Raw genomic sequence first — 115,343 nt, forward strand, 5'->3', positions numbered from 1 at the left:
AGACTGAGGGAGAGCCGGTTGATCCCCATGGAGGCAGCTCGTTCCGCCGCGCGGCCTGCCAGGTGCAGCGTGGGGCGCTGGCCGGGCAGACGGCGGACCTCCAGCTCCTTCCAGCTGACGCCGCGGCTGATTCCCGTACCCAGGGCCTTGGCACCGGCCTCCTTGGCGGCGAAGCGGGCGGCGAAGCTTTCGCCAGAGTGCTTCTTCTTCTGCTGGCAGTAGGCGATCTCGCCGGGGGTAAAAATCCGGTCGAGGAATCGCTGGCCGAACTGGACGATGCTCTCCTCGATGCGGCTGATCTCGATGAGATCCGTTCCGATACCCAGAACCATGCGATGCTCCTCATCCCGATCAAACTAGGGTCACATGACCACCGTACCGCGTATGACAATCACGCTTCAACCAGGAGTCTCCGATAGATGTCCATGACAGGCGATGGAACGTCGATAAACGAGGCGAGATCAATTTTATGCAGCCGCTCGAAATTCAGAGCTTCAGCTATGACGACCGCGATGGTGTGCTGCCGACGCTGCTGACGGCACTGGCCGACGGCGGAGCGTGGGTCTTCGAGCGCAGGAGCCTCTCCGCCAGCACGATGGAATTAAAGGTTGAGACACAGCTGCGGTCGATCATGGATCTTTATGCCGCCATCGTGGAGGCGGGGCTTGAGCTCACGCGATCTTCACATCTGGCGCTGGCAGATCTATGCAGCTGCAGGACGAATGCTTCCGATGCGGTGGACCTGAGCCAGATCGTGATGCTGCGCATGGAGATCAGCTTTCTCGGAAGCGTCACGCTTTACTCGCTGGCGCGCGCGGGAACTCCGGTTTAGAAGCCGCGAAGGCAGGATCGTGGACACTTTGACTCGGCTTCCAAAGACCATCGATGATCGCGCTTACGGCTGTCGATAGCGGGGCGAAATCCGTTGGTTGTCTTTGCTTATCTGTGGAGTAAGGCGATTGTCGGACGATGCAGCAGGCTCTCCGAATCGCCGATGGTGAGAATGCCTGAATAGAACCTGCCATGGCCGAAGATCAGGCCCTGGGGTTGAACATCTGCAGGCAGTTTGAAGACAGGCTCACTGATCACGGTCGCTCCGGGCTGGACGCGCGCGTCGAGACGATTGCCGGTCAGTCCAGGAACCTCCGTCCAACGCTGTCCCTGCTGGTCAACCAGGTAGGCCTGGATGCCGGACTCGTTCTTCGGTGTCGTCCCGCGGTTCTGAATGATGATCTTCACCCGCAGCAGCCGGCCCTGGTGCATCAGGTAGCCTGGCAGCTCTTCCGTCCCGGCGACGCTAAAACACATGTTGCCAAAGCACTGCGGGGTGCCAGGCGCAAGACGACGCTGCGGTTGGTGGAGTGACGTCCCCAGAAGTGCACCAAGGTAGACGACCCAGATACCGATCATCCAGCCAAGGTTTTTCAGGGCCTTCGTTCGTTCCTGGTTCACGAACGATACCGTGATACCGACCACGCCGATGGCCGTCCAGCCGACCAGCAACACCAGCAAAAACCTCATCATATGCATGCCTGTCCCTTACTCACGATAAACTCAAAGAAGCTCATGGCGACTAACGCATCCTCCACTTCGACCCCTTCCGCCGCCGATAGCTCATCTCGGCCCATCATCATCGCGGAAAACCTCGGTAAGACGTACCGCTCCGGCAAGCTGGAAGTGCCTGCACTGCGGAGTGTCAGCTTCTCTGTGCATCCCGGCGAATTTGTTGCCATCGTTGGCCCGTCAGGGTCCGGCAAGTCGACGCTGTTTTATGTCCTGGGTGGACTGACCTCGCCCAGCAGCGGCTCCCTGTCGATTGATGGCGCTGATTTCTCCCGGCTCTCCGACCTGGAGCGTACCCGCCTGCGCCGCGCCAAGATCGGCTTCATCTTCCAGAAGTTCAATCTGCTGCCGACGCTTTCGGCGATTGGCAATATCGAGATAGCGCACGATATTGCCAACTTGGGTAGCAGCGAAAAGAAGCCTCTCGATAAGCAGCTGCTCACGCACCTCTCCGATCTGCTGGGCATCAGCGGGCGGTTGGATCATCGCCCGAACGAGCTCTCCGGAGGCGAGCAGCAGCGCGTCGCCATCGCGCGGGCGCTGATCTCGCGTCCCTCGATTGTGCTGGCCGATGAGCCGACCGGAAATCTTGATACGAAGAACTCCGATGCTGTCCTCGGCATGCTGCACCAGTCCAGCCGCGAGCTGAATCAGACGGTGCTGATGATTACGCACAACCCTGAGGCCGCCCAGATCGCCGACCGCATCATCCATATGCGCGACGGCCAGGTGCGGAACATCGAAAAGGGCATGGGCAAGGTCGTCCACGAGGGCTAGCTGGTTGGTGCGCTGGTATCATCCAGCCCATGAGTTTCTCCGGCTTTGCGGATCGTTACAGGCAGTTGTCTGATTCGGAACTGCTTGCCGTTGCAGAGGACCAGGAGTCGCTTCTCGATGAGGCGAAGACCTCTCTGGCAGATGAACTTGCGCGAAGAGGGCTCGATCTCACGTCGTCTATGACGGCGATCGACGCTGACAGCGTGGACTATCGCGATCTGGTGACCATTCGCAGATACCGCGATCTTTCAGAAGCCATTGTCGCTCGCGGTGTTGTTGAGTCAGCGGGAATCTTCTGCTTTCTGAAAGACGAGAATCTGGTTCGTCTTGACTGGCAGATGTCCAACTTGATCGGAGGCATACGGCTTCAGGTTGGCGCTGCGGACGTCGATGCGGCAGAGGCGGTGCTTTCGCAGCCAATTCCGGAGACGATTCAGGCGGCCGGTCTTCAGATCTTCAGACAGCCTCATTGTCCGCGTTGTGATTCAGTCGAGATCGCGTGGGAGCGGCAGGGAAGGAAGGCCGCTCTTATTTCGTTGTACCTGTTCCATCTTCCGATGCCGCGGGGCTCCGAGTCATGGCATTGCAGCAACTGTGGCCTGCGCTGGGTCGAAGAGGACGATCCAGAACAGGCCACGATTGAAGACGATCAATAGTTATTCGGCTGATTTCGTATTGTTGCTGCGATCATCATCCGGCAGAGTGTGATCGGGGTCGATGGTGACCGACGCGATCGGCTTCTTGGTATCCGACGACCAGACGTACTCCCCCTTGCTCAGCCACGTCTCCCACGGCAGGCGGAAGCGCTCCGAGGTTCCGTCCTTGAACTTCACCTCGACGGTTGCGGGAAGCACGAGTTGCTGTTTGTTGACGATGGTCATTGTGGCGCCGTCGATCTTTTCCACGGCGAGGTCGAGCTTCCAGTTGTTCTGGTACCAGCCGCGCCAGAACCAGCCAAGCTCCTCGCCGCCCTCGCTCTGCATGGCGCGGAAGAAGTCGGACGGAGAGGGATGCTTGAAGGCCCAGTCGCGGATGTATTTGCGGAAGGCCCAGTCGAAGCGTTCCGGTCCGAGGATCTGCTCGCGCAGAAGCACGTTGCCGTATGCGCCCTTGAAGTAGCTCACTGGATGGCCGAGGCGGCCTGGATAGCCATCGGCCTGGAACAACACCGGCGGTGCCGCGGGATCATCGATCACCTTGAGGATCATGTCCGACGGATTGCCGCCCGCCGAGTACTCGCTGTCACGCTTGGGGCCGTACTTGCCGCCGGCGTATTCGTCCGATTCGAAGATGTCGATGAAGGTGTTGAAGCCTTCATCCATAAAGGCATTGCGGCGCTCGTTGGAGCCGACGATCATCGGGAACCAGTCGTGGCCGATCTCGTGCGCGGTCACCCAGAAGAGGAACGCGCCCTTGTCCGGAATGCCGTCGAAGACGATGCCCGGATATTCCATGCCCGTAGAGAAGCCTGCGACGTTGATCGCTGCGGGATAAGGATACGGGTACCAGCGCTTCGAGAAGTTCTCGACGGAGTTCTTCACGTATTCGGTCGACTTCGTCCACGCGTCGTCGCCTACGCTCTCCGGCGGATAGACGCTCATCGCCAGCGACTTCTTGCCCTCGGGTAGGTTGATCTTCGCCGCGTCCCACACGAAGACGGGCGAAGCGCTGAAGGCGACGTCGCGGGTCTTGTCCATGTGGAAGTGCCAGGTAAGCGTGCCATCGTGCTTCGGGCGGCTTTCGGGCTTGCCGACCTCTTCGGGCTTGACGATGTAGACGGTGGCATCGCTGTTCTTCGCCTGCTCCAGGCGGGAGATCTCCTGCGCGGTCAGAACCTCTTTCGGATTTACCAGCTCACCGGAGCCGGCGACGATGAAGCTCGACGGCACGGTGACGTAGTAGTCGAAGTGTCCGTATTCCAGGTAGAACTCGCTGCCGAGGTAGGGAAGCGTGTCCCAGCCGCGCAGGTCGTCATAGACGCACATGCGCGGATACCACTGCGCCGTGTCGTAGATCTCGCCCTGCTTCGACATGCCCCATGAGTTGCGGCCACCCCATTCGCCGGGGATCTGGTAGTGGTACTTGATGTGGATCTTCACCACCCCGCCCTTCGGTTTCAGCGGTTCTGCGAGCCGGATCTGCATGCGCGTGTCGGAGATGAGGAAGTCGGCCTTGGTGCGCTGCTTGCCGGACTCGATCTCGACAGATTCGAAGACGGTTCCGTCGGAGGAGGGGCGCGGGCCGTTCTCCTGGACCGCACGGCGGCCACGCGGAGCAGACCCTGCGGCCAGTCGCGAACGCGCATCTTTGCGGTAGGTATTCTGCTCGACGTGAAGCCACAGGCTGGTCAGTACATCCGGGCTGTTATTGGTGTAGGTGATGGTCTCGGTCGCGCTCAGCTGCTTGGCCGCGGTGTCGATGGTCGGGTGCAGGTCGTAGTCGGCCTCGTTCTGCCAGTAGCCGGGCCCGGGCGCACCGTTGCTCGAGCGGTAGATGTTGACTGGATCGGGCATGGTGAATGGCGCGAAGGTCTTTACCGGATCGTACGTCGTGGCGGAGGGAGCCTGTGCCGGCAACGTCACGGTGAAGCAGAGCTGCAGGGCAGCGGCAGACAAAAGGGACACAGATGCACGATAGCGGCTCAGCATCAGGCGGGGTCCTCACTTCCTGGTAATGAATTGGTTATATGGCGATAGACGTTTCAGCATCTAGGATGGACGCAAGGCAGATGGAAGGACAACGCTTATGCCCTGGTATCAGCTTAGCAACGCGCACGACTCGCGACTCGATGAACTGGCCCGCCAGTACAGCCTTCACCCGCTGCACATTGAAGATGCGCGGAGTGACGATGAGGGCGTCAAGGTCGACTCCGGCACAAACTACACCTTTGCCGTTCTGAAGCCGGTCTACCTGACGCCTGACCCCGATGCGCCGGGCGAGCAGATGCCTGCATTCAGCACCATCGACATCTTTGCGGGCAAGGACTTCCTCATCACCATCACCGAACCGGAGTGCCCCGCGACGTCGGAGGCGCTTGAGCGCGCGCGGCGCGACGGCGATGACGAGCATCCATCTCGACTGCTGTACCTGATCCTCGACACCATCGTCGATCTCTACTTTCCCGCCATCGACCACTTCGACGAGAGGATCGACGGCCTGGAAGATTCAGTCTTCGACCATCCTTCTCCTGAGATCCTCAGCAAGGTCTTCGGCATCAAGCGCGAGCTGATTGATCTGCGCCGCGTGCTGGTGAACACGCGCGATGCCTGCCTCCATCTGCAACGCGATCCGAATACGATCATCGATGCGGAACATCAGATGTACGTGCGCGACATCTACGATCACGTGGCGCGGTTGTTGGACTCGGTGGAGACGCAGCGCGACCTGCTGAACAACACGCTCGACATCTACCTCTCCTCGGTGTCGAACCGGACCAACGATGTGATGAAGGTGCTGACGGTGCTGGGAACAATCGCGCTGCCCGCGCTGGCGATCTCCGGCATCTACGGCATGAACCTCAAGGGGCTGCCATTCGAGGAGTCGCCGCATGGTGCGCTGTATGTGGGAATGATGGTGATCGCATGCACCGCGCTGCTGCTCTTCCTGCTGCGGCGCATGCGATGGCTTTAGTTACCAGAGAATGTCGTCGACCGGCTGCGTCGGTTGCGGAACATCCTTTTCACCCAGCATCTGGCGCAAGTTGATCTCGATGATGCGCGTGATCGACGTCAACGGGATGTCGTGGATGGTGTTGTCGAAGGGGTCTTCGAGATCGCGGCCGATCTTGTCGAGCGTGAGGAAGATGAAGCCCACCAGCGTGGAGCCTAGCGGCGTAAACCATCCCAGGCTGGAGACCATGGTCAAGGGCAGCAGGAAGCAGAACATCTGCGCGCAGAGCTGCGGCAGATAGTCGTACTGGCGAGGCATCGGTGTGTTCTTGATGCGCTCTGCGCCGCCCTGCGCATCGACCAGATCGTCGAGGCTCTGGTTCATGGCATGCCACTGCGCCATGTCGATCCAGCCGTTGTCCAGGCTCTCCCGCAGCAGCAGCGATTGCTTCTGCTGGATCGCGGCGGGGACATTGTTCTGCCCCTTGAGAGCGGCGATCTCGTTCTCTGGAAGAACATTGGTGATGTCGGCAAGAGGGTCGAGCTTGCGCAGATGCTGACGCAGCGCATGGACCCAGGCGATCTGCAGATACACCAGCTTGTTTTGCTGCTCTGCAAACCCGGCGTTGTTCTGTGGCCCTGTGCGCATGGTGGTGGTCACCAGGCGGCCCCAGCTGCGCGAGTTGTTGACGATGGAGCCCCACAACGTACGCGCCTCCCACCAGCGCGCGTACGAAGAGGTATTGCGGAAGGCAAGAATGACACCAATCACCGAGCCGAACAGCGAGAGCGGAATCTGTTCGAACGCTGCCCACTGCAGGTAACCCATGCGATAGGCGACGACCACGAGGATGTCGTAGGCCAGGAGGCCCAGCAGGGGCAGGCCAACGTAGGAGATCGTATGCAGGACGAGAGACCGCGTCCGGGGTACGATCATGCGATGGCTTCCTTAGCTACGGGGACGAAGGAGCGCTGGCCGTTCTCCGAGATGCGCACCTGTCCGGTGCCGATGTCGTAGACCCAGCCGGAGAGGGTCAGCTCCTCGCGGGCGATGGCGCCTGCGACCGAGGGGTGCGTGCGTAGATGCTGCAGCTGCAGCAGGACGTTTTCTTCGGTCAGCCGCCTGAGCTTGGCATAGCCATCTTCACCGTCTTCGTTGAGGGAGTTGGCGACGCTGAGAGCCGCTTCGGCGTTGCGCATCCAGCTCTTGACTGTTGCCATCGACTCAAGGCTGGCCGGGTTCAACAACGCCTTCATCGCGCCGCAGTCGCTGTGGCCGCAGATGGCCACGTGCTTCACTTTCAGAGCGCTGACCGCATATTCGATGACGGCACTGACGCCTCCCAGCATTTCGCCGTAGGCGGGAACGAGGTTTCCTATGTTGCGGGTGACGAAGATCTCTCCCGGGCCTGACTGTGTGACCAACTCCGGGTCGATGCGCGAATCGGCACAGGTAACTACGAGAGCCTGGGGCTGCTGCGGTTCACTGGCCGCCTTCTGATACATCTCGGCTTGCGCGGGATAAACGCCGGTCTGGAAACGGAGGATGCCGTCCTTCAGCTTCTTGAGGACCATGTCCATAATTGTTTTCCTATTCCTTCCATTTGATGTTGCACCCGACGGCGAACTTCTGGTTCGGATCGGGGCGTTTTCCCGTTAGCACTGCATTGATGGCGGCCCGCAGGTCTTTGCCTGTTATCGGGATATCGTTGCCAAAATCCTTGCGGCGCGGACGGCTGTCATCAAGCTGTCCGCGATAGACCAGTTTCATCTCCTGGTCGAAGAGAAAGAGATCGGGCGTGCAGGCGGCGTCGTACTCGCGTGCCACCTCCTGCGTCTCATCGTAAAGATAGGGGAAGGTGAAGCCCAGACGCTCAGCCTGCTTCTTCATCTCCACAGGCGAGTCTTCGGGATGAGCCACGATGTCGTTCGAGGAGATCGCTACGACGCCGATGCGGTCACCGTACTCGCGGCCGATCTTCGCAAGCTCCTCTTCAACGTGCTTCACATAAGGGCAGTGGACGCAGAGGAACATCACCAGCATTCCCATGCTGTCGGCAGCGACATCGTCACGACCGACGGCCTTTCCCGTTATGGTATCAGGCAGCTCGAAGGGAGGAGCGACGGTTCCTAGCTCCACCATGGTCGACCGGGTTCTGGACATGTCACCTCTCCTGGTCTTGCGTCAGCCACCATTCTAAAGCGATGTCGTTACACTAACTGGCATGTTCATTCACATGTTTGCGTTTCGCTGGAAGCCCGATGTTACGACTGAGCAAAAGAAGCAGGCTCTTGCAGCCATTCGAGCGCTACAGGGGCAGATTCCCGGCCTGCTTGAGACCTATGCCGGCGAGAATACCTCACCACGGTCACAGGGATACGAACTGGGCGGCGTGATGAAGTTTCCCGACAAGGAGGCCTTTGAGGCCTACAATGCCCACCCGGTTCATCAGGAATTGCTGGTTTGGCTTGTGCCGCTGATCGAGCCGGTCGAAGTGGACTTCACGCCATAGCGGCTGGGAGATGCTCTGCCGCGAGGCAGAAGATGTGCTCTACCGCGAGGTGGCACTTCTGGATGTTCATGGTGATGTTTGACGGCGGTCGCATAGGGTGGCCGATTTCATACAATCGTCAAAATTTTATACAGTGGTGGCACCTGAGATGAGGTGGTTTTGACAATGCTGTGCTTCACGAAGATCCTCTGCGTACTGGCCCTTCTGGCGCTTCCGCTTGCTGCCCAGCAACCCGCATTATCGACGTCTGCTCCGCCGGAACCGATCATGTTGTGGCCCACCGGCGCCCCCGGCGCGCTGGGGACGGAGGATACCGATAAGCCTGCTCTGTTTGTCTTTCTTCCCACTGTTCCCAACCCGACGAAGACCGGGGTGGTCGTTGCTCCTGGTGGTGGCTATCAGCACCTCGCGATGGAGAAAGAGGGCTTTGCCGTTGCGCGTTGGTTGAACCAGCACGGCGTCGCCGCCTTCGTGCTGCGCTATCGCCTGGGACCGCAGTATCACCACCCCATTGAGATCGGCGACGCGCAGCGCGCCATCCGTATGGTTCGGGCTCATGCGGACGAATACGGCATCGACAAGGATCGCGTCGGGATGTGGGGTTTTTCCGCCGGCGGGCATCTGACCGCGACGGCAGGAACGCAGTTTGACGCGGGGCATCCTGACTCGACCGACCCCATCGACCATGAGAGCAGCCGTCCGGAGTTTCTTGTCCTCGCCTATCCGGTCATCACGTTGATGGCCCCGAGCGCTCATACCGGTTCACGAAAGTACCTGCTGGGGGACGATCCTGATCCGGCCCTCGTACGATCCATGTCGGCGGAGACGAGGGTGACGCCCGAGACGCCTCCTACGTTCCTTTTTGCAACCACCGATGACAAGACGGTGCCGGTCATGAATAGCGTGTTGTTCTACGAGGCGCTGATTAAGGCCGGTGTCCCGGCGGAGATGCACCTCTTTCAGCACGGCTCGCACGGCGCCGGGCTGGCGCAGGCCAATCCCGATCTGAGCATCTGGCCCGATCTGCTCATCAAGTGGATGCGCGAGCGCGGCTATGCTGCTCCGGCAGGGCAGTAAGGGGAGGCTTCGATGACCATTGCGGAGTTTCAGGCGCTGCCAGAGAGTCAGCTGACAGGCGTGCTGCTCGCCCTGTGGTGGGACGGCCAGGGCGACTGGGAGCGCGCCCATACGATCGCACAGGATGTTCCCGGCCAGGATGGAGCATGGGTTCATGCCTATTTGCACCGGAAAGAGGGAGATCTGGGAAACGCCTCCTACTGGTACTCGCGGGCGGGGCAGCCTGTGGGACAGGGAGACCTGTTCGACGAGTGGAAAGACATCGTCGGGGAGATGCTTTCGCGCCGCGTTTAAGGCAAATGCCGCTTGGTGATGTGTCGCCTGTTGTGTAGATTAAAGGCTATTCAGCAAGTACAACCAAGAGCTTCGCTTCCATGTCGCAGCGGAGCAAATCGGGTGCCACTCGATAGCCGTCACTCCTCCGGGAGGTTCGACTGGCCGGGCGTTTTCCCGGTGTTATCTGTATTGAAGAATCTTGAGACAGGTGATGGAATCCATGCGTGTTGCCGTAGTGAAGGTATTTCTAGGTCTCCTGCTGATGCTGGGCGTCGGCGGGCCGTTGCTGGCAGGACAGAGTGCCATGGCGCAGACGCCCGCGGTCGCGGGACAGGCTGAACGCCTGAGCGCTCTTGAAAAGCAGGTTGCTGCCAACACCGCAGCCGCTGCCTCCGCACAGACCGCAGGCGATAACGGATGGATGCTGGTCTCCGCTGCATTGGTGCTGATGATGAGCGGCCCCGGCCTCGCACTCTTCTACGGCGGCCTGGTGCGCAAGAAGAACGTGCTCGGCACCATGATGCAGACCTTTGCCATGATGGCGGTCATTACCATCCTGTGGGCGCTGGTGATCTATTCGCTGGCCTTTGGCGACGGCAACTCCTTCATCGGCGGCTTCGGCAATATCTTCCTGCACGGGGTAGGCTCGGCCCCCGGTGTCTATGCTTCGACTGTCCCGTCGCAGACCTTCATGGTCTACCAGCTGATGTTCGCGATCATCACCCCGGCGCTGATCTCCGGGGCCTTCGCCGAGCGCATGAAATTCTCGGCGATGCTGACCTTCACCGTTCTGTGGACGTTTGTGGTTTACTGCCCGATGGCCCACATGGTCTGGGGTAAGGGTGGCTTGCTGAACGCCGGGATGGGCGGCCGCATTCCGTGCCTCGACTTCGCAGGCGGAACCGTGGTGCACATCACCTCGGGTACCTCGGCTCTGGTGACGGCGATCTTCATGGGCCGTCGTCTCGGCTTCCCCAAGGAGCCGATGCCGCCGCACTCGGTCGTGCTGAGCTTTATCGGCGCCTGTCTTCTGTGGGTGGGCTGGTTCGGCTTCAACGCCGGTTCCGCTCTTTCTGCCGGAACGCTGGCCACCGCGGCCTTCGTCGCGACGCACTTCGGCGCTGCCGCTGCGGCTGTGGGCTGGAGCGCTGCGGAGTGGCTTCGCCAGGGCAAGGCCTCCGCTCTGGGAGCGATTTCGGGCGCGGTCGCCGGTCTGGTTGCCATCACCCCGGCAGCTGGTTTCGTGACTCCGATGTCGGCTATCTGGATCGGTCTGCTCGCAGGCGTCTTCTGCTACTTCATGGTGGTCAAGGTGAAGTCCTTCTTCGGCTACGACGACTCGCTGGACGCCTTTGGCGTGCACGGCGCTGGTGGAACGCTGGGCGCGATCCTGACCGGCGTCTTCGCCAACAGCGCCGTCAACCCCATCCTGGGCGCGGGCAAGCCGATTGGCCTGCTCGAAGGCAACGGTGGCCAGGTTCTCAACCAGCTCATCGGTATTGCGATCGCCATGTCGATCTCTGTGGTTGGTACGCTCATCATTCTCTTCCTCGTCGACAAGACGATTGGCCTGCGAGTGAGCGAAGATGAAGAGCGCGATGGTCTGGACCTTTCGCAGCATGGCGAAGAAGGCTACGACTGGGCACACTAAACTTTCAGGCGTAAGCCGAGAGGGACGAGAGAGCTATGCAGAAGATTGAAGCAGTGATTCAGCCATCCAAGCTGGATGCAGTCAAGGATGCCCTGGTGGAGATCGGCGTCAACGGAATGACGATCCTCGAGGCGCGGGGCCATGGACGGCAGAAGGGCCACACCGAGGTCTATCGCGGCCGCGAATATTCGGTCGACCTGTTGCCTAAGGTCAAACTTGAGCTGGTCGTCGCCGACGAGCAGGTGGACGAGGTCGTACAGGCCATCCTGACGGCGGCCCGAACCGGGACCATCGGCGATGGCAAGATCTTCATCTCGAAGATCGACGAGGCCATTCGCATTCGGAACGACGAACGCGGGGAGATCGCACTCTAACGATTCTGCCCGCGCATCCGGCGGGCAGGATTCGCTCTCCGGCTTGTTTCACACGCTATTCTGAAGACTCGGGGAGAGACGAATGCAGGCGGAGGAGTCCACCGGCGGCGCTTTGCGTAGCCAGTACCAGAGGACCATGCTGGAGGTGCGCGGCGCCTTTGAGACCGGGGCCGCCGGCTCTGTGACGCTTGCCGCGCGCACCGATGCGGTTGATCTTCTGGTGATAGCGCTCTGGCGGCGCTTTGCAGAGACCCATCCAAAGCTGACATCGGGAATAGCACTGCTTGCGGTCGGCGGTTACGGGCGCAGGGAGCTCTTTCCCTACTCCGACATCGACCTGCTCTTCGTGCTGGATGCGAAGACCCAGGAGAAGGACGTCAAGGACTGTATCCGCGGCATCGGCCAGGAGATGTGGGACGCCGGTATTCGTGTCTCGCCGGCGACGCGCAAGCTCGCCGAGTGCGAACGCTTCTCCGAGGACAATGCCGAGTTCACGCTCTCGCTGCTCGACCATCGCCTGCTTGCGGGGGATGCCAACCTGTATGCCCGGCTGGCAGGCGAGACGGTTCCGAAGCTCATCGACCGCGATCGCAAGGGCATTCAGGCCAGCCTTCTGGAGCTGACCCGCACGCGCCACGAAAAGTACGGCGATACCCTCTTCCATCTGGAGCCGAATATCAAGGACTGCCCCGGTGGTCTGCGTGATATTCATGTCTGTCGCTGGCTGCGTATCCTCGACAGCTCGATTGCGGTCGATCCCGATGAGGCGGAGTTTCGTCAGGCAACCGAGTTTATGCAGCTGGTGCGCTGCTTCCTGCATTACCGCCACGATCGCGATGACAACATTCTCGACTGGCAGGCGCAGGATGCCGCTGCGGAGACCGGAATTGGCCTGAATGGCCGCGATACGCAGAGGCTGGACGCCGCCTACTGGATGCGCTTCTACTTCCGGCATGCCCGCAGCATTGAGCGCAACCTGAAGCGGATCGTCGAAGACCTGCCTGCTCCCAAGAGCGCTAAGCGTCTCTTACTGCGACGGGAAAAAGGCCTTGAACCGCAGGCAGGATTTCGCCTGGATCGGGGACGCATCCTGCTCGATCCTCCGGTGGTAAGCGGATACACGGTCAGCGGTGGCCGCGACGCGGCACATGATCCGGAGATTGTGCTGGAGGTCTTTGCCAGCATCGCGCGGACCGGCTGCCGTCTCGGTCGCGAGGCGGAAGAGCGCATCTCGCAGGCACTGCCGCTGTTGTCAGCCAATCTCGAAGAGGGCCCTGCGTTGTGGCGGCGTCTGCAGGCGGTGCTTCTGGGGCGCTACGCCGGTCAGGCGCTGCGGGCGATGCATGCTCTCGGCATCCTTGAGCTGCTGATCCCGGAGTTTCACGGCATCGACGCGCTCGTCATCCGCGATGCCTATCATCGCTACACCGTCGACGAGCATACCTTTGTGCTGATCGATACGCTGCATGGCCTTGAAGGTGCGCAGACCGGCCCGAAGGCGGAGTGGGCGACCCGTCTGGGCAGTCTTCTGCGCGAGCTGCCGCACGCGTCAGTGCTCTACCTGATGGCTCTGCTGCACGACACCGGCAAGGGACGCAGCACCGGCGATCATGCGCAGGAGAGCGCGCGCATGGCGCAGGGACTGCTGGCGCGGCTGGAGCTCGATCCGTACGAGAGCGAGATGGTGACAGCACTGATCGCCAACCACCTGGAGATGTCGTCCGCTCTGCGGCGTGACATCTTCGATGCAGAGACGGTGCGCGCTTTCGCAGGCAAGGTGCAGACACCGGAGCTGCTGCGCATGCTGACACTCTTTACCTATGCGGATATCAATGCGGTGCATCCCGATGCCCTGACGCCGTGGAAGGCCGAGAACCTGTGGCGACTGTACATTGCCACGGCCAACTATCTCGATCGCAGCGTCGACGAGGAGCGTGTCGGGGCTAACGAGGCGCGCGACCTGGTGGCGCGTGTCTCGGCGCTGGTCCCGGACCAGAAAGAGAACATCGCCGAGTTTCTTGAAGGCTTTCCGGAACGGTATGTGCTCACGCGTTCGCCGGAGCAGATCAGAACGCACTTTCACATGGCAGAGCGACTCGATAGCGATCGCGTGCAGCTTGATTTCCGCTATGCTCCGAACGTCAACGAACTGACGGTCGTTACACCGGACCGCGCGCTTCTGTTTGCGAACATGACGGGCGCTCTGGCCGCCTGGGGCATGAACATCGTCACGGCTGACGCCTTCTCGAATCGCAACGGCATCGTCGTGGACAGCTTCCGCTTCACCGATTCGTTCCGCACGCTGGAGATGAATGCCTCGGAGCATGAACGGTTCGTGAAGAGCATCTACGACGTCATGTCCGGCGCTACTTCGGTGGAGAAGCTGTTGAGCGGTCGCCGGAGGGGACGCCGCAAGGCGCCGAAGATCGAGGTGACGGCGCGGGTGAACTTCGATGAGCAGGCTTCGTCACACAGCACGCTTCTCGAGGTTGTGGCACAGGATGTGCCGGGGTTACTACGCGCCCTCAGCCTGACCATCGCCGCGCAGGGCCACAATATCGAGGTGGCGCTGATCGACACGGAGGGCGAGACGGCCATCGACGTCTTTTACCTGACTCACGAGGACGGCAAGCTGGAAAAGAAGCAGCAGCGAGCACTGAAGGCCGCTTTGCTGGAGGCGATGGCGGAGAATGCGGGGTAGAGCCGTTGCTGCCTGCTTCTGCCTCCTCCTTCTGGCGGCTGACCGCCTGCACGCCGTACAGCAGTGCAGGACAGGCATGCTTGAGGGCGAGGTGCGTGCCGGACAGCCGTTTCAGCGCGAGATCGGTTCCGGACTGGAGGTTCTGCTGGAGCCGTTACCTTCGGGATGGATTCTGCGGGTGCTTCCGACCTCAGGTGCACGTCCACCGCACGATTACGCGGAGCTTGCCACGCCCCCATATCATTCCGTCAGCCCTCTGCTGATCAGCACCGACTTCAGCTTTCGCGCGCAGGATGCCGTGGGATGGACGCCCAGGAGGTTCCGCTTTGCCGCCTTCAGGCCGTCCTTCGACCGTCTGAAGGCGGCTTATGACCGCTACGAGGCGAAGCCCGGCCCGGCCCCGGGGGCCGAACAGGCGCTTGCGGCACTGGTCGCAGGCCTGCCGGAGGGAACGTTCCAGATCGTGGACGCACGACTTGTGCCGGGAACCGCCGATCAGGCTGGCACAGCGGCGACGCTGGCCACTCACTTTACGACGACGGCGCATACGATCGAATCGTCGACCGCTGGCCCCACCCCTCTGGGAAGGATCAACTGGCTGCGGTTTCGCATTTTTTTGCAGTTGCCGGCCGGTTTTATGCCGGCGACCCAGCTGAAGACCAGACTTCAACTATGTGGACAACAGTAGGAGGATTAAGGTCATTCCTGCGTTTGCGGTCGTGTTTTCCATGGGGTAGCGGCGAATATTTCACGCGAAACCGTTCAGGCCGCTCTATCATGACGGTATGAGCACAGTTTCAAGGGAGAACACCAGCAGCGGCCGTCCGACGGAGACCCCGCAGGAGGGCGATCGCTATCTCTTCGGGAATCTTGAGAGCTTTGGCAAGAACCGTGAGAAGCTGCAGGAAGTTAACTGGGGCTACGACCAGCCCGACGGCATCGTTCTGGCTTCGCTGGACGCTGCAATCAACTGGGTCCGTAAGAATTCGGTCTGGCCGATGACCTTTGGCCTGGCCTGCTGCGCGATCGAGATGATGTCGATGGGCGGTTCGCGCTACGACATCGCCCGTTTTGGCGCCGAGGTCTTTCGTCCCTCGCCTCGCCAGAGCGATCTGATGATCATCGCAGGCCGCGTCTCGCAGAAGATGGCGCCTGTGATTCGTCGCCTCTATGAGCAGATGCCCGAGCCAAAATGGGTGATCTCCATGGGGGCATGTGCCACATCCGGTGGTGTCTTCAACAACTATGCCCTTCTGCAGGGTGTTAACCAGGTGATACCGGTGGACATCTATGTTCCTGGATGTCCGCCAAGGCCGGAACAGCTGCTATATGCGATTACCCTGCTACAGGAGAAGATTCAGAGCGAGCGGGGTACCATCCGCAAGACGCTGAACTTATCCTGAGCTGCGAAGCACTGATTGCTAACTACGAAGATTCTCCCCAATAGGTGCCGGATATCAAAGGTAAGCTATTGAAAATAAGATTTTGAGAGAGTATTTTTTACCGGTAGGTTTAGCAACTGCGGTAAGCTTTACAGAATCGAAGCAAGTTATCGGAACTAATTTGAGCCTATTGAGGCTCATTATCAAGGATGTATTTTGAGCGGAGGAAGTGGAATGGTTCATAGCCCTTTACGTAGTCTTGGCCGGTTCGCACTGGCTGCATGTGCAGTCAGCCTAGGAGTCGCGAGTCTGGGTGCGCAGACTCCCAGCACGCCCGCCCCAACGGGGCCTAACCCATCTCGCTTTGACGTGTTCACCGGTTATTCGTACTTCGGTGCACACGGTCAGCTGAAGCCCCTCGGCGTGAACTACAGCTCGATCGATCTAGGTGCGATCGGCAGCGGCGCGTATTACTTCAACAAGTATTTCGGTGGTGAGGTCAACTTCGTTGCTCACCCGGACGGAAAGAACGACGGTCTGTACTCTGCTTCGGCCGGTCCTATCTTCCGCGCCCCCATGCAGAACTTCACCCTCTTCGCCCACGGCCTGGCCGGTGGTTCGAAGCTGGTTGGACCGAACTCGTATCACTCGTACCAGTACCACAACCCCTGGACCTGGGGCACGACCCTCACGGCTGGCGGCGGTATGGATTACGACCTTCCGTTCTTCAACAACCGTTTCTCGTTCCGCCTGTTCGAGGCTGACTATCGCTACGTTCACACCAACTTCGGTCCCTATACTGCTCCTCCGAGCGGTCCGACCGGCGGTCGTGCGAATATAAGCGGCGTGGACCTCAGCACGGGTATCGTGACGCACTTCGGTCACATCATTCCTCCTCCTCCTGTCACCTATAGCTGCTCGGCCTCGCCCGCAACGGTTTACCCCGGCGACCCGATCACTGTGACCGGTACGGCTGCCAACCTGAACCCCAAGAAGACGGCCACCTACACCTGGACCTCTGATGGCGGTACGGTTTCCGGTACCAGCAATGTTGCTAATGTTGCCACGACGAACCTGAACCCCGGCAGCTACACCGCCAAGGGTCACGTTACCGAGGGCAACAAGCCTGGTGAGATGGCGGACTGCTCGGCTCCGTTCACGGTTCAGCAGTTTGCGCCTCCGACGGTTACCTGCTCGGCTAACCCCTCGACGGTTGCTCCTGGAGATTCCTCCACGATCACCGCGACCGGCGTCAGCCCGCAGAATCGTCCTCTGACCTACAGCTACAGCTCGACGGCTGGTTCGGTCACGGGCAACAGCTCGACGGCAACCCTCAACACGACGGGCGCAGCACCTGGAACCATCACGGTGACGGCGAATGTTGTGGACGACAAGGGCCAGTCGGCTTCCTGCACGGCTTCGGTAACGGTCAACGCGCCGCCGCCGCCGCCGGCTCCGACGACCTCGGCTCTTTGCTCGATCAACTTCGAGCGTGACAAGCGCCGTCCGACCCGCGTCGACAACGAGGCAAAGGCTTGCCTTGATGACATCGCTCTGAACCTGCAGCGCTCTTCGGATGCCAAGCTGGCTGTTGTCGGCAACGCAGCCGGTACGGAGAAGGCCGGAAGCAAGCTGGCCACAGGACGTGCGATCAACACCAAGGAGTACCTGGTCAAGGAGAAGGGTATCGACTCCAGCCGCATCTCGCTCTACACGGGATCGACGGATGGCAAGTCGGCTAGCTCGACTCTGATCCCGACCGGCGCAACGCTCGACCAGACCGGCCTCACGCCGGTTGACGAGAGCGCTGTCGTCAAGCCCGCTCCTCACAAGCACAAGGCAAAGAAGTAGCACCAAAACGATAAACCAACAAAAACGGCTGACTGGGTATCTACCCAGTCAGCCGTTTTATTTGTCGCGACTAATGACCTATCTATTACCTATTCGGTAAACTTTCAGAAGATTTATGAGAAATACACGCAGTACCCTGTCCGCCCTCTTTGCCGCCCTGGTTCTTCTGGTCCCATACTCAAAGGCCGCCGTCTCCGGCTGGCTCCCGTTTGGTCCCGATGGCGGAGATGCTCGCACCATAGCAGCCGATCCTCACGACAAAAATCATCTCTATATGGGAACCGCCAATGGGTGGATCTACGAGTCGCACAACAAGGGCGCGGAGTGGAAGCGCCTTGCGCGAGTCGGTAAGCGGGATGATCTGGTGCTCGACTCGATCATTGTTGATCCCGTGAAGCCGAACCACATTGTCGTCGGGGCATGGGTCCTGGGAGGCCAGGTCGGCAATCTCTATACCAGCGATGACGCAGGCAATACCTGGAAGGCCGCTCCTGAGATGAAGGGGCTGTCGGTTCTTGCGTTGGCGAACTCTCCCTCAAATCCCAAGGTCTACGTGGCGGGAACGCTGAAGGGCGTCTATCGCTCCGATGACAGTGGTGACCATTGGAAGCTGATCAGCCCGGAGGGCAGCACGGAGATTCACGAGGTCGAGTCCATCGCGATAGACCCCAAGAATCCTGACATCGTCTACGCCGGAACCTGGCACCTTCCCTGGAAGACCAGCGATGGCGGTGCACACTGGTCCAATATTAAGCAAGGCGTGATCGACGACTCCGATGTCTTCTCGATCATCGTCGATCCGAAAGACCCCGGTGTTGTTTACGCCAGTGCGTGTTCAGGTATCTACAAGAGCGAGAACGCGGGTGCCCTCTTCCACAAGATTCAGGGTATTCCTTCGACGGCGCGCCGTACGCGCGTTCTGATGCAGGACCCGCAGCATCAGAACATCGTCTTCGCCGGAACGACTGAAGGGCTTTACCGCACCACCGACTCTGGCAACAGCTGGGTTCGGATGTCGGGCCCCGAACTGATCGTCAACGACGTCTACATCGACCCTGCCGATACCAATCGCGTCCTTCTGGCCACCGACCGTGGCGGTGTGCTTGCGTCCAACGATGGCGGCGCCAGCTTCCGTCCTGCGAATGCGGGTTTCTCGGCGCGCCAGATCACCTCATATGTCAGCGATCAGCGCAATCCGAAGACGATCTATGTCGGCATGGTGAATGACAAGGCATGGGGAGGCGTCTTCGTCTCCGAAAATGGCGGACTTTCCTGGACGCAGATGAACTCGGGCCTGGAAGCGCATGATGTCTTCAGCCTCGGTCAGGCTCCCGATGGGAGCATTGTGGCTGGAACGCGGCACGGCATCTATCGTCTGAATGGCTCGGTATGGAGCAAGGTGACCAAGGTCTCCCTCCTGCTGCCCGAGCCCGAGCCCGCTCCTGTGACCAAGACCGTCAAGACGAAAAAAGGAACCCGTACCATCGTTGTGAAGGCGCCGCCGAAGAAGAAGCCGGTGGAGAAGGTCTTCGACAGCACGGTCTTTTCCTTCACGCGTGACGGTGACCAGCTGTATGCCGCGACGGCAGACGGTATCCTCATGAGTTCGGACTCCGGCCAGAGCTGGAACATCGCGACCAACCCCGAAGGCCGTATCTGGTACACCATCGCTTCGGCGAAGTCTCAGATTCTGGCCTCGTCGCTTTCGACGGCTCTGCTGTCGGCCGATGCCGGCAAGACCTGGAGCCCGGTTACGCCTCCGAAGGAGCTGACCCAGATTACAGCGGTAGCCGTCGACGGATCTGGCGGTCTGTGGATGGGAGGCCGTGAGGGGATCTACCTTTCTCACGACCGAGGCGTGACGTGGAATGTCGTTCATAATCTGTATGTGCGCGACGTGAACAGCATCTACTACGATGAGGCGGGTCAGCGCATCCTGGTTACGGCCAACGGCCCCACGACGTTTGCCTTCTCAGCGCATCTTCCGGATATGCAGGTGCACTATTGGGATACCGGCTGGAATCTGCGTCTGATTCGTCCGGAGAGCGATCACCTTGTCGCGGCGACACTGTTTGATGGCATTGTCATTCAGCCTTCGATGGTCAATTCGGCAGAGATTCACAAGTAGAAATTGCGGTGGGCGCGCAGCGGCCGGGAGGAATAGAATTATTTTATGAGCCTCGAATCGACATCTGCGCGCCCTCGGCATTCCTTCCAAACCGATGATTCGGCCCTGCAGCCGATTGCAGCAAAGGTTCTTGCGGGCGAACGCCTGAATTTTGACGATGGCGTCGCGTTGTACCGCAGTGGCGATATCCTCGCCGTCGGCTGGCTGGCGAACTACGTCCGCGAGAAGCTTCATGGAGATATTGCCTACTTCAACGTCAACCGGCATATTAATCCCACGAATGTGTGTGTCGCCTCCTGCCGCCTGTGCGCCTTTGGCCGTAAGAAGGGCGAGGCCGGGACGTATACCATGGCCCTGGAAGAGGCCTGGGAGTCAGCAGGAGCGGGATACACCGAGGCCGTGACGGAGTTCCATATCGTCGGCGGCCTGCACCCTGATCTTCCGTTCGAATACTTCATGGACCTGGTGCGCGGCCTCAAGGAGCGCTTCCCCAAGGTTCACATCAAGGCCTTCACCATGGTCGAGGTAGCCTTCCTCGCCAAGCGCGGCAAGATGACTATCCCGGAGACGCTCGAGCGCATGAAGGCGGCCGGTGTGGATTCCATGCCTGGCGGCGGCGCGGAGATCTTTGCCGACCACATCCGTCACATCATCTGCGATCACAAGATCGACGGCTCGGAGTGGCTGGAGACGGCGCGCATGGCTCACAAGATCGGTCTGCGTTCCAACGCTACGATGCTGTACGGCCATGTGGAGAACGATGAGGATCGTGTCGATCACATGCTCCGTCTGCGTGAAGTGCAGGACGACACCGGTGGGTTCCAGACGTTTATTCCCCTGTCGTTCCACCCGGACAATACCGCTCTGGCGCACATTCCGAAGACCACGGGCATGCTCGATGTCCGGCAGATTGCCGTCGGTCGCCTGCTGCTGGATAACTTCGCCCACATCAAGAGCTACTGGCAGATGGTCTCTCCGAAGATGGCGCAGATTTCGCTGCGCTTCGGGGCGGACGACATCGACGGAACTGTGGTGGAGGAGAAGATCTACCATGACGCTGGTGCGACCACGCCTCAGGGACTGCGCCGCAAGGATCTCGTCCGTCTGATTACCGAGGCAGGACGCATTCCCTTCGAGCGCGACACGATGTATCGTGCCGTGACCCGCAGCGAAGACTCCTTCACGATCGCTGTCTAGCCGCTTCTTTCCAGAAACACATCAGGCCGCCCGTTGAGGCGGCCTTTTCTATTGGGTTGATCTCTCGTTCTGAGGGAGATCCCGAATGTTAGGGCAATGTGAAAAATTTTGCCCACGATTGTGGGAAACGATTTTTCACTTATATCGCGTGGGATGCAGTATCGGCACTCCGGGCGGCCTGTCCGATGGCCTTTTGCGCGATTTTATGCATTTTCCCCACAGGTTTTTCAAATGGTATCCCGTTTGCAAATGACAAGGTGCAGCCGACAGCATTCGGGCTATGCCGCAGCACAAAGACATAGCTAATCGCTAGCGTCGCCGCCTGGCGGCACAAACGTACCTGAAAGCCTTTTGCCTGAGGAGGCGTTATGTATCTTCTTTTTCTGCCGTCCGTTCTCGCTTTTGCTGTCATCGCATCCATCACGCTCCGCGACCAGTTCCGCTTCTCCAAGACAGCTCAGTAAAGCAGTCATTGCGGTCGCTAAACATAGCGGCTAAGCAAAGCACTCGCCGACTTCGGCCTGTCCCGCGAAGTCATCGTGAGTACAACGTCTTTTCACTTTTTCTACTTTGGGAGGCCTATGTACCTTCTTTTTCTGCCGTCCGTTCTCGCATTCGCTGTCATCGCATCCATCACGCTTCGCGATCAGTTCCGTTTCGCTAATCCCACCCGCTAGCTGGCTGTTGCAGCTAAGGCTCGCACCGCCGCAGGTTATTCGAACTGCGGCGAAAGTGTAGCCTCTGCCGCGAAGCAAAGTCGCGCGCGCCACAGAAGACACGCGCCTCTGGTTGTGATGAGATAGCGTGGTGACGCCGATTGAAACCGTAACGCTCAGGACGTATCGGCCAGAGGACCTGGATGCCATGGTCGCGCTCGATGCTCGCTGTTTCTCTGTCCCGTTCCGGTTCGGTCATTCGGCGATGCGCAGCTTTGCCGAGGCGGCTAACGCCTGGAGTTACCTGGCAGTTTCGGATGGCGACGTGTGCGGCTTCTGCATCACGCATCTCGAACAGGCGGCTTACGGCTCACTTGGCTATCTTGTTACGATCGATGTCAGCCCGGAGTATCGCCGAAGGGGAGTTGGTGAGCTCATGCTTGCCGCTGCTGAAGCATGGTTGAGCGGCACTGGAGCCGGAATGATGCTCCTGCATGTCTTCACTGAAAACACCGGCGCGATCCGTTTCTATCGAAATGCAGGCTATCGCCGCGTCCGCGAAGAGTCTGACTTCTACGGTCCCGGCATGCACGCCGCTGTTTACCTCAAGGAGCTGGACTAGAGCAGCCCGTAATTACTTCTTGCCGAAGACATCCCCCATGCGGCGGATCTGCGCTCCGACACCGCGCAGCTTATCCTCGAAGTTTTCATAGCCCCGGTCGAGGTGATAGACACGGTCGAGGATGGTTTCACCGTCCGCCACCAATGCCGCGAGCACCAGCGATGCCGAAGCGCGCAGGTCGGAGCACATGACGGCGGCCGACTGCAGCTGTGCCTTGCCGCGTACGGTAGCCACGCGGCCCTGAACCGTGATGTCGGCTCCCATGCGATTGAGCTCACCCACGTGCATGAAGCGGTTTTCGAAGATGTTCTCCGTGACCACGGTCGTGCCCTCGGTCTGCGTGGCCAGGGCCATGTACTGCGCCTGCATGTCGGTCGGGAAGCCCGGGTACTCTTCCGTCGAGATATCGGCTGCCTTGAGGCTGCCGGAGCCGGAGCGAACGCGGATGGAATCTTCTCCGACGTCGAGCTTTACGCCGCACTGCTCCAGCTTGGTGATGACAGCGCCGAGGTGCGCTGGTTCGCAGGAGTCTACGTTCAGGTCGCCGCCGGTGATCGCTCCTGCGATCAGGAATGTGCCGGCCTCGATGCGGTCCGGGTTGATGCGGTGGCGCGCGCCGTGCAGGCTGGTGACGCCCTGAACCTTAATCGTCGAGGTTCCTGCGCCTTCGATCTTCGCTCCCATGGCGGTCAGCAGGGCAGCGAGGTCGGTGACCTCGGGCTCGCGGGCGCAGTTCTCGAAGAGTGTCTCTCCATCGGCCAGCACGGCAGCCATCAGCAGGTCTTCCGTGCCGGTAACGGTGATCTTGTCGAAGACGATATGTGCGCCCTTGAGGCGGTCGACCCGGGCTTCCAGATAACCATGGTCGTAGGTGATGGTGGCTCCCATCGCCTCGAGGCCCTTGATGTGCAGATCGATGGGACGTCCGCCGATGGCGCAACCACCGGGCATGGCGACGCGAGCGATGCCGGTGCGGGCGATCAGTGGGCCGAGGACCAGAGAGCTGGCGCGCATCGTCTTGACGATCTCGTACTTGGCGACCGGGTCTGAGAGGATGCCGCACTTGATGCGTGTCCGGTGCTGGGCGCGGCCATAGCCTAGTTCAACCTCCGCGCCCATTGAGGCGAGGAGCTTGCGCTCGGTCTCGATGTCACGGACCTGAGGAATGTTTTCGAGGATGACCTCGTCTTCAGTCAGGATGGCGGCGGCCATACAGGGAAGAGCGGAGTTTTTGGCTCCGGAGACTTTGATGGTTCCGAGAAGGGGGTTTCCGCCGCGTACAACAAACTTATCCATTCGCACAGTTTACGAAAGAGTAACGAGGAAATGGGTGATGAGATTGGTGCAGAAAAGGCCGGAGCCGCACCCTAAGTGGTGCAAGGGGCACGGCTCCGGGGCGAAAGGAGTGGATTTTAGCTGGCCGACGGAGAATTTGACGCATCCGGAGCCTGCTGTTGCTGTCCCTGGTGACGTCCGCGCTGGCCCTGGTGCATCGATTTGAGCTGCTGCATCTGGTCGGGCGTCAGGACGGTTGCCAGCTGCGTCTGGGTGTCCTGGTGGATCGCCTTCATCTGAGCGCGGCGCTGATCCTGCGTCAGGCTGGTATCGGCGTGCAGGGCCTGCATCTTCTGCTGGCTGTCGCTGAGGATAGGCTCGAGCTTTGCCGTCTGGTCTGCATTAAGGCCGAGCTTTTTGCTCATACGCTCGGCAGCCTTATGAGCGTCGAATTTGTGGTGACGGCCGTGCGGGCCCGCGGGCTGCTGCTGCGGGGCGGCGTTGTTCTGAGGATCCGCCGGAGCCGGCGTGGACTGTTGTGCAAATGCGGCAGTTGCAGCCAGAGTAAGGGCGAGTGTCGAATGAATCAGGATACGTTTCATCATGAGTCTTGCTCCTTGCGGCGACGCTTTTCGTCACCGAATGCTTCTTCTGCTGGAGTAAACACAGGCCGCATGGAATGTTGTGGTGATTTTGCTGCGTCTTTTCGCGAAGCTCGACGTTAACGAAAGCGCAGATAGCCCCACTTCTCGGGAACGTGCATATTCACAATGCCTTGGGGAGACCATACCCAGTTGTCCTCCCGTTTCTGACCGATTTTCCACTCGACGCGGCTGAAGTTCAGGCGCCATTCCGTCCCAGGCTTAGGCTTTTCGACCGGGAGCCGTGAGGCGAACGCCGTCCAGGGGATTGCGATCTCGACGCTCCATCCCTTGTCTTTATCGCTGGGATCGTTCATGGTGCCTTTCAGAGAGACCGCGGTCTTCAGTCCGGGGATGTCCCAGGAGTTATCGGCTTTGCCCCCTTCGAGATAAGGCTTATTCAGAAACAGGTCCCATGAGGTGTTCAGCGCATTGATCTCGAACTCGTAGTAACCCGGCGTGCCTGTGGGGGGCTTGATGAAGAGCTCAAAGTCGTTGTCGTGGAAGATGACCGAATCATGCTCGGTCAGCTTTGCCTTGATCTCCGGCTCCTCCAGCTCCGCGCCGATGTAGAGATATTCGTCGTCCCAGAGAACCTTGGCGCGAGTGCGGAAGCGTGGCTTCGGTTTGGCATCGCCTTCGATATCGACGAAGTCATCGGTCCACGCCGCCTTCTTCCACGCTCCTTCGTCCAGCTTGCCGTCGATGGATAGAGGCTTGCTGGCACGGTAGCAGTCGTAACTCTTCGGGGAGGCGCTTTGCGCAGAGAGCAGGGACGCCAACAAAAGCGTCGTTGCCGTCAGGGATTGAAGGGCAATCGTCGAAATTTTCATGAGGGTTTAGTTATCATACTGCTCCTTACTCTGCTTCTTACTGCAAGACATCGATCGAGAGACGAAAGAACATTTTCGCTGATGGGCGCGGGGCAGCATGTAGAGTTTGAATCATGGAAGCAACAGTCTCTCCAGCCCATGCGTTGCAGTCGTACCGCGAGGCCCTGGATGATGGTCGTCTAAGCAGCAGGAAGTTGATCGACCAGTGTCTTAAGGCGGCGTCCGATCCCCGGGGCGAAGGCGCGCGTGTCTTTACAAAGATCTATACGTCGATGGCGCGAGACGCAGCCGAGGCCGCCGACTACCTGCCTGTCACCGATAAGCTCCCTCTGCGCGGCCTGCCGATCTCGATCAAGGATCTCTTTGATGTTCGCGGTGAGACGACACGCGCAGGGTCCGTTGTGCTCGATGATGCTGCACCCGCAATGCAGGACGCGGAGGTTGTCACGCGCTTGAAGGATGCCGGAGCAGTTCTGGTTGGGCGAACGAACATGACGGAGTTTGCCTTCTCAGGCCTTGGGCTTAATCCTCACTACGGCACGCCGCGCTCTCCCTATGCACGAAGCGAGGGGCGCATCCCCGGAGGCTCTTCATCGGGTGCTGCTGTTTCGGTCAGTGACGGTATGGCGGTGGCGGCGATTGGTTCCGATACTGGTGGATCCATTCGCATTCCGGCGGCGCTGTGTGGCTTGACCGGCTTCAAGCCGACGGCACGCCGCGTGTCTACTGCAGGAGTGCTTCCGCTCTCTACAACGCTCGACTCCATTGGCCCGATCGCACCGACGGTCAGCTGCTGTGCCATGGTCGACCAGGTTCTCTCCGGCGATCGCTATGTGCTAACGGAGCTTCCTCTTGCTGGTTTGCGCTTCGGAATTCTGCAAGGTTATGTACTGGACGGAATGGAGCCTTACGTCGCATCGTGTTTCCAGGCGGCGCTTACCATGTTGTCGGAGGCGGGGGCTACTCTTACGGAGGTGCGGCTCGCCTCGCTGGCGGATATTCCGGTGTTGAACCGCAACGGAGGATTCTCCGGCTATGAGGCCTACCGGTGGCATCGCATACTCCTTGAGCGGGCTGCCGACCGTTACGATCCTCGTGTGTCGACCCGGATTCTGCGTGGGAAAGAGATCTCTGATGCTGACTACGCGACGCTTGCCAGGGAGCGCGTAAGAATTATCACTGAAGCGGAAGAGGCGTTCGCCGATGTCGACGCGTGGCTGATGCCGACGGTGCCACGCGTGGCTCCGCGCATCGCCGATCTGGAGACGAGTGATGAGGCTTACTTCGATGCGAACGCCGCGATGCTGCGCAATCCTTCGCTGATTAACTTCCTCGATGGTTGTTCCATATCGGTGCCGTGCCACATGCCGGGTGATGCACCTGTTGGCCTGATGCTCTCCGCTCGAGGCGGAGGTGACGCGCATCTTCTCTCGGTTGCACTGAGCGTGGAGAAGGAACTGCGCGATCGTGGCTGTGCGATCGCTGGTCAGCGGGCGCTTTGACGATGGTGTTGTAGTGTTAGCTGGAAATGCGTCCCGACTGGCGGAGCGCCTGAATCTCTTCGTCGGTAAAGACGCGTGATCGTGTAAGAAAGCGAATACCCTCCGGTCCTTCGAGGGAGAACAATGCCTCCTCGACCGGGGACTACATCGAGAATAATCTGCGTGTGCTTCCAGTACTCAAACTGCGCGCGTCCGATGTAGAAAGGCGCGTCTCCTACCGTTCCCAACAGCACATCCTGGTCGCCGGTCATGAACTCGCCCAGCGGATAGCACATCGGGGAGCTGCCGTCGCAGCAGCCCCCTGACTGGTGGAACATGACGTCACCATGTTTTGCTCTGAGCTTGTCGATCAAGCTCAGAGCATCTTCGGTTGCGGTCACCTGCAGCGGTACTGACTGCACTTCGTTGCTTATCACGGGCGAAACCCTTCCGGTGATCTAGAAAAATCCCAGTGGCTTGGTGCTGTAGCTGATCAGCTGGTTCTTCGTCTGCTGATAGTGGTCCAGCATCATCTTGTGATTTTCGCGTCCGATGCCTGACTGCTTATAGCCGCCGAAGGCTGCGTGCGCGGGGTACATGTGGTAGCAGTTCGTCCATACGCGGCCGGCCTGGATCTCGCGCCCAAAGCGGTAGGCGCGGTTCAGGTCGCGCGTCCATACGCCGGCGCCGAGACCGTAGAGCGTATCGTTGGCGATGGCGAGCGCCTCGTCGTCATCCTTGAAGGTGGTCACCGAGAGCACTGGTCCGAAGATCTCCTCCTGGAAGATGCGCATCTTGTTGTTGCCCTTGAAGACGGTGGGCTCGATGTAGAAGCCGCCTGCGAGATCGCCGTCAAGCTTTGATGCCTGTCCGCCGATCAGAACCTCCGCACCCTCCTGCCTGCCAATGTCGAGGTACGAGAGAATCTTGTGCTGCTGCTCTTCGGAGGCCTGAGCGCCGATCATCGTCTCCTTGTCCAGCGGATTGCCGCGCTTGATCGCCTTGATGCGAGCCAGCGCCCTCTCCATAAACTGATCGTAGATGGACTCATGAATGAGAGCGCGCGAGGGACAGGTGCAGACCTCGCCTTGGTTGAAGGCGAAGAGCACCATGCCCTCAATAGCCTTGTCGACATAAGAATCGTCTTCACGCAGAACGTCGGAGAAGAAGATGTTTGGCGATTTGCCACCAAGCTCCAGCGTTACTGGAATCAGTGTCTGCGAGGCGTACTGCATGATCAGGCGTCCCGTGGTGGTCTCGCCCGTGAATGCAATCTTGTTGATGCGCGGATTGGATGCCAGTGGTTTACCGGCTTCAACACCAAAGCCGTTGACGACGTTCAGTACGCCCGGAGGCAGAAGATCACCGATGATCTCGAGCAGAACAAGGATGGACGCAGGCGTTTGTTCGGCAGGCTTGAGCACGACGCAGTTTCCCGCAGCCAGCGCAGGAGCGAGCTTCCATGTCGCCATTAATAGAGGGAAGTTCCATGGAATGATCTGCCCGACGACACCGAGCGGCTCGTGATAGTGATAGGCGATGGTGTCGCCGTCGATCTCGGAGATGCCGCCTTCCTGCGCGCGGATGGCTCCTGCGAAGTAGCGGAAGTGATCCGCGCAGAGAGGAATATCCGCGGCCATCGTCTCGCGGATCGGCTTACCGTTGTCCCAGGTTTCCGCTGTTGCAAGCAGCTCAAGATTATCGTCGATACGCTGTGCGATCTTTTCGAGGACGCGGGCGCGTTCTGTTGTGGAGGTCTTGCCCCATGCCGTCTTGGCCTTGTGTGCGGCGTCGAGCGCACGTTCGATGTCGGCTGCGTTGGATCGCGGTATTTCGCAGAATGCCTTGCCTGTGATCGGCGTGACATTGTCGAAGTATTGTCCGGAAAGAGGATCGACCCATTCGCCGCCGATGAAATTTCCGTAACGCTTGCGGAACGGGACCGCGTAGCCGTACTGTCCGGGTTCAATATGCGGAGTCGTTGCAGTTGCCATAATCCTGATTCACCTTTCCAGCGCTCTCAGCGCTGCCGCGCGGCCAGACGACGAATGAATTGCCGTTCAGGCGGCAGCGAAAAACGGTACATGATTGGTTGGGGATTCGGCAAGACGGACATGTGCGTGCGAAAGAAGTGGAGCGTTTGCAATAGATAGTTTCGAGCGCTCAAGGCGAGCAGCGGGGCTTCCAGGAAGCTTCCGGCGTCCTCGAGATGAAGCTGGGTGGCTGGATAGGCGCCGGGTCGGGCTCTTCGCGCAAAGTCTGTCCGTCACGGGAGAGTACGGCTACGTCGATTGGTTCCGGATGAAGTAAGCAGACCAGAACAATTGCGACAGAACGGATCTTGCGGGAGCAGAGGTCAATTGATTTTGCCAGTTTTACCGTGCCAGTTGACTTTGGAATGTATACCTATTTACTCTATGCCTGTCGCAAACGAGGCTAGGACGTTCTCATGCAGAAATCACGCGATCTCTTTCCCGGGGCACTGGAGATGATGGTGCTTCGTTCGCTGCAACTCAGGCCGATGCATGGCTATGCCCTGGTCCAGCACATCCAGTACACCTCCGACGAGCTTTTGAATGTGGAAGAGGGTTCTCTCTACCCTGCGCTGCAGAGGATGCTGAAGGCAGGGTGGCTTCATGCCGAGTGGCAGACCTCTTCGACCAATCGACGAGTGCGGACGTACAGCATCACGGCGGATGGCCGAAAGCATCTGGTGGAAGAGACCTCGAAGTTCGAAGCGATGTTGAAGGGCATTCAGCTGGTTCTCGCCAAGTGAGGGCATTGCGGATGACGTGGTGGAGCAAACAGCGGTCGACAGCGGAGGAGCTTGCCGAGGAGATGGAGTGCCATCTTCTGGAGAAGGCAGAGGCGCTCGAAGCTGAGGGAATGTCTCCCGAGGAGGCATTGCGGGCAGCGCGTCGTTCCTTTGGCAATAGAGCCTTGCTGCAGGACCGGGCCGAAGAAGTTTGGACGAACCGTTTCAGCCAGCTGGCGACGAATTTTCGTTTTGCCATGCTGCAACTGAAGAGACAGCCGATCTTTCTAGTCGCGGCGATTCTGATTCTTAGTCTTGGGATCGGCGCCAATACGGCGATCTTTGCCGGTCTGAACCAGGCGGTCTTTCGGAAACTTCCGGTGCGTGATCCGGACGGTCTTGTCTTTGTCTCGTTGAGTAGTCCTCAGTTTCAAGAGCACCCGATACCGCTGCCGTATCCGTTTCTCTCTGACCTTCAGTCGTGGCCGTCGGATCTCGAAGATCTTTCAGCATGGCACCATGACCTTGTCATGGTGCCGGATGAAAACAATCAGCAACGCAGTCTCAACGCCATGCTGGTGACAGGAAATGCGCTCGGAATGCTGGGGGTTGAAGCTGCGGCGGGTCGCTTGCTGAAGCCGGAAGATACGAAACCGCATCTTGAAGTATGGCCTGTTGTGCTGAGCTACAGCTTCTGGACGGAGAAGTACCATCGTTCTGCGGAGGCCATTGGACAACGCCTTGTCGTCTCCGGCCAGCCGGTACAGATTGTTGGAGTGACGCCGCAGGGTTTTGAGGGCATCACTCCGAATGTTGCGACGCAAATGTATCTGCCGATTACGTTTCTGTCAGCGCAGGGAGCCCTTGGCGGAGACAAGCCGCTGGATGACCGTGACCTTTTTGTGACGACGACAGTCGCCCGACTTCGCTACGGCGTCACGATGCAGGAGGCCAACGCTCATTTGCAGGCGGTATCGGCGATTCCTTTGCAGCGAATGCTTCAGCCGTTTCTTACGCGAAGACCCTTCCTGAATGGCATGGGTTTGCAGCTATCCAGCGCGAGTCATGGAGTAGCGGTGCTTGGCGATTACGGCCGCACGCTCACGCTGCTCCAGATACTGATGGCTGGTGTCCTGGCTTTTTGTTGCATCAATGTCGCCGGACTGCAGTTGGCAAGAAGGCTGGAGCGTGCCCACGAGTTCGCGGTTCGCGTCGCTCTAGGGGCGAATCGCGGTCACCTTATTCAGCAATGCCTGATGGAGGCAGTCATCATCGCTATTGGAGGAACTCTGCTGGCGATTCCGATGACATTTGCGGTGACCCATCTGTTCTCCGATTTTCTGACAAAGCCTGGCGCAGGTGAGATCGTCACGGTTCATCCGGATTGGAGATTACTGGCCAGCGCGGGAATCTTTGCGCTGGTCGGTGCGGCGATCGTCGGTGCCGTGCCTGCTATCTTCGCAAAGAATGCGGACCCCGGCGCTGTTTTGAATGCCAAGTCGAGCATGAGGCGATCACCCGCGATCGCGAGCAGGATGCTGCTGGCAGCACAGATTGCCGTAACGTTTTTTCTTCTGGCTACGGCGAGTTTTTACTGGAGAGATCTGCACAGGATCTCGGAGCAGAATCTGGGCTACAACCCGAAGCATATTACGGAGATCTGCGCGCAGTTTCAGGAGATTCAGCGATCTCCGGAAGAGATCATGGGGCTGTATCGGCAGATGCTGCATAGGCTCAACGCACAGGGCGAGATCGAATCGGCAACGGTTACCTGGATCACGCAGTTGACGACGGTCGATCCGAAGATCAACGTGTCGCTGCCTGATAGCCGAACAATCAAAGACGTATCGTTCAATCAGATCGGGCCACGCTACTTTGCGACGCTGCAGACGAAGCTCCTTGCCGGGCGTGAGTTTACGGAGCAAGACCAGGATGAAGACCGGTGCATCGTCAATGAGCTTGCCGCGAAAAAGATCTTCAATACGAATCCCGAACAAACGATCGCGCGTCGAGTGCGGGTTAGTTTTTTCAGCGAGATCAACACAACCTGTGAAGTGGTTGGCGTGGTTCAGTCGGCGAAGTATGCCGATATCCATGAAACGCCATCGCCGATTCTCTTTCTTCCAATAACGACCAGGTCGATACGCCATGGTGGGTGGACCAACAACATGGTGTTTTTGGTGCGGGGAGAGCATGAGGAGGACATTGAAAAGGCTTACCTGGATGCCTTGTCCCAGGTTGCTCCTGAGACTGGATACCAGCGTTTTCTGCCGATGGAACGGCAGTTGAATGACGCGCTCGGAAAGGAGCGGCTCCTTTCGTATTCGACCGTATTCTTCGGAGGCGTGTCCCTGCTGCTGTGCAGTGCGGCGACCCTGAGTCTGCTGCTGATGCGAGTCCGGCAGAGCATCCCGGAGATTGCGATCCGTGTGGCATTGGGAGCGACGCCACTGCATGCAGCGGGCATTGTCTTTCGCGAGATGGCCCAGTTGGTCACTGCAGGTCTGGTGATGGGGGGAGTCTCTCTGGGAGTGGTCGCCTACCTGTCGACTCACTATCTGCAGTTTCAGCGGCCCGTTGCGATGAGCGACATTGTTGGTGCGATCTGCCTGTTGGTGGTGATGACGTTCAGTGCGGGAGGAATACCTGCGTTGCATGCAGCAACACTGCAGCCGATGCAGATTCTGTGTAGAGATTCATAGATTCGTCTTACCGATGGAATGAAGTGCTCTTCGAGTGCTGTAGGGATCCGCTGTCTTAAAAGAGGGATTTTAACGATGAAGCGTAAGTGGATACTAGCTGTCTGTTTCTTGTGGGCTCATATAGGAGTGTCGCAAACCCTGGGCCGTTTAGAGGGATCTGTGACGGACGGCACCGGGGCTGTCGTTCCGGATGCCCATCTTACCTTGCTGCATAACCACGAAAAGCTGAGCGAGGGCAGCAGCGATGCAGCGGGCGCGTATATGTTTCCGGAGCTGCGGGGTGGTTCTTACGATCTGGAGGTCGATGCGTCGGGTTTCGCGAAGTACAGTGTGACCGACATTGCGATAGACGAGGGTACTGCCAGGCGCATCGATGTTCATCTCCGAGTTGCATCCGAAGAGCAGGTCACGGTGACGACGGAGACGAGCGGCGTCAGTTTGAACTCGGAAGAAAATACGAATACCACAGTGATCAAGGGCAGTCAGCTGGATGCTCTGGCAGACGATCCGGATGCTTTGCAAACGGAGCTGCAGTCACTTGCCGGTCCCGCTGCCGGTCCCGATGGCGGGCAGCTTTATATCGATGGATACACGGGGGGCCAGCTGCCGCCGAAGAGCTCGATTCTGGAGGTGCGAGTCAATCAGAATCCATTCTCTGCGGAGAACGACCGGATCGGTTATGGACGCATCGACATCATCACCAAGCCTGGAGCTGTGAAGTTCGGCGGCCATCTACGCGGGTCATATTTGAACTCCGCATTGAACACGTCCAATCCTCTCGCGACAGTGCAACCCAGTTATCAGTACTACTCGGTGGCGGGTGACGTTGCGGGCGCGATTACGAAGAATTCCTCTTATTTTTTCGCCATGCAGTACTGGCAACGACAGAATCAGAACTTTCTACGTGCGGTTGATCCCAACGATACGTCCGCCATTCCGCAAACACTAAGTCAGGCGATACCGGCACCTTATTCGACGACGCAAAGCTATGGGCGTTTCGATGATCAGCTTGGCAAGCACATCCTGCAGGCGCAATGGGTGTTATTCCGGACGCGCCGCACAGGTGCTGGCACAGGCGGGCTTAATCTTCCCGAGCAGGCCTACAGCAGTACGGACCTGGAGAATATGTTGCAGGCGAAGGATACGGTTGCTCTCAGTGCAAGAATGCTGAACGAGCTGAGCGCGCGCTGGTGGAGGATTCGTACGGATCAAACTCCGGAGAGCACGCGGCCCGCAGTGACCGTACAAGGTTCCTTTGTTTCGGGCGGAAGTGCTTCGGGACATACCAGCAACCACCAGGACAACGTCGAGCTGCATGATTATGTAACGCTGACGGCCGGAAAACATGTGATGCGGGCGGGCGTATTGCTGCGTAGTTATCGTGTCGCGGATTATTCGAATGCGGGTTCTAATGGGAACTACCAGTTTCAGTCGCTAGCGGATTACCACGCAGCTACGCCTTCGCCCTATCTCTACACTGCGACCGTAATTACAAACCCGCTTGCTAGATTGCTGCAGTTGGATGGAGCGCTTTTCTTTCAGGATGAGTGGCGGTGGAAGCCATCGTTGAATGTGAGCTACGGGTTGCGCATGGAAGGGCAAAACCGCGTGCACGATCACATCAACTGGGCACCGCGCCTGGCGATCGCCTGGTCTCCAGGCGCTACAGGTAAGACTGCACCGAAAACGGTCCTTCGTGCGGCGGGCGGTGTCTTCTATACCCGTGTCACGCAGGCGATGCAGATCCAGACGATTCACAACGACGGAATTCTTCAGCAGAACTATGTCGTTCGAAATCCGAGTTTTTACGACCCGAATCAGCCTGTGCCTGCGGAGTTGCTCGAGAGTGCGCCTGCCTCGCAGCGTTCGATCTATACGCTAGATCCGAGCTTCAGAATCTCACGCAATGTGCAGGCTGCGGTTGGAGTGGATCGGAGCCTCGGCAAGCTGGGTTCGGTCAACGTGAACTATCTTTACACTCGTGGCGTCCACCAGTACTACACGAATAACGTGAATGCGCCCTTCTTCGATCCGGCGACGTACACGATCAGCGGAACGGCTCCCTCGACGTATAACTATCAGTTTCAGTCGGGTGGCGACTTCCGGCAGCATCAGCTGATCGTTACGTCGGATACAACTTACCGGAGACTTTTTCTGCATGCTGTGTATACCTATAATCACGCGACGGCGGACACGCAGGGGGTGAATTATTTCCCATCGGTGGCGCGTATTCCGTCACTGGACTACGGCCGTGCGAGCTTCGCTCCAGCTCATCAGCTACAGGCGATGATGACCTATAAAGGTCCTTTCCGCATCAACCTGACTGCGATCACGAGTGTGGAGACAGGTCGGCCCTACAACATTACGATCGGCAATGATCTGACTGGAAATAACCAGTCGAACGCACGGCCGACGTACGGTCTGTGCGGCGCAGCAGATGTTATCCGGACATCCTACGGCTGCCTCGACATTAATCCGACCGGTAAGGGTGAGCGCATCGTGCCTTATGGCCTGGGAACCTCTCCGACAAGTGCTACGGTGCATGTCACGCTCAACCGGGTGTTTAACTTTGGCGAACGCCCTTCTGGGGGGCCGGTAAAGCCTGGCGCAGCACCAAAGCCAGTTCCGCGGTATACGCTGACCGTTATCGCTGGCGCGACGAACATCCTCAACATGGTGAACCTTGCGCCTCCGAATGGCGTGTTGAGTTCGCCGCTGTTCGGGCAGCAACTGGCGCCTCCGACAGGAGCCTTTGCGTTGTCTTCCCCGGGAAACAGGACGGTGTATTTCACCTCATATTTCTCGTTTTGAGCGGCGCAGCGTCCAGCCAAAAGCATTTCCGGCTTGATTTCCGTTAAATTTATTCCTCGTAAACAGTTGATTCTTATCGCTAAATATAAATTTATCGCGGCGTAACATGGCGGATTGAAAATCAGATGAGTGTGCGCTTTCGGGCGCACCAGTCCGATGGAGGATTTCACCCCAAATGATGAAAGTATTTGCCGCCGGTTTTCTTGCCGTGGCCACCTTGGCGAGTTGTGGTGCACAGAGTCTGAATGGAGCTGGAGCGACGTTCCCTAATCCGATCTATTCCAAGTGGTTTTACGAGTTCAGCCAGCAAAAGGGCGGAGTCAAGATTAACTATCAGCCCATCGGTTCGGGTGGTGGTATTCGCCAGGTTTCGGATGGCACGGTAGATTTTGGTGCGACAGACGGTCCGATGTCGGACGAGCAGATTAATTCGGCCAAGGTCAAGACGATGCATATTCCGACTGTGCTTGGCGCGGTGGTTCCTGTGTATAACCTTCCCGGTGTGAACAAGGAACTGAACTTTTCGGGTGATGTACTTGCGGGAATTTATCTTGGCCAGATCACCAAGTGGAACGACCCTCGCATCGCGAAGGACAATCCTGGAGTGAACCTTCCTGCGGACTCCATCGTACCGGTCTATCGCGCTGATGGCAGCGGCACGACCTATATCTACACCGATTTTCTGAGCAAGGTCAGCAATAACTGGCAGAGCAGCGTGGGTAAGGGCACCTCGGTCAAGTGGCCGACGGGCATTGGCCAGAAGGGCAACGAAGGCGTTGCCGGCATGGTTCGCCAGACGCCGCACTCGATCGGCTATGTTGAGTTGATCTATGCGCTGCAGAACAAGATGGCCTTCGGTACCGTGAAGAACGCGGCGGGCCACTTTGTAAAGGCGAGCACGCAGGGTGTGACTGATGCTGCGGCCAGCGTGAAGAATATTCCGGCGGACTATCGCGTATCCATTACCAATGCTCCGGGTGCGACTGCCTATCCCATCTCCTCGTTCACCTGGCTTCTGGTTCCGGTTCATGCGACTGATCCCAATAAGAGCAAGGCGATCAAGGGCTTCCTGGAGTGGATGCTGGAGCATGGCGAGGGAGAAGCTTCTTCGCTTAGCTATGCCCCGCTCCCCGCTGCGCTGCAGACGCGCATCAAGGCGACGATCAATACTATCCAGTAGGTCATGAAACGGGTGCGCGCGATCAGCATTCTCGTCGTGCGCACCCATAGCTGTCCCCCATGGGCACTGTGAATTTGATACAAAGGTCTTACTGAGCTGTTCCGGTCAGGTCCTCGCTCCGGTGAAGGACATCCCAGATTTTATGATTTCCGATAAAGACATCAAATTCGGTCCGCCTGCGGTTGTCGTGCCAGAACCTCAGCGAGAGGGAGTTGCTCCTGCTGGCGCCGGGGAACCGCGCACTCCTTCTCCGATGCGGATCTATCTGGAGAAGCGCGGCAACGGAAAGATTGCGGATGGAGCCTTCTTTGGTTTGGTCGTCGCCTGCGCGCTGAGCATCTTCGCAATCGTCGTCGCTATCGTGATCGTTCTCTTTCAGCGTTCGGCTCTCAGTCGGCATACCTTCGGTATGTCCTTCTTTAGAAGTGAGGACTGGGACCCTGTCAGCGGCCTGTTTGGCGCGTATCCATTTATCTATGGCACGCTGGTCTCGTCGTTTCTGGCGTTGCTGATTGCCGTACCCCTGGCAATCGGTGTGGCGATCTTCGTCACCGAGCTTTGCCCGAAGTTTTTGCGGGCACCCATCTCCTTCCTCACCGAGTTGCTGGCTGCGATTCCAAGCGTGATCTACGGTCTTTGGGGCATCTTTGTTCTTGTTCCGCTGGTGCGAGATCACGTTGGTCCAGTGCTGGAGAAGTATCTCGGGTGGACGGGATTCTTTACCGGCCTCAATATCGGTGTGGGCATGCTGACGGCGAGCCTGATTCTTGCCATCATGATTCTTCCCATCATCTCGTCACTCACGCGCGATGTGATGCGTGCGGTCCCGGTCAGCCAGCGCGAGGGTGTGCTGGCGCTCGGAGCAACGCGCTGGGAGATGATCCGCACTGGTGTGTTGCGTAACGCTCGCATTGGCATCGTGGGCGCTGTGATCCTCGGATTAGGCCGTGCCCTGGGCGAGACCATGGCCGTGACCATGCTGATTGGCAACCACGCTGAGATTCACAAGTCGTTCTTTGCACCGGCGAGCACACTGGCCAGCGTCATTGCCAATGAGTTTTCCGAAGCGACCGGTGATCTCTACCTGAGTTCGCTGATTGAGATTGGCCTGGCTCTCTTCGTGGTCACCATCCTCGTGAATGCAGTGGCGCGGTTGCTTATCTGGGCTGTGACGCGTGGCGCACCGGCGAGGTCGACATAATGGCGAACCCTTCTTTGCCTCTGATTGATCCTCCGCAGTCTCCGCGACGACCGGGCAAGATGTCATTGCAGATTCGTCATGTCATTGACCTCGCAGTTACAGGGTTGTCTGTGTTGGCGACGCTGCTGGTGTTGGCTCCCCTGGTCGCGATCCTCGTTTACCTCCTTTACAAAGGCTTCAGCTCACTGAATCTGGCTTTCTTCACTCAGCCTCCACATCCTGTCGGAGAAGAAGGTGGAGGCATGGCAAATGCCATCGTCGGATCGGGAATTGTTCTGGCGGTAGCGAGCGTGATCGGTATCCCGATTGGTATCGGTGCAGGTGTCTATCTGTCGGAGTATGGTCGCGGCACCGTGTTTGCCAACATCGTTCGCTTTACGGCAGATGTTCTCAACGGTGTTCCGTCGATCGTGATGGGCATTGCCGCATACTCATTGATCGTAGTGCGTCAGCATCATTTCTCCGCTCTGGCGGGTGGTCTTGCCCTGGCTTTCATGATGGTGCCGACGGTGACACGAACGACGGAGGAGATGCTGGCAACAGTACCTGGTGCTGTACGCGAAGCTGCTCTGGGCCTGGGAATCCCGCGATGGCGAACCACTCTCTCGGTTGTGTTGCGGACTGCGTCGCCGGGCATCATCACCGGATGCATGCTTGCTTTTGCCCGTGTGGCCGGCGAGACCGCACCGCTGCTGTTTACAGCCTTCGGTAATCAGTTCTGGAGCATGAAGCTGAGCGAGCCGATCGCCGCACTGCCGCTGCAGATCTACATCTACGCTGTTTCGCCCTACGATGAGTGGCATCGTCTCGCATGGGCTGGAGCGCTGGTGCTGATTGCGCTCATCATGTTTTCGGCCACACTCGTTCGCGTCTTTACCTCAAGAGGCGACATGAAGGGTCATAGCTAGAACCAACGGATATCGCATGGAGCTTGGGACGTGGGCATGAGATATGCCAAACGCCAAGCTCCCTCGCTTTTCGTGACGCAATCTGGCACCCTCTGCTTCCTTGTTTTGCTTCTATTAATAATCGATAAATTTGATGACTGGATCGCAACTTTCGAGTGAGCTTAAATCGGATTTGGCCAGTAATGAAGCCTGTTTTTATCGATAATTCATCCTGAATGTTCGTTGGCAGAACTAACGTAGGAGCATCTCCTAACGATTTGCTCACGGCGGCATTCATATGGCAACGACGACACCTGTATCGACCTCGATCCTCGACGAAAAGCTCAAGAAGTCTAAAGGCGCAAAGATCGGTACGCTGGTCTTCGGTGTCATGCTGGTGTTGGGACTGATCTACATTGGTTTCAAGCTGACCAATGATCTATCGCTCGTTCACCCCACGAGTATCTATCCGTTTGTTCTGCTCGGCATCGCGTTGATGATCGCGCTAGGCTTTGAGTTCGTGAACGGATTCCATGACACGGCAAACGCCGTTGCGACCGTTATCTACACCCACTCGTTGGAGCCGCACGTGGCGGTTGTCTGGTCGGGCATCTGGAATTTTGTCGGTGTGATGACGAGCTCTGGTGCGGTGGCTTACGCGATCGTCTCTCTGCTGCCGGTAGAACTGATTCTCAAGGTCAGCAAGGGTTCGGGCTTCTCCATGGTGTTTGCCCTACTGACTGCGGCGATTTTATGGAACCTCGCGACGTGGTATCGCGGTCTTCCTGCTTCCAGTTCACATACCATGATCGGCTCCATTCTCGGAGTCGGTGTCATGAATCAAGTGATGCAGGGACATGACGGCACGGCGGGTGTGGACTGGGATCAGGTCATCAAGGTCTTCAAGGCGTTGCTGCTTTCTCCGGTGATCGGCTTCGTCATGGCCGCGGCACTTTTCTTCCTCTTCAAGCTGGTGTTGCGCGATCCGCGTCTCTATGAAGCGCCGAAAGGCACCGAGCCACCGCCGTTTTATATCCGCGCATTGCTGATTCTTACTTGCACGGGAGTCAGCTTCTTTCACGGCTCGAACGACGGTCAGAAGGGCATGGGCTTAATTATGCTCATCCTCGTAGGAACGGTACCTACGGCCTACGCTTTGAACCATGCTGTCGACAAGCGGTCGGTAACGACATTCGCTGCGGTTTCGCAGCAGGTTGTCAGGACCGTCGGTCATTACGTGGAACCTGCTGCGACTGTTGCCGATGCTGGTCCAGAGCTGGAGCGCTTTGTCTCGACCCATAAATTTGAGCCGGCCACGATGCTCGCGCTTGAAGAGATGGTGAACGACATCCGCAACGAGGCTGTGGGATATGGATCACTCGGAAATGTCCCGCAAGAAATGCAGGCGAACGTCCGCAATCAGATGTACCTGGTCAGCGAGACTTTCCGGATGCTTCCGAAGTACGGTCCCAAGTTTAGTGACGACGATCAAAAAGTAGTAACCAACTACAAGAGCTTTCTCGATCGGTCGACAAAATTCATTCCTACCTGGGTCAAGGTTGCAGTCGCCCTGGCTCTCGGTCTTGGAACGATGGTGGGTTGGAAGCGCATTGTGATTACTGTCGGCGAGAAGATCGGTAAGACACACCTGACGTATGCGCAGGGAGCGTCGGCCGAGATCACGGCAATGATCACCATTGGTATGGCAGACGGTTTGGGTCTGCCAGTATCGACGACGCATGTCCTGTCGTCGGGAGTTGCCGGGACGATGGCTGCAAACCGCAGTGGTTTGCAGTTGTCAACGATACGGGACATCGCGATGGCCTGGGTGTTTACGCTGCCTGCAGCGGCACTCCTGAGCGGATCGCTGTTCTGGATCTTCAACAAAGTCGCACATTGATGTTTTTCGCCGTGTGGGCAATGTATCCGCACGGCACTTCATGCTTACCCCGTTTGCTTCGCCATGAGGCATTCGGGTACGGGAAAGGCCCTATGAATACGCTAAAGAGTGTTGTCACAGCATCTTTGCTGGTGGCAATGTCGGTGCCAGCGCTGGCTCAATCGACTGGCAAGTCAAGCACTACCTCACAAACCACGACGAAACATCGTGCCGCCGCGCGGAAGACCGCTCCCAAGCAAGATGCCACTGCAGCTCAGATCCAGGCACTTCGCCAGGAGATGCAGGCGCAGATCGATGAGCTGAAGCAGCAATTGGCTGATCGCGACGCGAAGCTACAGGCGACACAGACCAGCGTGCAGACGGCCCAGGAACAGACAGCAGAGACCAATGCGAAGCTGCAGAGCATCGTCGCCGAGTCTCAGAGCAACAAGGAGTCGCTGGATACTCTGCAGAGCAAGGTCACGGACATGGTCGCTACGACCAGCGGTTTGTCGAATACTCTGATCACGACGCAGGCAAATCTGCGTGAGTCGGTTGAGTCGCCGACGACGCTCCACTATAAAGGCATCACCATTACCCCGGTTGCCTTCTTCGCGTTTGAAACGGTTTGGCGCTCGCGTTCGCTGGCATCCGACGTCAACACGCCGTTCAACTCGACGCCTTACATGGGAGCTGGTATGGCTCATGTCAGCGAGCTGAACTTCTCCGGACGTCAGAGTCGCGTCGGCGCTCTCTTCGAGGGAAATACGGGTCCGTTCAAGCTATCCGGCTACGTTGAGGCTGACTTCCTCTCGGCGGGCGCGACCTCCAACGAAAACCAGAGCAACAGCTATACGCTCCGTCAGCGCCAGATCTGGGGACAGGCTGCCACGCAGGGTGGTTTTGCCGTGACCGGTGGTCAGATGTGGTCGCTCGTAACAGAGACCAAGAAGTCCACCGACAACCGGACCGAAAACCTGCCGATGACGATCGACGCGCAGTACCACGTCGGTTTCAGCTGGGCTCGTCAGCCCGCCATCCGCTTCCAGCAGAAGATTGGCAAATGGACGGCAGCAGCCTCGCTCGAGCAGGCGGAGTACATCTACTCGGCCAGCAACTCGCCCAATAACTTCTTCATCGGCAGCGCCGGAACCGGCGGCGGCCTCTACAACCTCACTGCGAACTACTCCAATAACGTTGCACCGGACGTTGTCGTCAAGGGTACCTACGATGGCAAGCTGGGTCACTTCGAAGCCGGTGGTATCGCACGCTGGTTCCGCGATCGCTACTACCCCAACGGTGTTGGCGGCACGGGCTCTTCGGCTGGAGCTGTCAACGATACGAAGACGGGTGGCGGCTTCTTTGCCAACATCCGTATGCCCGCAACCAAGTACCTCGACGTAGGCGTTCACATGATGACGGGTACGGGAGTGGGTCGGTACGGCACCTCGACGTTGCCTGATATCACGGTGCATCCTGATGGCACGCTTGCTCCGATCAAGTCGGATCAGGGCCTCATTTCGCTGGAAGCCCATCCCATGCCGAAGCTTGATATCTTTGGCTACGCTGGTGGCGAGTATGCACAGCGCACCACGTACAGGAATGCCAGCGGCGTTCTCGTCGGCTACGCTCCTGTCTCCGGCAACAATGCAGGTTGCAACGTTGAGACGCTGCCCACAGCTGCCGGCAACGGTCTGGCGGGTTCTGCTCCCTACGGTCCGGGAACGCCGGCAAACTGCCTTGGCGCAACCCGCGCTGTCATTGAAGGTACGGCAGGCATCACCTACCGTCTCTACAGCAATCCGCGGTTTGGCCGCCTTCAGTACCAGGTGCAGTACAGCTACCTCACACGTGAGGCCTGGACTGGACAGGGCGGAGCACCGAAGGGCACCAACAACATGGTGTTCACCGGCATGCGCTACTACATTCCGTAGAGAACCGTTGCGACTAACAAAGAAGCCTCCGAATCCATCAGGGTTCGGAGGCTTCTGCTTTTTGCGTTCAATGACGACCGCTCGTGAAGAACGAATCGGGGCCTCCCAATGAAATGCGGGCAATGGGAATGCCTTGATCTGCTATGCCAACGAGCGATTGGTTATTTGGCTGGGCAGATATCCTCGCCTTTCGTCGACTTGGCAAATGGAGCCATAATCGCGCCGACTGATTCGAGGTTGCCATTCTTCGCTACGCACTGAACCTTGGCAGCATCTTCGATGTTCTTAAGGGGATCGCCGGAGACGATGATGAGGTCGGCGAGTTTGCCTGGCTCCAGCGTACCGAGATCCCTGGAAAGCCCGTAAGCCTTCGCCGGGATGCTGGTGACTGTCTCCAGTGCCTGCCATGGTTCGAGATGACCATACTTCACCTGCGCCCGAAGGTTGATGTGCAGGCTGGTCGCCGGAATGTCGAGCGGGGAATCGGTTCCCGCCACGATCATTCCGCCCTGGTGGTAAACATCGGCGACGACGGACTCTTCATCCGACAGATGATCGATCATGGTCTCCGTGCCGGACTTGCTTGCCATCTGCACCGCAGTCTTGAGCCGCTTATTCTCCCAGGGAGGAGCGACTGCCTGACGTGGATCGGTTGCCATGCCGGGATCGTCAGCATAAGGAGCCTGAGAGAATGTGGTCGAGATCGTCCACATGCCCGAATCGACGAGAAGCTTACGGACGTCACCGTAAGAATGACCGGTGAGTGATCGCGAGTAAGCCCAGCCCCAGCGTGAGGTGGCGGAGAGGTGACTCATGCCGTCTTCGCCGAGTGATACCGCGGGCAGAAGATAATGCGATGCGGTCTCGACGCCCATCTGAGAATGGGCGAAGTCGATGCCTTCCTTCGCCCATGCAAATGGCAGACGGACATAAAGCTTCACGAAATCGAAGTCGAGTGCCTTGAGGCGGCCAAACTCACGATGCAATTGCTCCTCCGATGTCGTTGCGATCATCATGGGATAGTAGACTCGCTCGCCATCGACGGCCTCACCGGTGTTGAAGACACGAGGGCCAGTGGCGACATCAGCCGTGTAGCTCTCGCGGTGCTCCAGGGCGCGGTAGGCGTTGTCTGCAATGCCGCGCAACTCCGTCACGCCATAGATCAGCCAGAGCCTTCCCATGCGATCGCCGTAGTAGATGCCGTTATCGGAGTCTGCGTGGACATGGTTCTCGAACAAACCTGGCATCACGGTTGAGTTGGGTGCCTCAATGGTCTTCGTCACGCCCGCATAGGGAGTCGCAGAGTGCGGCTTGATGCTTACGATCCGGTTGTCGACGATGAGGATATCGACATCCTTCATGACCTCTGGTCCGCTTCCTTTCCAGAACTGTCCCGCATGGATCAAAAGCTTTTGCGTCGGCTTTGCCTGCGTAAAGGTGAGGTCGACAGGGACAGGTGTGATCTTGCCCGTGGCTCGATCGATGAGGCGAAGTTTTCCGTTCGAGAGATAGAGCAGCTTCGACGAATCCCCGGACCACGTCGGTGCGTCGGTAGTCTCGTCGTTCAGCTTTACAGCCTTGCCGATGGGATCGCCATCAGCGTCGACTGGCATGGTGTAGAGAAGATCGCGCAGGACAAAAGCGATCTCTTTGCCATTGGGGGCATAGATCGGACCGTCTTCGGTTCGCGTTGTCACGGATTCGTATGGTGCCGGTGAGTAAAATTTCGTCTTCTTTGTTGCAAGGTCGACCATCAGGATGTCGCTGGTGCCTTCACGAAAGCGCTTGGTGTACGGATTGATGGTTGCGATGGCAACCTTCTTTCCATTCGGTGAGAAGGCTGCGCGTCCAGGAAAAAAAGTAATGGGAGCAAGCGGAGAGATGGTTCCGGTTGCGACGTCGGCCAGCAGGGTAGCGCCGGTCTGATCCTGAAATGCGATCATCTTTCCATCGGGAGACCATGCAGGCATAATCTGCGCGCTTTCGCTGGGGGCGATACGCTTGTCGTTTGCAGCATCAACATGGCTCATGTCGTGAACGTAGATGTTTTCGATGCCATCGCGATCGGAGATATAGGCAAGGTATTTGCCGTCGGTGGAGAAGGTGGGGCCCTGCTTGTAGAACGTGTCGGAGGTGAGGGCCACTGGAGCCTGTCCGATGGTCATCAGGTAAAGCTGATTGAGAGCAACGAAGGCAATCTTTTTGCCATCGGGTGAGAGAGTCGGAGCGTAGATGCCCTTGACAAGGTGCTTCGACGTTTCATCGAAGTCATACTTCTTGTGCGCGAACTGGGGGCGTGTACTGGGAACTGCCGCGGTGAACGGGACGGAGCTCTCCGTGTCCGATGCGATGTCTGCTTTGATAATCTTGCCGCTGCCGGTGTAAAGAAGCTCCTTGTTCGTGAGCCATACGGCAGGAAACGGAAATGCGTCATCTGCTTTTCCGGTGTAGAGCGGCGTCGAGGCCGCGCTGGGAGAGGCCACTACAACGTGGCTTTTATCCAGAAACATGCCGCCGCCATCGAAGAGGATATAGGCGATCTTTGAATCATCGGGCGAGTAACTTGGTGCGTCAACGCGCGCCTTTGTCGGATCGACCGACGCGATGGTTGCAGCATGGCCACCTGCGAGATCGACGGTCTCGATTGCCTTAGCCTGAATGCCAACTCCTGATACGAAGACGAGATGCTTACCGTCATGCGCCCAGTTGGGTTCGTATTCATCGGCCGGCGAGTCGGTAATCTGCTTCAGATCGCTCCCGTCGGTCTTGACCGTCCAGATGTCATACGAACCTTTGAAGGCACGGTCGGAAGAGAAGGCGATGGTGGTTCCGTCAGGGGAGAGGCGCGGTTCTCGATCGTCGCCATGACCGGTCGTCACCTGCTTCAGTCCTGTTCCATCGGGCTTCATCGTCCAGATGTGAAACGTGCCCCCCGCATAACTTTGCAGAGCGACAAGGTCACCATGCGAAGACCAGTCAGGATGCGATGCCTCCTGGAGGGGCTGTGTCAACTGCTTGCCTGCGCCGCCAGTGGCGGGCATGGAATAGATGAGTCCCTGGATATTAACGAGCAGGCTCTTGTGATCTGGAGAGATCGTCACCTGCATGTTGGTTCCTTCGCTGACGGTAATGGTCTTGGGTTGGGGAGCAGCGAAGGCCACGGCAGAAGTGATGAAGGCGGCAGCGGTAGGAAGACTCATCCGAAGTAAAGCGCGATACATGGATTCTCCTCAAGGGAAGACGCGCAGTGTATTTCACTGCGCGTCGTTAGGTTGAAGGATCGAAGAAGCAGGCTGTTGGGGTTAGAACTCAAATCGTGCGACGAACTGCAGAGAACGAGGCCGCCATTCGACCGGTACGCCTGTTGCTGCAGAGGTGGTTTGTGTAGCTGCTCCATACGTGCTGGAGGTCACTGTTGCGATGTAGCTGCCGTAGTTGGAGTGATTGGCAAGGTTGAATGCCTCGACTGCAAGGATGCCTGCATAGCGCTCGCCGAACTGATGGCGCTCTTGCAGACGCGTATCGAGGCGATAGACATTACGGCCGTAGAGCGCGTTACGCTTCGTCATCCAGTAACCGGTTTGTGTGTCGAGAAAGTTGTCGTTGGGATTGTTGTAGACGCGAACGCAGCTGGTTGCCGTCGTAGCGCACGTCGCGGATGTAACGGGATTGCCGGACGCGGTGTACGGAACCGGAGTTACACCAGCGGCGAAGGTGCGGTTGTAGCTGGGGGCATAGCCCGTTGGCTGTGCTGTTCCAACGATGGTCGGGAAAGCATTGCCAGAGCCGTAGTGGAAGAGCGAGGAGACCGAAAGGCCGAACTTCCACTGATAGTTGCCGTTGACCGTGAGTGTATGGCGCTGGTCGTCCTGCGCGTTGGCCCACTCATCCTTGAGACCATTCACGAACGGCTTATTGGGATAGTAGAAGGGGGACTCCGAGTTGTTCTTGTAGCGCGAATAGGTGTAAGCCACGCCGCCAACAAAGCCGCCGCTCAGCGAATGGCGAATGCCCATTTGAAGAGCGTCATAGATGGAACCGACGTTGCTTGGCGTAAAGAACTGATTGATGTTGGTGAAGGCTGCGGCGCAGACGTTGGGTCGTCCTGCTACAGGATCCGTATCCGCTGTTACACCATTGGCTGGGCAATTGAGTGCCGTACCGACGGCATAGGTTCCGCTTGGATTCAGGTTGAACTGAGGATTGTTCGGGTTCTGAATGAGGTTTGAGTTGAGACGAACCCAATCGCTGTACACGCGAGTGTGAACGTAGTCAGCCGTCAAGACCGTTTTGCGATCCAGTTGTTGCTGCACGCCCAGCGTCATCTGCAATCCCCACGGCGTCACCACGTTCGGACCGAGAGGCTGCGGTGCCTGACGTGGGGTTGTGACGGAGGCTGCAAACGGACTCTGCAGATTGAGGGGTGCTGCTGCTGTTCCAGTGATGGAGTTCTGCTGCGAGGTCACACCGTTGAAGATCTGCATATCGATCGTCTGGTTGGCAGCGATATCGGAGTAATAGATGCCGGCGCCGCCGCGGATTACGGTGCGTCCCGTACCGAAGAGGTCATAGTTGAAGCCGACGCGCGGAGCGAAGTTATTGTTGTCACCACTCTTCGGCGTCAGCAGACCATTGTTCAGCTTCAGATTCGGAGCGAAGGCACCGATGTCATTGTCGTAGCGCACGCCGAGGTTGACCGTGAGTTTAGAGAGAACCTTCCAGTCATCCTGCACCCAAAAAGCGATCTGGTTACGTGGAATGTCGACGTTGAAATTTCCAGCTCCCTGGGTGAAAGTTGCCATTGCGCAGGCACGGTTGAGTTCGGTGTAGTTCCAGCTTCCAGGATCGGTTGTGCCATTCGGGAAGGCCAGCTTGTAGTCCACTGGAAGGCAGTTTGCCGATCCAACGGTGCCGCGCACATTCTGCTGGAAATATCCGGTATGTGAGGTGTGCATGTACTCCACACCAGCCTTGATGGAGTGCTTGCCTGTGAGGTAATAGAGATCGTCGCGATATTGCTGCACGTTCTGATAGAAGATCTGCGGGTAGTTGTAGGGGCCGCCAATCGTCAACGCACCACCAGAGCTTCCGTCGGGCCGATCGGTGACGCCGGCGAAGGTCATGGCAAGCGTCGAGTACGCCGGCAGGTTCTGCCATTGGAAGTGGCTAAGGCCGCCGTGGAGCTCATTCACCATCTTGGAGCTGATCTGGTGATTCCAGTCCCCGAGAAAGCCATAGTTCATGCGAGTGGCGTAATAGAAGCTCGATGGGTCCGTGGTGCCGGAGGCGACGACGTTGTTGTTCTTGAAGGTGAATCCATTGCCACGGAGGAAGATGCGGTCCTTTTGTGTTGGCTGCCAATCGCCACGGCCAAGGTACTCATTCACTGTAATCGTCTGCGGAACGGTGATGGTCTGATTGGTTGCGATGGGCGTCGACGGAACGCTGGATGCCTGGTGCTCACCCTCATAAGAGCCGAAGTACCACATCTTGTCTTTTTTGATTGGGCCACCGAAGGTGCCGCCGTACTGCTGATCGGAGAGCGCGGTCACGCTCTTTGCAATCGGATCGGCTGCGTTGAAGGCGTCGTTGCGGAAGTATCCGAAGACGGTGCCATGAATCGCGTTGCTTCCGGTCTTTGACTGCACATTGACGTAAACGCCAGAGGAGCGTCCCAGGGTCGCATCAAAGCGATTGGTGATGATCTGAAACTGCGAGATGGCATCAGGGGAAAAGCGCGGCTGCCCAAAGCTGGCGTCGGCTGTGTCCTGAGTCACCTGCAGGCCGTCGAGGTTGATCTGAAATTTGCCAGAGTTGTTGCCGCCAAGAGGCGTGTCGTTGGTGATCGCATTGACGCGCACGCCAGGAACAAGCTGCGAGAGTTCCATGTAGTTGCGCCCGTTGATCGGCATATCTTTGACATCGTCGGGAGTGATGTTGCCCGCGACTGTAGAAGAGGTCGTATCGACGGCGATATCTTCGGCGCTAACCACCACGGTATCGTTGGCGCTCGCAAGCGGCAACGTCGTTGTGACGTCAGGAGTCTGACCGACGAGCATCGAAACCTTGGTCTGCACGGTGTTGAATCCGGGAGCAGTGATGGTGACAATGTAATCGCCTGCAGTCAGGGAGGGAACGAGGTAGGTGCCGGCATCGGTGGTCTTGGTCTTGACGACACCGCCACCTGCTCCGCGAACTTCAACATTTGCTCCAGCGATGACTGCTCCCTGAGAGTCAGAGACTCTGCCGGAGATTCCAGTCTGCTGGGCGTAGCTGCTGACAGCCAGCGCAAGGGAGAACAAAACAACCGATACAACGCGGTAAAGCCTCTTCATGAATAGAGAACCTCATGTAATGGGAATACGGGATCGCGCAGTTGCTGCGTGCAGCACCGCTTGTTTTTCTAGATTCGGAATGTAGAGGTAGCTACTTCTGGCAGCGTAGCGGGGCGGCACAGAAGGACGGTTCTGACTCTCTTATGGCGCGTACGACATACAGCAGAGGCTATCTAGGCGGGAGAATCCCGCTCAGGAGTGGCAGGCGGAGACACAAAGCATTTGGGTATGCCGTATGAATATCTCTTGAATACCTAGAGCGTAGAGTCTTCTGCCAGCTATGTCTAATTGAAATTTTTTCGTGGGTGATAGAAATTTTGTTTGCTTCAGTTACCCAGCGTACAAATCGAAGGCCCGCATTCCTTTTGCTTTTGGATGGCGACCATGAGCCTGGTAACGGTCTCATCGCAAGAGAGGAGCAAGAGCCGACGTTTGTAGGATTATTGGCAGATCTGAAAACGGGTAAGGGACTTGCTGTCTGTGCTTCAAGTCCTATCTCACACGGTAAGCAACGCTATCCGTTCTGCGAGAACGGATAGATAGTCTTCTCTCCGGCGAGCGGATAACGGCTCACGAAGTAGAGTGCGCCCAACTGCCGTGTATCAGAACCAAGATTCACGGCATTAATGATTCACGGGTAGGTTTATAGCCGAGCTGCTTATCTCTCGATCACCCATTCTGCTGGTCCGAGGAGTCCGGACGGTAACAAGGGATCATTCGCGGCAGGCCTGGCGATATTAGTTTTTGTTGTTATGTGAGCGCCCGGTTGCGCATCTCCAATAAGGCGGTTGTGCCAGAGGTTGGTGACAGAGATCCGCAGGTCGTTTGTACCGGAGTGCAGTGCGGAATCGAAGCAGGTCGTGTAAGGCGCAGCCCAGAGAGCTGGTTGCGCCTGGCCGTTGAGGGTGACGGAGGCGATTTCATGCACGTTGCTGAAGCGCAGGCATGCGGTTTCGCCAGGGTTGAGCTTCGGCGCGATGATGCTAACGCGGTAGTTCACAGTGCCGGAGAAATATTTTATCGACTCCAACTGTGTCCAGCTGACGAGGTCTTTCAGGACGATTGGCGCGACACCGTCGATGTGGAGCGACCATGGTGCGTGGAGCTGGAGGGACTCGGTGCGGACAGGTTGCGGTACGACAGATGAGGTGCTGTGGGAGGTAAAAACAACCACGGCGGATCCAAAGGCGGGAAGCGAGAGCGAAAGCTGGCTGCGGTGATCCGTCGTAGATGTTGTCGGGATGGAATGGGTGACTCCAGCGACGGGATCCCAAAGCTCTGCCTGGCCGGTGGCGCGGAAGATGGCTGGAAAGGTTGTTGGTGTGGCTGCGGCGTTGCGCAGGAAATAGATCTCTGCGGCTGCTGTGTGGCGGTGGACGTAGTCGATGCCCTTGTTGCTGGAGGCGAGAAGTTGAGCCGTGGGAAGTTCTACGTCCGCCTTGATGTTGAGCTGCGCCAGTGCCGCGTGGGTGTCGTTGCTGCAGAAGAGATGGCCGGTGCCAACGGTGTGGCCGCCCTGCTCGCAGGAGTGCCAGATGGAGGCGACGAGTACGTTGTAGCGGCTCTGCGTTGCCGCGGTGACGTTGCCGGTGGGCGAGAGCGGCGGCAGCGAGACGACGGTGCCGCCGCTGTGAAGATAGCGGTCGACGAGTTCAAGTGTTTCGAGCGAGAGACGACGGCTGCGGGGAAGGGCAAGCACGCGCCAGCGAACATTTGACGGCGAGACCAGGTAGGCGCCCTCGATACGGATGTCGTGGAGAAGAGCATCCTGATTGGTGACGTCGTAGTCGTAGCCGGGAAGGACATGTGCAGGATCGTCCGCCTTGTAGCGCACGAAGCTCGGCACGTTGTCGCCGTAGTCGTAGAGGACATCGTTGATGGGGGTGCCCTGCTGCATGAGGAACTGCATGCGATTGAGGTAGTCGAAGAAGGGACGGCCTGCGTTCCACCAGGTGATCTTGGGGTTAAGGTGCGTTCCGGCGAAGTACTCCTGGCCGGGGAGTCCGGTGCTGGCTGGGCTTGAGGTGAACTCATGCCAGACGAGACGGTTCATGCCCTCGGTGATGCCCATGTCGAAGGACGGCTTGAGGTCGGCGGCGAGTGACTCGCTCCATTGGGGGCCGATGGAGGTCTCGCCTTCCTGAGCGACGAAGCGCTTGCCGTAGATATTCGCGGCGCTGGCGGCTTCCTTGGTGAAGAAACGTTCCTTGTCGTCGGCACGGTGAGGGTTCTGCGACCAGAATTCAGTCTGTGGCACAGCGGCATGGCGGAAAGTTTCGAGTGCATCGATGGGAGCGCCGTGAGGGCCGCCGCTTTCGGCCTGCGTGCCAAGCCCATATTTTTTGGCGTGGGCAGCGAAGTTGTCGTAGTGGTTATCAGCGATGAGATCGGCGACGGTGCGGCGGAGGTCGGTGAGAAAGCGTGTGGAGACGGAGCGGTCGCCAAGAATACGGCCTGCGACGATGGGCAGATAAGGGACTGGATCGTAGCCGCGCCGGGCGATGAACTCTTCGCGGAAGCCGTCTGTCCAATTGGTTCCACCCAGCTCCCAGCTGTCGGTGGCGAGATACTTCAGACTTTTGTAGGGCTTTGCGGCGATAACAAGGTGCTGCACGTTAGCGTCCCAGTAGTGATTGAACGCAGACTTGCTGAGGTGGTCGATCGCAAGGCCTTGCCAGGTGTCGCTGGAGGTGGAGACGAGTGCGCCGGAATCGGTGTAGCCGATACGGAGTAGCTCCCACTGACCTGCGGGGAGATCGATGTGCGCCTTGCCGCTGGCGTCAAGCTTGAGGAGACGGACATCTTTGAGTGAAGCGTCGGCGTATGTCTTGTCCCCTTTGAAGGAGGTGGCGAGGCCATCGTCGAGCATGTTCGTCGTGTCGGGCATACTGAAGCCGCTCTCGGCGGCAGCGGCGCGATAGAGGACTGTGGGTGAGAGGGTGTCGTCGTGCTTCTGCTCGGCTGCGGTGTGATGATCGCCCTGACGAGCGTCAGGCTGTGGCGCGAGTGGGGTGCCGTGGTGCAGCGGATAGGCGAGCAGAGCGATGTCGCGATAGAAGCCGTTTTTGCTGGGTGGCTTCGCAACCGCGAGCTCAAGCGGCTTGCCGCCCTGAATCGTGGTACGACTGAAGGTGAGGAGCTTGGATGCATCTTCGGGAGTGACTGTGGGACCGCCGAGGTTCCATCCGCTCATGATGTTGAGGGTGATCTCGAGTCCGAAGCGGTCCGCCTCGCGCAGGGCGTGGAGGTAAAGCTCGGTCCATGCGGGCGAGCCAAACTGTGGCCCGGCGGGGACAGGGCGATTGCCCTCCTGGCTGGCGCCGTTGGCGTCGACGAGCAGGGCTCCGCCGAAACCCTTGGCCTTCATCTCTTCCAGGTCATGGGTGATGGTTGCCTTGTCGGTATTGCCATTGAGCCACCACCAGTAACACCGCAGACGGGCCTGGGGCGGGGGATTCCGGAAGCCCGCGCGCAGGCTGGAGAGCGTATCTTTTGCAGGAGCAGGAGATGCAGTCGTGGCTGCAGGCTGCTGCGACAGGGACATGGCAGAGACGCCAAACAGGCTGAGGGAGACCAGAGCCCGGCAAGAAAACATCAGGTTTGTGTTCCTTTCCTGGAGGGTTGATTGTAGGCCGGTGAGGGGTGAAGACTCGCAGCGCGCAAGGATAAAGCCGCGACTGGTTTGTGGCCAGCCGCGGCATCGATAGGGATTAGAAGTTGATACGTGCGGTCAACTGGCCGATGCGAGGATCGTTGGCCTGCGTGAGCACAACCTGGCCGAAGGTAGAGCTGCCGATGGTGCTACCCGGCGAGTTGAAGTTTGGCGTGTTGAGGATGTTGAAGAACTCGCCGCGGATCTCGAAGCTGGTTCCTTCGTGGATCTTGAACTGCTTGAAGAGCGAGGCGTCGAGCAAAGGATGAATGCGTGCGCGGATGTTCATGACGGTACTGTTGTGCTGCGTGGTGTAGGCCAGCCGCTGGCGGAATGCGGGTGTGGGAGAGAGCGCGTCGCAGGCCGGTGCGCTGGCGGTTGAGGCAACATTGACGCCACTGGTGTTCTGGTAGCAGGTGTTGAAGTAGCGACCGTAGGTAGGGTTGCTCTGGCGCGGGTTGCCGATTATGTCGACGTTGGATGGAGCGTTGAGTAGCGGGCCGTTCTGCGCGCGCAGAACGCTGTTGAGCTGCCAGCCGCCCAGCAGTGTGCGGCTGACGAAGTTCATGGAGGAGAACTTGGGCAGCTCGACGGTACCGAAGATGTTGGCGACGATGGTTGCGTTCGCATCCTGGATGGAGGCCAGCCTGGATGCGAAGGCGTTGAGGTAGCTGGTGTGCAGCATGGTCTTCGACCAGGTCAGATTACCCTGCACCGAGAAGTGGTTCTTCATGGGGCGCTGCACCTGGATCTGCAGTGAGTTATAGGGAGCGCTGCCGACCGACGAATAGGACTGCGTGACGGAGCCGAACTCGGGGTAGGGAAGCAGAAGGAGGTTGCGAGCCACGGTGGCGTTGTTGAGGGTGGTCGTCCCCGTAAACTTGCCAGCCATGGGGTTTGCAATGGCTGCGTTGAGATAGGTGACGTTGGCTGCGCCCTGATCGTAATACTGCTGCGGCAGGTAATTGATGTTGCGGTTGACCTCAAGCCGGGTGGGGCGCGTGCCGACGTAGGCAAGCTGCAGCGTCATGCTGCCAGGCAACTGCTGCTGCATGCTGGCCGAGTACTGTACGCTCTTGGGCTGCACATGGGTCTGGTCGACAAAGCTGATGTTCTGGCCGAGCGCGGTAGAGAGACCGAGCGAGCTGCCGGTGGCGGCCTGTACTCCGGTGGGAAATGCGTTGTTAAGGCTGTTGAGCGGAGCGCTGGTGCTGTAGTTGTTGTAGCTGGTGGTCTGGCTGAAGCCGGTGCCGATAGGGTTCTCCAGCGTGTTGAAGTAGATGATGCCAAAGCCGCCGCGGAAGACCGTGTTGGGCAACGCCTGATAGGCGAAGCCGAGGCGTGGCTGCCAGTTGTTCCAGTCCTGCTTGTAGGGGTAACGGTTACTGGCGCTGGTGTACTGCAGGCCGCCGTTGAGGGTGAGTCCGGTGACGGAGTTCTGCAGCGGGTTGACGCAGGTGAAGCAGAACCCGGCGACCTGCTTGTTATAGCGCTCGGTGAAGGGCGACTCGTAGTCCCAGCGAACGCCGAGGTTGAGAGTCAGCTTGTTGGTGAAGCGCCAGTCGTCCTGGACGAAGGGAGCGGTGTAGACCTGGTTGAGGGCATAAGCCGCACTGATGTTGTAGGTCGCCGTGGTCTGGTAGCCCAGCAACATGGAGGCGACGGCATCGCCCGAGCTGGCGTCCGCGCCGACGTTGGTCGTGACGGAGTTCTTCTGCGTGAAGCGGCGATCGAAGCCGAAGGCGCCGAAGCCGCTCTGCGGGTTCTGCACGTTGTAGCGGATCAGATTGCCTTCGAAGCCGAAGCGAAGTGTGTGATGGCCGATGGACTTGGTAAGAATCTCGGCGAGCGCAGCGGTCATGTTGGTGCTGATCTGACCACCTGCACCGGCAGCGAGTCCGGCGTATCCATCGCTATTCCCGGAACCGGTGTTGGTCGCGTCGCTGTAGAAGCTGACGCCTGGAAAGGTGACATAGGGCAGGCCGGTGCTGGACATACCGAGGGAGCTGAGGTCGAAGTTCTGATTGCCGGGGTAGACGAGGCCGAAGGGGTGCCAGAGGACGCCTAGGCGGGAGTCAAGCACGAGCGATGAGGAGAACTGATGTACGTCGTCGATGCTGCCACCGCGGTTGTTGCGATAGACGCTGTATCCATAACCTGTGGGCCCGATACCTTTGGGAAAGCCCTGCATCGGGTAGTTCTGGGTGAGGCCGGAGCGGAAGAGGATGGCGCTGATCGTGTTCTTCGAGCTGATGGCGTGATCGATGCGAACGATGAAGGAGGGATAGGTGCTGGGGTAGGAGGTCTGCGTGGAGATGTAGTTGGGGTTGGTGAAGGTGGTTGCGCCGGGGACATTGGGCGACGGCAGGTAGGCGAGCAGCGCGGCGCCGCTGGCACTGATGCGAGGTGCGATGTTGTTGTTGGCGAAGTAAGCGGTGCGGTTGCCGTTGGCATCTACCGGCGAGGTGGGATCGTAGATCTGCACGCCCGATTGGCAGAGTCCGGCGGAGTTGAAGCCGCCGGTGCAGAGTGCCGAGAAGTCTCCGGTACGCTCGGCAGCAGTGGGGACGCGGGCCGAGTAGTTGATTGCGGTGTGTGAGGCATAGCGCTCGAAGGAGACCATGAAGAAGGTCTTGTCGCGGCCATCGTAGATCTTGGGAATATAGACGGGGCCGTCGACGACGAAGCCGGTCTGGCTGAGCTGGTCGTTGTTGCGCGGCGTGCGTGCACTGGTGGCCACGTTCTGGTTGGGGACCTTCTCGTAGGTATTGGCGTTGAGATAGGTGTTCTGGAAGACGTAGTAGGCTGCGCCGTGAAGCTTGTTCGTTCCGGTGCGGATGACGGTATTGGTGACCGTTCCATTGCCATGCCCGACCTGGGCATCGAAGATCGAGGTCTGGACCTTGACCTCCTGTACGGCCTCGGGTGAGGGGACGAAGCCAGTGTAGCTGGCACCGGAGAGGCGCTCTGCGGGATCATCCGGAATGCCGTTGAGCGTCAGGCGATTATGTCCCGAGTTGCCTGCGGCGACTACCTGGACGGAGACACCACTGAAAGGGTTGGTGAACTGGCTGGATTTGCTCTGAGCATAAGCGCCGGTGGTAATGCCCGCGGCCATGGTCGCCATGACGAACGGGTTGCGGCCGACGTTGGGGAGATCGGTGACCTCTTGTGCGCTGAGAGTTGTGGCGATGTTGGGCGATCCGGAGTCGAGCAGCGATGTCTGGGCGGCGGAGACGTTGACGACCTCGGTGGAGGTGCCGGGCTGAAGGCTGAAGTCGGACTGTTGGAGAGCACCGGCGGTAAGGATAAGGCTGGTGTGGGTCTCGGACCGGAAGCCGTTGCCGGTAGCAGTGACGCTGTAAGTGCCGGGATTCAGCGAGGGGAAGATGTATGCTCCGGCGTTGTTGGTGGTGACGGTCGACTTGAAGTGGGTGGCCGACTCTTCCGCCGTGACCTGGACGTTGGGAACGACGGCGCCGGTGGAGTCTTTGACTTCTCCCTGGATGCTGCCGAGATATCGCTGTGCCTGCAAGGTGACCGTTGCCAGAGAGAGAAGCATTGCGGCAAGGGAGAGATATCGCCCTGCGCGATGCGAGAAGTGCCTGATCATGATGCTGCCTCCAAAGAATCGAACAAAAAAACCTTTGTTTTATGAACGGCAGCCATCCTCGATTTTCCAGAAAACAACGGGCAAGTTAATTTACCGGAAAGGGAAGGTCTTTACCTGTTAAGAGGAGATGTAAGTATCTGTAAATAAAGCGTTATTGGTGGTAGCCCCAACCCGCAAGTTCGGTTCTCGCGATGAACGGTAAGGTTCGATGCCGGTCGTATTTTCAAGGTGCTAGACTTTATTCCGCCAGTAAGCAAGGTGATCATGGGTTCGCGGTCGGAGATATTTGTGGAAGATGTGAGCGATGCACAGCCGGACACGGCGGAGCGTCGGGCTCTGATCGACCGCGTTGCTGCGAGCGCACAGTTTGCCCGGTCGGCCAGGCTGCGCGACTTTCTGCTGTATGTAGGAAATGAGTCGCTGAAGGACGGCGTTCCGGAGATCCACGAGCAGGAGATCGGTGTCAGGGTCTTTGGGCGGTCGCCGAGCTATGACCGCAGTCAGGACAACATCGTCAGGGTGAATGCGTCGGAGCTGCGCAAGCGCATCGATGCGTATTTTAACGGCGAGGGCGCAGAGGAGCCGTGGATCTTCTCGATTCCCAAGGGCGGCTACGGACCGGTCTTCCGCCGCAGGCAGAGTGCTGCGCCTCTTGCGATGACAGTGGCTGCGGCTGACCCCTTGGTGTTGCCTCCCACCGTGACAGTAGAGCGTGCTGTTAGGCGTGGCCGGCCATGGGGGTGGATTGCGGTGACGGCGACGCTGGGCGTGTTATGCGGTGCGTTGTTGTGGCAGAACCATACCCTTCGACGCGGGACGAGCCTGTTGGACAGCGAGCCAACAGTAGTCGAATTCTGGTCGAATCTTGCGAAGGCGGCCCCACAGACTGACATCGTTTTACCGGATGCTTCGTTGAGCATGAGCGAGGAGATGCTGGGGAAGGAGATGTCGTTGAACGACTATCTAGAGGGAAATTTTATCCCCCAGACAAGCGATGAGAAGATAAGCTCCGATCGCCGGCAGGCCTTAAATACGATCTTCGGGCATAACCTGGTCACGCTGGGTGATTTTAATGCAGCACAACAGATCATGGGCTTGAAGCCGATTGTGCCCTCGTTGCGAATGACCCTTGGGCTTCTTTATAACGCCGATTCGATCAAGAGCCACAACGTGATTTTGATCGGTGGCAGGAAGGCAAACCCCTGGGTCGGGCTGATTGAAAAACGGCTGAATTTTACGGTGGATTATGACCCGAAGGTGCACGGAGTCAAGGTGACGAACCGGGACCCGGAAAAGGGAGAGCAAGCGGCCTATACCCCATTGGCGCAACCCAATCTTTCGACCGTCTACAGCATCGTGGCCTATCTTCCGAATCCCAGCCAGACCGGGTGGGTGATGGTTCTGGCGGGAACCGATTCCGATGCCACGGGAGCAGCGGCGGAGTTTATGACCTCGGAGGAGGGCCTGCAAACACTGAAGCAGAGGTTTCACTCCGGCGACCAGCTCCCGTATTTCGAGGTACTGCTGAAGGTTTCGCGGCTGAACGGAACCTCTTTCAGAGCCGAACCGCTGGCTTTTCGCATTCACAACAATTGAATATTTCTACGTACTTCGGACGAAGGTAATCCAGCAACTGCTCTCACCTTTCGTGGAGGGGCGTAGCGTAGTCGTTGCGATATCGCTGGCTGCGCATTCAGCCATTGAGAGCCTCCGCCCTACTCGATCACGAAGGTGGCACACAATGGTGAAGTATTTTGCCGAGCGCGAGTCATTGTGTGGCCAAGATCATTCAGGAAATGGCGAGGCAACGCAAAAGAGAGATTGGGTTGCTGAAACAAGAGGCTGCCTCCGATGTCCAGGGTCGCTATGAAGACGCTATAATCGCGACATAGAGCGGGAGTAGCTCAATGGTAGAGTAGCGGCTTCCCAAGCCGTTGGTTGCGGGTTCGATCCCCGTCTCCCGCTCCAAGTCACCCTCCAACATCGTCAAATTGCCCGGAAGCCTTATTCCGCGTAGGAGGTCATGCCCTACGGGTATCCTGACATGACGCATAGTCTCTCCCCTTCTCCGTGAACTTTCCTCCGCGCCGCCGAGATGCCGATTGAGTACGGGAACAAGGACAGGACGGAAAAATTATGTCTTCGCAACTTATCGGATGAAAGGTAAGCATCGCACTGGCCAGAGAACTTGATGACGCTACATCAAGTCAGCAGCTGATTTTGGAGGCAATTTATTGCGAGCGCGTTGGTGACGTGTTCCTGCCGTGAGGATCGTTGAACGCTGGCTTGTGGGAGGCTGGCAGGTGCCGCGTTTCACAAGCTGTGTAGGGATAACGACCTCAGGATAGTGACGTTCTGGATGTCTCACCTTGTTGATTGCCATTTCGGCAAGGCGGTCACCGATTGTCTCTGCCTCGACTCTGACTGTGGTCAGGCCTAAGCCTTTGTAGGGACCTCGCTGGTCATCAAATCCGATAATGCTTACCTGCTCCGGGACGCTGATCGACTCTTGTTGCAGGAACTCCCAGCAGCCGTATGCAATCTCGTCCGTGCCCGCGAAGATTGCGGTTAAAGGATGTTTCTCTTTCAGGATGGAACTGGTATAGCGAAAGCCATTGATGAATCGATCGTCAGAGATAGCAGCGGTCTGGGCGCGTGGAGTGAGACCCTTCTCCTGCATGGCCAAACGGTATCCCTCATAGCGATGGTTGAACCATGGAAGTGAAGTATCGCCGATGTACCAGATATCTCGATGTCCCATCTTGATGAGATAACGCGTAGCTTCCTGCGCGGCTGCAGTGTCATCAAAGCGCACCTGATCGACAGGAGACTCGCGCTTGTCTCCGACTAGGTTGTTCGCCAGAACCACATAAGGAACGCCTCGCTGCTCAAGTGCTTCAATAAGGTTCGGGTAGTTGGTTCCTGCCAGAACGACGCACTCGGCCATGCCACGAGCACGTACTGCCGGAGGCAGGGGAATGTTCTGTATTGGAAGATCGGGACCGTAAGAGAGCTTCGAAAATAAGACGTAAAAGTCGGTGGCATCACAGCGCCTGCTGACGCCCTCAAGAATGCGAGAGTGAAACGGATCGTGGAGGTCGCGATTGCTAAGGATAAAGGAGAGCACCGGCGTTGAATTCTTCGCCAGATTCTGTGCCCTGCGATTCGGCCGGTAATCCAGCTGCTCAATTGCAGCCACAATACGGTTACGAACGGCAGGCTTGACACTCGCCCGTCCGTTCAAAACATTCGATACGCTGCCGACGGAGACTCCTGACAGGATCGCAACATCTTTGATCGTTGCCGGGCCCGAAGACGCTATCTGATTTTTGTGTCGATTCATCTCAGTTTGAACGTTCATTTCCAGCAAAAATATTTGATGAAGTGCATAAGGAAATTCCTTATCGACGACTACTATACCCCTCCTGACGAGTAAATGCATTTGCTGATGAGATGCGCTAATAGTCCGGGTAATTGCGGGTATAAAAGCATTCCGTGCAGCCTTTCAGAAAATGCTTGACAGATAAAACACGCATACGTAATTATTCTTTCCGTCAAAAGTGAATCGGTTCATTTTAAGTTCATAAAACGTTACTCCGCACAAGCGGGGTCTCGCTTGTTCCACGTACAGGAGATCGTCTATGTACCGTGCATCCTCATTCGCAATACCCCGGCCCCAAACGCTCGTCAGCCTGTTTCTTCTTGGCATCCTTGCGATGCTCACGACAACTCAGGCGAGCGCACAGGTCCTTTACGGCCAATTGGTCGGCAACCTCGTAGACACAGCGGGCGGTAGTGTGGCCGGAGCTTCTGTCGAGGCGAAGAATACGGCAACCGGTATTGCGACCAGCATAACGAGCGACAGTTCGGGACACTTTCTCTTTCCTGCACTGGCAGCCGGTCCTTACACCTTGACTGTTACAGCGCAGACCTTTCGCGGTATCAGTTCACAGGGCATCATGATCCAGCCCAATACGGAACGACGCGTAGACTTCACGCTTGAGCCATCTACCGTCAACGAGTCGGTCACCATCGTTTCAGCTCCTCCCTCGCTTCAAACAGATCAGGCGAGCGTTTCGGCGCAGCTGGAGTCTGACCAGTTAGTCTCTCTGCCCGGCGGACCTGGGCCTGGCATGCGGAATATCCAGAGTCTCTATACCCTGGTGCCGGGCTTTTCGCCGCCTGTTCTGGGACACTCGGAGTCCGGAGTGCCGTCCGACACGTTAGTCTCGAACGTCAACGGCGTTTCGAATACGAACAACAACACGCGCATCGATGGTGCCAGCTCGATCTATGCGTGGGTGCCTGATGTGGCAGCTTACATTCCCTCCACGGAGGCAATCCAATCAGTCGACATCGTTACCAATAGCTTCGACGCGGAGCAAGGGCTTGCAGCGGGAGCAATCGTCAACATCGCAACCAAGTCCGGAACCAACCAATTTCACGGCAACGCATGGGAGTACAACACCGTAAGCGCACTGGCAGCCCGCAACTACTTTCTCCCGGTTACACAAGCGAATGTTCCCAAATACATCCTCAATCAGTTCGGTGCGAACTTCGGCGGACCGATTATCCGCAACCGCGCATTTTTCTTCGCTAATTGGGAGAGGTCGCGTCGATCACAGAACCAGAGCGGCTTTCAAACAATCCCAACGGCGGCGATGCGCAGTGGAAATTTTCAGGGAACCGGCTCAACCATCTACGATCCGGCAACGGGTAACGCGGATGGAACGGGACGCCAACCATTTCCAAATAACATCATCCCTGCATCGCGCATTGCCTATGCGGCTTCGCAGATGATGTCTATTCTGCCCGCGACAAATGTTTCGACGTCGGCATTATCGGCCAACTACTTCACCAGCGCCAGCGGGCAATACACGCGCGACATTATCGACAGCAGAGTCGATTACAAAGTGTCGAACCGGGCAACGGTCTTCGGGCGATATGGAATTCAAAAGTCAAATCTCTTTGATCCCCAGCCGTTAGAGAAAGCCGGAGGTACGCCGGTCGACGGGGGGCAGCCCGGTAATGCACCGAGCATCATTCAGGCTGTAGGTATCGGAGGAACCTATGCCTTCTCGGAGAGGGTACTGGCCGATGCAAACGTTGGCTTCTCACGTATTGGGCTATCGACTGCGAACACCGATCTCGATCAGAACTATGGTCTGACTTTTCTGCAGATCCCCGGAACCAATGGCCCGAACCCGTTACAGGCAGGCTTTCCGGCGTTCGTCATCAGCGGCCTTTCTTCGCTGGGCAATCCGTCCTCTCCTAATCCTCAGCTGTACCACGACAACACTTACACGACGGCTGCCAACCTGAGCTGGATTCGTCACGCACACTCCATGCGCTTCGGTATGGAGTTTCAGCGCTATCAGGTGAACCATTTCCAACCGCAGAACACCTACGGACCTCGCGGTGGCTTTACCTTTACCGGGGGCATCACATCGTTGAAGGGCGGTGCCGCGACGAACTCCTACAATGCTTTCGCAGATTTTTTGCTGGGTCTGCCACAGACGATGGGCAAAGATACGCAGTTCCTCAATCCCGGCACCCTGAGGGAGTCGGTGTGGGCTTTTTATGCGCGCGATCAGTGGCAGATCAGTAAAGATGTCACATTAAACTATGGCTTGCGCTACGAGGTGTATCCCTTCGCAACTCGCGATCACTTTGGCGGTAATGCCTATAATCCGCAGGATGGCAACGTCTACCTGGGTGGCTTAGGTTCTGTGCCAAAGACGGCTGGCGTCGACGCCGGAAAAGGAAACTTCGCTCCGCGTTTTGGACTGACATACCGCATTGGCGATAAGACTGTGGTTCGCGCCGGCTACGGTATCACCGTGAACCCGGACAGCTTCCGCAACATGCTTGTCGCGTATCCGGCGATCATCTCGCAGTCCTACAGTGGCAGCAGCAGTTATGCTGCTGGAGGAAATCTTGCGACCGGTATACCCGCAGCGGCCTTTCCAGATATCAGCTCAGGCGTCTTACGGCTTCCACTTACGCTGACGACGACAACCTATCCCCGAAAGTATCGCCGCGGCTATATCGAGTCGTACAACCTGGCCGTGCAGCGTGAACTCTTCCACGGCATGACTCTGCAGGCCACTTATGTCGGGACGCTGTCAATTCGTGAGGTCGTTGCTCTTAACCTGAATGCTGCCGCGCCTGGAACAGGGACAGCTGGAGGTGCGCTGTATCAGTCTCTGGGGACAACAGCCAGCATCTATCAAGAGACTCCAATGGGCACAGCGAGCTATAACGGACTGCAGGTCATCGCGAAGAAGAGGTTCGGAAATGGTGGCATGATCGGCGTCAATTACACTTACTCCCGATCCATCAATAATTACCCGGATAACTCCGATGCGACCCCGCTTGTAAGCTATCTGCCGGCCTATAACAAGAACCGCGGTGTGGCAGGCTTCGATCTTACTCACAACTTCGTGGCATATGGCAATACGCCCCTACCGTTTGGTAAAGGGCAGCCGTTCCTCAGCAAAGGAGTAGGATCGGTTCTGCTGGGCGGATGGCAGATCAATAACCTTCTAATTAGAACGAGTGGAACGCCGATTACGATCACCTCATCCGCTTCGTCGTTGAATGCGCCGGGCAATAGCCAATTTGCGAATCAACTGGTCTCACGGGTGAAAATTCTTGGCGGCCATGATTCTGCCCACTCTTACTTCGATCCGGCGGCGTTCAGTGCGGTGACGACTGCATCTTTCGGAACGGCTTCGAAAGGTTCCGTGCGCGGGCCTGGATTCTTCAACTGGAATTTCGGCGTTTCGCGTGCATTCCGCTTTGCTGAGCGTTATGAGTTTCAGATCCGCGGTGAGGCATTCAATCTCACCAATACTCCGCGCTTCGGCAATCCCGGGACGAATGTGTCGAATGTAACTACCTCTAATGGTGTGCAGAATCTAAACGGATTTTCCGTAATCACTTCCGCGTCGAACCAGCGGACCATGCGCCTGTCTGCGCGATTTAGCTTCTAGGAGTTGCTTTGATGAGACGATGGCTTTCGATTCTACTGTTGGGATTTGTCGCGCCTCTTTGTGGTGTAGCTCAAAACCTGCCCAAACTATTCCTTGTAGGCGACAGCATATCGATTTATTACACGCCGTTTCTGCAGAGCGACGTCGCCAACATCTATAGTTTCAGCCGCAAGACTTCACCCAAACCCGAAAGCATCGCCCAGCAGTTAAGTGACCCAGAGGTCCAGGGAGGCAACTCCCGCATGGTGCTCGAGTATCTCCAGAAGCGGTATGAGCAGGAGGATTTCAGGCCTGATGTTGTACTCATCAACTGCGGTCTGCATGACATCAAACGAATTCCACAGACAAATGCCATCGCGATCGATCCGTCCGAGTACCGCTCCAATCTGGAGAAGATGATCGCTCTGGTGCGTAAACATCATGGAAAGATCGTCTGGATCAACAGCACGCCAGTAGATGACGCGCGTCATAATTCACTCTCCAAGGAGTTCTATCGTTACGATCGCGACGTCATTCAATATAACGAGATTGCCCGCCAGATCTTTTCGTCCGCCGGTGCGCCTGTGATTGATCTCTATACCTTCACAAAACAACTGGGAGCTGGCCACTATATAGACCATATCCACTGGGATGAGGGAACCCGCTCGCAGCAAGCAGCCTTCATTGCGGGATTTCTTAGCGCGTCGCGTAGTTCTCATGTTCTGCCTTAGAGTCTGAACCTCTTTGCGAAGCAGGCCCGTGAGCACTTGTGGCAGGCGGGAAAGGCATTTGATTGACATGTAGGGCCAACGAAGCGTCTTGACAAATAGGACCGCAGCGCCGCAGCCTGTCTTTGCGATCGTGCGAATCTAGATTGAGCGCCTAACAAGGGGCTCCTTCGGTGTGATAAGCTTTTTTCCTATGCAGTCCCTTCCTGCCAAGCTAACGCTTTGTTGTTGCTGTTGACCATTTTTCAGCGGTCCGGCGAGAACTTGCGCGGTTAGCTCTTTTCTCTTATCTACCTCGATAAATAGCAAGTGACTTTAGTGTCTGTTGCATTTTTGTGCACGGTTTTCCCCTGCGCTTGTGACGCACGTCGTCAGAGAGGCTTTATGTTTTCCAAGCGATCACTCCTGCTTGTATTTGTTTTTCTGTTTTCTCTCAGATCTGTTTCTGCAGTTGCTCAAAGTTCAGGTAGTGGAACCCTGAGCGGAACCATTAGTGACAGTTCCGGCGCCGTCATTGCAGAGGCGGAGGTGACGGTTCGCCAAACATCAACTGGGATTGAACGTTCCACAAAGGCGAACTCCAATGGTTTTTATTCTCTACCCGCGTTACGTGCAGGCGAGTATATCGTCCTTGCATCTGCGCCTGGGTTTCAGCGCATAGAGCAGCAAGGGATTAATCTGCAATCGGATACGACACGCACTATTAATCTTCAACTGTCGGTGGGTGGGACGACGGATACGACGACTGTCACGGATGCGGCTCCGGCGATCGAAACCTCAGAGGGCTCACTCAACACGATCATCACGGGAACGCAGCTAAGTGAACTTGCGACAAATGGGCGTAACTTCACGCAGTTTCTTTCGCTTGGTACAGGAGTAAGCAGTTCGCAGACGGGACAGCGCATGGGGGTGGGACAGGAAGGCAATCCTCTCACATCTGTCAACGGCGGCCGCATCAACTCAAACGCCTTCACCTATGACGGCATCCTGGCGATGGATACAGGTGGCAACCGCGGACTCAATCTCTTTCCTCCCATGGAAGCGATACAGGAGGTCCAGGTTCATAAGAGCAACTACACGGCAGATATTGGCTCGTTCGGCTACAGCCAGGTGAACGTCGTGACACGTTCCGGTGGCGAGAAGTATCACGGAGACTTGTACGAGGTGTTTTCGAACGACGCACTGAATGCGCGGAACTACTTCAATACTTCGAAGCCACCGCTACATGACAACAACTTTGGATACGATTTCGGCGGTCATCTTCTTCCTGGTGCCAAGGGACGGTTCACACGCAATCTCTTCTTCTTCTGGTCGCAGGCCTTTGATCGCCGATCCGGGCCAGAACTTACCAGCTTTACTTCAGCGCCGCAGAGTACCTTCACTGCGACGACACCGACTGTTGCGCAGAGAACGGGAAACTTTGCTGGTTCCGCGCCGATTACGAATCCTGCTACCGGACTTCCTTACGCAGGCAACCAGATCACGAACATTGATCCCAACGCAACAATCTTATTGAATGCATACTTTCCGTTGCCGAACAGTACAAGCTCCTCGAACTACGTCATAAGTCCTAAGAGTCAGACAAGCTGGCGCGAAGAGCTAATACGTATCGACGCAATTCTGTCTCCCAGTGATACGATCACGGCGCGCTATGCGCACGACGCCTGGAGTCAGCAGCAGGCAATTCTGAAACCATCTAATCAGTCTTTCGCAACAATCGGTGGTTCCTTTTCAAAGCCGGGGCAGAATGGCGTTCTCCAGTGGACACACATCTTCTCGCCCACGCTGCTTAATCAGGTGACTGTTGGCTATTCGCGCAATCAGATTACACAAACGCCAAATAGCGATGGACAGCGTCCGTCCGGACTAACAATCCCAAGCTTGTATAACGCAAATATCTACAACCTGATTCCTACGATCACAATTAGCGGGTTTTCCTCGATTGGTGCGCAAGGACTTACGAACAACACAAACAACGTGTACACCTGGCGTGATGATCTGACAAAGCAATTGCACAATCACTCAATCAAGACAGGATTTAATATCCTGCGTATTCAGAAGTTTGATCGATTCCCATATGGCGGACAAGCCGGATCCTTTAGTTTCACAGGGTCTGCTACCGGTAATGCGTTGGCCGATTTTCTTACAGGGCATGCTTTCAGCTACGTAGAACAGAGCAATGTTCCTAACGTGTATCTCTTCTCGAATATGTATGAGGCCTATGTGCAGGATGACTGGAAGGTCACTCGCAACCTGACGCTCAACCTGGGGGTGCGCGACACGATCTTCCAGGGAGCGCCTAACGGCTACGACAAATACGACCACATCTCTGGCTTTGTACCCAGTCTCTATTCCGCTGCGGACGCACCCATCATTACTTCAACGGGAACGTTGGTTGCCGGCACTGGCGATCCCCTCAACGGAATCATCACGCCAGCGAACAAGAAAGGGCTTGATCTTCCTCGTTCTCTCACAGGTGCGCGGAACAATATTGGGCCGCGCATAGGCTTTGCGTGGTCTCCGTTTGGGTCTTCGACGACGTCTATTCGTGGCGGGTACGGCCTGTTTTATCATTGGGACAATGACAATCATGAGAATCTGAGCGGTAATCCGCCATTCGCGCAGTCTGCCACGATCTACAACACAACGCTCACGGGTTTCGCTGCTGGTGCGCAGACGCTTTTTCCTCCGACGCTCGCTGCATTTGATGTTCGTAAGCTCTATCCAACGGTGACGCAGTACTCCCTCACGATAGAGAAACAACTTCCTGGATCCACGGTTCTGTCGGTAAGCTATGTGGGCAACAGCGCGCGTCACCTGGATCAGACGCCCAACATCAACCAGGCTCAGCCTAACGCTGCAGTTGCAGCGGGAACGGTCAACGTGAATACCGTGCGGCCATACAAAGGCTATGCGGCCATCAACTACGATGTGCGCTCTGCTTCCGCGAGCTATAACTCGCTTCAGGTTGATGCACGCCGCCGTTTCAAGAACGGATTTCTTTTTGAAGCCGCATACACATATTCCCGTTCATTGGGTTCGCAGGTGGGGCAGAATCAGTTCGTGAATGAGAAGGGGCCAACCGCATACGACAGACCACAGAGTTTCACGATCAACTATGTGTACGACCTGCCGTTCTTCCGTGGTAACCGCAGCCTTATCGCCTACACACTCGGAGGTTGGGAGGTCAGTGGCGTATCCACCTTTCAGGGAGGAACGCCGGTGACCCTGACAATTGCTGCGGATCGCGCTGGCGTTGGGAATACGGGACAGCGACCGAATGTAACGGGCCCTGTTACCTATCAACATGGCAACATCAATAATTACTTCTCGACGGCGAACTTCACTCAGCCAACGTTGGGGACTTTCGGCAATCTGGGACTCAACACTATTCGCCAGCCTGGTCTGAATAGCACTCAGTTCAACCTCTCCAAGAAAGCAACGTTCCGTTTCATCGGCGACACACCGGTAACGGCGAAATTCGAAGGGGAGTTCTTCAATCTCTTCAATCACCCCGCTTTCAATGGGCTTGGGACGACAGTTGGTGCTGCGACGTTCGGGAAGATCACTTCAGCGCTCGATCCACGCAATATCGTTTTCAAGGCGAAGTTCTCTTTCTAAATACACCTGCCGAATGGACGAAAGGATTTTCATGTCAGAAGCAAATGAACAGCGTCACGAGATACCGACTTTCCAGCAGGGGGCGACGACCAGACGCGACTTTCTGCAAGCATCGCTTGCGATTGCAGGTACTGCAGCGGTCTCGACAATAGCGCCAACTTTAGCCGTGGCCCAGGGCAAGCAGAAACGTCCCAATCTTGTCTTCTTCCTGGGGGAGGGACAGCGTGCCGACGCGCTTTCTATCGCAGGCCATCCAATCCTCAAGACGCCGAACCATGACCGCATAGGACGTGAAGGCATCCGTTTCACAAATGCCTTTTGCACAAATGCACTTTGCGCCCCGGCACGCGCAACCGCACTGACCGGCATGTATTCGCGTTCCACGGGGGCTCTTGACAACACCAAGGGCCATATACCGTTAGCTGCCGACATTCCGCTCTTTACCGAGATCTTGCAGAAGGAAGGGTATGAAGTCGCGATCCTGGGCAAAGTCCATACCCGGAACGGAGTGGAGGAACGGAACTGGGATTACTACTTCGGTCACAATAGTCCCGGGAACGATTACGCAAACCCGCTGTTCAAAGAGGGGCACAAAGGGCAGATCGGACCCCAGAAGCAGTACCAGGCCGTCTATCCGGACGACCTCACTACAGATCGTGCAATCTCATGGATTGATGAAGATCGCGGTGACAAGCCCTTCTGCGTCCTCATTTGGTTCGTTGCCCCGCACGAACCATTCTTCCGTCCGCGTCGTCATGCAGATCTCTACAACGGCATAGCTATCGCGAAGCCTTCAAGCTTTGATGACGACCTCAAGGGATATCCAGGTAAGCCGAAGAGTTTTGTTGATGCGGAGAATAAGCTTGGTACGACGTCTTCACACGTTGCCTGCGGTTCCCTTGAAGGTGTGGCAAAGGACTACTACGCGGGTCTGGTTGCTGTGGATGAGAACATTGGCCGCATTCTCGATCATCTGGAGAAGAAGAATATTCTCGACGATACGGCCATTCTGCACACCTCTGACCATGGATACTTCCTGGGGGAATGGCGGCTCTTCGACAAGCGTCTGATGCACGAGCCGTCCATCCGCGTTCCATTCCAAGTGCGCTTCCCCAAACGCATCCCCGCCGGCACGGTGCGGGAAGAGATGATTCTGGATACAGACATTGCGCCAACGTTGCTCGATCTGGCAGGCATTCCTACTCCAGCCCATATGCAAGGTAAGAGCATATTGCCTCTTGCAAAGAAGACAGACCCAGCCTTCCGCGAGGAGTGGTACTACGAGTATTACGAGTGGCCGAATCCAGAGAACGTCGCCCCACATCGTGGCATTCGGACGGATCGGTATAAGTTGATCCAATATGTTCAAGATCCGTCAGAGGGAGAGCTTTACGATCTTCGAGTCGATCCGAGTGAGCACAACAATCTTTATGGCAGACCCGAGTCTGCCACTCTCCAGGCTCACCTGACAGAGAGATTGAATGCCTTGCGCGCCAAGATTCCTGAGCGTAAGGAAGTAAGTTAGAGTTGCATCCGTAGGAACGGGAGCAACTGGGCGTGAGCCTCCAGTGGAATCATCGATAGCGTGAGCAAAACGAAACCGAGTCAACAGCCCTTGGTGGGGGCTCTTGACTCGGTAGGGCGCAAGCGTATATCGAGGTTGGAAGCCGAGTCCAATAACTCTGGGTCATCCTCACTTCAACGCCGATTTGATCCCGCCTCCTGCTTACTTTGCTCTACTTCTGCAAGCTTGCTGTCAGTTTTGCCAGGACCGTTCCTGAGCCGTCCGACAAGCTCAGTGAACTTCCGTCTAGCTTCCATGTTTGGACTTTCTGAAGTGCGGCCAGAAATGCCTGTTCCGTGTCCATGCCATGCTGGCAGGCCATCATGGTGCTGGCAACGCCGTTGAAGTGAATGCTCTCACCCCGGACCATGTAGCCTCCCATGATGCGATTGCAGCCACCTGAACCTGAGACGCGTTTCTCTTTGGCGTGAAAGATGAGGTTTGGAGCGTGCTCCTCTCCTATCGTCTTGACCGGCTTGCCGTTCAGCTCGGTGAGCTTCCAGAGCGTGCCTTCTAGAGGAAGATCGGCCGTGGAGATTTCGCCCGCAGGAGTCGCCGGCTTCTTTGCGGTGGTGCTTCCGGAGGGGACATGTTGCATCACGATCATCTCTCCGATCTCGGAGCCGTGGCCCAGCGTGAGTACCTGCTTACGCTCGGAGCTGGTGAACAAAAGATGTCCCTGCACTGTGACGCGTGCTCGTACGACGTAGATATGGTTGGTGACGATCTGCGCCGGGTCGTAAGGAATCGTGAACTGGAACGGAGGATTACCAGGATCTTCTTTGCGATACTCGCGAATCACTATCGCGGGTGCATCGGCGCGGGAGACGTCTTCAAGAGTGGCCGCAAAGACTGCGCCCTGCGGTAGAGCCATCCTCTCCCGATAGGTTGCCGTTCCGGAGACCATTAGTGGTTGCTGGCAAGAGGCCGAGAGTGCTGCCGCCAGAAGGGAAGCGCCTGTGATTCGGGTGATCAAGGACAATTGGAACCTTCCTCTCTTTATGGATGGTCTTCCTGGTCCTGCCGCAAAGAGAAGACGCCCGCAATCAGCACGGGCGCCTTTCCTGTCGTTTCGTCCGTCCGATCAATGGGCCGGAGGATTATTCTTCAGTGCCAGCTTCAGGTGATCCTGCAGGGTCTGTGCCTCAGGGATGAAGGTCACCGCCTTGGCGATCTGCGGGTCCCACTCAGCACGTACCTTGAGTCCATCGAGCTGTCCGAACTGCGAGGTGAAGAGGTCGCTCTTGATGCTCTCTTTTACCCAGTCCTGTACGCCGGCGATGTCCTGATCGGTATATTCGATAGCCGGGCTCTGCGCCTTCAGGAAGTTCTTGAACTCCTGCAGAACGGCATCGTCCACAACGAAGTCCTTGTTGACGGAGCCGTGCTGAGCGAAATAGTGCTTGCTGAAGTTGAAGAACGCATACCGGCTGAGCAGCGTCTCCTGGAAGCGGTTCGACTTGACGTTATCGATCTTCTCGTCCGGCGTAATGCCGCCACCACCGTAAACTGTGCGGCCCGAATCCGTCAGCTTCACCTCGAGATTCGACTTGTCCTTGGGCTGCGTCGAGGAGTCGCGCACATAGTAGTAGTCGTAGAGCGAGACGTTATTGTAGTTACGCTGAATCAGGCGGCCGGACGGCGTGTAGTAGTGATAGGTCGTGAGAGCCAGCCCGGTGTTCTCGGTGATCTGGAAGACCGTCTGCACCAGGCCCTTGCCGAAGGTGGTCTCTCCGACGATCAGCGCACGATCATGATCCTGTAGTGCTCCCGAGACGATCTCCGCAGCGGAGGCGGTGTTGCGGTTGACCAGGACGACGATGGGATACTTCGTATCCGAGCCATGCGATGCGCGATAGACCTGGTCGGGGAAGGCACGTCCGCGCTGCGAGACGACGATCTGCCCCTTCTGCAGGAACTTGTCGGACATATTGACGGCTTCGTTCAGAAGGCCGCCGGGGTTGCCGCGCAGGTCGATAACCAGACCGTTGATGTCGCCGAACTTATCCAGCGCATCGCCGACCTCGCGGCTGGTCGTCTCCATGAAGTTGGTGACGTGCATGTAGCCGATGCCGGGTTTGATCATGAAGGCAAGGTCAACCGAAGGACGAGACACCTCATCGCGTACAAGGTCGAACTCCAGCGGCTTCGCAGAGCCTTCGCGGCCCATGGTCACAACCACATGGGTATTGCGCGGTCCCTTCAGCATGGTGGCGACGCCTGCAGAGTCCATGCCTTCCGTGGTCTTGCCGTCCACTGAAAGGACGACATCGCCAGGGCGTACGCCTGCTTTGTAGGCAGGGGTTCCTTCAAACGGGTACAGCACAACAATCTTGGTGCCGCCCTTGGCCGTCGGGTCTGGCTGTGGCTGGATGGTCATGCCGACGCCGTAGTACCGTCCATGCTGGTCTTCGCGCATCTGCGCGTAGGCCTTCGGGTCATAGAAGCTGGAGTGCGGATCGAGCACGTGCAGCATCCCGGGGATAGCGCCGTCATAGATGGCCTTATCCGTCTTATCGGTCGTCATCTTGTCGGCGTAGTTCTGCTCGACCAGGGCGTAGACATTGGTGAAATCGTGCAGGCTGTCGCGCAATGTCGATTCGTCGCTCGCCGATTGGGCCGAGACGCGCTGGTTGATGAATGATCCGGCGACGGCGCAGCTGGCCAGAAAGACTGTGGCGGAAAAGAGTGCGCGACGTGTGCGGGGTGCCATCGATTTGCTTACCTCGTAACAGCGGGACTGGAAACGCTGGACCGTGCCTCGACGCCCAGATCTCTGGATCTGAACGCCGTTCTTTAACTATAGACTGCGTCCACGGTTGGACGGAATATAGCATCGGCAGGTAAGCCGGGATTCCGTGTGCAGAACAGACATTTCGCCTCCTAGCCCCAACGGATTAGAATATGGACGGATACCGTCCGGCAGTTGCGGAGGAGTCCAAACCGGCAGGACGGAAGCGGGTGGCCGGTGCCCGCGAGTTCCTTAATTCTTGATACGAGTGACGATGACCTTTCGAATTTCGCAGTTCAGGGCAGTATGTGGGCTGGGCCTTTTGGCGTTGCCGGTAGCGGTTCTTGCCCAGGCTCCCCGCTATCAGAGCCCCCTTCAAATGCCCAATGCTCCGCAGCAGCAGCTCCAGCTGCCCAAGCCGGCCGCTATCACCCCCAACGGGGTCGTCGTCGAAGACGTGATCGTTCGTGTCAACGACCAGATCATCAACCGCAGCGATCTGGAACGCAGTGTTCACCAGCTTGAGGCGGAAAATCAGCAGAATCAGGTCCCTGCGGACGACGCCGCCGACCGGCAAAAGAATCTGTTGCGAGACATGATCGACCAGCAGCTTCTGCTCTCGCGCGCCAAGGAGATGGGCCTGAACGCGGACGCCGAAGTCATCCGCCGTCTTGATGAGATTCGTAAGCAGAACCATCTGGACTCGATGGAAGATCTCGAAAAGGCGGTCCAGCAACAGGGCGGCGTCTCTTTTGAGGACTTCAAGGCCAACATCCGCAACGGCATCCTGACCCAGCAGGTGGTGCGTGAAGAAGTGGGTCGCCATCTGCAGATGACGCAGGGGCAGGAGCAGGCCTACTACGACCAGCACAAGCAGGAGTTTGCCCAGCCGGAGCAGGTTCGCCTGAGCGAGATTCTGATTCCCACGCCGGCCGATGCCTCCGAAGCTGTCGTCGAGCAGGCCAAGGCCAAGGCCGATGGGATTGCCGATAAAATCAAGACCGGCAGTAGCTTCGATGATCTTGCCAAGGCCAACTCCGGTGGACCGACTGCATCGCAAGGAGGCGACCTGGGCCTGTTCAAGCGCGGCGCTCTCGCTAAGGTGCTGGAAGACCAGACCTTCCCCCTCGCTGCCGGTCAGAACACCGCCCCCATTCGTACCCGCCAGGGCTTTGTGATCCTCAAGGTGACGGAGCATCAACAGCCGGGTATCCCGGCGATGAAGGATGTTGAGCCCCAGATTCAGGAGGCGATGTACATGCAGGCGATGCAGCCTGCACTGCGTACCTACCTGACCAAGCTTCGTGAAGAGGCCTTCATCGACATCAAGCCCGGTTTTGTCGACAGCGGTGCCAGCCCGCGGCAGACCAAGCCTGTCTTCAGCGCTTATGCGCCGCCAGCTCCGAAGAAAAAGCAGAAGCAGAAGGAACGCTTTGACCGCGGTGGCCGTTACTCAACCGTAAGCAAGACAACCGCGCCGCCGCCGGCAGCTCCGGCTCTTCCGGCCGCAGGAACTGCTGCTGCTACGGCTGCTGCAACTCCGACGGCACCTTCTTCTGCCAAGGTCAGCTCCAAGCCTTCCAAGCCGAAGAAGATCAAGCGCGAAAAGATTCGCTTTGGCCAGGCTCCGCGGAATGCTCTTCCTCCAGGACCGCAGGAGACGTCGGTTGGTGCCGGTGCCGGTGCTGCGACCTCCACCCAGGCTGGTGACGCTGGCTCGGCGGTCGCCCCCGGTGTCGCGATGGCTCCCACCGAATCCACGACGCAGGTAATTGGCTCGACAGATGCCGACCCACTTGCCCCGAAGCCGGCTTCATCGGCGAAGTCCCGCTTCTCGGACCGCGCCAAGACCGAAGCCGCGGACAAGGAAGCCAGGAAGCAGGCTGCGATCAAGCAGAAGGCTGCCTTCACCCCCGCAGCGCCTAATATCCAGGAGAAGGCCGACGAGAAGGCGCACGCAACCCCGTTCGGTCTCAACGGCGATACGGCGACCAAGAAGAAGAAGAAGCGCCAGAAGGGTGAGGCCAAGCAGCGGCTTCAGAATAAGCCCGTGGAGAAGCCGGCAGAGGCTCCTGCGCCTGCTCCTACGGTCAACCCAAACCTTGGAGCGACCCCCTCGGGCATGACGCCGACTCCGGTGCCCGCAGCAGACACCACGCCTCAGGCACCGCAACCGACTCCTCCACAGCAGTAATCCAACCGAGCATTAAGCAAAACGGCCGCGAGAGGAAGATGCCTCTCGCGGCCGTTTCCTTTGTCAGCTGCTGTTGTAGATTGCCGGACATGGCAGCGGTATTCTTGTCGTACATGAAAGACTTCTTCATCGCAGACGCTGCGCGGCACGAAAACTCGGTCGTGACCTCTTATTTCGTCCTCTCCTCCATGCAGCTGCGTGACCGTCGCCAGGGCGGCCAGTTTCTCTCAGCGACCCTCACCGACAAGACCGGCTCCATGCCCGCAGTCATGTGGGAAGACTTCGCCGATTCGCTAGCCCCCTGTTTTGAAGGCTGCTATGTCAAGGTGCAGGGACAGATCTCGCGCTACCAGAGCAAGTTCCAGATGCAGCTGATGAAGCTGCGTTTCGCCGCCGAGACGGAGATCGATCCCGCGGACTATCTTCCCGTCACGCAGTACGACGTCGATGCCATGTGGGCCGAGCTGCGCGGATACGCCGACAGCTTCGCCAACGCGGATCTCAAGCGTCTGGTCTTCGCCTTTCTTGACGATCCTGAGATCGCGCAGGCCTATCGCGTTGCACCGGCTGCCAAGATGCTGCATCACGCCTGGATAGGCGGGTTGCTGGAGCACGTCGTCACCCTCGTCCGGGTCTGCGTGGCGACCGCGCCGTTTTATCCCGAAGTCAACGCCGACCTTCTGGTTACCGGAGCCATCCTGCACGACATCGGGAAGGTTCGTGAACTCTACTGGAAGTCCAGCTTCGGTTACACGCTCGAAGGCCAGCTTATCGGCCACATCTCCATCGCGCAGGGGATGCTGCTGGAGAAGGCCCGGGCCATCGCACTGCCCGAAAAGCTCCGCATCCTTGTCGAGCACATGATCCTCTCGCACCATGGCAAGTATGAGTTCGGCTCGCCCAAACTGCCGATGACCCCGGAGGCGCTGCTGTTGAACACCCTCGACGACCTCGAGGCCAAGATGCAGACCCTGCGCAACGCCTTCGCCGCGGCCCAGGCGCAGGGCAAGGGAACGGGGGATACGACCGAGTACATTCGTTCGATGGAGCGACCGCTGTTCAACTCCCAGGCATGGCTGGCCGATGGACCCGAACCCGAAGCCCCTTCTGAGCCTGCTCCACAGGAGGAGGCGGCTGCCGAGCAGGAATCGCTTCCGATGACCGACGCCGACTCGATTCCGATAGGCTGACCTCGCTCGGGCCAAACGGATTGTTACAATAAGTCTTTCGGCCCGAGCTGAAAAATCATAAGGGTAGCCCCGAAAGATGCTTCGATTTTCAACAGCAGGTGAGAGCCATGGTGAGGCTCTCGTCGCCCTGGTCAGCGGTCTTCCGGCTGGAGTTCCGGTTGATCTGGAGTTCATCAGCCGCGAGCTTTGGCGCCGCCAGAAGGGCTATGGCCGAGGTGGGCGTATGCGCATCGAACGCGACGCCGCTCACATCCTCTCCGGAGTCCGCCACGGCAAGACCATCGGCTCGCCCATCGCGATGACGATCGCCAATAACGACTGGAAGAACTGGACCGAGATTCTGCCCGTTGAAGAGGGCGATCCCGCCAAGCATAAAGCTGTCGCTTCGCCGCGCCCGGGGCATGCCGATCTCGCCGGCGCCCTGAAATACAACTTTAAGGACGCGCGTTATGTGCTTGAAAGAGCAAGCGCTCGTGAATCCACCGCGCGGGTTGCGTCCGGCGCACTCGCCAAGCTGCTGCTGCGTGCCCTTGGCATTGACGTGCTCTCGCATGTCATCCGCGTCGGTAAGGCCGAGCTCTCTCGCCCTGCGAAGTGGGAGGAGATCGTCGCTCTCTCGTATAAAGACGAGGTCCTGCTGAACTGCGTCGATCCCGAGGATGAGGCCAGGATGAAGGCCGAGGTGGACGCTGTGCTGCGTACCGGCGATACCGTCGGAGGCGTCTTCGAGGTTGTGGTGCACGGCCTGCCTCCCGGCATCGGCACGCACGTCAACTGGGATGAGCGTCTTGACGGCCTGCTCGCCCAGGCAGTGATGAGCCTGCAGGCGGTCAAGGCCGTCGAGATCGGTCGTGGCGTAACCGCAGCTGAGTCCGTCGGTTCCACCGTTCACGACGCCATCGCCTACGAAGGCAATGAAGAAGACTTCACAAAGTTCTCCCGCGAACATAACAACGCCGGTGGTCTCGAGGGCGGCATCTCCAATGGTCAGGACGTCGTCGTACGCGGCTACCTCAAGCCCATCTCGACGCTGCGCCGCCCGCTGGGATCGGTCAGCTTCGATACACGGGAACCTGTGAAGGCGGCCTACGAGCGCTCCGACGTCTGTGTGGTGCCCGCGGCGGGCGTTGCGGCCGAGGCGATGGTTGCACTGTGCGTTGCCCGTCTCGTTCTGGAGAAGTTCGGTGGTGATTCGCTCACCGAGCTGGAGCGCAATTACAAAGGATATGTTGAGCAGATAAAGGCATTCTGACGTGGCGAAGAACGTGAAAAAGTCCGAAAGTAAAGCGACGATCTACGAGATCGTGAAGTACCCCGATCCTGTGCTCGCGAAGAAGGGCGAGCCCATCACCGTCTTCGACAAGAAGCTGAAGACGCTGGTCGACGATATGTTCGAATCGATGTACGAGGCGCAGGGAATCGGCCTCGCGGCGCCGCAGATCGGTCTTTCGCAGCGCCTGACGGTCATCGACGTCAGCTTCAAGAAGGACCCCGAGCAGAGGATCGTCCTCATCAATCCGGAGATCATCGAGCGCGAGGGCGAGCAGTACGAGGAAGAGGGATGCCTCTCGCTGCCCGATATCCGCGACAAGGTCAAGCGTGCCTCATGGGTCAAGGTGCGTGCGCAGGACGCCGACGGCAAGTGGTTTGAGATTGAGGGCGACGAGCTGCTCGCTCGTGCCTTCCAGCACGAGATTGACCATCTCGATGGCGTGCTCTTCATCGACCGCATCAGCCGTCTGAAAAAAGAGATGACCGTGCGCAGGATTAAAAAACTCATCAAGAACGGCGAGTGGTAGATCTTCTTTAGCCCACAGGCTTTACCGCCAAGGTGCCTTGGAAGCTACGTGGGAAGCCCTTCTCTTATTGCGGGCACACTGCATAAGCTTTGCTTTCTCAGCATCCCGTCTGTACCTCGGCTACTCTAAACAGTGATGAAACTCGTCTTCTGCGGAACGCCACAATTCGCCGTCCCTGCTCTGGAAGCCGTGATCGCCGCTGGCCACCAGGTTGCGCTCGTGCTCACGCAGCCGGACCGCCCCGTCGGCCGGGCGCAGCAACTGCAGGCGCCTCCCGTCAAGCTGGCAGCACAGGCGCACGGTATCCCCGTCATGCAGCCGGAGAAGATCAAGAACAACGCTGATCTGCGCGCCGAGCTCGAGTCCATTGCCCCTGACGCCATTCTCGTCGTCGCCTATGGACGCATCATTCCGCAGTGGATGCTCGATCTGCCTCGCTTCGGCAACATCAATCTCCACGGCTCGCTGCTCCCGAAGTATCGCGGCGCCGCTCCCATCCAGTGGGCCGTCGCCAACGGCGAGATCGTAACCGGGGTTACGACCATGCGTCTTGATGTGGGACTGGATACCGGCCCCATGCTGCTGGCCCAGGCTGTTCCTGTCGGTGAAGAAGAGACCGCGGTGGATGTCTACGAGAATCTTGCCGAGGTTGGTGCGCCGCTGCTGGTGGAGACGCTTCGCCGTCTCGAAGCGGAAGAGTTATTTCCCGAGCCGCAGGATCACGCCGTCGCGACCCATGCACCTATCCTCACCCGCGACGACGGGCGCATTGACTTCAATTTGACTGCCCGCGAGATTCATAACCGCTGGCGCGGCTTCCAGCCATGGCCTGGAGCTCATACCACGCTGAGCGGCAAAAAACTGATCGCCCACCGTCTGCGTCCTGCCACCCATGAGACGCCGCTTGCCCCCGGGATCGTCCATCTGCATGAGGGCAGGCTTCTGGTCGGCTGCGGTCATGCGACTGTTCTCGAACTGGATGAGGTGCAGTTGGAAGGCAAGCGTCGCATGAGTGCAGCAGAGATGCTGCGTGGCCTCCAGATCTCCTCGGGAGACCGCCTCGGCGAGTAGCGATTACAGGTGGCTCAGCAAGAAAGCGAAGACGCTGACCGCTCCAAGAATTGTGGCGCACAGCACCGTGGTGATGTAGATCGCCGCGATACGCTCTTTGCCCGGTTTCGGGCGTGTAATGCCTACGCTCCAGATAAATCCCTCACTTACGAGTTCCGATAGCTTTCTCATCGCATCCTCCTGAATCTCTGCACTCTTAAGAATGCGTCTCCCGCCCTCGCCGGATATGCAATTCCTGCGATAAAGCGGAGGAGGCTCATGGGGAAGTTTGCGCCGGTTGTTTGCGCCGGGGCATCCTAAGAGGGTGAGCAGCCAGGAACAGGGCCGGATCTCCGTGCTTCGGGACAACCACATTGTGCCGCTGCTTCCTGCCTGTCATCATGCTTCGCCGCAGATGCGCCAGCCCTGGCAGGGCATCTTGCTGGAGCAGCATGCTGTCGCCGCCATCGAAATTCCCGAACACGAGCATGGGGAGCTCTGCCTCCACCTGCAGACCAGCGGCGACGACGCGATGGAGTGGTGGTCCGGCGGTCGGAACTCGCTGGAACGGACGTCACCCGGCTCCATGCTGCTCGTCCCCGCTGGTACGCGCGACAGGATCCGTTGGCAGGGGGCCTCTAACCGCCTGCTGCTGACCCTCTCACCGGAGTGGATGAACCAGATCGCGGAGGAGGCCGGCGCGCCGGTGCCGGAGTTCATCATGAACTGGTCGCTGCGTGACGCTGCCCTCGAGCGTCTGATCGCCGATATGGGACATCAGGCGGCGGAGGGATGGCCGCTGGGTCGTCTCTACGCCGACCTCACGGCAGCGGGTCTCATCAGCCAGCTGGTGCGACGCTACGCCGTCCATCCTGTCTCTCCGGCAGAGGTTCAGGGAGGCCTTCCTGTGCCCCTTCTGCGGCGTGCCATGGAGTTTATGACGGCTAATCTGGCCTCTGATCTCCGTCTGGAGCAGATCGCCGGGGAGACCGGTCTGAGCGCATTTCACTTTGCCCGGGGCTTCCGCGCAGCAACCGGCGCAACCCCGTACCAGTATTTGCTCGATCAGCGTATTGATCGCAGCAAATACCTGCTGCGCACCCGTAACTGGCCGGTGCAGGAGATCGCTCAGATGACCGGCTTCCACTCCCCGGTCAATTTCGTGCGCAGCTTCCGCCAGCGCGTCGGCCTGACGCCCGGAGCCTGGCGCAAAGCGAACTAAGCTCCGTTGCAATACCCTCGGCAGCGATAGACTTGATAGAGATTCCCTTGTCGACACAGAACCCCAATTCAAAGAACATCTCCCCGGCGCGCGTGGCCGCCTTTGAGATCCTTGCGAAGGTTGCAGCTAATCAGGGCAACAGCGACGATCTCCTGCACTCCTCCCACACCGCCGGACTGTCTCCCGAAGACCGTAACCTTGCGACGACGCTGGTCATGGGCACACTGCGCTGGCAGATCGCGCTCGATGCCCGCATTCAGCCCCTGCTGCAGCGACCCGATCAACGCTTGGCTGAGCCTGTCGCGATTGCACTTCGCCTCGGTGCGTTTCAGCTGCTGCATCTCGACCGCATCCCGGCGCACGCTGCCCTCAACGAAAGCGTCGAGCTGACCCGCGAGAGCGGTCATCCTCATGCCGCCGGTATGGTCAATGCGATCCTGCGCAACCTGACGCGTCAGAAGGCTCCCGGTCGGCCGCTGCACGAATCGACGGCTGCCCTGGCGCAGCGCCTCTCCTATCCGCAGTGGCTGGTGGAGCGCTGGGTCGCTGCTTACGGCCGTGCTGCTGCCATCAAGATATGCGAGGCAGGTCAGGCAGAGCCTTCCGCGCCTGTGCTCTTTGCGGAAGATGATGCGCTGCCCCGTATCGACGATGGTTCACGTCTGGTCGCCGAGCTGACCGCGGTCGCCTCTTCCAACGCCAAACGAATCTGGGATACCTGTGCTGCCCCCGGCGGGAAGACGCTGATCCTTGCCCGCCGTTACCCGGAAGGGGAGATTCTCGCGACGGATATCAGTCCGCGGCGCCTTGCCTCCATGCGCAAGCGCTTCGAAACTGCTGGAGCGACGAACATCGTCTCCGAGCAGGTGGACGCCACTGTACCTCCGCCTGAGCTCAACGGCTACGATCTCGTCCTCTGCGATGTTCCATGCAGCGGCACCGGCACGCTTGCGCGCAATCCGGAGATTCGGCTGCGGCTCACGCCTGCTGATCTTTCGCGCCACGCCTCGCGGCAGCAGAAGATCCTTGCTGCTGCCCTCCCGCTCCTTGCACCCGGTGGTCGCCTGCTGTACTCCACCTGCTCGCTGGAGCCGGAGGAGTGTGAACGCGTCGTGGAGGCCGTCATGGAGAAGGCTTCGGTGCAGAAGACCGTGAGTGTGCTCCCGCTGCAACCTCTACTCGATCAGCTTCATGCCCGGGGAGAGCTGATGCAGCCGCTGACCACGGCTACCCGCGGCAACTTCCTTCGCACCATGCCGGGCACGCATCCGGGAGACGGCTTCTTCGCCGCACTCTTCCAGCGCAGGACGTAGCGCGTTTTCGAAGCACATGCTGAAGAAGATGTGCGTGTTTCAGTGCATCACGGAGAGTCTTACGAGGTCGCCTTTGGTCACTCGGTGACCTGCCAGCGGGCTCTGTGCCGAGACGATTCCAGGTCCGAGAGCAGCGACTACAACTGGTGGCTGGTTCGATACAGGAGCGGGCGCCGCGGTGGGCGTTACATCTTCGGCGCTGACAATTCGCAGACCAGCCGCACCGGTACGAGCGAAGGCGGTCGAGACCGTCAGGCCTACCAGCGAGGGCATGACGAACGAGTCGGTCTCAGCATCGGAGGACTGGCTCATGAGCACACTCACGCGTGGCCGATCGATCCCCTGGGCATTCGGCGGGGGAGTCTGCGCTACGACGATGTTTTCAGGACCGGGGACTGCAATCTGTCCGACGGTGCCCAGCTCCAGCCCCACGCGCTTCAGGTTGATCGCGACCGAGCGCTCGCCCTGCCCGGAGAGGTCCGGTACCGAAACCTGCTGACTGCCCAGGCTCTCCGTCACGCGCACTGGCCATTGCCGCCGCACCACGGTACCGGAAGCAGGGAACTGTGCCAGCACCTGGCCCGCAGGCGTGTTCGGAGAGTAGAACTTGTTCTCCAGCTGCAGCCGCAGTCCCATGGAGCTGGCCTTCCGGCTGGCCTCCGAGATGGTCATATGCGACAGGTCGGGAACCTTCACCTCGCGGCCATGGATCGCCAGACGCATGGCCAGGAAGGCCGAGATCATCGCGACCGTGATCATGGCCAGTCCGCCCAGCACCAGGTTGAAGAAGCGCCGGATCGCGCGCCACTTCACAATTCGTATCCGCACCATCATCGCCTGTTATCCGTCTCCGGCTCGGGGTGGATCAGAAGGCGGTCCACCTCGGGTGCCTCCAGTTTAAACGCACCCTCGAGCGCCGTGATGATCTCGTGAACCTTCGCCATGGGCAGGTCGTCCCGCATCGTGGTGTGGCAGCTCATCTTCAGGTGCGGACCACTCCGCGTCACCATCACATCATGGGTGTCCAGAATCTCCGGGAACGCCTTTGCAACCTGGCGCAAACGAGCTTCCAACTGGCGGTTATGCTCCTGGGACTCCGGCCGTTCGATCGTCGCCGGCTCGCTCTCGATATGCGTCAGGATCGACGAGACCCCCGGCACTTCGCGCATGATCGCGCTCTCCAGCTTTGTCGCAAGGTCGTGCGCCTGCTTGAGCGGCATCTCCTCATTGACCTCGAGATGCTGATCGACATGCAGGCCCTGGGGGAACTGCTGCACGGTGACATCGTGAATCGTCAGGTTCCATCGTGCCGCTACCGCGCGGATGCTGTCGTGAACGCTCTCCGCGATGGGAGCCATCGGAACGGTGTGAATAACGACATCGGCTCCGGGCAGATGCCTCTCCACGAGACCGGTCGCATCCGCCGAGATCTGTTCAGCGCGCTGGAACGTCAGGTTGCGAGCCAGACCAAGAGACAGATCGGCGAAGTATTTCGCGCCGGAACGCCGGGTGCGCAGACGGCTCACCGAAACCACGCCATCGATCGCCGTCAGGTCCCGCATCAGGGCACGCCGCATCTCATCGCGTGCATCTTCCGGTGTTGCATCCAGAAGGGCATCGACTGTCTTGCGGCCAAGCTGCCAGACGACTTTTAAAATGATCCCCGACACGACGAGGGCTGCGATCGGGTCAGCCAGTTCCAGCCCCTGGATACCCCATCGCTTTCCGATGAAGGTTGCAAGAAGCCCAACAAGAACTGCTGCCGATGACCAGATGTCCGTACTGAAGTGGATGGCGTCCGCTTCCAGCGCAAGGCTGGCATGCTCTTTGGCTGTCTTGTGCAACTTCCTGGCTCGGGTGTAGTCGACAAGGATCGAGAGCAGCAGAACCGCAAACGGCCAGATGCTGAACGTGAGCGTCAGCCGCTCGCGCAGCAGGATACGCCGCACGGCCTCAGTCACGATCCATACGCATGATCCGAGCATCAGGACGCATTCGATGAACGCCGACAGGCTCTCGACCTTGCCATGGCCGTAGTTGTGCGTATCGTCTGCCGGACGATCGGAGACCTGCACCGAAAACAGCGTGATGCCGGCGGCGACGAGATCGACCGTGGAATGTGCGGCTTCTGACAGCATGCCCAGCGATCCGGTGAGCCAGCCCGTCAGAAACTTCAGCACCGTGATGCCAAATGCGGCCAGCACGGAGAAGAGCGCCGCGGAACGCTTCGCTGCGTTCGTTGCGGTCGGGCTCTCCGGGATGGTGGTGTAGCTCATCGCGCCTCAATCCTACATGCTCGTCAATACACTCGCATGACCGGTTTTATGAAGAAGAGATTCTGCCTGGCGGTCAGTAAGCTAAGGCTTTGTCGCCCGATATAATCCAGCGGTACCGAAGGTGTATCCCGTCCAGCGAGCGTCACGGTAGCCTGCCTCCCGGATCATCTCCAGCATTCGCTTCGGCCGCGGAAAGCGCTCCACGGAGGCAGGCAGGTACGTATAGGCTCCCGCATCGCCTGAGATCAGGCCGCCAACCTTCGGCAGCACGCGTTTGAAGTACAGGTTATACAGGATGCCGACAAGGCCCTCGGGCTGATTGCAGTCGAGAATTCCGATCTGTCCCCCCGGTCGCAACACACGGTACAGCTCCCGCAGCCCCTCGTCGTAATTGGCGAGATTGCGAAAGCCGAACGCCGAGGTGATCAGGTCCACCGAGTTATCCGCAAGCGGAAGATGCAGTGCATCCGCTTCGATCGCGATGATGTTGTGCGATGCGAACTTCTGCTTGCCGCGAGCCAGCATCTCGTGAGAGAAGTCCAGCGCAAGCAGCGGCGCCTCGCCTGCATGCCTGGGCCTGTGGCGCATCAACGCCAGCGCCATGTCGCCCGTACCGCAGCACAGGTCCAGTACGACTGCTTCGGGCCGTTGCAGCACATCGCGAAAATTTCCCGCCGCGCGCCTCCACCACCAGCCGTCGAGGCCGAAGGACAGCACATGATTCAGCAGATCGTACTTCGGAGCGATCGAGTCGAACATCCGCTGCACGTTCTCCGCAGCCGACGTCTCGGTCGTCGCGCCCACGGGACGCGCGCCGGTCGAGATTTCGTGCTCGTGTCGCTCTGCCATCACGTTCATCTGGCCTTCTTCTTCACTGTCTTTGTTTTGGTCTTGAGCGAGGACTCCGACTTCATCAGAGCCATCATCCATTCGGCTGCCGCCAGCATCTCGTCCTTCGTTACATCGCGAACGATCTCGACGACACCGATCTTCTTCGGCAGCACAAAGCTCAGCGATCCGCTGCGGTTCTTCTTGTCGCTGCCCGTCAGGGCCACCAGCTTGTCCGCCCTGGCGCGGAAGGGGCGAAGCGGGCCGTAACGCAGGATAAGGGCGATGATCTTCTCCGCTTCTTTCTCGCTGACCATACCGCGCATCCATCCAAGACCCGTCGCGGCGATGCTTCCCCAGCCAACCGCCTCGCCATGCAGCAGCTGCTTGTAGTTCGTCGCTGCCTCAATGGCATGACCCAGCGTGTGTCCATAGTTCAGGATCATGCGCAGGCCGTTCTCGCGCTCGTCCTTGGAGACGACATCGGCCTTCACGCGAACGCTCGCTGCCACAACGTGAGTCAGTGCTTTGACGTCTCCGGCGAGGACGGCATCCGCGTTGCGTTCGAGATAGCTGAACAGCTTTGCGTCGTAGATCACGCCAGCCTTGATCGATTCCTGCAGACCGGCGCGCAGCTCCGCCTTCGGCAGAGTGGCCAGAACGTCCGTGTCCGCCAGCACCGCTAACGGATGATGAAAGCTTCCGATCAGGTTCTTGCCCGCCGCCAGGTTCGATCCCGTCTTGCCGCCGACCGAAGAGTCCACCTGGGCCAGCAGCGTCGTCGGAACCTGCACGTAAGGAACGCCGCGCATGTAGATCGCTGCCAGAAATCCCGTCAGGTCGCCTATGACGCCGCCGCCAAATGCTACCAGCAGGGCATCGCGGTCGGCTCCTGCCTCGGCCATCTGCTCGGCCAGCGACTCCAGCGTGCGCAGGCGCTTGTGCCGCTCACCTGCGGGGAGGAACAACACCGTCGGCTGCTCCTTGCCGAATGACGCCAGCACGCGCTTGCCCCACAGCTTCCAGATCTCCGGCGAGGTCACGATGAAGACGCGGTACGGCTTGCCGGCCTTCAGCCGTTTCAGCCTCTGGGAAAGCGTTTTAAGCAGACCGGAGGCGATGGTGATGTCATAACTGGCGCTGGGAGTTTTGAGGGCGATTACAGGCACAATATCTTCATCCTATCGTTAAGCCCCTGCACTGATCCTCCTTTGAAACGGTTAGCATGAGAGGTGAGGACCTTGTAGTGCCGATCAATGAAGCACCTGGAGATCACCTCGTTCGTGATCCCACATCCCAGCATGTCGACTTTCTCGTCATCGGTGCCGGTATCGCCGGCCTAAGCGCAGCCATCCGTCTTGCCCGCACCGGCTCGGTTCTCGTCGTTACCAAGGAAGAACTCGCCGAATCCAACACCGCCTACGCCCAGGGAGGCATCGCTGTCGCCATGGGCGGCGAAGACGATGTCGCGCTGCATCTTGAAGATACGGTGGCTGCTGGGGATGGTTTGGTCAACGCGGAGGCGGCACAGGTTCTCGTCGAAGAAGGCCCTCGCCGCGTGCAGGAGCTGCTCGACTGGGGAACGGCCTTCGATCGCGAAGATGGCCAGTTGATGCTCACCCGCGAAGGTGCTCACTCCCGCTCGCGCATCCTGCATGCCAACGGCGACGCGACCGGCAAGGAGATCGCCGTCTCGCTGCTTCGCCACGTCCGCTCTCTTCCCAATGTCCGGCTGCTGGAGTGGACGACGGGTATCGACCTCATCCTCAACTCCGGTCGCGTCGCGGGAGCCACGCTGCTCGATGGCGAAGGAGGCATTCTCGCGGTTTACGCTCTTGCCGTTCTGATCGCCAGCGGCGGCGCAGGCCAGGTTTATTCGGATACAACGAATCCCGCCGTTGCCACCGGTGACGGAATCGCGATGGCCTACCGCGCCGGTGCTGCCGTCTCGGACATGGAGTTCTACCAGTTCCATCCCACGGCCTTTTCGCAGACCAACGCCCCGCGCTTTCTCATGAGCGAGGCTCTCCGCGGCGAAGGCGCTTACCTGGTCAACTCGACAGGAGAGCGCTTCATGCAGCGTTATCACCCGCTGCTCGAGCTTGCCCCGCGCGACGTCGTCGCCCGTGCCATCACGGTAGAGAGCATGGACGGTCCCGTATATCTCGACATGCGTCATGTTGGGAAGGATCTGCAGGCGCGCTTTCCCGGGATCTCCCGCTTCCTCGCTCAATACCACCTTGCGCTGAATCGTGATCTGATCCCCGTGCGTCCGGCGGCCCACTATCTGATGGGCGGAATCTTTACCGACATCCACGGGCGGACCTCTATCCCCGGCCTGTACGCCGCGGGTGAGGCCGCCTGTACCGGCGTCCACGGAGCCAACCGGCTCGCGTCCAATTCGCTGCTCGAAGGCCTGGTCTTTGGCGCGCTCGCTGCCGATGCCATGACCTCCGACTCCACGCGCATCCCTTCGCTCAAGCAGGCTCACAGTTCGTTCGCGGCGATGCCCCAGGGAGCGACTCCAGAGACGGATATTGAGCGCTGGATCGATGATCTGCGGATCAATATGTGGAAGTACGCCGGTCTTCTCCGTGACGCCAACGGCCTCGAAGCCATGCAGCGGGCGCTCGATGCGCTGGCTGCCACGATGCCTCGCGGCTTCACCCGCCGGGCCATCGAAGCTCGCAACCTGCACGCCATCGCCACCCTGATCACGGTCAGCGCGCTGGGCCGCCAGGAGAGCCGTGGAGCGCACTACCGTAACGACTTTCCGCTACGCGATGAGATGGCTCGTCACTCCATCATGAGGGTCGATAACCTCACCTTCGTCCCCAACGATTAGCGACGGCTTCTGCGCACTTCAGATGCGCGCGTAGGAGCAGCCTCGACCTCCGACAGGACTATGCCGCCTTGACCGGCCTCTTTGCCAGCGAAGCCAGGATCGTGATCGCCAGCATCGTTATGACAATTGCCAGCGACATCAGAGGCCTGATCTCGTAGATGTGTGCGATCAGCATCTTCACGGCTGCGAACGCCAGCACGGCTGCCAGTCCATAGTGCAGAAAGACAAGCTGCTTCAACAGTTGGGCCAGAAGGAAGTACAGCGACCGCAGACCCATCACGGCCATGATGTTCGAGGTATAGGCAAGTAGCGGATGCCGCGTGATGGACAACACTGCCGGAATCGAATCGATGGCAAAGACGAGGTCCGTCACCTCAATCGCCACCAGTGCCAGGCACAGCACGGTCATCATCCGGTGCCCATTCTCTCGTACCAGGAACTTATCTTGCCGCAGGCTCACAGGATGGAGGCGTGCGATCCACTTCAGCCATCCCGGCAGCTCTTCGGTGGTGCTCTCTTTTTCCGGCAGGACCAGTTTGACCGAAGCGATAAGCAGCACGACGGCGAAAATATAGCTGACCCATTCGAAGCGGCTCATCAGGCCGATGCCGGCAGCGATAAACGATCCGCGCATGACGATGGCGCCCACGACACCCCAGAAGAGGACCAGCGGCTGGCTCGCCTCCGTAACCCGGAAGACGCGAAACAACAGCAGAAAGACGAACAGGTTATCGATCGACAGGGCTTCTTCGATCGCATATCCCGCCAGATACTGCGTTGCCGCCTCTCCCCCCATCGCCCGGTAGAGAAATAGCCCAAATCCAAGAGCAGCGCCGATCCAAAGGCAGGTTGCCGCCACCGAGGTGGAGTGGAGCACCTGCGCTGCGCCATAACGCTGCCGCTGCGCTCGTACGTAAAAGTACTCCAGCGCCATCAGGGCAAAGACAAAGAGGTGAAATCCAACCCAGTAGCCAGTGGGTGTTGCAAGGGGCATCACTGTAGGATGCTATCGCACCCGTGAGCGCAGAAATCCTTCCTGCGCGATCCACAGGACACTCTCAGCAGATACTTTGCGGGGGGCTGACGCCGGACCGTTTTAGATGGTTCCCAGCACCAGCGAGTACACGGCGTAGACGCCGACGGCCAGCAGTCCCCACAAAAGGGAGGACATCACCAGACCGCCCAGAACCTGTCCTACCTGATGCCGTTCAAAGAAGTTCTCAGTGCGGGGAGACCATACGAACTCCTGGCGGGGGTCAGACTTGCTTCGCCAGTTCAGAAAAGTTGATGCCTGCATTGGCCTTGCCTCCAGCTTTATTCACAGCCTAGGGGAGCTTAAGCGGGTGCTTCCATACCACAAATGGGTAACTAGGCTGATTCTGCCTGCGATCCTTCTAGTATTTAGTCTCTATCGGCGGGTTTTTATGAGGCATCACTGCTTTTCTGTGAATGACACCATAATGGAACGGCGGTAGCATTAGGCCGCAACTGTATCGCACGACTCGCGAAATGGAAAGGGATCCTCCGATGAAAAAAACAGCTTTGGCAACTCTGACTTCGGCGTTCGCACTTTTGTTCGTACCGGCTGCCCTCTCCCAGACTCCGCCCGCAGGCGCAACCGGAGTCTGCAAAGACGGAACTTACTCCCAGGCAGCCTCGAAGAGCGGCGCATGCCGCGGGCACCAGGGCATCAAGGAATGGTATGCAGCGTCTGCGGCGACTCCTGCGGCAGCCAAGACAGCCACTTCTGCACCGGCAGCAACCCCGGCCCCAGCACCTGCTCCGGCACCGAAGGCTACGCCAGCTGCTCCAGCCGCCCCCGCCGCTGCCTCTGCGAAGATGTCTCCCTCTGCCCGCGCCGCAACCGTTGCCCAGGCACCCGGCGGAGGACCCGGAATGGTCTGGTTCAACTCGGAATCCAAGGTCTATCACTGCCCCGGCACGACCTTTTACGGAAAGACGAAGCAGGGCCAATACATGTCCGAAGCCGACGCCAAGGCCAAGGGCGGTCATGCTGACCACAACCACCCCTGCACGAAGTAAGATCGCGCTGCAACACAAAAGGCTCCCATTTCGCGGGAGCCTTTTGTGTTGTTTTGATCTGGAATTATCCGCCCAGTGCCTGCCCCAGGTCCGCAATGATGTCCTCAACGTCCTCGATTCCAACCGAGATTCGCATCAGGCCATCGGTGATGCCCAGCTTTGCCCGGCCCTCTGCTCCCACCGCCGCGTGCGTCATCGTCGCCGGATGGCACACCAGCGTCTCGACGCCACCCAGTGACTCCGCCAGGAACGCCAGCTTCAGGCGCTTGGCGAACTCGTTCGCCCGCTCCAGCGAGCCCAGCTCGATCGAGATCATCGAGCCGAAGCCCGTCTGCTGACGTTTCGCCAGTTCGTGCTGCGGATGGTCCTTCAGGCCGGGATAGAAGACCTGCTTCACCGACTCGTGGCCATGAAGAAAATCGGCGACCGCGCGCCCGTTGGCATCGTGCTGCTTCATGCGGACGGCCAGCGTCTTTACGCCGCGCAGTAGAAGGTAACTCTCAAAGGGAGAGAGGATGCCGCCGGTACACTTCTGAACAAAGCGGAAGCGTTCCGCCTGCTCCGGTTTGGTGCAGATCAGGACGCCCCCCAGGCCATCGGAGTGACCGTTGAGGAACTTCGTTGTCGAGTGCATCACAATGTCGGCTCCCAGTGCAATCGGCTGCTGCAGATATGGCGACAGGAAGGTATTGTCCACGCTCAACTCGACGCCCCGGGCATGGCAGATATCGGCGACTGCGCGAATATCCGTGATCGCCATCATCGGATTCGTGGGGGTCTCGATGTGCACCAGCTTCGTCTCGGGACGAATCGCCGCCGCTACGTTCTCCGCCACGCTGGTGTCCACGTAGGTGAAAGTCAGGCCGTAGTTCGTCAGCACTTTGTCGAAGACGCGCTGCGTTCCGCCGTAGACGTTATCGGAGCAGACCACGTGATCGCCCGTCTTCATCATCGTCAGCATCGCCGTGATCGCCGCCATGCCGGAGGCGAAGACATGCGCGCTGGTACCGCCTTCGAGCGAGCACAGACTCTCCTCCAGGGCATCGCGGGTGGGGTTCGTCAGCCGGGCGTACTCATGGCCCCTGTTCTTGCCGATCTCCTCCTGCTGATACGTTGAGGTCAGAAAGATCGGCACGTTGACGGCGCCGGTCAGACCCTCCGGCTCCTGCCCGTCATGAATTGCCCTTGTTGCAAATCCTCGTTTCTGCTCCATCTTTATCCTCTCTGGTAATTCCTTCTAACCCAGAAGCCCCTTCGAGAGATATCTCTCGGCAGAATCCGGAATTAAAGTTACGACGCGCTTCCCTGGACCTAACTCGGCGGCAACCTCGATGGCGGCACAGATCATGGCTCCTGCGCTGGAGCCCGCAAAAACACCTGCTTCTGCGGCCAATCGTTTGACCATTGCAAAGGCCGGAGGGTCCATCACTCGAATCACGCGATCGCAGACCGCGGCATCGAAGGTGGCGGGGAGGAAGGAGACGCCAATACCCTCCACCTTGTGCGGACCTGGCTCTCCGCCTTGAAGGATGCTGCCCTGCGGCTCGACCGCCACACAAAGAATGTCAGGCAAGCGTTTCTTCAGAAACCGCGCGACGCCGGTGAAGGTACCCGCAGAGCCGACACCCGAGACCCAGGCGTCGACCCGTCCCTGCATCTGCTCCCAGATCTCCGCCGCAGTTGTCTGTTCGTGAAAGTCCGGATTCGCGGGATTCTCAAACTGCAGCGCGGTAAAGGCCCCTTTGGTCGATTGGGCGTAGTCGATCGCCTGCTGGATTGCGCCCTTCATCCCTTCGGCCTCTGGCGTCCGGATCACGGTCGCTCCCAGGCCGCGCATCAGCATGCACTTTTCTTCGGCGAACTGTTGCGGGACGAAGAGCACGACCTTGTAGCCGCGGTTGACGCCGATCAGTGCCAGTCCGACTCCCGTGTTGCCTGCCGTGGCTTCGACGATGGTGCCGCCGGGCCGCAGCACGCCGCGTCGCTCCGCATCGAGTACGATCCCCAGCGCAGCGCGGTCTTTTACGCTGCCTCCGGGATTCAGATACTCCAGCTTGGCCCAGATCTCAGCGCCGCCCGCCGGCTCCAGCGCCTTCAGGCGCAACAGCGGCGTCTGTCCCACCAGGTCGAGAATTGTCTCCGCGATACGCATGTTCTCAGGGGTGTGCCGTCGCCGATCCCTGCTGAGGATCGTTCACCGAGGCATCGTCCTTGGGATTGACGACCTTTGGGTAGTAGCCGGTCCTGGTGCGCACAGAGAGCCTGCCCATGTTCTTGGCCTTAGCCTCCACATGAACCTGGCGGTAGCCCCCAAGCGTTGGCGACTTGGTCGAGTGATAGGCGATGGTGTACTGCGTGCGAATGTCCTTGGCAATCTCTGCCGCCACAGCGTCGACGTCCTTCAGCGACTTTGGGAAGTAGGCGGCGCCGCCGGTCTGTTCACTCAGAGTCTCCAGAACGCGGCGCGCATGGCGCGATTCACGCTTGTCGGTGTCTTCGCCGAAAAGGAGACCCATCGAATAGATCACCGGGCCGTCGAGATCCTGAATTCTGCGGATGGCCTGTTCCAGCGACGCCGTCGATGCGTTATCTTCGCCGTCTGTCACCACCAGCAGAACCTGCTTCGGATGCTTCGCGTTTTTCGTCAGATAGTCGGCCGAGGCTACCAGAGCGTCGTACACAGCCGTACCGCCGCTCGACTTCACGTAGGTCAGACCCTGGCGCAGCTTCTCGATGTCGTTGGTAAAGTCCTGGTCGATGAACGCCTCCCAGGAGAAGTCCACGACAAACGCCTCGTCGTCTTTATTGGAGAGGCGGATGAGGTTTAGCGCCGCATCGTCCACGGCGGCACGCTTGTCGTACATCGAACCGGAGCTATCGATCAACAGGCCAATCGAGACCGGAAGATCCTCGTGACGGAACGACGTAATTGTCTGCGGCACGCCATCTTCGTAGACGTGGAAGTCGTCTTTACCCAGTGTCAGGATCGACTTGCCGCCCTGGTCCAGAACAGTCGCGTTCAATCGCACCTCGTAGGCGTCGGTGCGTAAGGTGTACTTGCCGTTTTCGCGACCGATCTGCCCCGGTCCGGCTGGTCCCTGCGCGGAGGGTGCGCTGGCCGCTGGAGGGTCAGGATCGGGCGAAGCGATCGGGTCGCGATCGATCGTGAGAGATGGTTGTGCTGCCGAAGCAGGCTTTTGTGTCTGCGTTGCTACGGCCTGTCCGCTGAGCACGTTCGCTGAGGCCGGCCACGATAGCATTGCGAGCGCGACGGCGAACAGCGGCAGTGATCTACTCCGAAGGTGCATAGTACCCCTGGCGATTGTGCACCGTCAGAGGCGGAAGCCCCGGCGGCGGCACGAGTCGTATCTTCAATTTACGCCAGTTGCCATCCTTCTTCACCTCGGAGGGCCGGTAGCCGATCACGTACTCGTTACGCAACTCGGCACTGATGCGCGTGGCGATGTCCCCAAGGTCGCCGATGTCGGAGACGCGGAAGAGACGGCCTCCGGTCATCTCGCAGATATCGCTCAACAGGACGGGGCCCATCTGCTCTTCCTGCGTCGGTGCATATTGATCGAAGATGCCGATGGAATAGATCTGAACGTCGGCTTCACGGACGGCACGGCGCAACTCGCCCTCTGTGTAGCGGCTGCGATTGTCGCCGCCGTCGGAGATGATCAGCAGCGCCTTGCGTTCGTACTTGGCATCGCGGAGCTTGTTCATCGCCAGGTAAACGGCATCGATCAGCGCGGTGCGGTTCTCCGGCTTCAGCATCACCATGCGCGCTTCCACGTCATCCACATCCGACGTGTAATCGACGATGACTGCGGGGCGATCATTGAAGGCAACGACGAAGAACTCGTCCAGCGGATTGGAAGTGCGCATGAACTCGCTTAGAGCCTTGCGCGCGCGCATGAATTTGGAGCTCATGCTTCCGCTCAGGTCAAAGACGATACCGATTGTGACGGGAGCGTCCTCTGTGGAAAAGCTTTTGATCGTCTGACCGGCATTGTTGTCGTAGATCTCGAAGTTCTCCTTCTCCAATCCAGTCACCAGGCGATTCAGCGGATCGGTGACGGTCGCCGGCACCAGCACCAGGTTGACGTCCACGCGGATGCGAGAGTCGCGGCGGTGCGCCGTTGCCTCGGCGGCGACCTTATCGGCGCCTTCGATGACAGGTTTGGATTCCTCTGGAGTCTTTGGTGGAGGCGGCGGAGTGGAGGTGTGAATATTGCTCAGCGGATTTTCCTGGGCTGTAGCTCGTGTCGTCACCCCGCAAAGTACAAAGGCGACTACGCTCCACACGATGGCGGTCCGTGCCTTCCTCTGAAACCGACGGCATCGTTGACGGGTGCTTTCGTAATATGGTGTTCTCATCAGCATGGCTGGTCATCTCCGCGACCTGCACTGCATTGGACGGCCTGGGAAAGATCCTCTCAAATACGATAGGGCTGCGGCAGAGATTCCAGTCCGGCTCCGTCCGCAGACTATACACCGAAAAACGTCTGTAGCGTCACCCTGACGTGGTAGGCAGACGCAGGATTGTGAACAATTGCCATTTCTCTGTCACTGCCTGCAGGGATTCTTCAAACACCTACCGAATCAGTCCATGATCACAGCCATTTGGTTAAAAACGGAGCCTGATTCTACGACGCCGGAAGAGCCCTGATGGTGGCTTGATCATCGATCGCCAACACGAACCCCTTACAATCGCAGCAGATTAGTACGTTGGAGACTGAGACTTCATGGCCCGGATTTATCCGTTTCGCGCTCTTCGTTACGACATCAGCCGCGTCAAGATGGAAGACGTCGTCACCCAGCCGTACGACAAGATCACCCCGGCGATGCAGGAACGCTACTACCAGTCCAGCCCCTACAACCTGGTCCGCGTCATCCTCGGCCGGCATCTCGCCGCGGACGATGAACAGGAGAACGTTTACACCCGGGCAGCTGACACGCTGAAGATGTGGCGCCGGGAGGGCATTCTTGCGGAAGAGGCCGAGCCGGCGCTCTATGGCTACTCGCAGACCTACACCGTGCCTCACAGCGAAGAGGTGCGCGAGCGCCGTGGCTTCATCGCCCTCGGCCACCTCTACGACTATGCCGACAAGGTCGTCTATCGTCACGAGCAGACCTTTCCCAGGCACAAGAGCGACCGTATGAGCCTCTTCAAGGCCACGCGGGCCTACTGCGAACAGGTCTACATGCTCTACTCCGACCCGGCTTTTACGGCAGAAAAACTCATCTTCGGCGTCAAAGGCCCCAACGGTTTCGACGATAACCCTGCCGATCTTGCCATCACCGACGAGTATGGTGTGGTGCATAAGGTGTGGAAGCTGACCGATCCCGGGCTGATCAACCTGATCGTCACCGCCATGGCCGACAAGAAGCTGATCATCGCCGACGGCCACCATCGCTACGAGACCTCCGTGGCCTATGCAAAAGAGCGCTCCGCCCAGTTGAGTCTTCCGCTGGACCAGCCGCGTGGCGAGTACGACAAGGTGTCCAACGGCAGCCTTCCCGAGCCGCCGTTTCCCGAGGCCGCGATGATGATGACCTTCGTCAATATGGAGGCGCCGGGGATCACCATTCTGCCCACGCATCGCGTCGTCCACGGGCTGGAGAGGTTCTCTTCACCGGACTTCATCGTCAAGGCGAGTGCTTACTTCGACATCCGCGAGCTGGACAGCCCAGATGTCAGCGTGCTCGACGAGACAACGGGTGCCGCCTTCATCGCCGCAACCGGCGACGGAAATTATCTGCTGACCGCAAAGCCTGAAGCGATCGGCGAGCTGCTTAAGGATCTGCCCGCCCGTCAGCGCCAGCTCGATATCGTCCAGCTGCACCGCGTGATTCTCGACCAGTTGCTCGGACTCGACCCCGAGACCATCACGCGACTCGGCAGCGTCCAATATCTTCGCGAGGCGGAGGAGGCGGTTCAGATGGTCGCAGACGGCGAGGCCAACATAGCATTTCTCCTCAAGCCCATTACCCTTGAGCAACTTCGCGACGTCTCGCTGGCCGGGGACGTCATGCCCCAGAAGTCCACGGACTTCTACCCCAAGCTGCTGAGTGGACTGGCGATCTACGCTCTGGACCAGGCACGATCCTGAACAAGGCTCAGCGAAACGGCCGCTGTTTTCATTTGCATCGTTCCACCAGCCGGAAACTACTTTAGAATCTGCAAATCGTCCTGATGATCGTTACAATCAGTACACAACTCCCCAGTAACCGTGACTGAAATCCGCCTCTCCATTCTTACGGCAGCAACCGCACTGGTCCTTGGCGCTGCACCTCGCATCGCACAGGTTCCGGCGCCCTCTGCGCCCGTGGTCCCTCAGGCGCAGCCGGTGCTGCCGAAGCCGCAGCCAAATTTCTACCGCAACCTCATCGTGATCGATCCGGCCCACGGAGGTTCGGACCGCGGCGCACAGCTCACCAATGGCGCTTCGGAAAAAGACGTGACCCTCGCCTTCGCCCAGCGTCTGCGACCGGCGTTGGTCGCCCAGGGGTTCACCGTGGTCAGCACGCGCGACTCCGATCCTGCAGACTCTCTGCTTAACGACCAGCGTGCCGGAATAGCGAATCACAACCGTCCGCTCGCCTGCCTTCTGCTGCACGCCACCGAATCAGGCGCCGGGATCCATCTGGCCACCTCCTCGCTGGAGCCGACCGAAAATACGCCACGCGTGCAGCGATGGAGCAATGCGCAGTCCAGCTCCATTGCCATGAGTCAGCGCCTGGCCAACGAGGTGGGGCTGGCGCTGATGGATGCCCATCTCCCCGTCGTTCTGCTGCGTGCCTCGGTTCCGCCGGTCGACAACCTTACCTGTGCGGCAACGGTCGTCGAGATCTCCCCCTTCAAGCCTGAGAATGGAAACAAGTCGCAGGTCACGGACTCCCGCTACCAGCAGCGCATCGCCGACGCGATCGCGCAGGGGTTGGCCAGTTTCCGCACGCGGAATGCCCCGGCGCCTGCGTCGATACCGTCCACACCTGCGGTGCCCGCGCGTGCGCAGCCCTCGGAAGCTCCCCTGAAGAGCGCTCCCGCTCCTGCAAAGCCGCAGACTGTTCCTGCAAAGCCGTTAGGCCCTGCGGCAAGCATGGCAAAGCCGAGGCCACACGCCCTGGCGGGGAAGAGGGGGGCGCGATGATTCCTCGTTATCAACGCATCCTCTTCTGGAGCCTCACCGGAGCGATCCTTCTGATGTCGGCGTTTTTGTTGCGGGGCTGCCAGCAGGCACAGAAGCGTCTCACCGCTCTCAATAATGAGAGCCCTATCGCGGCTCCGACCTCAGCAGCGATCGAAGATGTCACGCTTTACCTGGCCAATGATGCGGATGGGACCATTACTCCCTCCACGGCAAAGGCAGCTCTTCCGCAGGATCCCACCCTCCGCGCCCGTGCCCTGCTGGAATATCTCCTTGGACAGTACGCGCAGCCCGACTCCGCTCATCCCATCAAGGGCGGTGCTGCCATCGATGATGTCTTTCTCCTGAACGACCCCGGTAGCAGGGAGAAAGGAAAGCTGGCCATCATCAACCTGCACGGTGACTGGGTGGCGAATCATCCCTCCGGCGTGGAAGTCGAGGACCTGACACTGAAGTCGATCATCGGCACGCTGCATGGAGCTCTGCCCGAGATCGCCCACGTCCGCTTCCTCGTCGACGGGCAGCAGCGCGAGACGCTGGCGGGCCACGCCGCGCTCAATCGCAGCTATCCGGCGATCGACACGACCGCCCGTCCCACCGCTCCCAGCGAGGCCGCAACCCAGCCATGAGCACAGAGAGCACGTCCCTGAGCACAGATATCACCAGCCGCCGCCCCGTCATCGGTGTCTTCGACTCCGGCTTCGGAGGCCTCACCGTTCTGCGGGAGCTTCTGCAGCTCATCCCGTCGGCGCACTACGTTTATCTCGGCGATACGGCGCGCCTTCCCTACGGTTCCAAGTCCCGCGAGACCATCGTCCGCTACGCGCTCTCCAGCGCGCAGTTTCTCGCGGCGAAGGGCGCGGATCTTCTGGTCATCGCCTGCAATACTGCCACCGCTCTTGCCCTCGAGGACCTTCAAGTCGCCCTGCCGATCCCGGTAGTCGGCGTCGTCGAGCCGGGAGCACGCGCTGCGCGCGACGCTGCAGGCCAGCAGGATGTAAGGTCGGACGACGTGCTGGTCCTGGCGACGAGCGCGACGACGCAGTCCGGTGCTTACACCCGTGCCCTGACCGCGCTGGGGCTGAATGCCACGGAGAAGGCATGTCCGCTGCTTGTGCCGCTGGTGGAAGAGGGCTGGCTCGAGCTTCCCATGTACAAGTCCGTGGCTCTTGAGGTTTTGCGGATTTATCTGATCGAGGCGCTGGCGCAGTCGCCGGGAGCTGCGACGCTGCTGCTGGGATGCACCCATTATCCGTTGCTCAAGCCGCTGATTGAGACGACGCTCAAAACGCTGCGTCACCCCATGCGCATCATCGACTCGGCCAATGCGACGGCGCGAGCTGTAGCTGAGTTGTTGCCCCGGTCAGAGGAGATCTCCGAAGGTGCGGCCTCCTGCGAGTTCTATGCCACCGACTCCGTGGAAAAATTCCAGAGGCTGGGTTCAATCTTTCTGGGTAGGGAACTGGCCTCGGTGCAGCTGCTCGATCTGGGCGGCTGACGCTCCGGTTGCGCTCCGGCCCACTTTCAACGCAATCTAGCCAAGGACATAACGATGCCTTTTCTGCTCAAGAGCGAACCGAACAAGTACTCCTACGATGACCTGCTGCGCGACGGCGAGACCGTCTGGGACGGCATCGCCAACCCGCAGGCCCTGATGTCGCTGCGCAATATGAAGAAGGGCGAAAAGCTGGTCATCTACCACTCCAACATCGGCAAGGCCGCTATTGGCACTGCCAAGGTGTTGTCGGTTGACGCCACCGACCCCAAGAATCCGCTGGTTCGCATTGCGCCGGTGAAGCGTCTGAAGCGCGAAAAGCCGCTGGCGGAGATCCGTGCCGCCGGAGTCTTCAAGGACTCGATCATGTTCCGCCAGTTCCGGCTCTCCGTCGTTCCGCTGACGGACGAGCAGTACGACTGGCTCGTGGCGCCCTAGACACCTTGATCGTTAGTTGGGGCGCTCGTCCTGCGTGCCGTGAAATCGGTGATCGAGCGGCTTGCGCCCCGCAAAACCTTCTTCGGCCGAGTGCCAGAAGGCGATCTCTGTCTCGCCCTGCTTCCAGCAAAGCAGCACGGTCTTTCCTTCCAACAGGCAGGGGAAGTCCAGAAGACCCTTCTCGAGATCCTTCACCTGGACGCCGATCGATTCAATCTCGGCCAGCGCGTCCTTGGTCTCCTGCAGAGCCTTGTCGCGCTCGGCGCGGCGCCGGGCTGCCTTAGCCACATCGACGTGCATGCCGCCGCTGATTGCAATCTGCTGGCGCAGGTTCTCCAGCTCCACTTCGATTGTTGCGCAGAGACTTCCCTGGACCTGCGCGCGGCGCAGAAGCGTCTCCAGAACCGGCAGAAGCTCCTGCGCCTCGCTAAGGGTGAACGTACGGCTCAAGCGTGGTCTCCTCTCAGGCCTTGACCTCAAGCATCCGGTCCAGCGCTACCTTGGCCCAGTGCTTGACGTCGTCATCGACCTTGATGCGGTTGACGACGGTGCCCTGCAGCAGGTTCTCCAGCGACCAGGCCAGATGCTGCGGCGAGATGCGATACATCGTAGTGCACAGGCACCCCGAATCGTCGAGCGTGATGACCTTCTTTCCCAGAGGGGCAAAACGCTTGGCCAGGCGATTGACGAGGTGGATTTCGGTACCCACGGCGAAGCTTGCTCCCTCGGGGGCTTTCTCGATCACCTCGATGATGCGCTCCGTCGAGCCGATGGCGTCGGCCTTCTGGCAGACCTCCCAGCGGCATTCGGGGTGAACGATCACCTGCATGCCGGGGTCGGTGGCGCGAATACGGTCGACATGCTCCGGTAGAAACCGCTGATGCACCGAGCAGTGGCCCTTCCAGAGGATGACCTTTGCCGCCTTCAGGCGGTCAGGCGAGAGGCCGCCGTTGATCTGGTACGGATCCCAGACCACCATCTCGCTGAGTGGAATGCCCATGGCAAATGCCGTGTTGCGGCCCAGGTGCTGGTCGGGAAGAAATAAAATCTTTGGCTTACGGGCGAAGGCCCACTCAAAGGCTCCATGGGCGTTCGACGAGGTGCAGACCAGGCCGCCGCGCTCGCCGCAGAACGCTTTAATCGCCGCGGCAGAGTTCATGTAGGTAAGCGGCAGGATGTCTTCGGTCAACCCGGCACGCTCGAGCGAGTCCCAGCAGTCCTCGACCTGTCCGATCTCGGCCATGTCGGCCATCGAACAGCCGGCGTTCAGGTCAGGCAGAATCACTTGCTGGAAAGGCTTGGCGAGCACATCCGCGGTCTCGGCCATAAAGTGGACGCCACAGAACAGCATGTACTTGGCATCGGTCTGCGAGGCCACCTTCGAGAGCTTGTAGCTGTCGCCGGTGTAGTCGGCGAACCGGATCACCTCGTCGCGCTGGTAGTGATGGCCCAGCAGAACGACGTCGGTTCCCAGCGTGGCACGCGCCGCAGCGATGCGGGCATCCATGGTGTGGTCCGGTTGCGAGAGATAGTGATCGAGGGAACAGGAATCCTGTACTGCAACTGTCGCGGATGGTACCGCGACCTCTTCCAGTAAAACGCTCAAGTTACTCCGCCTTCAGCCTCACTAGGACGTCAGGTGCCGGACAACTCATTGCACGGCGCCGTCTTCTGTCCTTGAGACGGGGATGTTGAAAGCATGCACTGCGCGGCTGCAGCGAACTCGCTGTTTCGAAGATCTCCGAAACCCAGCTCGCGGGGATGTTGCAACCAAACTCACTTCAACTGCCTTACAGAAGCCAGGTCGCCCTGTCTTCAGGTAATTGGACGTGCAGCAGGCCGAAACGATACATCTTTCTTCATTCCGGACCTTCACGGCCGCAAGCCTTTACACCATAGATCTTACAACAACGTAAAGGCTTCTCCGGCTGCCATTGTTTGCACCCCGTCGAGGCCTTATCATGGTGATACTTATGCCGAGCTTCGGCGACAGCGCTTTTATCTTCATTCTCGCCCTCATCCTCTTCGGTCCGAAGAAGCTGCCCGAGCTCGCCCGCCAATTGGGCAAGCTCATGGGTGAGTTTCGTCGTGCCTCCAACGAGTTCCGCATTCAGATGGAGGACGAGCTTCGTGTCTCCGAGCAGGAGGAGCAGCAGAAGAAGATCGCTGCCATGGAGGCCGCCGCGCCCCAGCCGCCTGCGCTCGAATCGGCCACGGAAAACAGCATCGCCCAGCCTGCCGAAACGTCTGTTGTTGCCGAGTCCTCGGTTACAGAGGAGCAGGCGACGTCGCTGGAGCAGAAGCCGTTGCCCATCGCTACCTCGGGCGAACTGAACATGATGCCACCTTCGACCGGACTGCCTGTATCGAGTTCTTCTTCGGTCTCGCAGGCCTTCGATTCGGCACCGCAGGTCGAAGATCCGGCCGCTCCCGCATCCCACTTCACCGACCCATCTCAGGGGCAGACGCCAGATGCTCCTGATCACAATGTAAGCGAGGCCCAGGTACATGGATGATCTCGTCGACCGCGCTCGCGCCGCCGTAACGGATCGCGCTGAGCTGCCGGGCATGAGCCTGATGGAGCATCTCGCCGAGCTCCGCACGCGCATTATTCACTCCGTTGTCTATCTGCTGATCGGCTTTGCCGTGGCCTATGCCTTTCACGAGAAGTTGTACGGTATCGTGCAGGCGCCGCTCGATCAGCTTCATATCGAGCTGAACTTCACCCACCCCACCGATGGTCTCAACCTGTATCTGAAGACGGCGCTGGTTGCGGGTGCGATCCTCGCAAGTCCGTTCATCCTTTATCAGCTCTGGCTGTTTATCTCGCCCGGCATGTATGCGAACGAGAAGAAGTACGTGTGGCCGTTTATGGGGGCAACCATTGGCCTCTTTATGACGGGCGCCTGGTTCGGCTACCGCTGGGTGCTGCCGGGTGCCATCAAGGTGCTCGTGCTCGACTTCGGCAAGCGCTTCCATCCCATTCTTACGATCGAGGACTACACCGGCTTCTTCATGGCGGTCATTCTCGGCCTGGGGATATGCTTCGAGCTTCCGATCCTCATCTTCTTTCTCTCGTTGTTTGGAATCGTCGACGCGAAGTTTCTGCTGAAGCACTTTCGTTATGCCGTACTGGTCATCTTCGTGATCGCCGCCATCATCTGCCCGTCGCCCGAGCCCACGGCCATGTGCCTCTTCGCTCTGCCGATGCTGGCGCTCTACTTCCTCGGCGTGGGCGTGGCCTTCTTCGTCCATCCCAACCGCCGCAAGGCTATTGAGAAGAAGACTGCATGAGACGTCTCGCCCTTCTGCTGTGTGCGTTTGCCGCAACCTTCCCTGCTGTCGGGCAGAGGCCTGCGACGGCACATGCAGCGGGGAAGTTCAGTGGGCAGGCAGCTTACGATGTCACAAAGCAGTTCATTGCGGCAGCTCCACACCGCTGGGTCGGTTCGCCCGATCACACCAAGGCCGAGGCATTCATCCGGTCGCACTTCACGGCCGAGGCCGCCAAGGGCAACGTTGAGGCCGATCCCTTCACCGCCTCTACGCCGGCAGGACAGATGGCGATGAAGAACTTCATCGTTCGCTACCCCGGCAAGAAGGACGGCGTCATCGTCATCGCGTCCCACTACGAGACGAACTACCCGCTGCGGGATATCAACTTTGTCGGCGCCAACGACGGTGGCGCAACGTCGGCCTTTCTGATCGAACTTGGAGCGTATCTTCGAGCTCATCCGCCCGAGGGGTACAGCGTCTGGCTGGTCTTTGATGATGGGGAAGAGGCCATCGACTCCTGGAGCGACCGCGACTCGCTCTATGGCACCCGCCACCTGGCGGCGAAATGGTCGCAGGACGGAACCATCAAGAAGATCAAGGCTTTTATGGTCGTCGACATGATCGGCGACAAGGACCTCAATATCGACCGGGACTCCAACTCGACTCCGTGGATGCTCGACCTGCTGGCGACAGCTGCCAAGAACACCGGTCACTCAGCCTTCGTCTTCAAAAACTCCACGGCGGTTATGGATGACCATCTTCCATTCCAGCGGCGTGGCGTGCCTGTTCTCGACATCATCGACCTCGACTACGGGCCGCCCACCAGCGAACATCCCGAAGGCGGTTACCACCACACCGCCCTCGATACGCTCGATAAGATCAGCCCTCATTCATTGCAGATCGCGGGCGATCTGGTTGTCGAGATGATCCACCTGATCAACCAGCACGGTTAGTTTTGGCTCTGGCCAACAGGCCCCAAACCGACGCACAATAGACGACAGTTCCAATCTCATTTGAGGACTCCCCGTGCTTCGAACATTTGTCTGCGCCTGTATGCTTTTCTGCCTCTCTCTTTCCGGCTTCTGCCAGTCCTCGTCCCTCGAGCAGTACTTCAAGGGTAAGGAGGTTACGGTCAAGCTCGACTTGCCGGGGACGCAACGCGGCGTGGACCTCAAATTCAGCGATTCGTCACCCATGAACTGGAAGGAATACTCCTCAAGAATCAAGGCCAACGGCGTTTCCATTCATAAAGGAGACGTCGCGCGTATTACAAACTTCGTGGTCAAAAAAGACATGATTGAGCTGCAGCTCGACGGCGGCGGATTCGGCACCTTCGGCGATGACTCTACCACCACCGTCAGCCCAAGGATCGAAGGCAAGAGCGACTACGAGCGCGATCTCGAACGGCAGCTGGATCGTACGACCGACCCGGAGCAGCGCAGACGGATACAGAACGATCTTGATCGTGCGCGTTCGAAACGAGAGAGCCAGAACTCACGAAATTCGGGAGACGCCCAGATTGCCAGCCAGATCAAGGCGCAGCAGGTTGCGGACAAGCGCCTGCGCGGCGGCTCCCGCTTCAATCTGCGTTGGCAGGGAACAATTCCGCCGGACCTTCGCAACCCGGAGGCCGTGATGTCCCTGCTGGCGGAGTATCTCAGCTTCGATGCTCCCGGCCAGATGGCCCCATCGGGCTCCGCGGAGGTTGCGCAGAAGCCCGACTCTCCGGTCTCGCAGCTGCATCGGGGCATGACCGTCGACGAAGTTGCGAAGCTGCTGGGGCAGGGCAAGCTTCTCTCGGAGAGCGTGTCTGCGGATGGCCTCAAGACGCAGGTCTACGAATATTCCGGCTCGGGCATGACCACTCAGGTCACATGCGTGGAGGGGGTCGTCATCAAGTATTCGATGGCCTCGCACTAGTAAACGCGCGCTCAGGCTCTCCCGGCAGGCACACGCCAGATTATCCACGAATGTGATAGCGTGATAAGCCTCGCTTATGGATAGCGAGGATGGGAGGGGCGTGGATGTTTGGTTTGACCGGAGAGCAGGAGCAGCTGCGGAGGGAGGTGCGGGCCTTCGCAGAGCGCGAGATCGCGCCGCACGTCATGGAGTGGGACGAGAAGAGCGAGTTCCCGCATGACGTAGTGAAGAAGCTGGGCGAGATGGGCCTGATGGGGGTCATCTTCCCTGAAGATCTTGGCGGGACGGGCATGGGCTATGTCGAATATGTCCTCGCCATCGAAGAGCTATCCCGAGTCGACGGTAGCGTTGGCATCATTGTTGCCGCGCACAATTCTCTCTGCACCAACCACATCATGCTTGCAGGCGACGACGAGCAGCGCCATCGCTGGATTCCGCGGCTGGCCAGCGGAGAATGGCTCGGTGCATGGGGGCTCACCGAGCCGGGTTCGGGCTCCGACGCTGGTGGTGCGCGGACCACGGCAACGAAGAAGGGCGATAGATGGGTGCTCAACGGTTCGAAGACCTTCATCACGAATGGCAGCTACGCCAACTGCGCCGTCGTGCTGGCCGTGACCGACAAGGAGAAAGGGACTCATGGCGGCGTCTCGGCCTTTCTCGTTGAGCGGGGTACGCCCGGCTTTCGCTCCGGCAAGAAAGAGAACAAGCTTGGCCTGCGCGCAAGTGATACGGCGGAGCTGATCTTTGAGAACTGCGAGATCCCGGAGGAAAACCTGATCGGGGGCCTTGGAGACGGATTCAAAGACGCCATGCGGGTGCTCGATGGCGGCCGCATCTCGATTGCGGCACTAAGTCTCGGCATAGGACGCGGCGCGCTCGACGCTGCGATGAAGTACGCAAAGGAGAGGCGGCAGTTCGGAAAGACGATCAGCGAGTTCCAGGCGATCCAGTTCAAGCTGGCCGATATGGCGACCGAGCTGGATGCAGCGTGGCTGCTGACCATGCGCGCCGCACAGATGAAGGACGCTAAGCAGAAGGTGACGCTGGAATCCGCGATGGCCAAGCTCTACGCCAGCGAAGCAGCCTGTCGTATCTGCGACGAAGGCGTACAGATTCACGGTGGCTACGGATTTATCAAGGATTATCCGGCGGAGAAGTTCTATCGCGATGTGCGGCTCTGCCCCATTGGAGAAGGAACCAGCGAGATTCAGCGCATGGTCATCGCACGCGAACTGCTGGGCAAGGCTCCCAGCCGCGGGTGATCAGAGTCAGGAGGGTTCGCCGCTAGACCTCGAAGGCTTCCCATTGTTCACGGACGCGGTCGACCAGCTCATCGAAGGAGTCGGCGTGCCGCACCGTCGCCAGCAGTGGGTCCCAGCGGCTGATCATGGGGTAGTTGATGAATCCCTTCTGGAGAGCCTTCTCCAGCCAGAGGACCGCGTTGGGCGCATCGCCGATCACCGCATAGCACTGGGCAAAGTTCCAGGAGTAGTGCGGATCGCACTCGGTAATCTGGCTGAGCTCGGGCGTCATGGCACGATCCATCCACTCGCGGTCGCCAGTCAGCGCAGCCTGCATCACCGTGCCGATCTGCGAGAAGAAGTGACCGGGATGCATCTCGTCGATCGCACGCATCTGTGCCACGGCTTCGTCGTTGCGGCGCAGCAGAGCGAGAATCTGTCCCCGGCACCAGAGCAGCATCGCATTCGTAGGGTCGAGGCGGATTGCGTCATCGAACGATGGCAGGGCATCGGCGAACTCCCCTCCCATCAGGGAGAGCAGACCGGGAATGAAGCGATAGACCGGCGTCAGCGGATCGATATCGAGGATGCGGCGTGCCAGCGGCATGGCGGCATGCGCCTTTCCGCTCAGGCCGCAGACGGCGGAGTACCAGCTCAGGGTGTCGGAGTCGTTGGGGTCGGCGCTGATCGCCCGTTTCAACAGCCGCACCGCGCGCTGGCTGTCACCCTCCTGCACGCTGATCAGTCCCAGCAGCCGAAAAGCGTGCGCGGACTCCGGATCGAGCTCCAGCGCCTCGTTCGCGCACTCCCGCGCCCGCGCCAGGTAGGCCATATCGGACGAGATGCCGGCGTTGATGTACTGCCAGTAAACCTGTCCCTTGGCCGCAAGCAGCAGTGCGTTCTTGCCGACGATGCTCTCGCCGGCATCCAGATACTCGAGTGCACGCGCCAGCGCGTCCTCGGAGTAGTTGAGGATCTCGTGTTTCGCCATCAGGTAATGGCGATAGGCTTCAGCATCCGGCAGAGGCCTTTCGAGCATATGTTTGTCCTCAGAAGGAGAGAGTTTGATCTTCAATGCAGACACGATCTGGCGCGAGATGTTTTCCTGGATGTCGAAGACGTCATCCAGGGTTCCATTGAACTTCTCTGCCCAAACCAGGGAGTTATTCTGCGGGTCGATCAACTGCGTTGTCACACGGATTCTGGCGTTTGTATCCAGCGAGGCGCCCTTGCTGAGACGCACAGAGCCCTCGAGCACATAACGCACATTCAGATCTCGTGCAATCTTCTGTGGCGAATCTTTCGTCCCCTTCAACTGCATCGCCGATGCTCTGCAGATAATGCGCAGAGCATGCACGCTGGACAGATCGGTGATGATCTCGTCGGTCAGGCCGTCGCAGAAGTACTGCGCTTCGTTCTCGGCTCCCATGGTGCTGAAGGGAAGCACCACGACGGACGGCGTATCGCGATTCCCGCCGTAGTCGAGCATCAACGTCGGCAGAGCGACCGTGAAGGTCGAGCCGGAGGAGGTCAGCGTTCCCAGGGCGGCGATGAATTCCGCCGCATTCTGAAAGCGGTTGGAAGGCTCCTTCTCCAGTGAGCGCTGCAGCGCGAGCCGCAGGCTGCTCGGCAGGTCGGAGCGAAAGTCGGTGACCGGGCGTGGTGTCAGGTGGACGATCGCATCGAAGACCGTGTACGGCGTGTCGCCGTTGAACGGCAGCTTGCCGGTGAGCATCTCGTACAGACACACGCCGACGGCCCAGAGATCGGCTCGGTGGTCGACGGGCTTGGAGTGCACCTGCTCGGGAGCCATATAGCTGATGGTTCCGACGATGATGCCGGTCTCGGTAAGCGCCCGTTGAATATTTGAGCGCCGCGCCAGGCCGAAGTCGACGATCTTTACCTGCCCCTCGGGGTTGATGATCAGGTTCGAAGGCTTCACGTCGCGATGGATGATGCCCTTGGAGTGGGCGTGCTGCAGTCCGGAGAGTAGCTGTGTGGTGAGCACCGAAGCGGTCGCGCTGTCGAGTGGCCCGCGTGTAATGCGCTGGGCCAGTGTCTCGCCGTCGTAGTAGCCCATCACCAGGATGATCTGTCCGTCGGGCAGCTCTTCGATGTGATGGATGCGGCAGATGTTCGGATGATCCAGCACGGAGGCAGCGCGTGCCTCTTCCAGCAGGCTATGCTTCTGCTTGTCGTCAGCCAGCACGGAGGGAGAGAGGCTCTTCAGGGCAACGGTCCGGTGCAGCAGAAGGTCTTCAGCCTTGCAGACAATTCCCATAGCCCCGGCCCCCAGCTGCTCCAGGACTTTGTAATGCGAGATGGTCTGGCCTTCAACCATAAGCGGGTGCCGGTGCGTCAAACGAGTGCTGGAGGGATGCAGCGTGAAGGCTCGTCAATTCTTCGAGAATCGCTGCAACCGAATCGATGGTTTGAAAGGCGCTGAGGGCGATGTACTCTTCCTGCTCAGTCGTCAGCGGCATGGCATCGAGCGTGCTGTTCAACTCGGCGATATGGTGCGGATCATTGTCCGCGTGCTCATGCAGGCAGCGGAAGGCCGACGCAGGCAGACCCGTGCGCCTGCGAATCATCTCCAGCTCCGCAGCTACGGGGGGCTTTCCCTCAAGGACAATCAGGTATCCGAACACCGCTACGGGATGAATGTTGAGTGCCCAGAAATACTGGGCTCCCAGAAGGGAAACAACCGCTGCAAGCGGCGTCGCGCCTGCAACCTCTTCCGGCGAGATCCCGAGCGTGCCAATGTCATCCAGCAGCCACGCGTCATGGTCTTTCTCTTCGAGGATGTGCTCTTCCAGATACTCTGCCACGATAGCTGCCACTGGATCGCCGGGCATCGACAGCGCACGCTCACGCGCGATGCGCATCAGGTCGATTCCACCCTTCATGACTCGGTGGAGCTGCACCAGGAACGATGGCAGAATCTCCGCCAGCTGCGGATGGGACCAGAAGGCTTGTGTGGCGGCATGGAGACGCGGTTCGGCGAGCCGAATCTTGCTCCAGAGAACGTTACTGTGCGACAGAGACATGGCTTTCTACGGACGACTCTACGGGTGAAATAGCCTGTTCGGTTTGGAGAGAAGATAGGCCCAGCAATACGCAGTTGCGCATGCAGGGCCTTCAAACGGTCGATCTAAACAGGGAAGTTCGGCGAGAGGGCATCGTCCTCAGGCTTAAGAGCTCCCAGCTTGGAACGCAGCTTGATCAGGGTGTTGACCTCTGTTGGGCTGAGCTTGTTGATCACCTTGTGATTGTGCTTCCCCGCATGCTCCTGAGGAATGACACCGGCAGCTGTCAGCTTTTCAATGTTAGTCTTCTTCGGCGCTGGCTTCTTCACGGCCTTCTTGACGACAGCCTTCTTAGCAGCGACTTTCTTGGCGGGAGACTTCTTGGCAGGAACTTTTTTGGCAGACACGATCGTTCTCCTTCATCGACATGAACAGCAAGGGCCCAATGGCCAAGCCAACCTTATGGCTCAAAACTGTGGTAATACCATTTGTGGAGCTTGGGCAATTGTATACGCCATACTAAGCGAATTCAGTGCCTGCGGGACAGCGCGCGAGATCAAAGTTGCGGCATCGCGCGCTGATCGGTCCTCGTCGAGAGGATCGGAGATGGATTTTTCCGGCGATCGCGGCGATGCGATCGGGAGTGATTCCGGGGCGGAACGAAGGCAATGCGCGACTGGTACGCCACCGGCTCCGGATCGAAGTTGCGGTAGAGTGAGGCAGCCGAGAGCCGCCGGGCGGCGTCCGCCAGAAGGCGGTTCATCTCGAGGTACACCCCGTTGGTCCACCCGAAGCCGACGACGTTGCTCTTGTAGCCGGTTGCCACTTCAACGTTGGCCGATCCGCTGACGACGTTGTACTTCTCCCTGATCGTTCCATCACGGAGGAAGTTCTCCAGCACGGTTTGTGAAAAGTTGGTTGCAATCCGCGTTGCATCCGGACTGAAGCCGTAGTCCGCGAGCCCCTTCACCGTCAGCCAGGTGGTAGGCGCCCAGCCGAAGGGGAGGTCCCACTGCGTGCCCGAGTCGAAGTCGCTGGTGGCAAGGCCGCCGGCGCGTTCCAGCAGAGGCAGGTGCAGGCGAAGCTCCGCCGCCTGCTCATGCGTAGCAAGCCCCGCCCACATGGGATAGAACGTGGTGGCGTAGTTATAGGTCGACTGCTGGGCATTCACGAAGTCGTAGTCAAAGAACATGCCCTTCTTCGGATTCCACATCAGGCGATTGATGGTTGCCTTGCGCGCCGCGGCACGACGCCGCCAGGTGGCCGCCTCTGCGTTGCGTCCCAGCAGGAGCGCGAAGTGCTCCATGTCGCGTTCGTACTTGTACAGCAGGCTATTCAGGCACACCGGGGCGTAGTGGTCGGTCGATCCGCTGAACGGCCCGAAGCGGAAGCTGGTATCGAAGCCCGACTCGCGCATCGCACGGTCGCCGCGATAGAACGCAGCTGTGAGGCGGTGTCCATCCACCCAGGCCCCGGCGCAGACCTTTGAGATACGGACGTCACAGCTGGTCTTGGACAGATCCTCTGCCTCCTGCGGCGTAGGATTCTGCGGCCCGTCGATCAGATAACCGGCCTTTACGTTCGGGTGGGCGAGAAGCCAGCGAATCACATCCGTGTAGTACGCGCTGTCGTCGGCCATCTCCGGCACCGGTCCGTTGCCCAGATCGCTGTAGCGGGCCAGGCCGGTATCTCCGGCGAGATGAGGCGCCGAGGTCCACACGGTATAGTCCTGCTTGGCATATCCGTAGGCCCGCGCCAACCATGCTCGTGTGACAGGCTTTCCGGCTGGGTGTTCGTAGAGATCCCGAATCATGGAAGTCAGAAACGGCGGCTGCGAGCGCGTCAGGTAATACGTCCGGTTGGCATTGAGAACGGAGCCATAGTTTTCGATCTCGAAGAAGAAGTTCTCGATCATGTCGCGGGCGAGGTCCGTACGTTTGTCCTCGATCAGCCCCAGCACGATGAAGTAGCTGTCCCATCCGTACATCTCGTTGAAGCGTCCGCCCGGGACAACGTAAGGGTGCGGCAGGTAGAGCAGGCCCTCTTGCGGCACCTCGGCCACGGTGACGTCGCCCATATGCGCGATCTTGCGTGGCAGCGCTCGCACCTCCACCTTGCACTCTTTTTCCATGGACAGCACCTCTGGAGGAGTCTCCATGCCGACAGGAAGATAGAGGATAGGGGTGGTGGTGACCTTGGAGTCCACCACAGACTTGCAGCTGGACATGGAGCGCGCGAGCACGTCCCAGTTGGAGTGAATGTAGGTGAGGATCCTGGCTTTGTCGGCTGTGCTGGGGCCAGCGACCGCAGCGGTCTGGGCAGAGGCAGCGCCTGTAAGCACGCTCAGCAGGCAAAGCAGCAAGATGGGGATGCGAGCAGCCGATCTCATCAAAACGTCTCCAGGCACGGTCCGGTCGATCTCTGGGCCTGCTCCTATTGTAGGCAGAGAGGCGGCAGTCCGGGTTACTTCGCCGCAGCCTCCAGGATGGCGGCTGCCCGGTTCAGTGCCTCGGCCAGCACTGCCAGCTGTGTCTGAGTTCGGGCCGGGTCGGATGCGCTGATTCCTTCGTTGACTCCGGGGATGACCACGGCGGCGTATCCGGTGAACTCTCCGGGAGCGTAGATCAGATGCCGGTACCAGGGCCGGTGCGGCAGCCCGGACGGGTTCAGCAGTGCATTCTCCGCATTGCGAAGAGCCTCGTTCAGCTTCACGGCATTGGACGGGGGAGCCATCTCAATCGACTTGACCGACGCGCCGGAGGTCTCGAAGCGTTTCGCAGCAGCCTGCGCAGGGGCAAAGTCGAGTGTCATCTTTGCCGTCGTCGCACGATGCGAGGCGTTCTCGAGGTAATGCATAATCTCGCGGCCATACGTCTGATAGTCGTAGGGCAGCACGTCGGTGTCGGCCATGTGCAGAATTTCGAGGCCGAAGACCCGCGCCTGCTGCTGCTCGTAGACGAAGGTCGGGTCAGCGAACTTCGTGAACCAGTTGTAGTTGTCGAAGACGGAGTGATAGACGCCGTATGGTCCCTCAGAGCCGATATCGGTCGAAGGAACGCCGACGTGCTGGATAAACGGGGTGTAGTCCGACCCGGAGCCCAGGTTGCCTACCCGTACTTCGCTCTCAGGGGAGGCGTTGTTGTGTGACGGCGTCCCCGGAAAGCCGGTGTCCACGGTCATGCGCCGCTCGGCATCGGTCTGCTGATCTGCCTTCCACTGGTCGTAGACGGTGCCGCTCTTCGGGGAAGGAACCTGCTGGGCGATCTCGCGGACGAACTGCTTCAGCGACGGCACGGCTGCGGCCTTGAACTCCGGTCCGGAGACGCCCACGTCAGTATTGAAGTACGCCACGGCATGCGAAAGCCGCTCCTGGTTGTCCTCCACCCACTCGGTCGAGCCGATCAGGCCTTCCTCCTCGGCGTCCCATGAGCCAAGCAGGATCGTGCGCTTCGGTCTCCAGCCCTGCTTCAGCAGTTCGCCAAGTCCATGCACGGCCTCCAGCATCGCTGCGGTACCGGAGCTGGGATCGACCGCGCCGTACACCCAGGCATCCCGATGATTGCCTGCAATAACCCAGTCATCTTTCTGCGATTTGTCGCTGCCTGGAATCGTTCCGATGACGTCCCAGATGGTGCGCAGGGCAATGTCCTGCTCCAGAAGCATGTGAACCTTCACCTTGCCCACCCCGCCCAGGTGATAGGTGAAGGGCAGCGCGCCCTGCCAGTTGCGTGGCGACTCCTGACCGCCGAGGCACCTCAGGATCGGCGTGGCGTCGCCGTAGGAGATCGGATTTGCAGGAATGCTGGGTTCATTGCCACGGCGATCCGCGATCCTCTTGGCGTCCGGCAGATCAGGCGTCGCTGCAATGCCCGGTGTCCGCGCATCGCCGGGATAGATCGGGAGAAACTGGACGGAGCCGCGCTGAACTCCCGTCTCCGGCCTGTAAGGCCCCTTTGGGTAGACATCGCCGCGGTAGTAGCCGTCGTCTGCCGGGTCCGAATAGATCAGGACCCCTTTCGCACCGTATTGCTGAGCAATATAGACCTTCACCCCGCGAAAATTACCGCCATAGCGTACGAGGACGATCTTGTCCTTCACGCTGATTCCGAGTCCCGCCAGCTTCTTGAAGTCCTCCAGGGTGCCGTAGTTGGCGTAAACCACGTCGCCGGTTACATCTCCTGATGGGGAGGAGCCATTGAAGGCGGGGAGGACGCGTGGATCGTCCTGAAAGGGGTCGCCACCGTTCTTCGACGGATCGACGTGCTCGCGTGTCGGCCCCGACATTAGCTTCCTGCCCTCCGCGTCGAAGGCCTCGATCTCAATCTTGATGGGTTTATTCAGCTGAACTTTGTAGGGAACGATCTTCGTTTCGATGCCTGCGGCCTTGAACTTGTCGGCGACATAAAGGGCGGTTGCATAGTCCTCAGGGGAGCTGGCCCAGTGCGGGGCAGCGGTCAGAACCTTGAGGTGCGCGCCTGCCAGCTTTGCATCCGGCACAGGCAGAAACGCAGCGTCCCATTTCGCCTGCTGGGTAAAGTCACGAAATCCAAAGACACGCGTGGTTTGAGCCGGGGCAGAGAGTGCTGCGAAAAGGAGTAGGCAGGACAGCGACCGGGCAACGCGCAAGAACGAAGACCTCTAATGGAGTTAGAGGTAGAGTAACGCATGCGCGAAGGCCCGGAGCGAGCCTTCGGCATGCATGACTCGTCTTTTAGCTTAGGCGACGGGCTGGCTGCAGAACCTGCAGCGATGAGCGGCCAGCGGTATGTCCGACAGGCACTCCGGGCAGGGCTTGGTCGTCACTGCCGCCGCTTCCTCAGGTCCCTTCAGGCGAGCCAACAGCTTTTGCACCGGCAGCACCAGGAAGAAATAGATGACAAAGGCGATGATCAGGAAGTTGATTGCGGCCGTTATAAACGAGCCGTATTTGATGGGCGTGCCGTTCAGGTGAAAGACGAGCGCCGAGAAGTCCGGTTTGCCCACGATCGCCGCGATCAAGGGAGTAATGACATCCTCGACCAGGGATTTGGTGATGGCCGAGAAGGCAGCACCGATGATGACGGCGACGGCAAGGTCAATTACATTGCCGCGCAGAATGAAATCGCGAAAGCCTTTAATCATGTATCGCTCCGACACCGTGTTTTTTGAGATTCCCGGAGTCTAACACCCCGAGTCAAGAATGGCCTGATCTTCGTCCGTAGTAGCTATGATGACGGGATTTACTGTGCGGTCAGCCACTGGGTGTAAGGATAAAGAAGAAAAAACAGGATCATGCTGATCACCATCAGGTCCATGTAGACCAGCAGAAGCACGCCACCGTGGTAAAAACTCCATTGCCGCCTCATGCAGCGCAGGTGGTCGATGGTTCCGGCAATGGCCAGAGGCAGGGGCAGCACGAGCAGCGGCGTCGCCCGGTTGTGCGGGAAGTCAGACAATTGGATGGCGAGGGCCAGGCTGAGGAGGGAAAGGATCGAGCCGCGCAGCAGCGACTTGTTTCGCGGATTGAAGAAGCGACGAATCACGCTGAGCCTGTTTCTAGGGTAGAAGCTTTTCAGCGACAATGAGATCGGCAGGTCCGATAAGCGAGCATATTCTACGGCTCTTGCCGCTGAACGTATAACAGCCCGCCGCGTGGGGAGAGGTGCGTGAAGGAAAATCAGCCACAGGCAATCGCGGCGACCTGGCCACGCTCCGTTCTATTTGCCACGCTCCTCTTCATCAGCCTGATGATCCGCATCGCTGCGCTTCTGCCGGTTGCCGGAGCCCCGCTGGCCTCCGACTCTGGTGACTATCGCGAGATGGCGGTGCAACTGCTGTCTCGCACGCACTTCGTGCCCTACTGGCCGCCGGGCATGTCGCTGTATCTCGCGCCGTTTGTCGCTGCCGGGGCCGGAACCATGGTACTGCGCGCATCCATGCTGCTCTGGTGGGTGCTGTTCTTCGTTGGCTTTGCAAGGCTGGCGAAGGATCTCAAGATACCCGAGGGCCTGCGACTCGCCGTACTGGCAATCTTCAGCGTCACCCCTGCGCTGATTCACTTCTCCATCGAACCGATGACGCAGATGCCGGCTGCTGCGCTTCTGGTATGGGCCTTGAGCGCCACGGTGCGGTGCGTTGACGGGGCAGGCTGGGGAGAAGCTCTGCTGCTCGGCGGTTCGCTTGGCTACTTCTCCCTCGTGCGGCCCAGCGCCCTGCCGTTGGCGGTCGTACTGCCCGTCGTTGTTCTGCTGCGCCGCCGCAGCCTGTCCAGACCGCTGGCCGCTGTTGCCGTCGCTGCCGTCATGGTTGCGGCGTGGGCCGTCTACGCGCATCAACTCTGCGGCCGCTGGATGATCAACAACTCCAACGGTGCGAACGCCTACTACGGCAACAACCCCTGGACGCCCCTCTACCGCACCTGGTACTTCGGCTCGCACGCCAAGCTCGGCAGCGACGAAATCCTCCAGTATCCCGAATACGAGTCCGTGTTGCGATCCATGACTGCCGTGCCGGAGATCGACCGCGGCGCCGCCTATCAAAAGCTGGCCACCGCGTACGTTCTTCGCCATCCCGGCGTCTTTCTGCTGCGAACCGCAAACCGCATCCGCTGCTTCTGGGGCTTCGATATCTTTACCGCCGCCAATCTGCGCGGCTCCGGCGGCTCAGGCAGGCGATGGTTTCCGGTGGCCTTCGTGCTCGATGCCGTCTGCTATCTGGCGATAGCTGGTTTTGCCTTTTTCTGGATCGCCGCCGCACCGGCCACTTTATGGCGAAGCTGGCAGGCCTGGCTGCTTACCGGGGCCATCGTCCTCTACGGACTGCCGTACTGGGTGACGATGTCGCATCCCACATATCACTTTCCCGTGCTCGCCCCGCTGGCTGTACTGGGCCTGGTGGCATACCGCGAATCTGGTTCGCGCGCATCGCGTGGACGGGGATGGTGCGCCGTCCTCGTCCTCGCCCTCATCCAGGTGGAGTGGATGTTCTTCCTGACAAAGAATTAGCTGGCAGCAAGAAAAAGGGCGCTCGTGATGAGCGCCCTTTCTGCAATTGTTTGCATAGTGCAGGCTAAGCTGTGATCAGCTCCGGATTGTTCGCGGCCTTCTCGAACATCTCCGGGATGCTCTTCTCGTAAGGCGCGCGCAGCACGCCGTGCTCCGTGATGATCGCCGTAATGTACTTGGCCGGGGTCGCATCGAAGGCCGGGTTCTGGATCGCAGCCCCGTTGGGCGTCATCTGCTTGCCGTTCGAGTGTGTGACCTCCATGGCCGAGCGCTGCTCGATCGGAATCGCGTCGCCGTTCGGCGTGGCCACGTCGATGGTCGACAGCGGAGCCGCAACGTAGAACGGAATCCCATGCTCCTTCGCCAGCACGGCGACCGAGTAGGTGCCGATCTTGTTGGCCGTATCGCCGTTGGCAGCGATGCGGTCAGCGCCAACGATGACGGCCTGGATGTTGCCCTGCCGCATCAGGGAGCCGGCCATGTTGTCGCACAGCACGGTGGTGGGGATATTGTCGTGCAACAGCTCCCACGCGGTAAGGCGAGCACCCTGCAGGTACGGGCGAGTCTCATCGGCGTAGACGTCGATCTTGTGGCCGCGCTCGACTGCAGCCCGAATGACTCCAAGCGCCGTGCCGTAGCCGCACGTTGCGAGTGCGCCTGCGTTGCAGTGGGTCAGCACGGTGCCTTCCTGCGGCAGCAGGGCAGCGCCATGCGCGCCCATCGACTTGCAGGCGGCGATGTCCTCGTCGTACATCAGCTGTGCTTCCTTGATGAGGGCTTCCTTGATTTCGGGGATCGCAGCGCCGGACTCAGCGAGCGCGTTGTACTTGTTGCGCATGCGCTCGATGGCCCAGAAGAGGTTGACGGCGGTGGGCCGTGTCTCGGCGAGCGTCTTCGCGATGATGGCGACCTCTTCGCTGAGGGCCGGAATGTCGGTCGCGCTGCTCTGGCTGACGCCGAGCGCCACGCCCATGGCAGCAGAGACGCCGATCGCCGGAGCGCCGCGGACGATCATGTCGCGGATGACGGTGGCAACCTGGTTGTAATCGGTGGCAAGGACGTAGGTTTCCTCGAGAGGAAGCTTGGTCTGGTCGAGGAAGTTAACGCCGTTCGGGAGCCATTCTAGGGTAGGAATCATGTCCCTTCTAGTTTATCGAAGATAAACGCGGAGCGGGGTCGACCCAGCGCAGGCGGCCATCCAGCCCGGCGGACCAGAAGGCTACCTGACTACGTCGCCGTTCGGGTGACGCTGCATAAGATCAGCAGCCCTTCCGTCGGCCTCGCAGCCTCCGACGTCGGTGATCTCCGGCTGTTGGGTGCCCTCACGACCTCCGCGTTTCAGAGTCGATCGTGCAGTCTTACTTGTTCAACGCAATATGTGCTGCGCGAACATCGTTTGCGGTAAACAGAGCGTGAAACGGCGCATTGGGGGCTGCGGCTTCGATGTTGTCTCGTCCGCCCTGTTCGCGGTCGACGAGGCAGAGGACGCCGATGACGTTCATGCCTGCCGCCTGCGTCGCCTCGATGGCCGTAATGGTGGAGCCTCCGGTGGTGCAGACGTCGTCGACGATGATGACCTTGGCTCCGGGCTTGAGGAAGCCTTCGAGGCGACGGCCGGTGCCGTGCGTCTTTTCGGCTTTGCGAACCAGAAAGCCATGGACGAGATTATCGCGGTGGTGATGCAGGTGGTGCCACGCCGAAGCCGAGGCTGTGTTCGAGACTAGCGGGTCGGCGCCCATCGTCAGTCCGCCGACGCCTTCGGCCTGCGGGAAGTGCTCGGCAATCATGTCATAGAGCGCCAGCCCGGAGAGCCGTCCGCCCTCGGCGTGCAGCGTCGTAATGCGGCAGTCGATGTAGTAGTCCGACTTCTTGCCGCT

The 115,343-nt window shown here is 58.9% G+C and carries 91 protein-coding genes and 1 tRNA gene (2 of these 92 running past the window's edge); 51 read left to right on the forward strand and 41 right to left on the reverse strand.

Annotated elements, in window-relative coordinates; translation table 11 throughout:
* Window positions 1-332, reverse strand: partial view of a holo-ACP synthase gene (locus tag PW789_RS05205; protein ID WP_299372469.1) — the 5' portion only. 49 nt of this gene lie to the left of the window's left edge; 332 of the gene's 381 nt are visible here — the first part of the coding sequence; it begins with the start codon at window positions 330-332; the stop codon falls past the left edge of the window.
* Between the two features lie 137 nt (window positions 333-469).
* Between PW789_RS05205 and PW789_RS05210 the strand changes: the two genes are divergently transcribed.
* Entirely contained in the window at window positions 470-832 is a 363-nt protein-coding gene (locus PW789_RS05210) for a hypothetical protein (RefSeq protein ID WP_299372472.1), read from the forward strand.
* Window positions 833-939: 107 nt separating this feature from the next.
* Here the strand turns inward: PW789_RS05210 and PW789_RS05215 are convergent, their stop codons facing one another.
* Window positions 940-1,524, reverse strand: coding sequence for a hypothetical protein (locus PW789_RS05215; protein WP_299372475.1), 585 nt, complete (start codon window positions 1,522-1,524; stop codon window positions 940-942).
* A gap of 42 nt (window positions 1,525-1,566) precedes the next feature.
* Between PW789_RS05215 and PW789_RS05220 the strand changes: the two genes are divergently transcribed.
* Together PW789_RS05220 and PW789_RS05225 are read left to right on the forward strand one after the other, a co-directional pair.
* Window positions 1,567-2,340, forward strand: a complete 774-nt coding sequence (locus PW789_RS05220) for an ABC transporter ATP-binding protein (RefSeq protein WP_299372478.1) — start codon at window positions 1,567-1,569, stop codon at window positions 2,338-2,340.
* 29 nt (window positions 2,341-2,369) lie between these two features.
* A complete protein-coding gene (locus PW789_RS05225; RefSeq protein ID WP_299372481.1) occupies window positions 2,370-2,996 on the forward strand; it encodes a DUF2007 domain-containing protein in 627 nt (208 codons plus the stop codon).
* Here the strand turns inward: PW789_RS05225 and PW789_RS05230 are convergent, their stop codons facing one another.
* The gene (locus tag PW789_RS05230) at window positions 2,997-4,988 is read right to left on the reverse strand and encodes a M1 family metallopeptidase (protein ID WP_299372483.1); all 1,992 of its coding nucleotides are present in this window, start codon (window positions 4,986-4,988) and stop codon (window positions 2,997-2,999) included.
* Between the two features lie 97 nt (window positions 4,989-5,085).
* Between PW789_RS05230 and PW789_RS05235 the strand changes: the two genes are divergently transcribed.
* A complete protein-coding gene (locus tag PW789_RS05235; protein WP_299372486.1) occupies window positions 5,086-5,970 on the forward strand; it encodes a magnesium transporter CorA family protein in 885 nt (294 codons plus the stop codon).
* Here the strand turns inward: PW789_RS05235 and PW789_RS05240 are convergent, their stop codons facing one another.
* The 3 genes from PW789_RS05240 to PW789_RS05250 are packed head-to-tail and all read right to left on the reverse strand — an operon-like array spanning window position 5,971 to window position 8,112.
* The gene (locus PW789_RS05240) at window positions 5,971-6,885 is read right to left on the reverse strand and encodes a bestrophin family protein (protein ID WP_299372489.1); all 915 of its coding nucleotides are present in this window, start codon (window positions 6,883-6,885) and stop codon (window positions 5,971-5,973) included.
* On the reverse strand, window positions 6,882-7,529 hold the full coding sequence (locus PW789_RS05245) for a carbonic anhydrase (protein WP_299372492.1): 648 nt from the start codon (window positions 7,527-7,529) through the stop codon (window positions 6,882-6,884). The genes PW789_RS05240 and PW789_RS05245 overlap by 4 nt, the downstream gene beginning before the upstream one ends.
* A gap of 10 nt (window positions 7,530-7,539) precedes the next feature.
* Window positions 7,540-8,112: a thioredoxin family protein gene (locus tag PW789_RS05250; protein WP_299372495.1), complete on the reverse strand. Its 573-nt coding sequence runs from the start codon at window positions 8,110-8,112 to the stop codon at window positions 7,540-7,542.
* Between the two features lie 73 nt (window positions 8,113-8,185).
* Here PW789_RS05250 and PW789_RS05255 point away from each other — a divergent pair, with 73 nt between their 5' ends.
* The 11 genes from PW789_RS05255 to mqnE all read left to right on the forward strand — a co-directional run bounded on the left by PW789_RS05255 (window position 8,186) and on the right by mqnE (window position 21,098).
* Complete coding sequence (locus PW789_RS05255; protein ID WP_299372498.1) at window positions 8,186-8,461, forward strand: Dabb family protein; 276 nt, start codon at window positions 8,186-8,188, stop codon at window positions 8,459-8,461.
* A gap of 165 nt (window positions 8,462-8,626) precedes the next feature.
* Window positions 8,627-9,538: an alpha/beta hydrolase gene (locus PW789_RS05260; RefSeq protein ID WP_299373513.1), complete on the forward strand. Its 912-nt coding sequence runs from the start codon at window positions 8,627-8,629 to the stop codon at window positions 9,536-9,538.
* 12 nt (window positions 9,539-9,550) lie between these two features.
* Window positions 9,551-9,832, forward strand: a complete 282-nt coding sequence (locus tag PW789_RS05265) for a hypothetical protein (protein ID WP_299372501.1) — start codon at window positions 9,551-9,553, stop codon at window positions 9,830-9,832.
* A 202-nt stretch (window positions 9,833-10,034) separates the two neighbouring features.
* Complete coding sequence (locus PW789_RS05270) at window positions 10,035-11,465, forward strand: ammonium transporter (RefSeq protein ID WP_299372504.1); 1,431 nt, start codon at window positions 10,035-10,037, stop codon at window positions 11,463-11,465.
* Window positions 11,466-11,500: 35 nt separating this feature from the next.
* Complete coding sequence (locus PW789_RS05275; RefSeq protein ID WP_299372507.1) at window positions 11,501-11,839, forward strand: P-II family nitrogen regulator; 339 nt, start codon at window positions 11,501-11,503, stop codon at window positions 11,837-11,839.
* A gap of 82 nt (window positions 11,840-11,921) precedes the next feature.
* Window positions 11,922-14,540, forward strand: coding sequence for a [protein-PII] uridylyltransferase (glnD, locus tag PW789_RS05280; RefSeq protein WP_299372510.1), 2,619 nt, complete (start codon window positions 11,922-11,924; stop codon window positions 14,538-14,540).
* Entirely contained in the window at window positions 14,530-15,228 is a 699-nt protein-coding gene (locus PW789_RS05285; protein WP_299372513.1) for a hypothetical protein, read from the forward strand. The genes glnD and PW789_RS05285 overlap by 11 nt, the downstream gene beginning before the upstream one ends.
* A 97-nt stretch (window positions 15,229-15,325) precedes the next feature.
* Window positions 15,326-15,943: an NADH-quinone oxidoreductase subunit B gene (locus tag PW789_RS05290; protein ID WP_299372516.1), complete on the forward strand. Its 618-nt coding sequence runs from the start codon at window positions 15,326-15,328 to the stop codon at window positions 15,941-15,943.
* A gap of 402 nt (window positions 15,944-16,345) precedes the next feature.
* Entirely contained in the window at window positions 16,346-17,773 is a 1,428-nt protein-coding gene (locus PW789_RS05295; RefSeq protein WP_367182480.1) for an OmpA family protein, read from the forward strand.
* A 115-nt stretch (window positions 17,774-17,888) separates the two neighbouring features.
* A complete protein-coding gene (locus PW789_RS05300; RefSeq protein WP_299372522.1) occupies window positions 17,889-19,901 on the forward strand; it encodes a hypothetical protein in 2,013 nt (670 codons plus the stop codon).
* Window positions 19,902-19,946: 45 nt separating this feature from the next.
* Window positions 19,947-21,098 carry an aminofutalosine synthase MqnE gene (gene mqnE / locus PW789_RS05305; protein ID WP_299372525.1) on the forward strand — a complete coding sequence of 384 codons (1,152 nt, stop codon included), beginning with the start codon at window positions 19,947-19,949 and terminating at the stop codon, window positions 21,096-21,098.
* A 139-nt stretch (window positions 21,099-21,237) separates the two neighbouring features.
* On the opposite strand, the gene PW789_RS05310 is transcribed toward mqnE, so the two are convergent.
* The gene (locus PW789_RS05310) at window positions 21,238-21,519 is read right to left on the reverse strand and encodes a hypothetical protein (RefSeq protein WP_299372528.1); all 282 of its coding nucleotides are present in this window, start codon (window positions 21,517-21,519) and stop codon (window positions 21,238-21,240) included.
* A gap of 386 nt (window positions 21,520-21,905) precedes the next feature.
* Here PW789_RS05310 and PW789_RS05315 point away from each other — a divergent pair, with 386 nt between their 5' ends.
* Complete coding sequence (locus PW789_RS05315) at window positions 21,906-22,376, forward strand: N-acetyltransferase (protein WP_299372531.1); 471 nt, start codon at window positions 21,906-21,908, stop codon at window positions 22,374-22,376.
* Between the two features lie 12 nt (window positions 22,377-22,388).
* On the opposite strand, the gene murA is transcribed toward PW789_RS05315, so the two are convergent.
* The 3 genes from murA to PW789_RS05330 form a co-directional block, all read right to left on the reverse strand.
* Window positions 22,389-23,672, reverse strand: a complete 1,284-nt coding sequence (gene murA, locus PW789_RS05320; protein WP_299372534.1) for a UDP-N-acetylglucosamine 1-carboxyvinyltransferase — start codon at window positions 23,670-23,672, stop codon at window positions 22,389-22,391.
* 116 nt (window positions 23,673-23,788) lie between these two features.
* On the reverse strand, window positions 23,789-24,256 hold the full coding sequence (locus tag PW789_RS05325; protein WP_299372537.1) for a hypothetical protein: 468 nt from the start codon (window positions 24,254-24,256) through the stop codon (window positions 23,789-23,791).
* A 116-nt stretch (window positions 24,257-24,372) separates the two neighbouring features.
* The gene (locus PW789_RS05330) at window positions 24,373-25,125 is read right to left on the reverse strand and encodes a carbohydrate-binding family 9-like protein (protein ID WP_299372540.1); all 753 of its coding nucleotides are present in this window, start codon (window positions 25,123-25,125) and stop codon (window positions 24,373-24,375) included.
* A 113-nt stretch (window positions 25,126-25,238) separates the two neighbouring features.
* On the opposite strand from PW789_RS05330, the gene PW789_RS05335 reads away from it, so the two are divergent.
* Window positions 25,239-26,627: an amidase gene (locus tag PW789_RS05335; protein WP_299372542.1), complete on the forward strand. Its 1,389-nt coding sequence runs from the start codon at window positions 25,239-25,241 to the stop codon at window positions 26,625-26,627.
* Here the strand turns inward: PW789_RS05335 and PW789_RS05340 are convergent.
* A complete protein-coding gene (locus tag PW789_RS05340) occupies window positions 26,612-26,944 on the reverse strand; it encodes a DUF779 domain-containing protein (protein ID WP_299373515.1) in 333 nt (110 codons plus the stop codon). The two genes, PW789_RS05335 and PW789_RS05340, sit on opposite strands and share 16 nt — an antisense overlap.
* A gap of 120 nt (window positions 26,945-27,064) precedes the next feature.
* On the reverse strand, window positions 27,065-28,600 hold the full coding sequence (adh, locus tag PW789_RS05345) for an aldehyde dehydrogenase (protein ID WP_299372544.1): 1,536 nt from the start codon (window positions 28,598-28,600) through the stop codon (window positions 27,065-27,067).
* A 455-nt stretch (window positions 28,601-29,055) separates the two neighbouring features.
* On the opposite strand from adh, the gene PW789_RS05350 reads away from it, so the two are divergent.
* The 8 genes from PW789_RS05350 to PW789_RS05385 all read left to right on the forward strand — a co-directional run bounded on the left by PW789_RS05350 (window position 29,056) and on the right by PW789_RS05385 (window position 41,955).
* On the forward strand, window positions 29,056-29,382 hold the full coding sequence (locus PW789_RS05350) for a PadR family transcriptional regulator (RefSeq protein ID WP_299372546.1): 327 nt from the start codon (window positions 29,056-29,058) through the stop codon (window positions 29,380-29,382).
* A gap of 11 nt (window positions 29,383-29,393) precedes the next feature.
* On the forward strand, window positions 29,394-32,063 hold the full coding sequence (locus tag PW789_RS05355; RefSeq protein ID WP_299372548.1) for an ABC transporter permease: 2,670 nt from the start codon (window positions 29,394-29,396) through the stop codon (window positions 32,061-32,063).
* Between the two features lie 159 nt (window positions 32,064-32,222).
* Window positions 32,223-34,874 carry a TonB-dependent receptor gene (locus tag PW789_RS05360; protein ID WP_299372551.1) on the forward strand — a complete coding sequence of 884 codons (2,652 nt, stop codon included), beginning with the start codon at window positions 32,223-32,225 and terminating at the stop codon, window positions 34,872-34,874.
* Between the two features lie 175 nt (window positions 34,875-35,049).
* On the forward strand, window positions 35,050-36,054 hold the full coding sequence (pstS, locus tag PW789_RS05365; protein ID WP_299372554.1) for a phosphate ABC transporter substrate-binding protein PstS: 1,005 nt from the start codon (window positions 35,050-35,052) through the stop codon (window positions 36,052-36,054).
* 142 nt (window positions 36,055-36,196) lie between these two features.
* Window positions 36,197-37,255 carry a phosphate ABC transporter permease subunit PstC gene (gene pstC / locus PW789_RS05370; RefSeq protein ID WP_299372557.1) on the forward strand — a complete coding sequence of 353 codons (1,059 nt, stop codon included), beginning with the start codon at window positions 36,197-36,199 and terminating at the stop codon, window positions 37,253-37,255.
* 59 nt (window positions 37,256-37,314) lie between these two features.
* A complete protein-coding gene (gene pstA, locus PW789_RS05375) occupies window positions 37,315-38,163 on the forward strand; it encodes a phosphate ABC transporter permease PstA (protein ID WP_299372560.1) in 849 nt (282 codons plus the stop codon).
* Window positions 38,164-38,440: 277 nt separating this feature from the next.
* A complete protein-coding gene (locus PW789_RS05380; protein ID WP_299372563.1) occupies window positions 38,441-40,042 on the forward strand; it encodes an inorganic phosphate transporter in 1,602 nt (533 codons plus the stop codon).
* A 92-nt stretch (window positions 40,043-40,134) separates the two neighbouring features.
* Window positions 40,135-41,955: a hypothetical protein gene (locus PW789_RS05385; protein ID WP_299372566.1), complete on the forward strand. Its 1,821-nt coding sequence runs from the start codon at window positions 40,135-40,137 to the stop codon at window positions 41,953-41,955.
* Between the two features lie 161 nt (window positions 41,956-42,116).
* Here PW789_RS05385 and PW789_RS05390 read toward each other — a convergent pair whose 3' ends face one another.
* The 4 genes from PW789_RS05390 to PW789_RS05405 form a co-directional block, all read right to left on the reverse strand.
* On the reverse strand, window positions 42,117-45,176 hold the full coding sequence (locus PW789_RS05390) for an amidohydrolase family protein (RefSeq protein WP_299372568.1): 3,060 nt from the start codon (window positions 45,174-45,176) through the stop codon (window positions 42,117-42,119).
* A gap of 81 nt (window positions 45,177-45,257) precedes the next feature.
* On the reverse strand, window positions 45,258-48,290 hold the full coding sequence (locus PW789_RS05395) for a TonB-dependent receptor (RefSeq protein WP_299372571.1): 3,033 nt from the start codon (window positions 48,288-48,290) through the stop codon (window positions 45,258-45,260).
* Window positions 48,291-48,948: 658 nt separating this feature from the next.
* A complete protein-coding gene (locus PW789_RS05400; RefSeq protein ID WP_299372574.1) occupies window positions 48,949-51,885 on the reverse strand; it encodes a glycosyl hydrolase in 2,937 nt (978 codons plus the stop codon).
* A gap of 115 nt (window positions 51,886-52,000) precedes the next feature.
* Window positions 52,001-55,555, reverse strand: a complete 3,555-nt coding sequence (locus PW789_RS05405; RefSeq protein WP_299372577.1) for a TonB-dependent receptor — start codon at window positions 55,553-55,555, stop codon at window positions 52,001-52,003.
* 297 nt (window positions 55,556-55,852) lie between these two features.
* On the opposite strand from PW789_RS05405, the gene PW789_RS05410 reads away from it, so the two are divergent.
* Together PW789_RS05410 and PW789_RS05415 are read left to right on the forward strand one after the other, a co-directional pair.
* Complete coding sequence (locus PW789_RS05410) at window positions 55,853-57,151, forward strand: hypothetical protein (RefSeq protein ID WP_299372580.1); 1,299 nt, start codon at window positions 55,853-55,855, stop codon at window positions 57,149-57,151.
* 297 nt (window positions 57,152-57,448) lie between these two features.
* Window positions 57,449-57,523 (forward strand) — tRNA-Gly (locus tag PW789_RS05415).
* 229 nt (window positions 57,524-57,752) lie between these two features.
* Here PW789_RS05415 and PW789_RS05420 read toward each other — a convergent pair.
* On the reverse strand, window positions 57,753-58,997 hold the full coding sequence (locus PW789_RS05420) for a LacI family DNA-binding transcriptional regulator (RefSeq protein ID WP_299372583.1): 1,245 nt from the start codon (window positions 58,995-58,997) through the stop codon (window positions 57,753-57,755).
* 199 nt (window positions 58,998-59,196) lie between these two features.
* On the opposite strand from PW789_RS05420, the gene PW789_RS05425 reads away from it, so the two are divergent.
* From PW789_RS05425 to PW789_RS05440, 4 genes are all read left to right on the forward strand, one after another.
* Window positions 59,197-62,550, forward strand: coding sequence for a TonB-dependent receptor (locus PW789_RS05425; protein ID WP_299372586.1), 3,354 nt, complete (start codon window positions 59,197-59,199; stop codon window positions 62,548-62,550).
* Window positions 62,551-62,588: 38 nt separating this feature from the next.
* Window positions 62,589-63,260 carry an SGNH/GDSL hydrolase family protein gene (locus tag PW789_RS05430; RefSeq protein WP_299372589.1) on the forward strand — a complete coding sequence of 224 codons (672 nt, stop codon included), beginning with the start codon at window positions 62,589-62,591 and terminating at the stop codon, window positions 63,258-63,260.
* Between the two features lie 381 nt (window positions 63,261-63,641).
* Window positions 63,642-66,878, forward strand: coding sequence for a carboxypeptidase-like regulatory domain-containing protein (locus PW789_RS05435; protein ID WP_299372593.1), 3,237 nt, complete (start codon window positions 63,642-63,644; stop codon window positions 66,876-66,878).
* A gap of 31 nt (window positions 66,879-66,909) precedes the next feature.
* Complete coding sequence (locus PW789_RS05440; RefSeq protein WP_299372595.1) at window positions 66,910-68,403, forward strand: sulfatase/phosphatase domain-containing protein; 1,494 nt, start codon at window positions 66,910-66,912, stop codon at window positions 68,401-68,403.
* A 211-nt stretch (window positions 68,404-68,614) separates the two neighbouring features.
* Here the strand turns inward: PW789_RS05440 and PW789_RS05445 are convergent, their stop codons facing one another.
* A complete protein-coding gene (locus PW789_RS05445) occupies window positions 68,615-69,349 on the reverse strand; it encodes an META domain-containing protein (RefSeq protein WP_299372598.1) in 735 nt (244 codons plus the stop codon).
* A gap of 177 nt (window positions 69,350-69,526) precedes the next feature.
* On the reverse strand, window positions 69,527-71,155 hold the full coding sequence (locus PW789_RS05450; RefSeq protein ID WP_299372601.1) for a S41 family peptidase: 1,629 nt from the start codon (window positions 71,153-71,155) through the stop codon (window positions 69,527-69,529).
* A gap of 292 nt (window positions 71,156-71,447) precedes the next feature.
* Between PW789_RS05450 and PW789_RS05455 the strand changes: the two genes are divergently transcribed.
* The 5 genes from PW789_RS05455 to fmt all read left to right on the forward strand — a co-directional run bounded on the left by PW789_RS05455 (window position 71,448) and on the right by fmt (window position 77,427).
* Window positions 71,448-73,367 (forward strand): peptidylprolyl isomerase, encoded by a 1,920-nt coding sequence (locus tag PW789_RS05455; RefSeq protein ID WP_299372604.1) that lies wholly within the window; start codon window positions 71,448-71,450, stop codon window positions 73,365-73,367.
* Window positions 73,368-73,456: 89 nt separating this feature from the next.
* On the forward strand, window positions 73,457-74,557 hold the full coding sequence (locus tag PW789_RS05460) for an HD domain-containing protein (protein ID WP_299372607.1): 1,101 nt from the start codon (window positions 73,457-73,459) through the stop codon (window positions 74,555-74,557).
* A 76-nt stretch (window positions 74,558-74,633) separates the two neighbouring features.
* On the forward strand, window positions 74,634-75,809 hold the full coding sequence (gene aroC / locus PW789_RS05465; protein ID WP_299372610.1) for a chorismate synthase: 1,176 nt from the start codon (window positions 74,634-74,636) through the stop codon (window positions 75,807-75,809).
* A gap of 13 nt (window positions 75,810-75,822) precedes the next feature.
* Complete coding sequence (gene def / locus PW789_RS05470) at window positions 75,823-76,356, forward strand: peptide deformylase (protein WP_299372613.1); 534 nt, start codon at window positions 75,823-75,825, stop codon at window positions 76,354-76,356.
* A 135-nt stretch (window positions 76,357-76,491) separates the two neighbouring features.
* The gene (fmt, locus tag PW789_RS05475; RefSeq protein WP_299373518.1) at window positions 76,492-77,427 is read left to right on the forward strand and encodes a methionyl-tRNA formyltransferase; all 936 of its coding nucleotides are present in this window, start codon (window positions 76,492-76,494) and stop codon (window positions 77,425-77,427) included.
* 3 nt (window positions 77,428-77,430) lie between these two features.
* On the opposite strand, the gene PW789_RS05480 is transcribed toward fmt, so the two are convergent.
* Window positions 77,431-77,598 carry a hypothetical protein gene (locus tag PW789_RS05480; RefSeq protein ID WP_299372616.1) on the reverse strand — a complete coding sequence of 56 codons (168 nt, stop codon included), beginning with the start codon at window positions 77,596-77,598 and terminating at the stop codon, window positions 77,431-77,433.
* Between the two features lie 97 nt (window positions 77,599-77,695).
* Here PW789_RS05480 and PW789_RS05485 point away from each other — a divergent pair, with 97 nt between their 5' ends.
* Both PW789_RS05485 and PW789_RS05490 read left to right on the forward strand, forming a co-directional pair.
* The gene (locus PW789_RS05485; RefSeq protein ID WP_299372619.1) at window positions 77,696-78,628 is read left to right on the forward strand and encodes a helix-turn-helix domain-containing protein; all 933 of its coding nucleotides are present in this window, start codon (window positions 77,696-77,698) and stop codon (window positions 78,626-78,628) included.
* 47 nt (window positions 78,629-78,675) lie between these two features.
* Window positions 78,676-79,941 (forward strand): transcription antitermination factor NusB, encoded by a 1,266-nt coding sequence (locus PW789_RS05490; RefSeq protein WP_299372622.1) that lies wholly within the window; start codon window positions 78,676-78,678, stop codon window positions 79,939-79,941.
* 39 nt (window positions 79,942-79,980) lie between these two features.
* On the opposite strand, the gene PW789_RS05495 is transcribed toward PW789_RS05490, so the two are convergent.
* The 4 genes from PW789_RS05495 to aroB all read right to left on the reverse strand — a co-directional run bounded on the left by PW789_RS05495 (window position 79,981) and on the right by aroB (window position 84,214).
* Window positions 79,981-80,754 carry a PASTA domain-containing protein gene (locus tag PW789_RS05495; RefSeq protein WP_299372625.1) on the reverse strand — a complete coding sequence of 258 codons (774 nt, stop codon included), beginning with the start codon at window positions 80,752-80,754 and terminating at the stop codon, window positions 79,981-79,983.
* Between the two features lie 17 nt (window positions 80,755-80,771).
* Window positions 80,772-82,217: a cation-efflux pump gene (locus tag PW789_RS05500; RefSeq protein WP_299372628.1), complete on the reverse strand. Its 1,446-nt coding sequence runs from the start codon at window positions 82,215-82,217 to the stop codon at window positions 80,772-80,774.
* 81 nt (window positions 82,218-82,298) lie between these two features.
* Window positions 82,299-83,075, reverse strand: a complete 777-nt coding sequence (ubiE, locus tag PW789_RS05505; protein ID WP_367182481.1) for a bifunctional demethylmenaquinone methyltransferase/2-methoxy-6-polyprenyl-1,4-benzoquinol methylase UbiE — start codon at window positions 83,073-83,075, stop codon at window positions 82,299-82,301.
* On the reverse strand, window positions 83,072-84,214 hold the full coding sequence (aroB, locus tag PW789_RS05510; protein WP_299372631.1) for a 3-dehydroquinate synthase: 1,143 nt from the start codon (window positions 84,212-84,214) through the stop codon (window positions 83,072-83,074). The genes ubiE and aroB overlap by 4 nt, the downstream gene beginning before the upstream one ends.
* A gap of 56 nt (window positions 84,215-84,270) precedes the next feature.
* Between aroB and nadB the strand changes: the two genes are divergently transcribed.
* A complete protein-coding gene (gene nadB / locus PW789_RS05515) occupies window positions 84,271-85,890 on the forward strand; it encodes an L-aspartate oxidase (RefSeq protein ID WP_299372634.1) in 1,620 nt (539 codons plus the stop codon).
* Window positions 85,891-85,948: 58 nt separating this feature from the next.
* On the opposite strand, the gene PW789_RS05520 is transcribed toward nadB, so the two are convergent.
* The gene (locus tag PW789_RS05520) at window positions 85,949-86,884 is read right to left on the reverse strand and encodes a TerC/Alx family metal homeostasis membrane protein (RefSeq protein ID WP_299372637.1); all 936 of its coding nucleotides are present in this window, start codon (window positions 86,882-86,884) and stop codon (window positions 85,949-85,951) included.
* A 102-nt stretch (window positions 86,885-86,986) separates the two neighbouring features.
* The gene (locus PW789_RS05525) at window positions 86,987-87,187 is read right to left on the reverse strand and encodes a hypothetical protein (protein WP_299372640.1); all 201 of its coding nucleotides are present in this window, start codon (window positions 87,185-87,187) and stop codon (window positions 86,987-86,989) included.
* Window positions 87,188-87,432: 245 nt separating this feature from the next.
* Here PW789_RS05525 and PW789_RS05530 point away from each other — a divergent pair, with 245 nt between their 5' ends.
* Window positions 87,433-87,933, forward strand: coding sequence for a DUF3761 domain-containing protein (locus PW789_RS05530; protein ID WP_299372643.1), 501 nt, complete (start codon window positions 87,433-87,435; stop codon window positions 87,931-87,933).
* 64 nt (window positions 87,934-87,997) lie between these two features.
* On the opposite strand, the gene PW789_RS05535 is transcribed toward PW789_RS05530, so the two are convergent.
* From PW789_RS05535 to PW789_RS05550, 4 genes are read right to left on the reverse strand one after another with little or no spacing between them, the layout of a single operon-like run.
* Window positions 87,998-89,146 (reverse strand): PLP-dependent aspartate aminotransferase family protein, encoded by a 1,149-nt coding sequence (locus PW789_RS05535; protein WP_299372646.1) that lies wholly within the window; start codon window positions 89,144-89,146, stop codon window positions 87,998-88,000.
* A 24-nt stretch (window positions 89,147-89,170) separates the two neighbouring features.
* Window positions 89,171-90,085: a PLP-dependent cysteine synthase family protein gene (locus PW789_RS05540; RefSeq protein WP_299372649.1), complete on the reverse strand. Its 915-nt coding sequence runs from the start codon at window positions 90,083-90,085 to the stop codon at window positions 89,171-89,173.
* A gap of 4 nt (window positions 90,086-90,089) precedes the next feature.
* Window positions 90,090-91,193, reverse strand: a complete 1,104-nt coding sequence (locus tag PW789_RS05545) for a VWA domain-containing protein (RefSeq protein WP_299372652.1) — start codon at window positions 91,191-91,193, stop codon at window positions 90,090-90,092.
* A 31-nt stretch (window positions 91,194-91,224) separates the two neighbouring features.
* Window positions 91,225-92,241, reverse strand: a complete 1,017-nt coding sequence (locus PW789_RS05550; protein WP_299372655.1) for a VWA domain-containing protein — start codon at window positions 92,239-92,241, stop codon at window positions 91,225-91,227.
* A gap of 440 nt (window positions 92,242-92,681) precedes the next feature.
* On the opposite strand from PW789_RS05550, the gene PW789_RS05555 reads away from it, so the two are divergent.
* From PW789_RS05555 to PW789_RS05575, 5 genes are all read left to right on the forward strand, one after another.
* The gene (locus PW789_RS05555; RefSeq protein ID WP_299372658.1) at window positions 92,682-94,049 is read left to right on the forward strand and encodes a DUF1015 domain-containing protein; all 1,368 of its coding nucleotides are present in this window, start codon (window positions 92,682-92,684) and stop codon (window positions 94,047-94,049) included.
* A 120-nt stretch (window positions 94,050-94,169) separates the two neighbouring features.
* Window positions 94,170-95,090 carry an N-acetylmuramoyl-L-alanine amidase gene (locus tag PW789_RS05560; protein ID WP_299372661.1) on the forward strand — a complete coding sequence of 307 codons (921 nt, stop codon included), beginning with the start codon at window positions 94,170-94,172 and terminating at the stop codon, window positions 95,088-95,090.
* Complete coding sequence (locus PW789_RS05565; protein ID WP_299372664.1) at window positions 95,087-95,716, forward strand: GerMN domain-containing protein; 630 nt, start codon at window positions 95,087-95,089, stop codon at window positions 95,714-95,716. Before PW789_RS05560 ends, PW789_RS05565 begins: the two co-directional genes overlap by 4 nt.
* Window positions 95,713-96,585, forward strand: coding sequence for a glutamate racemase (gene murI / locus PW789_RS05570; protein WP_299372667.1), 873 nt, complete (start codon window positions 95,713-95,715; stop codon window positions 96,583-96,585). Before PW789_RS05565 ends, murI begins: the two co-directional genes overlap by 4 nt.
* Before the next feature lie 54 nt (window positions 96,586-96,639).
* The gene (locus PW789_RS05575) at window positions 96,640-97,020 is read left to right on the forward strand and encodes an EVE domain-containing protein (protein ID WP_299372670.1); all 381 of its coding nucleotides are present in this window, start codon (window positions 96,640-96,642) and stop codon (window positions 97,018-97,020) included.
* Window positions 97,021-97,032: 12 nt separating this feature from the next.
* On the opposite strand, the gene PW789_RS05580 is transcribed toward PW789_RS05575, so the two are convergent.
* Complete coding sequence (locus PW789_RS05580) at window positions 97,033-97,470, reverse strand: DUF2203 domain-containing protein (protein WP_299372673.1); 438 nt, start codon at window positions 97,468-97,470, stop codon at window positions 97,033-97,035.
* 13 nt (window positions 97,471-97,483) lie between these two features.
* Window positions 97,484-98,626 carry a quinolinate synthase NadA gene (gene nadA, locus PW789_RS05585; protein WP_299372676.1) on the reverse strand — a complete coding sequence of 381 codons (1,143 nt, stop codon included), beginning with the start codon at window positions 98,624-98,626 and terminating at the stop codon, window positions 97,484-97,486.
* A 355-nt stretch (window positions 98,627-98,981) separates the two neighbouring features.
* On the opposite strand from nadA, the gene PW789_RS05590 reads away from it, so the two are divergent.
* The 5 genes from PW789_RS05590 to PW789_RS05610 all read left to right on the forward strand — a co-directional run bounded on the left by PW789_RS05590 (window position 98,982) and on the right by PW789_RS05610 (window position 103,478).
* Window positions 98,982-99,536: a twin-arginine translocase TatA/TatE family subunit gene (locus PW789_RS05590; RefSeq protein ID WP_299372679.1), complete on the forward strand. Its 555-nt coding sequence runs from the start codon at window positions 98,982-98,984 to the stop codon at window positions 99,534-99,536.
* Window positions 99,529-100,314 (forward strand): twin-arginine translocase subunit TatC, encoded by a 786-nt coding sequence (gene tatC / locus PW789_RS05595; protein ID WP_299372682.1) that lies wholly within the window; start codon window positions 99,529-99,531, stop codon window positions 100,312-100,314. The genes PW789_RS05590 and tatC overlap by 8 nt, the downstream gene beginning before the upstream one ends.
* On the forward strand, window positions 100,311-101,249 hold the full coding sequence (locus tag PW789_RS05600; RefSeq protein WP_299372685.1) for a M28 family peptidase: 939 nt from the start codon (window positions 100,311-100,313) through the stop codon (window positions 101,247-101,249). Before tatC ends, PW789_RS05600 begins: the two co-directional genes overlap by 4 nt.
* 73 nt (window positions 101,250-101,322) lie before the next feature.
* Window positions 101,323-102,216: a hypothetical protein gene (locus PW789_RS05605; RefSeq protein ID WP_299372688.1), complete on the forward strand. Its 894-nt coding sequence runs from the start codon at window positions 101,323-101,325 to the stop codon at window positions 102,214-102,216.
* A 104-nt stretch (window positions 102,217-102,320) separates the two neighbouring features.
* Entirely contained in the window at window positions 102,321-103,478 is a 1,158-nt protein-coding gene (locus PW789_RS05610) for an acyl-CoA dehydrogenase (RefSeq protein ID WP_299372691.1), read from the forward strand.
* A 22-nt stretch (window positions 103,479-103,500) separates the two neighbouring features.
* On the opposite strand, the gene PW789_RS05615 is transcribed toward PW789_RS05610, so the two are convergent.
* From PW789_RS05615 to PW789_RS05645, 7 genes are all read right to left on the reverse strand, one after another.
* Window positions 103,501-105,798 carry a serine/threonine-protein kinase gene (locus tag PW789_RS05615; protein ID WP_299372694.1) on the reverse strand — a complete coding sequence of 766 codons (2,298 nt, stop codon included), beginning with the start codon at window positions 105,796-105,798 and terminating at the stop codon, window positions 103,501-103,503.
* Window positions 105,791-106,504, reverse strand: a complete 714-nt coding sequence (locus PW789_RS05620) for an iron-containing redox enzyme family protein (RefSeq protein WP_299372697.1) — start codon at window positions 106,502-106,504, stop codon at window positions 105,791-105,793. Before PW789_RS05620 ends, PW789_RS05615 begins: the two co-directional genes overlap by 8 nt.
* 104 nt (window positions 106,505-106,608) lie before the next feature.
* Window positions 106,609-106,890, reverse strand: coding sequence for an aroma-sacti cluster domain-containing protein (locus tag PW789_RS05625; protein WP_299372700.1), 282 nt, complete (start codon window positions 106,888-106,890; stop codon window positions 106,609-106,611).
* Between the two features lie 149 nt (window positions 106,891-107,039).
* The gene (locus tag PW789_RS05630; RefSeq protein WP_299372703.1) at window positions 107,040-108,872 is read right to left on the reverse strand and encodes a trehalase family glycosidase; all 1,833 of its coding nucleotides are present in this window, start codon (window positions 108,870-108,872) and stop codon (window positions 107,040-107,042) included.
* Between the two features lie 74 nt (window positions 108,873-108,946).
* On the reverse strand, window positions 108,947-111,109 hold the full coding sequence (locus PW789_RS05635) for a M28 family metallopeptidase (protein ID WP_299372706.1): 2,163 nt from the start codon (window positions 111,107-111,109) through the stop codon (window positions 108,947-108,949).
* A gap of 90 nt (window positions 111,110-111,199) precedes the next feature.
* The gene (mscL, locus tag PW789_RS05640; protein ID WP_299372709.1) at window positions 111,200-111,604 is read right to left on the reverse strand and encodes a large conductance mechanosensitive channel protein MscL; all 405 of its coding nucleotides are present in this window, start codon (window positions 111,602-111,604) and stop codon (window positions 111,200-111,202) included.
* A 98-nt stretch (window positions 111,605-111,702) separates the two neighbouring features.
* The gene (locus tag PW789_RS05645) at window positions 111,703-112,005 is read right to left on the reverse strand and encodes a permease (RefSeq protein WP_299372712.1); all 303 of its coding nucleotides are present in this window, start codon (window positions 112,003-112,005) and stop codon (window positions 111,703-111,705) included.
* Between the two features lie 123 nt (window positions 112,006-112,128).
* Between PW789_RS05645 and PW789_RS05650 the strand changes: the two genes are divergently transcribed.
* Window positions 112,129-113,466 (forward strand): hypothetical protein, encoded by a 1,338-nt coding sequence (locus PW789_RS05650; RefSeq protein ID WP_299372715.1) that lies wholly within the window; start codon window positions 112,129-112,131, stop codon window positions 113,464-113,466.
* Between the two features lie 64 nt (window positions 113,467-113,530).
* Here PW789_RS05650 and mtnA read toward each other — a convergent pair whose 3' ends face one another.
* Both mtnA and pyrE read right to left on the reverse strand, forming a co-directional pair.
* Window positions 113,531-114,604, reverse strand: coding sequence for an S-methyl-5-thioribose-1-phosphate isomerase (gene mtnA / locus PW789_RS05655; RefSeq protein WP_299372718.1), 1,074 nt, complete (start codon window positions 114,602-114,604; stop codon window positions 113,531-113,533).
* Window positions 114,605-114,824: 220 nt separating this feature from the next.
* Window positions 114,825-115,343: the 3' portion of an orotate phosphoribosyltransferase gene (pyrE, locus tag PW789_RS05660; protein ID WP_299372721.1), read on the reverse strand. 90 nt of this gene lie beyond the right edge of the window; 519 of the gene's 609 nt are visible here — the last part of the coding sequence; the start codon falls outside the window, past its right edge; its stop codon occupies window positions 114,825-114,827.

Origin of the sequence: Edaphobacter sp., from assembly GCF_028283685.1 — a bacterium.
Lineage (GTDB): Bacteria > Acidobacteriota > Terriglobia > Terriglobales > Acidobacteriaceae > Edaphobacter.

Excerpts from the sequence above, each read along its gene's own strand:
- PW789_RS05525 (WP_299372640.1), bottom strand. The coding sequence starts at position 87,187 with ATGCAGGCATCAACTTTTCTGAACTGGCGAAGCAAGTCTGACCCCCGC.
- PW789_RS05245 (WP_299372492.1), bottom strand. The coding sequence starts at position 7,529 with ATGGACATGGTCCTCAAGAAGCTGAAGGACGGCATCCTCCGTTTCCAG.
- murI (WP_299372667.1), top strand. The coding sequence starts at position 95,713 with ATGAGCACAGAGAGCACGTCCCTGAGCACAGATATCACCAGCCGCCGC.
- PW789_RS05610 (WP_299372691.1), top strand. The coding sequence starts at position 102,321 with ATGTTTGGTTTGACCGGAGAGCAGGAGCAGCTGCGGAGGGAGGTGCGG.
- PW789_RS05390 (WP_299372568.1), bottom strand. The coding sequence starts at position 45,176 with ATGTATCGCGCTTTACTTCGGATGAGTCTTCCTACCGCTGCCGCCTTC.
- PW789_RS05480 (WP_299372616.1), bottom strand. The coding sequence starts at position 77,598 with ATGAGAAAGCTATCGGAACTCGTAAGTGAGGGATTTATCTGGAGCGTA.
- pstS (WP_299372554.1), top strand. The coding sequence starts at position 35,050 with ATGATGAAAGTATTTGCCGCCGGTTTTCTTGCCGTGGCCACCTTGGCG.
- adh (WP_299372544.1), bottom strand. The coding sequence starts at position 28,600 with ATGGCAACTGCAACGACTCCGCATATTGAACCCGGACAGTACGGCTAC.
- PW789_RS05220 (WP_299372478.1), top strand. The coding sequence starts at position 1,567 with ATGGCGACTAACGCATCCTCCACTTCGACCCCTTCCGCCGCCGATAGC.
- PW789_RS05355 (WP_299372548.1), top strand. The coding sequence starts at position 29,394 with ATGACGTGGTGGAGCAAACAGCGGTCGACAGCGGAGGAGCTTGCCGAG.
- PW789_RS05255 (WP_299372498.1), top strand. The coding sequence starts at position 8,186 with ATGTTTGCGTTTCGCTGGAAGCCCGATGTTACGACTGAGCAAAAGAAG.
- PW789_RS05335 (WP_299372542.1), top strand. The coding sequence starts at position 25,239 with ATGGAAGCAACAGTCTCTCCAGCCCATGCGTTGCAGTCGTACCGCGAG.
- fmt (WP_299373518.1), top strand. The coding sequence starts at position 76,492 with ATGAAACTCGTCTTCTGCGGAACGCCACAATTCGCCGTCCCTGCTCTG.
- PW789_RS05460 (WP_299372607.1), top strand. The coding sequence starts at position 73,457 with ATGGCAGCGGTATTCTTGTCGTACATGAAAGACTTCTTCATCGCAGAC.
- pstA (WP_299372560.1), top strand. The coding sequence starts at position 37,315 with ATGTCATTGCAGATTCGTCATGTCATTGACCTCGCAGTTACAGGGTTG.
- PW789_RS05210 (WP_299372472.1), top strand. The coding sequence starts at position 470 with ATGCAGCCGCTCGAAATTCAGAGCTTCAGCTATGACGACCGCGATGGT.
- PW789_RS05400 (WP_299372574.1), bottom strand. The coding sequence starts at position 51,885 with ATGTTTTCTTGCCGGGCTCTGGTCTCCCTCAGCCTGTTTGGCGTCTCT.
- PW789_RS05395 (WP_299372571.1), bottom strand. The coding sequence starts at position 48,290 with ATGAAGAGGCTTTACCGCGTTGTATCGGTTGTTTTGTTCTCCCTTGCG.
- murA (WP_299372534.1), bottom strand. The coding sequence starts at position 23,672 with ATGGATAAGTTTGTTGTACGCGGCGGAAACCCCCTTCTCGGAACCATC.
- PW789_RS05545 (WP_299372652.1), bottom strand. The coding sequence starts at position 91,193 with ATGCTATCGTGGCCGGCCTCAGCGAACGTGCTCAGCGGACAGGCCGTA.
- PW789_RS05350 (WP_299372546.1), top strand. The coding sequence starts at position 29,056 with ATGCAGAAATCACGCGATCTCTTTCCCGGGGCACTGGAGATGATGGTG.
- PW789_RS05340 (WP_299373515.1), bottom strand. The coding sequence starts at position 26,944 with ATGTTCCACCAGTCAGGGGGCTGCTGCGACGGCAGCTCCCCGATGTGC.
- PW789_RS05225 (WP_299372481.1), top strand. The coding sequence starts at position 2,370 with ATGAGTTTCTCCGGCTTTGCGGATCGTTACAGGCAGTTGTCTGATTCG.
- PW789_RS05540 (WP_299372649.1), bottom strand. The coding sequence starts at position 90,085 with ATGCGTATCGCGGAGACAATTCTCGACCTGGTGGGACAGACGCCGCTG.
- PW789_RS05535 (WP_299372646.1), bottom strand. The coding sequence starts at position 89,146 with ATGGAGCAGAAACGAGGATTTGCAACAAGGGCAATTCATGACGGGCAG.
- pstC (WP_299372557.1), top strand. The coding sequence starts at position 36,197 with ATGATTTCCGATAAAGACATCAAATTCGGTCCGCCTGCGGTTGTCGTG.
- tatC (WP_299372682.1), top strand. The coding sequence starts at position 99,529 with ATGGATGATCTCGTCGACCGCGCTCGCGCCGCCGTAACGGATCGCGCT.
- PW789_RS05285 (WP_299372513.1), top strand. The coding sequence starts at position 14,530 with ATGCGGGGTAGAGCCGTTGCTGCCTGCTTCTGCCTCCTCCTTCTGGCG.
- PW789_RS05565 (WP_299372664.1), top strand. The coding sequence starts at position 95,087 with ATGATTCCTCGTTATCAACGCATCCTCTTCTGGAGCCTCACCGGAGCG.
- PW789_RS05615 (WP_299372694.1), bottom strand. The coding sequence starts at position 105,798 with ATGGTTGAAGGCCAGACCATCTCGCATTACAAAGTCCTGGAGCAGCTG.
- PW789_RS05240 (WP_299372489.1), bottom strand. The coding sequence starts at position 6,885 with ATGATCGTACCCCGGACGCGGTCTCTCGTCCTGCATACGATCTCCTAC.
- PW789_RS05330 (WP_299372540.1), bottom strand. The coding sequence starts at position 25,125 with ATGAAAATTTCGACGATTGCCCTTCAATCCCTGACGGCAACGACGCTT.
- PW789_RS05620 (WP_299372697.1), bottom strand. The coding sequence starts at position 106,504 with ATGTCTCTGTCGCACAGTAACGTTCTCTGGAGCAAGATTCGGCTCGCC.
- PW789_RS05230 (WP_299372483.1), bottom strand. The coding sequence starts at position 4,988 with ATGCTGAGCCGCTATCGTGCATCTGTGTCCCTTTTGTCTGCCGCTGCC.
- PW789_RS05405 (WP_299372577.1), bottom strand. The coding sequence starts at position 55,555 with ATGATCAGGCACTTCTCGCATCGCGCAGGGCGATATCTCTCCCTTGCC.
- ubiE (WP_367182481.1), bottom strand. The coding sequence starts at position 83,075 with ATGAACGTGATGGCAGAGCGACACGAGCACGAAATCTCGACCGGCGCG.
- PW789_RS05520 (WP_299372637.1), bottom strand. The coding sequence starts at position 86,884 with ATGCCCCTTGCAACACCCACTGGCTACTGGGTTGGATTTCACCTCTTT.
- aroC (WP_299372610.1), top strand. The coding sequence starts at position 74,634 with ATGCTTCGATTTTCAACAGCAGGTGAGAGCCATGGTGAGGCTCTCGTC.
- PW789_RS05215 (WP_299372475.1), bottom strand. The coding sequence starts at position 1,524 with ATGATGAGGTTTTTGCTGGTGTTGCTGGTCGGCTGGACGGCCATCGGC.
- PW789_RS05250 (WP_299372495.1), bottom strand. The coding sequence starts at position 8,112 with ATGTCCAGAACCCGGTCGACCATGGTGGAGCTAGGAACCGTCGCTCCT.
- PW789_RS05325 (WP_299372537.1), bottom strand. The coding sequence starts at position 24,256 with ATGATGAAACGTATCCTGATTCATTCGACACTCGCCCTTACTCTGGCT.
- PW789_RS05440 (WP_299372595.1), top strand. The coding sequence starts at position 66,910 with ATGTCAGAAGCAAATGAACAGCGTCACGAGATACCGACTTTCCAGCAG.
- PW789_RS05385 (WP_299372566.1), top strand. The coding sequence starts at position 40,135 with ATGAATACGCTAAAGAGTGTTGTCACAGCATCTTTGCTGGTGGCAATG.
- PW789_RS05500 (WP_299372628.1), bottom strand. The coding sequence starts at position 82,217 with ATGAGCTACACCACCATCCCGGAGAGCCCGACCGCAACGAACGCAGCG.
- PW789_RS05300 (WP_299372522.1), top strand. The coding sequence starts at position 17,889 with ATGAGAAATACACGCAGTACCCTGTCCGCCCTCTTTGCCGCCCTGGTT.
- PW789_RS05600 (WP_299372685.1), top strand. The coding sequence starts at position 100,311 with ATGAGACGTCTCGCCCTTCTGCTGTGTGCGTTTGCCGCAACCTTCCCT.
- PW789_RS05420 (WP_299372583.1), bottom strand. The coding sequence starts at position 58,997 with ATGCATTTACTCGTCAGGAGGGGTATAGTAGTCGTCGATAAGGAATTT.
- PW789_RS05575 (WP_299372670.1), top strand. The coding sequence starts at position 96,640 with ATGCCTTTTCTGCTCAAGAGCGAACCGAACAAGTACTCCTACGATGAC.
- PW789_RS05555 (WP_299372658.1), top strand. The coding sequence starts at position 92,682 with ATGGCCCGGATTTATCCGTTTCGCGCTCTTCGTTACGACATCAGCCGC.
- PW789_RS05435 (WP_299372593.1), top strand. The coding sequence starts at position 63,642 with ATGTTTTCCAAGCGATCACTCCTGCTTGTATTTGTTTTTCTGTTTTCT.
- nadB (WP_299372634.1), top strand. The coding sequence starts at position 84,271 with ATGAGAGGTGAGGACCTTGTAGTGCCGATCAATGAAGCACCTGGAGAT.
- PW789_RS05260 (WP_299373513.1), top strand. The coding sequence starts at position 8,627 with ATGCTGTGCTTCACGAAGATCCTCTGCGTACTGGCCCTTCTGGCGCTT.
- PW789_RS05310 (WP_299372528.1), bottom strand. The coding sequence starts at position 21,519 with ATGGATGCGATGACAGCAAAAGCGAGAACGGACGGCAGAAAAAGAAGA.
- PW789_RS05270 (WP_299372504.1), top strand. The coding sequence starts at position 10,035 with ATGCGTGTTGCCGTAGTGAAGGTATTTCTAGGTCTCCTGCTGATGCTG.
- PW789_RS05450 (WP_299372601.1), bottom strand. The coding sequence starts at position 71,155 with ATGGCACCCCGCACACGTCGCGCACTCTTTTCCGCCACAGTCTTTCTG.
- PW789_RS05265 (WP_299372501.1), top strand. The coding sequence starts at position 9,551 with ATGACCATTGCGGAGTTTCAGGCGCTGCCAGAGAGTCAGCTGACAGGC.
- PW789_RS05290 (WP_299372516.1), top strand. The coding sequence starts at position 15,326 with ATGAGCACAGTTTCAAGGGAGAACACCAGCAGCGGCCGTCCGACGGAG.
- PW789_RS05590 (WP_299372679.1), top strand. The coding sequence starts at position 98,982 with ATGGTGATACTTATGCCGAGCTTCGGCGACAGCGCTTTTATCTTCATT.
- PW789_RS05630 (WP_299372703.1), bottom strand. The coding sequence starts at position 108,872 with ATGAGATCGGCTGCTCGCATCCCCATCTTGCTGCTTTGCCTGCTGAGC.
- PW789_RS05445 (WP_299372598.1), bottom strand. The coding sequence starts at position 69,349 with ATGGTCTCCGGAACGGCAACCTATCGGGAGAGGATGGCTCTACCGCAG.
- glnD (WP_299372510.1), top strand. The coding sequence starts at position 11,922 with ATGCAGGCGGAGGAGTCCACCGGCGGCGCTTTGCGTAGCCAGTACCAG.
- mtnA (WP_299372718.1), bottom strand. The coding sequence starts at position 114,604 with ATGATTCCTACCCTAGAATGGCTCCCGAACGGCGTTAACTTCCTCGAC.
- PW789_RS05425 (WP_299372586.1), top strand. The coding sequence starts at position 59,197 with ATGTACCGTGCATCCTCATTCGCAATACCCCGGCCCCAAACGCTCGTC.
- PW789_RS05380 (WP_299372563.1), top strand. The coding sequence starts at position 38,441 with ATGGCAACGACGACACCTGTATCGACCTCGATCCTCGACGAAAAGCTC.
- PW789_RS05455 (WP_299372604.1), top strand. The coding sequence starts at position 71,448 with ATGACCTTTCGAATTTCGCAGTTCAGGGCAGTATGTGGGCTGGGCCTT.
- mqnE (WP_299372525.1), top strand. The coding sequence starts at position 19,947 with ATGAGCCTCGAATCGACATCTGCGCGCCCTCGGCATTCCTTCCAAACC.
- PW789_RS05235 (WP_299372486.1), top strand. The coding sequence starts at position 5,086 with ATGCCCTGGTATCAGCTTAGCAACGCGCACGACTCGCGACTCGATGAA.
- PW789_RS05275 (WP_299372507.1), top strand. The coding sequence starts at position 11,501 with ATGCAGAAGATTGAAGCAGTGATTCAGCCATCCAAGCTGGATGCAGTC.
- mscL (WP_299372709.1), bottom strand. The coding sequence starts at position 111,604 with ATGATTAAAGGCTTTCGCGATTTCATTCTGCGCGGCAATGTAATTGAC.